Here is a 115,343-nt window from a genome sequence, read left to right as displayed (position 1 = left end):
TAAACCACTCCACCGGCAGCTTTAATGATCTTAAACTTACTTTTGATGTACTCAACAGAATCAGTGTAGTTTTCGGTTTCAATGGTTACCGACTCCAGCAATTTCAATTTCTTGTTGTGAAGAATAAAAAGTATCGACTTAATCACCGCATTATTCGCATTTAGAATAAGCAGCTTGCCTTTAAAAAGCTTCTCGTTAATTAATAAGTCATCTGCTTCAAGAACCACATCGTACTCCTCTTGCTTTCCGATGTTCTCAGGTTGTTTAATCCTGAGTGGCTTGTCTTTGATGTAGATTCGCATTCAGCAAAATTTTGCTTCCAATATGAGGAAAAAATCTTAACTAAGTAAAAACCTAAGGGCTCATTTTGATAAAATAACTAGTAAATTCGCGCCATGGAAAATTCAGAAAAGATGAAGGAAGTTGCGTTGAAAGTAGCGTCAGAATTATTAAGAATAGAAGCCATAAAACTGAGCGTTGAAAATCCATTTACTTGGGCTTCGGGCTGGAAGTCTCCTATTTACTGCGACAACCGCCTTTCGCTATCTTTTCCTGAGATTAGAACTTACATAAAGTCTAAATTAGCCGAGGCTGTAAAAACCCATTTCCCGGATGCAGAAGCCATTGCCGGAGTTGCCACGGCAGGTATTCCTCAAGGTGCTTTGTTGGCCGAAGAATTAGGTTTACCATTTTTATATGTTCGCTCTAAACCAAAAGGCCACGGTATGGAAAACCTGATTGAAGGTAAAGCCATTGAAGGCCAAAAGGTGGTAGTTATTGAAGACCTTATTTCCACCGGAGGAAGCTCAATTAAAGCCTCTGAAGCGCTAAAAGTTGCAAAAGTAGAAGTACTGGGCATGTTGGCAATCTTCACCTACGGTTTCCCTCTGGCTGATGAAAACTTTGAAAAAGCCGGCATTGAACTACACACCCTAAGCGACTACTCTACCATGCTAGAAATTGCCAAAGACCTAGGCTATGTTGGAGTAAAAGACTTGGCTTCTCTCGAAGAGTGGAGAAAAGACCCTTCTGTTTGGGGTAAGTAAAATTGGCGAGCCGGTTGACTAGTGAACTAGTAGATTAGGGAATTGGTAAACTGGTGAATTGGTAAACTAGTAGAGTGTTAAATTAGGGAGTTCTTGAACTGGTAAACAGTAATTGAGCGGTGGATACACCCTCAGTCCCTGAAGGGATGCCACAGTTTCAGATTCTCTGACTTCCGACTTCCGTCTTCGGTCTCCCGTCTTTTTACCTGCCGCAACTTGTGTAGGCAGGCTGTCTTCCGACTTTCAAAACTTCTCTTCTATTCCTAAACCGAAGAGGGCGAAGTCGTACTTCACCGGGTCATTTGGATCGAACTGGCGAAGGTTTTCGGTAAGTTCAAGTGCCATTTGCCAATCGCTTTGTTGGCGGGCAACCAAGCCTAGCTTGCGCGCTACGCGCTCAACATGCACATCGCATGGGCATACCAATTGACTGGGCTTTATCCTTTGCCAAAGTCCAAAATCCACTCCATTTTCATCATTCCGTACCATCCAGCGCAAAAACATATTCAACCGCTTACAAGCCGACTTTCTGGCCGGTGTAGCAATATGCTTTGTCGTTCTTTGTGGTGCATCAGGCAAGCTGAAAAATAAGTCTCTAAAACCGATCAGGCCAGATTCAATCGTTGCTGATTGGTCATTCATTCCTGTAAGAAAAGCATCTTCCAAAGATTCATTCTCCGAATAGAGCCATTTGAGTACCTCAATAAAGTAAAGTGTATCTACATCGTTAAAAGTCCTATGCTTAAAGTTTAGGAAGGGTTTTAAGTCCGCATCCGTATGACTTAGAATAAAATCATGCGGACTGTTATCCATCATTTCAAATAGCTCGCGGCATTTATTAATAATGGTTTTGCGTTGCCCCCATGCTAAAATAGAAGCCCAAAAACCCGTGATCTCAATATCCTGCTTTTTAGCATACTGATGTGGAATAGTAATCGGGTCGTTGGGAATAAAGCCAGGGTCGTTGTACTGCCCAACTTTCATGTCGAGAAAGTCTTTTAACTCCTCAAATTGCTGAGCGCTCATTTAGTTGAAATAGCTCAATTCAACCCTAAAGCGCTTATCAATGGCTTTCAGGTTATCATAAGCCCTTTTATTCAGCTTAATGATCACATTTTCATTATCGGTAGTTTCAGGAATTGTACCTACTACACGCACGTACACCGTAAGGTCATTCATTAAGTTTCTCACCTTAATAACAGTACCAATTTTGGCTGTTCTGTGTAAAGCAAAGAACTTAGAAGATGGCTCATCTTCCTCAATTACTTCGGCAACACCCTCTACCTCATATTGCTTAAATTCGCTACCTGGATAGTTGTTTTGAGGTGCTTCTTCAATCACAAGCACTTCATCTGTCTTTGGAGTTTCAGTTGGTTGCTCGCTAGGTGCAGTTGTTGTCGGTGTTACTTCTTCTGGCTGCTCGGTAGTTGTTTGTGGCTGGCTAACTTCTTGAGGAGAAACTGCCTTTTCTTGCCTAATCTTAAGCTTTTGGTTTAGCGCCAATGAGTTGGACGAAAGGCTATTCCATGCTTTAATATCCGCTACTGCAACATTGTATTTTCTAGAAATGGCGAAAAGTGTTTCACCCGCAGCTACTGTGTGAGTAATTTCATTGGTAACAGTAGCACTGGCTGGCGCAGCACTTACATTGCCGCCATAAGGAATCTTTAATGTTTGCCCCACTTGCAACCCACTCGCCAATGTTGGGTTTTCTTTCTTTATAGCATCTACAGAAGTCAGGTATCTTTTGGAAAGCGAATAAAGCGTTTGGCCAGAAAGCACTTTATGAATCACAAAGTTTTTCCCTCCTTCTTGCTCCATTCTTAAAGAATCTGTTTGTGCAGATACACTTGTAAGACCAACAACTAACAATATGATTAGTGAATAAAATTTCCTCATGCTATTTCAACTGATAAAAGATGATTTCTCTTTTTTCCTTAACAAATATAAGGGCTTGATTTACGATAAAAAATGTACCAGAAGCAAGGCCATTCAAATCATTTTCCATGATTTCGTGAAGCAGTAAATTTCCCTCCACATCAAATACGAACAAATGCAGCGAATAGGTATCTTCTTCCTTAAAATTTCCGCTAATTAAAATTAGCTCGTTATGTTCGAGGTAGTCGATGCCACCGACCAATTCCACCCCGCACTTTTTCTGAAGAAACCTATTTAGTGTTGCCGCATGCTTCGATTCAGCCTCATAGGTTAAGGGAAAAGCCGCTGCTTCGTCCTGCTTAGAAGGTATTAACTCCTCCACTAATTGCCCCGTGGCAATTTCAATCAGGGCGGCATCACCCTCTTCGGACGTATAGCGTAACACTTTGTCGTTAACCATTTGCAGCTTAACCTGCTCTATGGACCACAGTGCTTCTTCCTGTTCTACATCAAAAGCAAAGGCGGTGCGCGCCTCTATATCTTGCGTATCGTTATAAGTCTGAAAGACCACGAAATCGCCAGTAAATTGGTAAGCACTTATCCACCACGATTCTTCAAAAGCTAAATTCTGCCAAAGAAACTCCTGCTTACTTATTTCGAACAAAGCAAAACTCACCTCAAGTGCTTGGCTATCTCTGGTGGTTATTAGCAGCCGATCACCCGCCTGACGAATCTCCCAGATGTCAGTTAAAAACGGTAATGAAAAATCAGGTTCAAGTTGAATTGACAATGCCTTTCTTTGTAATTTGAAGCAAAAATACGGGAATATAGTGGGCATCAAAGGAATTAAAAATGTAGTGCGGGCAATTGTAGCTACCAGCATATTATTGCTAACCACAGTAGCTTGGCTGAGTGCACAGGAAAAGGATAAGGACAAACGAATTTTCGTCATGGAGATTCGTGGCGACATAGATCCTCGTATGAATCGCTATGTTGACCTAGCACTTACCCAAGCCACCGAAATAGATGCCGACATTGTAATAATTGATATGGACACCTATGGTGGTGCCGTAAACGATGCCAACGATATTCGAACAAGAATTTTAGAATACGACAAGCCAGTTTGGGTGTACATCAACAACGATGCAGCCTCTGCCGGAGCGTTAATTTCCATTGCTTGCGATAGCATTTACATGGTGCCAGGAGCCAACATTGGAGCCGCTACAGTGGTAAATGGAACCGATGGCAGCCAAGCACCAGACAAATACCAATCTTACATGCGTAGTATTATGCGCTCTACAGCCGAAGAAAACGGCCGTGACCCGCTAATTGCCGAAGGCATGGTTGACGAACGCGTGGAGATTGATGGCGTAACGGAGGACGGCAAAATCATCACCTTTACCACTACGGAAGCTATTAAAAATGGCTATTGCGAAGCAGAAGTAGCCAGTATTCGAGACATCATAGAGAAGAATGCCATTTACGATTATGAGCTAATTGAGTACGAACTTTCTGGTACAGAAAAGATCATTGCCTTCTTTTTAAACCCTGTGGTAAGTGGTCTGCTCATTTTGGTAATTACCGGTGGAATTTTCTTTGAGCTACAAACACCCGGAGTTGGTTTTCCATTGGCCGCAGCAGGCGTAGCACTGGTTTTGTACTTGGTACCTTACTACCTCAATGGCCTAGCAAGCAACTGGGAAATTGCGGCTTTCTTTGTCGGTATTGTTTTAATAGCGCTCGAAATATTCGTGATTCCTGGGTTTGGCGTGGCCGGTATTCTTGGTATTATTTGTACCGTTGGCTCGCTCATTTTTATGATGCTTGGCAACGACAATTTCAACTTTGACTACGTGCCAACCGGTGAAATTACCGAAGCTGCAACTGTAGTAATGGTAGGCGTTTTCGGCTCTATTTTGCTGCTTATACTTTTTGGATATAGAATTACACAGTCCAAAATGTTTAGCAGAGTAGCCTTAATGAATACACAGCAAAAATCGGAAGGTTATACGGCAACTTTCTACACCGAAAACCTTGTTGGAAAAGCAGGTGTTGCGGCAACCATACTACGCCCAAGTGGAAGGGTTGAAATTGAGGACGAAATTTATGATGCCTACACCCGAGGAGAATATATTGAGCAGGGCGAAAAAGTAAAAGTGGTAAAACAAGAAGGTACTTCCTTACAAGTAAGAGCAATTAAATCATGAAAAACGAGCAAGATTTTACAGCAGAAAGCTTAGCAATAGCTGGTGGTTATGATGCAACTTCAGCACACAACTCCATCAAACCTCCAATTTACCAAACCTCTACTTTCAAGTTTAATACTGCAGAAGAAGGCAAAGCATTCTTTCAAAAAGCTACAGGTGAGGCCCCTTTAGAGGAACGTAACGCCAGCCTAATTTACACCCGCTTAAACCACCCAAATGCCATTACCGCAGAGTACCGTTTGGCCAAGCTAGATGGCGCAGAAGATGCTGCTTTCTTTGAAAGTGGCATGGCGGCAATTTCTACTACCTTGCTTACCTTTTGCAATGCGGGCGACCTTATTTTAATGTCCACTCCCCTTTATGGCGGCACCGATGCGTTTATTAAAAAGCATTTGGTGAATTTTGGAATCGATTATGTAGAATTCGACCCAAGTGACACCAAAGAGCAGATAAAAGAGAAGCTTATGGCGCACCAAAACGCCAAAAAACTCAAGGTGATTTATGTGGAAACCCCAGCTAACCCAACACTCGCCCTTACCGACATTAGTGCGCTTGACGAATTAAGGCAGGAGATCAATCAAGAAGGCATTCACCCAGTAATTGTTGCTGACAACACCTACATGGGACCTATTTTCCAAAAGCCACTTGCCCACGGTGCAGACATAAATGTTTACTCAGCTACCAAATACATTGGCGGGCATAGCGACATTATTGCTGGCGCAGCTTCTGGTAAAGACATTTACCTAAAAGAAATCAAAAAGAAACGTGCCATTTTAGGCAACACCGCCTCGCCTTTTACCTCTTGGCTTTTGAGCAGAAGTTTAGAAACAATAGGCCTGAGAATGGAAAAGCAAGCAGCCAATGCGGCCAAACTTGCAGACTTCCTGGCGGGGCACCCTAATGTAGAAAGGCTTCACTTTTTGGGCACTTTAACAGAAGAAGATGCCGATTATGGGCTTTATAAAAAGCAGTACACCTCGGCCGGGGCAATGATGGCCGTAGAAATAAAAGGAGGAGAATCCGAAGCCTTTAGGTTTTTAAACGCGCTGCAGCTGGTGCAACTGGCCATATCTCTGGGCAGTACCGAAACCCTGGCCTCGCACCCCTACACCATGAGCAGCTCTAACATGGACGAAGCGGATAGGCTAAAGTCTGGTATTACGCCAAACCTTGTTAGAATTTCGGTGGGTATAGAAAACCCTGAAGACATAATAAAGGATGTAAAGCAGGCACTAAGTGCCGTTTGATCGACATTTCGAAACACTTCTTTCTAACACTTTTTTGAAAGAGAAATAGCCACGACCTAATTTGCACCAAATTATGGCAGAACAACAAACGCTATACGATAGTATTGGAGAAGACAACATTCTTCAGCTTGTAGATGACTTTTACGAGGGAATAGAAAAAGATCAAGTTCTTCGTAAACTATACCCTGAAGACCTAGAACCGGCTAAAAACCGGCTAAAACTATTCTTCATCCAAGCCCTTGGAGGCCGCCAAACCTATACTGACGAACGTGGCCACCCGATGCTTCGCAGGCGCCACTTCCAGTGGGAAATAGGTGAAAAAGAAGCCACACTTTGGCTCAGTCATATGAACGATGCGTTAAAAAAAGCGAACTTCTCAGAGCCCTTGAAAGATGCTTTTTGGGAGTATGTGTACAAGGCAGCACTGCATATGATTAATAAGTAAAACCGCTTAGGTCTAAAGGCTTTCTTCCATGAGCCTTATTGGGTATATTGTTTTGAACGGTTTATCGTTCTTACCTTATAATCAACCGCCATGAAGAAGCTTGTTTACTTAGAAAAAGACCTTGAAGAACTATTTACCGACCTACATGCTTCTGGACTATGGAAGGATGGCAAAGAAATTTCAGACGCCATTAGCTACGATTCGCCTGATAAAATATTGAAGGCTTATAGAAAGCTTAAGGGCCAACCAAATTTCGATCTGCAGGCATTTTACAATGAGTACTTTCTAAAGTTCGCACCGAACGACAGCAACTACCAAAGCGATACCAGCAAACCAATTGAAGATCATATTGAGAAGCTTTGGGCTGTATTGCAGCGCACGCCCGAAGTTGAAGACTTCTACTCTACTCGCATACCGCTTCCCCATCCATACATTGTTCCTGGTGGTAGATTCAACGAAATTTATTACTGGGATAGTTATTTCACCATGCTGGGCTTGGCCGAAAGTGGCAAGGTTGAAATGATTGAACACATGGTAGACAATTTTAGCTGGATGCTAAATGAAATTGGGTTTATCCCCAACGGCAACAGAACCTATTATTTAGGGCGATCTCAACCGCCTTTCTTTTCCCTAATGGTTGATTTGCTGGCAAAAATAAAAGGACTAGAAACGCTTGAAAATTATGCCGGAGCGCTTGAAAAAGAATACAGTTTCTGGATGGAAGGCGCAAACCAGTTGCATCAGACAAAGCGTGCCCATAAGCGTACTCTTTGGCTTGGCGAAGGAGAAATCCTAAACCGCTACTTCGACAATATCTCAAGCCCTAGGGCCGAAATGTACCAAGATGATATAGCACTAATTGAGAAAAAGGGCGCTGAAGGCCAAACCACTTTACTGAACATTCGCGCAGCATGTGAATCGGGTTGGGATTTTAGTTCAAGATGGTGCAAAGTGCCAAACGACCTAGGCACAATCCGTACTACCGAGCTAATACCTGTAGACTTAAACTGCCTGCTCTACCATTTGGAATTGATGATAAGTAAGGCCAATGAACTAAAAGGTGATGAGCCTAGAGCAGCAAGCTTTGAAAGTAAGGCCAATGCCAGACAGGCTGCCATTCTAAAGTATTGTTGGAATGAAACCACCCAGTGTTTTTCAGATTTTGACTGGATAAATAGCGAATGCACAGCTTCTATTAATGCCGCAATGGTTTACCCTCTGTACTTTAAAATCGCAACCAAAGCTCAGGCTGAAGCCTGCGCCAAAACGTTGGAAACAGCACTACTTGCAGATGGTGGATTACTAACCACAAACATCGCCTCTGGCCAGCAATGGGATGCACCAAATGGCTGGGCACCACTACAGTGGATGGCCATTCAAGGTTTGAGAAATTACGGTCTGAATGAGCTAGCCAATACGATCAAAACAAGATGGGTTGCACTCAATAAAAAGGTATTTCAGAACACAGGAAAACTAATGGAAAAGTACAACGTGGCCGATACCTCTTTATTAAGTGGCGGTGGTGAGTATCCGGTTCAAGACGGTTTTGGTTGGACAAACGGGGTTTTGCTAAAACTACTTTCTGAATAAATCTATCAATACGCCAAAAACAATCTCTATTGATAATCAGTTATTTGAAAAAATATTCATCATGAAAAAAGCAGTGATTCTATCCTTGGTATTAGTACTTACCTTTGCCTTTACCGGCTGCAAAAACGATGATGACCCTTCCGAAGAAGTGAAATTCAGCCTTATTGTAAACAATAATACACAACAGAGCATAGATGTATACCTTAAGGATGATGTAACAGCTACTAGCACTTTTATTAATCAAGGGACAGTTGTTGCCGGAGGCAGTAAAACCGTTGCCAACTTAGTTATCAGCGTAAATTACACCGTTAGAGCTGTTGCCGTTGGTGGAGATCCTGAAGCTGGTCCTTTCTTGCTTAACCAAACATTCTCGAGCAGTAACAATAGCAACATAACATACAATGTGGATTAATATCTTCCCAAGAAGCTAAAAACCAACACTAAAATATTGAGCTTTAAGATAACCACGTGAATTTCATTCTAAAGGCTTATCTTAAACCATGCACCTACAAGACAAAACCATATGGATTACAGGTGCCTCGTCTGGCATAGGTGAGGCACTTACCAAACAACTATCAAAGCATCGTGTCAATCTCATTATTTCATCGAGAAGAACCGAGGAACTTACACGTGTAAAAAGCGAGTGCGCTAATCAAGAACGTATCGCCATCGTTCAGCTTGACTTGTCCCAATCTCACACCTTTGAGGAAACAACAAAAATGGCTATAGCTGCCTTTGGCCAGGTTGATGTTTTGATTAATAATGGAGGTCGCAGCCAACGCTCGTTGGTAAAAGACACCCTGCTGCAAGTTGATCGGGATTTAATGGAAGTAAATTATTTTGGTTCTGTTGGTTTAACCAAAGCCTTGTTGCCACACATGTTAGCAAAGGGCAGTGGTCACTTTGTGGTTGTCACCAGCCTCACTGGTATTTTCGGTACCCCATACCGTTCTGGCTATGCTGCCAGCAAACACGCACTCCATGGTTTTTTCGATAGTATGCGAGCCGAGCTCGAAGATAGTGGCATTAAGGTCACCATTGCCGCACCGGGTTTTGTGAAAACTAACGTTTCGGTTAATGCTTTTACTGGTGATGGCACTCAGCTCGGCAGTATGGACGATGCCCAAGCCAATGGACTTACTGCAGATGCATGTGCCGCAGCAATTATTAAAGCCATGATGAAACAAAAGCGAGAAGTGTATATAGGCCGAGAATCTTATGGAGCATACGCCAAGCGCTTTTTACCCGGTCTTTTCGCCAGAATAATTAAAAAAGCGAAGGTGCGGTAGATAACCCTTTTTGTCATTCCCCCGAAGGCGAAAGTTTTTCTGATATAAATACTGCCCTTGAAACTCTCTAGCACGTTGTTGTACTTGTTTGCACCGCAACTAGTAAGCACTCGTCATTCCCAGCTTGACTGGGAATCTCTAAGGCTAATTATAACCTTCAATATCTTCCCACAAATCCTTCAGCTTAGGATTAAAAGCTGTAATCAACTCTTCCTTCCATTTTCGGTTCCACTTTTTCAAAACCTTTTCTCTTTTAATAGCCGATTCTATATGACCAAATACTTCATAGTAGATTAAGGAGTAACAATGATATTTCTTAGTAAAGGCTCCTTAAGTCATTTTTATGTTGGTAAACACGGGCTTCCAAATCAGATGTTACGCCTATATATAATACAGTTCTACTTTTATTAGACATTATGTAAACATATCCACCTTTTGGCATTCCGTTGTGTTTATTGAAATTTAGCCAAAACCGTGAGGGATTCCCAGTCAAGCTGGGAATGACGCTACAGCCTCTTCCAGCCTAATTTAGTAGCAATACTAAATAGCACTTCTTAAATTCAAGCATGCGAAACTTATTAACCACAATTCTTTTTATTTCTTGTATTTCACTAGCTGCCCAAACGGCTAAAGACACCAAGCTTGTAGTTCGTACACAGGCCAAAGACGCCAAATTTATTGGTGCCAGCATGGGCGGTTCCATGATTATAGTAAGAGACGCCACTACCAACGAAGTGCTGGCCAAAGGCTTAACTCAAGGTGGAACCGGAAACACCACAACCATAATGAACACACCAAGGGAAAGATATGCTAGCATTACTGAAGGCACTGCTTTTTTTGAAACCACTTTGCGTTTGGAAAAACCCCTTTTCGTTAATATTGAGGCAATTGGCCCCTTTAATCACGAAGAGTCACGTGTAGTTTCGCAAACACAAGTTTGGCTGGTACCAGGCAAACATATGGATAGTGATGGTGTGATTTTGGAGATTCCTGGCTTTGTAATTGACGGCCTTTACCCACAAACGCATCAGGGCTTTTCTATTGAAAAAGACAAAACGGTAGAACTAAAAGTAAATATGGTAATGATGTGTGGCTGTACTATTTCCAAAGATGGTCTTTGGGATTCGGAAGCTATTGAGGTTGAGGCCAATATTTATGTTGATGGTACCTATTGGAAAACCATTCCAATGCATATTTCGGAACAGGTAAACACCTTTGTTACAACGTTAGCTCTGGAGAAAATCGGTAGTCATGAAGTAGTGGTAACGGCTTACCATCCAAGTTCTAAAAACACTGGTGTTGAGCAACTCAACTTTAGAGTAAGCAACTAAGTCTGTTTATTCTTTTTGGCTTGTAAAGTTTTGCCTGTAACATAACCAAGGCCAAAAGGGATAAAGAGAATAATGGCTAAAATGAGGGCAATGTAGAACAACACGCTCGAAACCATATCCTTTACTTGTACCATTACGTTATTGGCAAAATCATCAGCCAAACTATTGGCCTCATCCACTAATATTGCCCGTTCCCTTGCAACTAGGCTATCTAGCTTTTCTCTTTCACGAGCTATAATAGTGTCCATAGCGAGCCTTTCTTCACCCAGTTTGTTCATTGAACGGGCCAGTTCATAGCGCAATCCATTGAACATTGGCTGCATATCTCGCGCAAATGAAGCTATTGCCTGATCCAGCAGCTCGGGAGAATTATTCGCTATCCGCACCAATGCATCAATGCGAGCGTTTAGGCTATCAGCAATCGCATATACATTCAGCGAATCCATGCCTTGCTCTCTTAAGGTAAGCTCAGTATTCCATTTAATTTGTTTACCGATTTTCTGGGATGCATAAGACATTCGGCTGTTCAAATCGGCCATTACTTCGGAAAGCGAACCCACAGTAGCAACAGCTAAACTGTCAGGTGTTTTTCGAAAATCCAGATAAGATGCGCGAACGGGCGAATGCGTGAAGCCATTCTGCTCAAAATTAGTGGTGGCTACAAAATCATACACGAACTGCTTATGCTTACTGAACTCCTTTTCGGACATCATATTTGCAGCAATCGACTCCACCTGTCTTACATTCTCACTGTTTACCTTTCTTATTACCTCAATTTCTTCTCCCAGCATTTGCTCACCATAGATTCCATTTAAAAATTGGTCCATTTCTAGCATCAGTGCCCAAGTATCCATCAATGCTATTCTCGGTGAAGTTTGAAAACCAACTTTTCCAAAATTGTCTACAGCATAAATTTTCCACCTCAGAGCATTCATTTTCACTTCCTTGCTAGCAGAATTGGCAATTAAGCTGTCGGCCGCACGTTCAATTCTTTCAGATGCCTCGCCAACAAATGCTTGTGTTCTAAGGCGAATATTCAACTCGGTTTTAGACAATGGCTCTTGCGCACTTTCAATTGTCAAGAGTTTACAAGATGAAACCGAAATCAATATGAGTACCAGTACTGAGGGAAGTAACTTTCGCATAGCCGTAGATTCGTTTATTTAAAATTAAAACATAATGACCAAGATAAAACACACCTACATTATCAAATCTATAAATTCTCAAACTACCAGTTGAACTAAACCAAGCCAACAAATCGTTAACAGGAAATCTACAATTATTATGCATAGCACAACCCTGTTATGCGTTTTTGAGTATACCTTTGCGACTTTAAACACCCTTTGCAGCCATGCTGAACGATAGAAAAACCACCAACCTTTTATTACTCGCTATAGTAATTCCGCTCTTTTTCTATTTGCTGAAAATTCTCTCGTTTATTTTCATTCCGCTGGTATCATCAATGTTTATTGCATTGCTGTTTTTGCCGCTAATGCGCTGGTTTAAAAGAAAGGGCGTTCCAAAATTTGTCAGTATTACTGTTGTCATCTTAATCATTATTGCGGCATTCAGAATTGGTGGTGGGCTTATTAAACTTTCAAGTGCAGAAATATTAGCGACAGACAACGCTTATTTTGATAAGGCCAAGGTGAAAATCAGTTCTCTACTATATTCTCTGGGCAATTTTGTGGGTTTAGATTTTCTCAAAAGCATGGAAACCCCGCAAGACTTAGTGAGTAAAGATGCCATAATGAAGAGCTTGGCTCCTACTGTAGACTTTATTAGCAGCACCATTTCCATGATTCTCTCTACGTTGTTCTTTGTACTTCTTTTACTAGCAGAATCAATGGATGTTCAGAAAATCATGAACTCCACTATTCTCAAAAAGCAATTTGCCAGCGTAAAAACCTTTATGAAAATTGAGCGCGACCTGATAAAATTCATCAAGGTTAAGTTCTTTATAAGTCTATTTACCGGTATTGGAATTGGCATTGCCTGCTGGGCCTTTGGGGTTAGTTTCCCTATTTTCTGGGGAGTTTTTGCCTTTGCCATAAACTTCTTACAGTTGGTTGGCTCTGTTATTACGGTAGTCTTATTAGCTATTTTCGCCTTTGTCGAAATTGAGAGTTCATCTATACTCCTGTTCTTTGTGCTCACCTGCACGGGGGTTCAGGTACTGTTTGGGGGAATACTTGAGCCAGTATTTATGGGACGTTCCTTCTCAATCAATGTGGTTACCATTTTAGTAATGCTTATGCTTTGGGGGAATATTTGGGGAATTGCTGGCTTGATTATGTCCATTCCGATTACGGTGTTCCTAAAAATCATAATGGAGCAGTACAAGAGCACGCGCGTCATTGCTCAGCTTATTTCGGGCAATACAGTAGCCATTGTGCTTCCACCAATCAACAAAAAACAGATTAAAACATAGTGTGCTAATATTGGCAGGAAAGCGCTTTGGTGTTTATCTTGAGCTGAATTCTTGCCAATATGAAAAAGTTCTTCCTCGGGCTACTACTTCTATTTTTAGGATTTGTAGCCTACATTCTCATCAACACTTTTGCTACCACCAGTAAGCAAATTACCGTTGAACCTATAACTAAAATTGACATCGAACAAGATGCCATTTCGCGGTTTCAGCAGGCATTGCGCATTCAAACCATCTCGCACGAAAATGTAGAAGACTTTGATTCAACTGCGTTCAGTGCATTTAATCAGTTGATTATTGACAACTACCCAATGGTCGATTCGCTTTTGGAGCATCAGTACTTTAGTGAATACAGCCATTTGTATAAATGGGAAGGCAAAAAACCAAGCCTAAAGCCCGTGGTATTAATGGGCCACTTAGACGTAGTGCCAATTGCATCGCCCGATAAATGGACGGTAGATCCATTTGCCGGCACTATTAAGGACGACATTATCTGGGGACGCGGCACAATCGATGATAAGTTCACCGTAATCGGGATTTTAGAAGCGACTGAAATGTTGCTAAAGGAGGGCTTTAAACCTGAAAGAACATTCTACTTCTCCTTTGGCCACGATGAAGAAGTTAGCGGCAAGTATGGTGCGGTTAAAATAGCCCAATACATGCAAGAACAAGGAATTGAGGCCGAGTTTGTAATGGACGAAGGCTATGCAGTAACCCAAAAATTAGTGCCAGGCATAGACAAAGATGTAGCCATGATTGGTGTGGCCGAAAAAGGCATAACCTCTATTGCACTGCAAGTAGATATGAAAGGTGGTCATAGCTCTCAACCAGCCAAAGAAACAGCCATTGATGTATTGGCAAATGCCGTAGCCAAGCTCAAAGCCAATCCGTTACCCGCTACTTTTAGCGAGCCAATGGAAGGGTTTATGGATGCACTGGGGCCAGAAATGGGCTTTGTAAACAGAATGGCTTTTGCCAACAGAGGAATATTCAAATCTATCATTCTTTCAACTTATGAGGGAGCTGGCGGATCAGGAAATGCCCTGATAAGAACCACAACTTCGCCAACCATTTTTCAGGCTGGTATTAAAGAGAACGTTATTCCAACTACGGCTAGAGCTGTGGTCAACTTCCGCATTATACCCGGGCAAACCGCTGAAGAAGTGAAACAACACGTAGTGAGCACCATAAACGATCCCCGTGTTACGGTGGCCTTTCACGGCTTTAACAACGATCCATCAGCAGTTTCGCCACACAACGTTGAGGCCTACGAGCTAATCAATAAAACCATCAAACAGATTTTCCCCGAAACACTAACTGCTCCAAACCTTGTAATTGGCGCCACAGACTCCAGACACTTTAGTGGGGTGAGCAAGAATATATATCGATTTGTGCCGTACCACATCAATGAGCAGAATATTGACAGTTTTCATGGTATTGACGAGCATATCCCTGTAGAGGACTATAAAGATGCCATTCGTTTTTACAGACAGCTTATGCTCAACACGAAATAAAAGGTTGACACAAAGGTTAGAAACTCATAAACCAAAAGAATCTGTCTGTTAAATGCACTGCAATCAACAAACAGATTCTTGTTATAGGCTCCCCCCTAGGGAAGCCACCTCTTAAAAAAAGAAGTTAGTTAGCTTCTGGGTAGCTTAAAACCAAGCGCTTCCTAAGTTTCGGAAAGGCCATGGTATAGAGGCCAAAATTATAATCAAACCAATAAGGAAGAAGGTAGAAATCGCACCAAACTTCTTAGCATCGGTAGCTGCTTTTTTCGCTTTGCTGTGGCCAATACTAATCAGTGCAATGGCAATGAGCATTCCTAATACGTGCTCTACAGCAAAGAACCTCAACACCGAGCTCTGCATAAATCCTTCAGTAAAACTTACTTTAGGACTAATGAAATATAACACCAACCCGATTACAAACTGTAAGTGTACAAGCCCCATTGCCATGGCAGAAAGCTTTCTATCCTTTGGTGTCCATGTGCCATTTTTCTTTTTCGAAAAAGCATTAAAAATGGCCGCAATAAGTAGTATTAATACCAACCATCTAAGGCCTGAGTGTGCATGAAGAAGTCCGTTGTACATAGTGGTTCTGTTTGTTGTTGCCAGCAAAGTAAGTACAGAAAGTTGAGAAATAAGAGACAAAGTTAATTTACTCTGGTACTCCTCCGCTCATTTTTGAAAGCTCCTCAAAGCTCATTTTACGGTATCCATCAGGAATAGCGAAGTTGCTAGGGTCTGGTTTTTTCTCATCAATGCTAACGGCCACAATTTGCATTGTCATTCCTTCAACTTCTGTTTCGTATTCAAGTGGAAAGCCTTTCAGTTCGCTAAAGTCCTTATGCGGAGCATCAATCTTCTCAGTATACCAAACCAATACCCCTGTACCGTCAGCATTTATCACTTGAGCTTTTTTGCAGTTATACCCCACAATCTTTTTGGTGCCTTCTAAATAGTTAATCTTTGGCTTCTCTGTTGATTTGGCTTCTTCTGCCTCCACTTGCTCTCGACTCATATGCACATGAGTTTTCTGCCCCATCATGTCCATTAAAACATCGGCCTCTTTGGTATCTTCATCAGTCAAAACAACTTGGGTTCCCATTCCCATCCCCATTTCCTGGAAAATTCTTGTCTTAGAGCCCAAAATCATCATTTCCATTCTTTGGGGCAGCATATCATCCATTCCCTGCATGTCTTCAGGCATTTTTAAATAATTGATTTCATAAACAATGGTACCATGAAATGGCGCTACCGGCTCAACCTTGGCGGTTGTAAAAGACACAACCGATAAAATGAGAATAGAAATTAATGCTTTCATAAGAGTTAAATTTATCCAAGATACACATCCTTTTTCTCAGCACTCCACCGTACAAAAAATTAATTGAAACGCTAATCATTCGAGTCATTCACTTATCCGTATTTTGTCTACTGGCTCACCAAACATACGTTAATACCAGTATGTCAACCGCATTCGACTATATAGGCCAAGTAAAAAGAAACACTCCCAAAATTCCGTTTGAGAAAGGCAGAAAAGTTTATGGAGTAAATATGGAGGATGCACCCAGAAAGAATACTCCCAACAAACCCAACACCGACTTTACCGCCCTACTTGCTTTGAGAAAACGCAATGCGAACAAAAGCTTTAGGGCAAGCAAAAGGGCTGCAGTTTTTACAGCCCTTGGCATGATACTTTTTCTAATTGTGCTATTAGTTTCAACTATGGAAAGACTCCCCTAAAACTTAAGGGCAGCATAGCCTTTAAGCTGATAAGTGGTAAGTGTTGTAAGCATTGAGGTAGCCGTTTCTAAACCCGGAGCCAATGTTTCCGGAGCAATGCTTCTACCACGCATAGATTGCGAGCAAACCACGATTTTAACCCCTGCATCTTGCAACTCCTTAAAAAGCGGAATGTGTGGGTTGTCTACATTGAACTTCTGCTTATAAGCATCATTGTCCAACACCGACCATACGGCCCCTCCGTGAATAGCCAGAACAACCTTCATGTTTTCCTTAGGCACTCCCCCCATGGCATGCAGGTTCATCATGCGGGCAACATTTATCAACGAATAAAACGGCTCTCCTTTATTAGCATCTCCAGTGGCTATGTCTACTACAATTTTATACTCCAATGCAGGATCAGGCTTTTCAGTAGCGTATTGCGCATCGAAAATACCTCCATAACTTTTAATCACAGGATTAACCATGTCTTGCGCATTCGCAGTGTACGCGAAACACACCATCAGGGCGGATAAGAAGATTTTAGGGAACAGTTTCATATTTCGGCAGTTTTTGATGCCTCAATAGACTGAATAAAACTGATTTAATCAAGCCAAAAAATGTAAATACAGACGAAAAGTACCTCAAAGTGAAAGTCACTTTCCTTTCATTTAGAAAGCAGCCCTAACAGCATACACACTTTTTACCCATTACCGATTGACTGCAAATACGATTTGAATTTTATACCAATTGGTATATATTTGATATACCATGACAAAATCAGAGCATACCAAACGGTTTATTATTGAAAAAGTAGCCCATATCTTTAACAAGAAAGGCGCCTATGGTACATCCCTGAGCGACATTACCAAAGCTACAGGCCTAACCAAAGGCGCAGTTTATGGCAACTTCCAAGACAAAGACACTTTGGCCGAAGCATGCTTTGATCATAACTTAAAGTTCTTTCAAAAAGGCCTTTATAAAGCCATTGCCACACAAGGCAATGCATGGCATAAACTAGAAATGGTTTTTGCTTTTTATGAAGAGGGCTTTCCCTTTGTTTACGCGAACGGTGGCTGCGCCCTTATGAACAGTGCTGTTGAAGCAGATGACGGCTACCCTTTGCTAAAACAAAGAACCCGAAGCACTTTTGAAAACTGGCAGAAAGAAATGGAGGGTGTAATTAGAGAAGGACAAACCACTGGTGAGTTTAGCCGAACAGCCAACCCCACCAGTATTGCCAGATTAATAATTGGGGGAATTGAAGGTGCCATTTTGGTAGCCAAAAGCACGCAAGACATGGACAGCTTTCCCAAAACACTAAATCATTTGAAAACTATTATTGAAAAGGAATTGAAATAATGAAAAGAGTTGTAATCACAGGTATTGGAGCACTTACTCCAATTGGAAATAACCTAAATGACTATTGGAACAACCTGAAGTCTGGAGTAAGTGGCTCAGGCCCAATTACCCGTTTCGACACAAGTAAATTTAAAACGCATTTTGCATGCGAGTTGAAAGACTTCAACATAGATGACCACATTCCGCGTAGCGAGTCGCGCAAATATGATAGGTTTACCTCCTATGCATTGGTAGCCGCTGAAGAAGCTGTTAAACATGCTGGAATTGACTTTGAAAGCCTAAACAGGAACAAAATTGGCGTGATCTGGGGTTCGGGAAATGGTGGTATTGAAACATTTTCTGAAGAAATGATTGACTATACTAAGCGAGATGAAAACCCGCGCTTCAACCCTTTCTTCATTCCCAAAATAATTGCCGACATAGCTTCTGGAGTTATCTCTATGAAGTACGGTTTACGAGGCATTAACTTCACCTGTATTTCAGCATGCGCCACCTCCACCACTGCGATTATCGATGCGTTCAACTACATTCGCTGGGGCAAAGCAAACATGATTATCACTGGTGGATCTGAGGCTCCGATTACCGTGGCCGGACTTGGCGGATTTAACGCATCCAGGGCACTAAGCACCAATAACGATGAGGCTTCTACGGCATCAAGGCCATTTGATAAAACCCGCGATGGGTTTGTGATGGGCGAAGGTGCTGGCGCTTTGGTTCTAGAAGAATATGAGCATGCAATAGCGCGAGGAGCAAACATTATTGCAGAAGTAGCTGGTGGCGGAATGGCAGCAGATGCCTACCACCTTACAGGTACTCACCCTGAAGGAGAAGGTGCTTTTTTAGGCATGAACGAGGCGCTAGACGATGCCAATATAACAGCGGCCGACATTGACCATATTAACATGCACGCCACCTCCACCCCTATAGGTGATCAGAGCGAGTTGATTGCGGTAGAACGCGTTTTCGGAATCAATCCAAAGCTTAAACTATCGGCTACAAAATCTATGACAGGGCACTTATTAGGCGCTGCAGGAGCCATTGAAGCCATTGCCTGTATCAAAGCTATTGAAGAAGGCGTGGTGCCACCTACTATTAACACTAAAGAAGTTGATGAAGATTGGGCTGACAAGTTTGACTTAACACTTGGTAAAGCGCAAAAGCATGACATAAGATATGCCATGAGTAACACCTTTGGGTTTGGTGGACATATCGCCACCGCAATCTTTAAGGGATACGAGGCATAATACCTACTTTAAACCAAAGAAAAAGGGGCGACCAGCAATTGGTCGCCCCTTTTCGTATCAGTAATAAACTACTTCTAAATCTGGGAGATATTCCAGTAGCTTATCAATATCATTTTGACGAAGCCCTGTATTAAAACAAGTAATTCGCTCTAACTTCTTTAGTTCGCTGAGTCTATCCAAGCGAAAAACACTCGTATTGGAGCAGTCGATGTATCGCAACTCAGTCAACTCTTCTAGTCCACGCATTCTTTTAACATTTGTACCCGAAAAGTTAAGTTCTTGAAGCGTGATCAGTCCCTCTAAAGGACGTAAATCTTCCACCGCAGTATTGGTCAAAACCAAGCGCTCTAGCTTAGGGTAGCGCTGCTGGAGCGTGTTCAAATCAGCAATTGGCATTTCAAGCAACTCGAGCGATTTCAACTCATCGATTACAGGTAATAATTGCAGCCCGCTTAAACCAGCTCGCTGCACTTTCAACTCCTCTAAACGATAGAATCGCTTGATCGCAGTAGTGGTTTGTCGGTTAAATCCGCTGCCCACAAACTCTAGTCGCTTACTGGCCACCAGCGCATGCAAATCATCCGAATTCACCCTGCCCGACTTGTTGATTGTTTGCAACAGTTTATCCTTCAATTCTTGGCTAACACCCGCCCACCAAGTCTCAAGCTGCTCTGTCATAAAACGCACTTTCACCTGCTCCTTTTTATCTAGCAAAGCAGCCACTGTGGCTTCTTCTACATTGGTATTGTCTACATCCAATTCAGCTAAGGCAGGCATTCCAGCCAATACCTCAATATTTCGAACAAGGGTGTTTTTAGCGTAAATCACCCTTAAGTTAGGATGATCACCAAGCGGACTTAGGTCGCGTACTTTGGTTTCGTTAATGGAGAGTTTCTCTAACTCAGCAGATAGTGCCGATTTCGGTAAATTCACCACAGGGTTTTTATCGAGTGTTAGCGATTTCAGATTCTGAAAACGGCTCAGCGGTGTAATATCAATCAAGTTGATATTTGTCAAATCGAGCGCTTCAGCCCTAATAAGTTGCGAAAGCTCTTCAGGAGTTGGCGAACTGCTAACATACTCGCTTAGGGCATTTCTCAAATTCATCGGCATGCCGTTCCACCATTCTTTCAACTGGGCAGCATTAGTTACAAGTAAGGCATCGTTTTTAGCCGCGAAACTCGCAATAGCCGCATCATCGAGTCGGGTACCATTTGCATAAACCCGCTCCAATGAATTGAGCGCACTAATAGCATCCAATGAACTTACCTCTGTATTGTTAAGGTAAAGCACTTTCAGTGCCGTTGCCCCTCTTAAAAATTCAAGGTCTTTAATTCCAGTATCAGAAATATTCAGTTCTTCAATGCGCTGTAAAGGCGCAATTGAATCTAGGTCTGAACCGCTCACATCTAAGTGCTTTAGGTTTCTTAACTGCTGAAAGTTGATGCTATCAAGCCCTTGACCATCGGCTAAAGAAAGCCATTCAATACTCTTAAGACTATTTACAAACTGAAGGTTTACCTGGGCAGCACCATCCAACCTCAGCTTTTGCAGCTTACCGAACGCTGCCAGTACATCAAATGTATCGATGGGGCTACTGCTCAAGTTGAGTGACCGAATATCAGTATGGTATTTAAGGTATTCTAAGTCTTCCACAGCAGACTGCGAAAGGTCTAGTGATTGGAGCTTATTAATCGAAAGCAAAGGCTTCAAGTCACTCACAAAGGTGTCACTGAGCTTCAAATATTTTAATTCAGTTAGCTGATAAATCGGATCAATATCACGAATCAGGTCATTGCCAGATAAGTCTAGCGAATCTATAGACACCACGCTCAGCAATTCTACATTGGAAAGGCTATCGAAATACACTCCAATTTTATCTTGAAAGATGTTTCGCCACTCCAAGGTCAGGCCGTTCCACCATTCTCTCAGTTGTTTATCGCGGCTCACCTTATTGGTGTAAATACTCGCAATCTTCAGCTCATCATTCTTATCAAAGTTGAATTCTATGTAGCGCTTTTTCGTAGAGTTAATGGAATCGCCTGCAACACTTGCACCTTTGAGGTTTCGCAGTAATTCTACCTTATAATAAGGCGTTTCATCCTCCTTTATCAGGCGTTCAATTTTTTCAATTTCAAACCCAAATGCGGCTTCAGTAAAGAAAAAGTCTATATCCTTTAAATAGGCCTGAACATCTTTGTAGATAACAGTCGAGCGGTCGTCTTGTAAATCGTCTTCTACCTGCACTTTCTCATTCAAAAACAGTTTTTTATAACTGTTATTAATAATGATCTCTCTTTCGGCAAGTGAGGTTTTTTCCGCCCCAAGTAAATTGAAATAATAAGATAGGGTTTGCACCATACCCTCGGCCTGACCTACATACGGATCGGCCTCAGTATCGACCTCCTGCCCCAAAGTGGAAAACGAAAACAGGAGGGCAACAAAAGCATATATAAACTTACTTTTTGTCATAGATAATTTTCAATAAGGCTTCTTTCTGTGAATCGTTCACTTGTGCCAAATCAGATATTAGCCAACCGGTGTTATAGCCTGGTCGGTTAAAGTTGTTAAGCTGAAAATACCAGCCATCGATACTAAAGAAGTGGAAGTTAAGTCGGTTTACAGTCTGAAATTCCAGTAAACCCATTTTCACTTCGTAGAGAAACACCGTTAACAAATCGGGTTTAAAATCGGCCAAAGTATATGATTCTGGGCTTCCGCCCTTAACCAATGCTTTGCGCAAATTCATAAAGTCCAGCTCATGACTCATTGGGTGTAAAAACTCTTTGGTTTCGCCTCTTTGCTTATCAAAAAGCGTATTGTATGGTTCAAAAACCAAGTCACTAATTACCCATTCGTAGCCCAAACCTTCTTGCTGAATTTGCATGTAAAGCGTAAGTGGCTCTTCCTTTCCTTTATACTTAAAGGTGGTATTTACCACGGCAAACCACTCCGGACTCCTTAGGCTCAAAAACTGCGGATTGTCCTTATCGGTTACCTGCTCGATAAATGTTTTCAGTAAGTCTTCGGAAAACTCGGCATTCTCCTCATCGAAGAGAATGCTCAAGTATCTTTTCCTAATACGCTCACTTCTATATTGCCTATCGTCTGGTTCGAACTTTCGGCCTTTGGTGTCTTCTTCGCCATTAAAGCGATTGAAAAACTGGTTGAGCTGCTTTGTGCTCGCCAATAATTGTCTTTCAATCTCCTCATCTTCAGACACTATCTGTGCCTGAACACCTTGGAAAAAGAAGATGAATAATAAAGAAGTTAAAAGGGTTAATCTGCTCATATAGATGTTTCAGACACGCGAATATCGCCTAAAATCACATCCCAGAACTCAATGGTTCTACCTGCAATTTGTGTCTCCTTTTTCTCTACGTAAATAGTAATGTCTTTTTTGGTTGTATCCTTATAGCTCAATTGGTCGCCACTTCTACCTTCAAACTTTTGGTAAATGGTTACCACACCAACGTAACGGCCGTCAGGCTGGCGCTCAAGGTCAGAGATATAGTGGATATCATACCATTCGATGGTCACCTTATCGTAGTTAAGGGCTCTCAATCGCTGAAAATACTCACGCACTTTATAGTATTCAATCTCTTCGCGCGCAAGCGATGAAACACCCATTTCGCTATCAGGAGCAAAAAGCTCTTCAGCCCTGTCCATTACTCTGGTAGACTCAGAATAAGGCGTTTCTTTATTACCAATAATGCGAATGTATTTACCAAGGTCTCTTACTTTTTCAAGCGCGAGTGAATCAATGGCTTTTTCTCTATTCGGGTCAACAGCATTTTGCGCAAGGGCATTTACGCTACCCATTACCACAAAAAGTGTTACGAGTGTATATTTTAGAATATTGCTTCTCATCTTCTTCTTACTTTTTAACTAATACCAACTCTTTGATTTTGCCATTTGGGGCTTTAACCACCTCTTTTACACGGTGCACATTGTTGCCAGTGTCCTTTATGTAATTAAGGTACTTGGTGATGTCCGTTGGCTCATCATAATCCTCGGTTCCATCGGCCGCATAAATAATAATGAGTACTGGTGCGCCACCATCATCAAATAGTCTTAAAGCCTCCTGAATATTGCTGTTGGCAGTGCTTGTAGAGCTTGCGCCAGCAATTGCCGCAAAATAATTGTTAAGCTTATTGTCTAGGGTTGGTTCAGGAGCAGTTCGAACATCTTTTGGTTCTTCCGGCTCTGGTTGTGGTTCCGGCTCCGGTTCTGGTTCTACTACTTCTGGTTGTTCTGGTTCTGTGTCAAGCACTGCCTTCTGGCTTTTACATGACGCAAAGAAAATCAGCATCAAGCTAAAGAGCAGGGCCGATTTAAGTACGGTTTTCGTCTGACTAGGAGTTACTTTCATTTTGATAGTTATTTAATCGATGTTCTGCTACGCAATATGCGTTCCAAACACAGCTTAAACGTAAAATTGACTGCAAAAGGATACGCTTGCAAAAAATAATCTCGAATAGAGAAAATTTAAGTCAAAATGAAAAGTGAAACCGTGTCTACTGGTGATAAAAATATGTGAATACCTCAACCAACATAAGCTGTTGATGAAGTAGCTCAACAAAAGACACGAATTGTAAAAAGTGGAATCAACTGGTCAGCCTGCTGGCAATTTCTAAGCTGCTAATTGAAAACTCAAGACCTCACCTTGAGTGAGCGTGAGGCCTTGAGTTAATAATTACTTCTCTTCTGGCAATTTAGCCACCTGAGCACCCTCAGGCATTTCAAAGTTGCTCATGGCAGGATACTCAGTAGAAACCTGAATATTTTCAAACAACCTAGCTCCACCACGAGGTTCACCAACCACGCCATCGCTGTACTGATACCACTGCAATGAACTTGGTAGCAAAACACCTCCCAGCTCATTCCATCCTTCATATTTTATTAGGCTGAATCTATCGCTTGATTCATCGCCACCAAACGTAGCGGTATACATTAGCCATTGCATTTGGTTGGTTTTAGGGTCCGAAAGAATGATGTAGTTATCCTTGGGAGAATCGCCAACACCATTTCCGTAACTAATTTTCACCGCATTATAAGCCTTCCCTTGAAGCTCAATTGGCTCAATATCTTCATAGAAAACACCTGGGTCGCCCACAACAAATGGAAATGCATAGAAATAGAACATTAAATTGTATCGCATTCTCTGTCCGTCAGCTTTTTCGCTTGGCGGATTCACCCATACGTTCTCGCCATCAAAACCGACAGTTTGGCTTTCTGACTCAATGCGCGTATACCTATTCTGCAACTCAACCAGCGTTTTGCTTCCTCCATTTTCATAAGAAAGTTGCTTAAGGCTAGTCCAAGTATCGTAACCGCCATGCGCCTCGAACACCTTGGTGATTGAAGCGGAATGATGATCCGTTTTAGAAGGTGCTTCAGCCTTCGGTTCCTCAACTTGTTCTTTTTTCGCGCCCCCACAGGCAAGGCAAAAGGCGCTCAGTAAAATTATTGCTATCTTCTTCATGATAATGCTAGTTAACGGTTATCTAGGGTTTTTAAAAGCACACCTTATCTATACGGCTAAAGCCTGTAAGATTCTCGTCAAAACTGTCACCAAGGCGTCAAAAAGTATCCCAAGTAGGTGAAGCCCAAACGCTCAACCCTACTTAGGGGTGAACAATCTTCCGACTTCTGACTTACCCTCAGTCCCTGAAGGGATGCCAATGATTTGGTTTTTAGCTTCTTCGAATTAGCTTCCAGCTTCTCGCTTCCGACTTTTACCTGCCGCAACATTTGTAGGCAGGCTGTCTCCCCTCTCTTATCTTGGTCAAAATTAGCTTTCAAACGAAAGTGAATTAACTTTGGAATCCTTAAGCAGATTTATGAGTCAGGAGAAGAAATTTGAAACTCAGGCGATCCGCACACAGATTGCCACCACCTCAGCACAGGAGCATGCTACGCCACTGTATTTAACCTCTAGCTTCCTTTATCAGGATGCAGAAGAAATGCGTGCAGCATTTGCCGGTGAAAACGATAAAAACATCTACTCACGCTTTACCAACCCCAACTATCAGGAGCTGGTAGATAAGGTTTGTCTTATGGAAGGTGCCGAAGCCGGTTACGCTTTCGCCACAGGCATGTCTGCAATATTCTCAACTTTTGCCGCACTTTTAAGTGCTGGCGATCATGTAGTCTCCTGTAGGTCCATCTTCGGTTCAACACACACCGTTTTTCAAAAGATTTTCCCCAAGTGGCAAATAGAAACCACTTATGTAGATATTAAAACACCTGCCAGTTGGCAAGAGGCTATTCAACCAAACACTAAAGTGCTTTATGTTGAAACGCCCACCAATCCTGGTGTCGACTTGGTTGATTTGGCATGGCTGGGCAAGTTCGCCAAGCAGAACGAGTTGATTCTGATTGTAGACAACTGCTTTGCTACACCATACCTGCAACAGCCAATTAAATATGGTGCCGACTTGGTTATTCATTCGGCTACCAAGTTTATGGACGGGCAAGGCCGCGTAATGGGCGGAGTTACAGTAGGACGCCAAGACCTGATTGATGAGGTTTATGCCTTTAGTCGCAGTGCAGGACCGGCCATCTCCCCTTTCAATGCCTGGGTAATTTCGAAGAGTTTAGAAACGTTAGGCCTGCGCATGGATAGGCATTGCGATAATGCACTAAAACTTGCTCAGTTTTTAGAAGGTCATGAACGTGTCGCCTGGGTGAAATACCCTTTTCTACCTTCGCACCCAATGCATGAGGTTGCCAAAAAGCAGATGAAAGCAGGTGGCGGAATGGTTTCATTCGGCATAAAAGGCGGGGCCGAAAACGGTAAACAGTTTTTAAATAACATAGCAATGTGTTCGCTTACCGCCAATTTGGGCGACAGCCGCACTATTGTTACGCATCCATGGTCTACTACACATGCTAAGCTTTCTGAAGAGGAGCGTCAAAAAGTTGACATTACACCCGAACTTATCAGGGTATCGACAGGTTTAGAGCATGTAGATGACATTATTGCCGATATAGACCAGGCATTGAACAAAGCATTTTAGCAAACCTAAATGAAACAGATCAACGCTGAAATTTTGACCATTGGAGATGAAATTCTCTACGGCCAAATTACGGACACCAATTCGCAATGGATGAGTGCCGAACTCGACCAATTAGGCATAAAAGTGGTTCGCAAAACTACAGTTGGCGACACCGAAGAGGCAATTCTTACGGCTTTTGAAGAAGCTGAAAGCCGAGCCGACATCATTCTAATTACCGGAGGCCTCGGCCCTACCAATGACGATCTTACTATGCCTATGCTGGCTAGGTATTTCGATTCGGAAATCATTATGAATGAAGCGGTGCTTAATCATGTAAAAGATTTTTTCGAACGAAGAGGGAGGGTTTTCACAGAACTGAACAAGCGCCAGGCCCTTGTACCGAAAATAGCACAAGTATTGCACAATGAGCTAGGTACTGCTCCAGGCACTTGGTACGAGCGCAACGGAAAAGTATTCGTTTCGATGCCCGGTGTTCCCCACGAAATGAAAAACCTGATGAAAACGCACGTGCTACCTAAACTTCAGCAAGTTTTTCAAACCCCGGTTATTTATCATAAGCTTATCAAAACCGTTGGCATTGGTGAATCATTTCTTGCAGACAAGATAAAGGTTTGGGAAGACAACCTCCCGGAGCATGTCTCATTGGCCTATTTACCAAGTGTCGGACACGTAAAACTAAGACTCACCGCTGTTGGTGAAGACAGGGAGCAGCTAGAAAAAGACGTTGACTTACTGATCAAATCTTTCCTACCGCTTGGAGGAGATTATGTTTATGGTTATGATAATACCACACTGGAGGAGGCCGTTGGCGACATACTCAAAAAGACCGGCAAAACCATTGCCTTTGCCGAAAGTTGTTCTGGTGGTTATGTTCAACACAAAATCACTACGATAGCAGGCTCTTCATCCTATTTTCAAGGTGGAGTAGTGCCCTACCACAACGACCATAAGATTAACCTGCTAGGTGTAAGGCCTGAAACATTGGAAGAGCATGGAGCCGTAAGCGGAGCCTGTGTAAAGGAAATGGCCGAAGGAGTAAGAAAGCTCTTTAAAGCAGATATTGGGGCTTCGAGCAGCGGTATTGCTGGCCCTGGAGGCGGCACATCGGACAAACCGGTGGGCACCGTGTGGATTGCTTATGCTGATGGCGAAAAAACCATCACTAAAAAGCTGCAATTAACTCAGAATAGAGAATTAAATATCAAACTGACAGAAATTGCAGTATTAAATTTGGTTAGAAAAAGATTTACAACATAAAACATTGATAATCTTTTGCGAAAAGCTTATTTTTGGTTTTTCGTGCAAACGATTTTAAGTAGGAAAATTAAGTTATGGCTATAGTAGAAATGGTAATGCCGAAGATGGGAGAAAGTATCATGGAGGGTACAATCCTATCGTGGCTAAAACAAGAAGGCGACACAATCGAGGCTGATGAATCGGTGCTTGAAGTTGCCACAGACAAAGTCGATACGGAGGTTCCGGCAACTCACGGTGGTGTGTTGAAAGAAATTCTTGTAAAAGAAGGTGATGTAGTGGCAGTTGGTGCGCCAATCGCCAAAATAGAAACAGAAGCAGATGTAGCAACTGCTGAAACTCCTGCCCCTGCTCCAGCAACCGAAGCCCCACAACCTTCGGCTAACGGACAAGCGAAAGCAGAAGCCCCAGTGCCTGCCGCCAACAACGGGCAAGCCGCTGTATTGGAAGCACCTGCATCGGGCCGATTCTACTCTCCTTTGGTAATGAACATGGCCAAAGAAGAAGGCATTGCCATGACAGAGCTTGAGCGCATACCTGGCACTGGCCGCGAAGGCCGTGTAACCAAAAAGGATATGCTGGATTACTTGAAGAACCGTCCGGCTGGCGGCCAACCAGTAGCTGCACCGGCTGCTCCTGCCCCTGCAGCAAAAGCCGATAGAGCACCGCAACCAATGCCGGTTTCTATTTCGGGTGAAGACGAAATCATTGAAATGGATCGTATGCGCAAAATGATTGCTGAGCGCATGGTTGATTCTAAACGCATTTCTCCACACGTAACCTCCTTTGTTGAGGCCGATGTAACCAATATTGTGTATTGGAGAAACCGCGTAAAACACCAGTTTAAAGAGCGTGAAGGTGAGCCAATCACATTCACTCCAATCTTTATCGAAGCTGTTGTTCAGGCCATTAAAGACTACCCAATGATCAACGTTCAGGTAGATGGCAACAACATTATTAAGAAGAAAAACATAAACGTTGGTATGGCAGTAGCACTACCAAGCGGCAACCTTATTGTGCCGGTAATCCATAATGCCGACCAATATAACCTAACAGGCCTAACTAAAAAGGTGAATGACCTGGCCAGAAGAGCGCGTGAAAACAAGCTAACGCCAGACGATTTGCAAGGCGGTACTTATACCGTTTCGAATGTTGGCTCATTTGGCAATGTAATGGGTACGCCAATTATTATGCAGCCGCAAGTAGGTATTATGGCGCTAGGTGCTGTGCAGAAAAAGCCAGCAGTGGTAGAAACACCAGCCGGTGATGCCATCGCTATCCGCCACAAAATGTTCCTATCGCACTCTTACGACCACAGAGTGGTTGACGGATCGCTAGGCGGTATGTTTGTACGCAGAGTAGCCGATTACCTAGAAAAATTCGATTTGAATCGCGGATTCTAGGATTAGATATTAGTTTCTAGACACTAGACATTGAACCCCAGCTTGAGTAATCAGATTGGGGTTTTCTTTTAATGTTATTGATATCTTGTGGTTATTGGTGTTCCTCACCAATAACTGCTAACCCGATTGCAGAGACAAGTGCGATTGTTGGTTATTGGGGAATTATTTAAGAAGTTCCGCATATAAACGAGTTAGGCAACATTAAAAACAACACTTGGAAAGACAACAAGCAATAGAGCAATATTCAAAAATCAAACTAAACCAGCTTTCCCAAAAAAGAAAGAGCTGAACAATTAGAAGTTATGACTTTGGAGGATTGGAGCGGTTCGAAAGGTTGGAGTTCTTTACCGAAATCAATTCGGAGTGAATTTGAACTTGGAGAAGAAATTGAAAACCCTGAATTGGAAAAGTATGACCAAGTATTAATGATTTGGTTAAGAAATCGACTTCAATCTGTGACCAATGATTTCCTCTGTGAAAAGCTGAATATTGAAAAGATTATCGGAGAACCGGTTAAACTTGAATCTTGTCCTTGTTGCGGATATAGAACAATTGGAGCACGTGGAAATTACGATATCTGCAAAGTTTGTTGGTGGGAAGATGATGGTCAGGACAATCAACATCCGGAAAGAATAATTGGCGGGCCGAATTACGGAATTAGTTTAGCAATGGGCAGATACAACTATTTAAGTTATGGACTCTATGACCCTAAACGAACTGACTTAATAAGATTGAAAGCAGATGAAAATGAATTTGAAAGAGGTAGAATATTTGAATTCGCTGACAATAAGTTTCTGACTGAAAAAGGAACTGATTGGAAATGGAAAATAACGTTGCCTAACAATGTGTAAAAACAATATTATCTCATCACTTCATGCTAGCAGTCAGAACTGTCCTTCCTAATTCCCTGCTAAAAAATCATCAGTTGTTCAACGTAGTGCTTTGTGGATACCGTTGCGGGGATTGAGCTATTTTACTACATTATAACTTTTTACAAACGGATGTGGCCATTCACTACATCCATTCGTTATCACTACTCTCTTGATGGACTCAGAAGAAAGAAAGCTTTGGGACAAGCTGAAAAAGTTCGAACTGGATAACCCAAGCTCAGACTACACCTTTTCACTTAGATTGGTTAAGGAAAATGGATGGAGTTTAACATATGCACTTCAAGCAATCGAAGAATATAAAAAATTCATATTCCTTGCGTGCACCTCGGGTCACCCTGTCACTCCTTCAGATCAAATTGATCAAGTCTGGCACTTACATTTAATTTATACTCATTCGTACTGGATAGACCTTTGTAAATACACGCTTAACCGAGAAATTCATCATGGGCCAACATCAGGTGGCTCAGAATCTTCTAAAACGTTTAAGAGTTATTATGATCAAACTCTAAATTCCTATAGAATCAAATTTAATAAACCAGCCCCTAGCCATATTTGGCCAGATTGCGAAACACGGTTCTCGGATAATAACTTCAGACGAGTTAACATCAAAGAAAACTGGATCATTAGAAAACCATGAATAAGATTGATTTAACAAAATATTCTCCTCCTCAAACCTATCTACTTCTCAACCCAAAAGACTACAGTATTAAGGAATGTTTTAAGTACTGTGTAATGGATTTGATACTTAAGAAAGTTCTAAGCATAGAACTTGTAGAAAATTACTCAGAATCACTAAATACGTCCTTTACATACAAATACATCAAGAAAGGAAAGCATTTCAATTCTTACGAAACCAACTTGTACGAAACCCACTTTACTAGTGTTTTTACAGATGAAACAGATCAAATTCAGGCTAGGTATTTTGCAAAAGCCGTTATGGAATCTTCTTTGAAAAGAATAAGCAATTTACGGAACGACATTTTAAAGACCGAGCCCATTGTAAATCGGCTTAACCCCAGTTGGGCATTTTGGTGGAATAGAAATTTAAAGCTTGATTCAACCGGCAAAAAACAAGCAAATTCAATTCGCCAAATACTCAATACTATTGAATCTGAAATTCAACACCTAGCATCAACAGATAAAGAAAAAGCCCTATCAAAACTCAAAAGTCTTGGTAACAACTTTTTACTCATTCCAGGGTTCGACCAAAACATGTTAGAGGATTTTGAAACCCTATTCAAAGAAATTGATAAAGACTCAGCGAGAAGTGATGGTTATGGTATAGGGTGTTCATATTGGATAGGTTGTGATACAGGGAACACCCTAGACTTTTCTGATTTTGCTGATGTAGGATGCAGTAGTGGCTGCAGCAGCGGATGTGGAGGTGGGTGCTCTGGGTGTAGCGGGTGTGGTGGCTGTTCATAAAAATATTGACCAGTAGTTATCTTAAACTGTAAACTCGCAAATCAGCACACCTCCCCCCCTTCAAATTCAGTTATCATTATCACCACTCCTCTGTGTAGCTGTAACTTGTACACTTAAATTATTAGTGCTAAAATTCAATCATGAATTATAAGCTTGGACACTTCGCTTCAACCCTTCTCCCTGTACTTGCGCTACTATTTGGCATACTTTCATGTTCTACCATAACAGACACCAGTATTAGCACCCTTGGCGAGGGTTGGGCCAGAAACTCCATCAACACCGTTATCTTCAGGAAAAACGCACTTACTTCTGATAGTGAGCATCAATATGCAGCCTACTACAACCCTGATGGTTTTGTTGTTTTAGCCAAACGAAAAATTGGCTCCTCAGACTGGGAAACATACAAAACACAATATAAAGGCAATGTAAGGGACGCACATAATTCCATCAGCATTGAACTGGATGCAGCTGGCTATTTACATGTGGCGTGGGATCATCACAACACCAAGTTACGTTATGCCAAAAGTTTAGAGCCTAGCGGCCTAGAACTCGGACCAGAAATGCCCATGATAGGCACTGAAGAAAACGTGGTCTCCTACCCCGAGTTCTATCGTGCCAATGATGAGCTGTTCTTTTTCTATCGCGATGGCGGTTCTGGCAATGGTAATTTGGTCATCAATAAGTATGAAGCTGCTACGGGTCAATGGCAGCGCTTACAAACCAACTTAATTGATGGTGAAGGCCAGCGCAATGCATATTGGCAAGCCTATGTAGACCCCAAGGGCACCATCCACATCTCTTGGGTTTGGCGCGAAAGCCCCGATGTCGCCAGCAACAACGATATGTCTTACGCCAAGTCTACCGATGGCGGATTAACCTGGCAAAAGTCCGATGGCACCGCTTACGAACTACCCATCACTCAAGCTACTGCCGAGATAGTTCAGCACATTCCCCAAAACAGCGAACTAATTAACCAAACCGCCATGACCACCAATATCAAAGGCGAACCATACATTGTGAGCTACTGGCGCGAACAAGGCTCAGAAGTACCACAATTCCAACTCATTTATCAAGATGGTAATAAATGGAAAACAAAGAACTTAGGCTTTCGAACCCAAACATTCAGCCTGAGCGGTATGGGCACAAAGCAAATCCCCATTTCGCGCCCTCAGGTTTTAGTAGGCAAGAATAACCAAGTACATGTAATCTTCCGAGATGCCGAAAGAGACAACAAAGTATCCATTGCATCTAACAGCCATCCATTCTCAGAAGCATGGCAGATCAAGGATTATTCTGAAAACGGATACAATGCTTGGGAACCCACACTCGACCCACACTTATGGAAATCTCAGCAGCAATTAAGCCTTCTATTACAAAAAAACACGCAAGTTGATGGAGAAGGACTTTCTGAAAAAGCTAGTGCACCAGTGCAAGTTTTGGATCTCCGGCCAGAGTAAAGTATTCATTTTAACATTATTAAAATTCATTTTTAATGCCATATAATTCAAAATAAAGGCATAGTTATTGATGTATTGGCCAAACAACTATCTATTTAGCTAACACATTAAATACGTCTTTATGATTAAGAAACTCACATTCATTACAACACTCTTTTTTATAGCCACATTTCTTAACGCCCAAACTGGACCTACTAAGAGTCAAGAGCTTGGAGTAACCTTTAGCAACTTTGACAGCTTTGGTTTTACCTACCGAGTGGGGAAAGAAAATAACTTATGGAGATTTAGCACCGGTCTTTTTTCTGTAGATACCAGAACTGAAGAAGTAAACAACGAGAAAACGGATACCAACACGATTAGGTTTGGCTTTGAAGCTGGTAAAGAATTCAGAAAACCAATAGCAGAAAAGCTTGACCTAAGATATGGTCTTGAATTAGGTCTAAACCTTGCGCATAGCGCTATTGAATACGATGATGATAGAGAGACTAAACATAATGCATACACACCTAAGCTGAACTTTGTATTTGGTGCCAATTACAAAATTCAAGAGCAAATATTAATTGGTTTTGAGGTACTACCTTATGTTGGCTATACCATGAATAAAAGTACAACCACTTACTTTGACGGATCAGAAACGTCTAACAAAAGTAACGTTTTTGAGTATGGAGTCTCCAGTACTTCAGCTCGACTATCCTTGGTTTACAGATTTCAAAAATAGGCACTATGAAAATTAATAAAACAATACTTTTATTAGTGCTTTCGGTAATACCCATGCTCTCTCAAGCACAATCTGAAAAAAGCCAAGAACTCGGCTTAGTATTTTCGGGCACATCTAATTTCGGGCTAACGTATAGGTTTGGCATAGAACAAAGTTTATGGCGGGTTGAACTACTTCAAGTAACATCACTCAAAAGAAACCTATTAAGCGGAGCCGAAATAGAGAGCACAGGCTTTGCTACCACTCTTGGTAAAGAATTCAGAAAACCCATAAACGATGTACTAACTTTTAGGTATGGCCTAGACCTAGGCTTCTCTTACCATTCATTTGAAAATGAATCCGATAACAATAGGTATAAGACTACCAGTACTGACCCCTTTGTTCAGGGAGTTATTGGAGTAAACTTTAAAGTGAGCCAACAGCTACTAATTGGAATGGAAATATTACCTAACATCGGCTATCATGTGATCAAAACAGAGGACGAAGGTGATGCACTGCCTGAACCTATATATTCTGAGACTAGAATAATGAGCTTTCAACTGAACAATCTGAGTAGGCTTTCACTCGTTTATCAATTTTAATAGCCATTAAATTTAGGTTTTACCCCAATTTGCGCATGCAGGTTGGGGTATTTTTATTCTTGGTTGTTATGTTCCCTCACCCCAAATAAAAACGCAATGAAAACCAAGCTAACAGAACTTACCAGAGACGATTGGAATACCCTTTTCCCAATAAAGCTCGAAGACCACAACCCCGAATGGCAACATATTTTCTCGAGAGAAAAAGAACTGATCTTATCAAACATAAGCTCAGAAAAACTATTGCGTATTGAGCACTTTGGGAGTTCATCTATTCCCGGCATTAAAGCCAAGCCATACATTGATATGCTGATTGAAATTCCAGATGAACTTCTTTTTGATGAAACATTAATTGCAGCATTCGAGCCTTTAGGTTACACGCACTTTAAAGTACCCGAACGAGAAGGGATTGATGCCTATATGTCGTTCGGAAAAGGCTACAATCCGAACGGTGAAAAAGCCCAAATCTTTCATATTCATATGTGCCCCAGACACAACGCCATGTGGCAACAATTAGCATTTAGAGACTACTTAGTTGAAAACCCAAAACAGGCAAAAGCCTATGAAAAACTAAAGGTAGAGCTGGCTGAAAAATTCAGAAATGATAGAGGTGCCTATGTCTTAGGTAAAACGGATTTTATAAAGGACACATTGAAATTGATAAACCAATAAGCAATTATGTAGCTTTAGCCTATGAAAAACGCTGTGCTTTTATTTTCGCTGTTTGTTTTGTTCAGTTGTTCCTCTAATAAAAATGAATTCTCTGTCATTCTGGATATTGAAGAAGTGCTAAGCGAAACGGAAGAGCTACGCTTGAACAAGCTTATAAAAGAGCACGAACGAAAAACCACGAATGAAATCGCCATTATTACCACACCCAACTGGGGCGATTACGACAACTCCCTAGACTTTGCTGTAAACTCTGGAAACAAACTGGGTGTTGGCAAAGCGAATAAAGACAACGGGGTGGTTATTATTTTTAGTAAGACCCTTAAAGAGACTCGAATAACCACAGGCTACGGTACCGAACGCGTGCTAAAAGACGAATTAGTGAAGCAATTCATCGACAGCCTAATGCTCCCTCATTTCAGAAAAGATGAATTCTACGAAGGAATTTTAGCGGGAACACAAGCAGTGATTACCCACTTAGAACTGCCGGGTAATGAGATACAGTAGCTTAAGATTAATCGCATCAAAAAAGTCATGTAAGTCCAGATACTAATCGAGAGTTACATGACAATTAAGAGGTTAACTCTAAGCAGACACCATTATGCCTGCGGAGCCCAGCTAGCGCACAACATACCTTCGGCAGCGGTATTTGGGTGAGCACAGCTATCTGCATTATGGCGAGAGCAGTTCCCGCAATGTCTTGCGCTGTCTAGTTTTGGGATGATTGAAAAACGATCACATACATAGTCCTCACTCACTTTTAAATCGTGAACCTTGCACATTTTACCAGATGAAAATGCTTCACAATGAGAACAACTTGAGGCTAATCTAATTGACATATCTTTTTCGTTTAGTACACTTAACAATACGATTTTAACCACACAACTGTTTGATATTCAGTTAATTTCAATTTAGACTAGTTTTAGTTAAGAACAGACATTGTTTGAGCTTTACGCACATCCTGTTTTTGCTTATTAGCCCTGGAAATCATAGATTCCGTACAACTATTCATTTTTTAATACCCACCAAAACCACCACTTATGAAAAGAAGAGCATTTATTAAAAACGGTATGCTTGCCACAGGTGCCGCCATGACGCTCGGCTTGGAAGCCTGCAGCACCTCTGAAATCAAAGCTACCCCTTACGGATTGGGCTTATTCTCAATTCCTAAAATGTTGGATACAGACATTCGAGCTGGTTTTAAAATGCTCGCTGAAATGGGCTATAAAGAAGTGGAACTATACGGACCATTCCCTTTTAGCGTACAAAGCGTAAAAGATAGTTGGGCCGCTGTAACACCCCAATTGGGCTTTTCTGGAAGTGGATTTTTTGGTAATGATGTGAAGACCTTTGCAAGTACACTAAAGGAGTTTGGACTAAAAGCTACATCCACACATGCTGATATAGAAACGCTACAGACCCGAATGCCACAAATGGCCGAAGCTGCACATGAATTAGGAATGGAATGTGTGGGCATTCCCTCAATTCCACCAGAATTACGCACATCGCTTGACGATTACAAAAGAATGGCAGATGTATTTAATGAGGTGGGTGCAAATGCCAAGAAAGAAGGCCTGAAATTCATCTATCATAATCACGGCTACGGCCTTCACGAAATGGAAGGTGAAATTCCGGTAAATTTGATTTTGGAAAACACCGACCCAGATACTGTATTTTTAGAAATGGACATTTTTTGGACAGTTGCTGGTGGTGCCGATCCGGTTGCTTACCTAAAAAACAATCCGGGCAGATATGTGGCCATGCACCTTAAAGACATGAAAGAGAAAAAGGAATTCTCGGGCGATGGTGGCGACCCAAGCCAATGGATTGAGCTTTTCCCCTATATGACCACCGCTGGCGATGGCGTTCTTGACCTGAAGTCCATAGTAAGCGAAGGAGCTAAAAATGGTGTTAAACACTTTTTTATAGAGCAAGACATGGTCGCAAACCCAGAAGTAGCCTTAAAAAGAAGTATTGATCACTTAAAAGCTATACACCCATGATTTAAAGTCTTTGGATTGGTTGATGGCAATTGCTACTTTCATACACTCATCTTCAACCAAACTTAAAACAATGAACAACAGACTTTTAGCCAAGACTGCAGGGATCAGCTACGTCATTATCTTCTTTGCAGCCATTTTTGCCAATTTTTTCGTTTTAGAGGCCATTTTAGCCAACCCTTTGGACACCGTCCAAAATAGTGAACAGACGGTACGCGCAGGCATTGTCGCTTTTCTCATTACCGTATTATTCGATGTGGTGGTGGCTTGGGCACTATTCGAGATGTACAAAGACCACGTGCTTACCCGCCTAAGTACCTACTTAAGAATAATGCATGCCGCAATTATGGGAGCTGCAATTTATGCTCTGCCGCTTGCCTTAAAAGCTACTTCGGCCGATGGCGTTTTACATCAGGTAGAATCCTTTAACAACATGTGGTTAATTGGCTTATTCTTCTTTGGAGGACATTTGATATTGTTGGCCAGAATTGCGCCAATCCCTAAATGGATCTTAATATTTATGACCATTGCAGGGGTTATGTATATGCTCGATACCGTGGCACATTTCCTATTGCCGAACTATTCGGACTATGCTGAGGTTTTCTTGATGCTCGTTGCCATACCAAGCATTTTGGGCGAAATGGCCTTTGCCATTTGGTTGCTGGTTAAAGCAACAAAACAATCCGTTTAGCAAAGCTCTAATTGGTAAATGAAATTCACCTCCATTAGGTTATATGATAAAATGGTAAAGCAGGTCTTAAGTGAAGGCCTGCCCCAAGATGCTATTCCGAGCATTCCATTAGTAGAGGGAAACAATCGGCCAGAAGCAGTTCCGGCCGATTTGTTCTTTGAGCTGCACGAAATAGCCCATGAGCAATTGCCAACTGGCTGTGCTTTAAGGGTTGGTTCCAATATGGAAATGGACGACTATGGTGTACTCGGCCTCTCATGGAAAACCTGCTCTCAAGCACGAGACCTCTTCGATCGTAGCGTAAGGTACTTCAACCTGCTAACCAACACCTATATGTTTGAGGTGAAAGATGTTGGCGACAATTCCCGAATTTATCTGCATCGCGAACCTTACAGAATGGGCGTTGCACGCTCCAATGAAGCTACTTTTTCTGCAACAGTTACAGTAGTGCAAGCCATTACGGGCAAGAACTTCTACCCTACTGAGGTCTGTTTTCAGCATGAACCACACGAAAACCTGCAGTTGTATCAAGAGACTTTTCGTTGCCCTGTAAAATTCAATCAGGCTAACAATTACATTGCCTATCGTACCGAAGACCTGAACACCAGAACCGCCAAAGCTGACGAGAGCATTAACAGATTTTTGCGCGACAGGATGGACGAAGAAGCCAAAGGAATAGAAATTAGCGCATACAAATTACTTAGAGACATTAAAAAACTAGTAACCAATGCATTACCAAGTGGCATTCCCGGCATTGAACATATTAGCGAATCACTAGGATTAAGCAAGCGATCACTTAATCGCAGGTTGGCAGAAAGCGGCCATAACTTTAGAACCCTGGTAAGCCAAGTACAACAAGAAATTTCAGAAGAGCTACTAAAGAACACGGACAACACTGTTGGCGAAATTGCCTTTAGAACAGGTTTTTCAGAACAAAGTGCGTTTAACAGAGCATTTAAGCGTTGGACTGGCCTTTCCCCTGCCGAATTCCGCAAAACACACTAATCAGTTACGGCTTTGGCACAAAGTGTCAAAAGTCTGGCGCGAACGGTCAATTAATTCAATAACACAGCCACCAACTTTGCTTTATCAAAAGCAAATAAAATGGAGCTACCACTCAAAACAACGGTAACATTCTTAGCACTTCTTACCACAGGGTTGTCATCAGGCCTATTTTTCGCGTGGCAAGTATCCGTAATTCCAGGAACCAAAAGAATCTCGGATTACAGCTATTTAGAAACCATGCAGCAGATAAACAGGGCCATACTTAACCCATGGTTTATGTTCATCTTTCTAGGAGCTTTGGTCTTCCTGCTTTGGAACACCTACCTCAACCATCAACTAGCAGATAAAGGAATTTTCAACCTAGCAATAGTAGCAGCCATTTGCTATGCGGCAGGCACCTTTGGAGTAACAGCAGCTGGCAATGTTCCGCTCAACAACTGGCTAGACGCCATCAACATTAAGGAGTTGAGCGAGCTAAAACTCGTTGAAATCAGAGCAAATTATGAAGTGAAATGGAACAGATACCACCTAATACGTACCGTTTTTTCCGTGCTATCATTTTCACTCCTATTAGCCTCCCTGCTCATTCAGAATAAAAGTTAAATGGATTCAATACGAGCCTAAAGGTTCAAACAAACTCAAAAACAACAGCATAATGAAAAAGCAAATTTTAGTTATTGGCGCATCGGGCAAAACAGGAAGCCGTGTAGCCAACCTATTGAAAAAAGAAGGTCACGAAGTAAGAAATGGTGGTCGTTCCGAAAGCCCATCGTTCGACTGGCAAAACCCAGAAACATTCGCTGCTGCGCTGGAAGGAATGGACGCGGCATACATTACCTACTACCCGGATTTAGCAGTACCCGGAGCCAAAGAGGCAATCGCACAACTAACTGAAGCAGCCAAACAAGCTGGGGTTAATAAGTTGGTGCTCCTTTCAGGAAAAGGGGAGAAAGAAGCGGAGGCCTGCGAGCAAATTATTGCTAGTTCAGGCCTAAACTACAGCTTGGTAAGAGCATCATGGTTCAATCAAAACTTTAGTGAAAGCTTTCTGCTTGATCCTATTCTTGCCGGACATGTAGCATTGCCCATGCCTGAGGCAGAAATACCATTTGTAGACGCAAACGACATAGCAGAAGTAGCGGTAAAAGCATTATTGAATGACCAATGGAACGGCCGCACACTTACAGTTACTGGCCCAGAAAGACTAACCTTTAAACATGTAACTGAGCATATTGCGGAGGCAATAGATAAGCCCATTGTCTTTCAGGCTGTCTCCATTGAAGCCTATAAGGACATGATGAAGGAGGCTGGCTTACCAGACGATTACGTTTGGCTGTTCTCGTACTTATTCAAAGAGGTATTAGGGAACGCTGAAAATCAATCAGTATCTCATGACATTGAAGAAGTTTTAGGAAGAAAAGCCACACCCTTCGAAACCTATGTAAAGGCCACCGCAGCAACAGGCGTTTGGGGCGAGCCTGCTGTAATGGTCGTTTAATCATTTTAGTGCCGCTCTTTTAAGTAAAAAGCGGCACCTTTTTCATAAAACCCAATTTTCTCATGACAACCATAAATTTCAAGGTCGAAAAGGTTAGTAAAAATGACTATGCAGAAATCGTTGAAGTTTGGGAGGCTTCGGTAAGGGCCACACATACCTTTTTAACCGAAGATGACATCACTTATTTTAAGCCACTAATCCTTAATCAATACTTAGATGCCGTCACATTAAGGTGTTTAAAAGATGAAAATGGGAGCATTCTTGGCTTTATAGGTGTGAGCGATAATAGTTTGGAAATGCTTTTTCTCTCCCCTAAGTACAGAGGCATGGGGCTTGGTAAACATTTACTGAAATTGGCTACAGAAGAGTTTGGTGTTGCCAAAGTAGATGTGAACGAACAAAACCCTGAAGCCTGTGGATTTTATCAGCACTTTGGCTTTTCGGTTATTGGGCGATCCGAATTAGATGGTTCCGGCAAACCCTACCCTATTCTACATATGGAATTGAATAAATAATAATTCAATCCCGGGGCAAAGTCAACTTTGCGTATTTTGGTACTTCCATTTTTTTATTTCACCAGATGCCATGAGAGAGTTCGACAGTACCATTACAATTTTTGCATTTTCCGACCTTAGGCTAGTAGATAGAAATGCCTATTCAATTGATCTGAATCAAAAAACCAACGGGCTTGTAATTCTGTACATCGATGGTAAATCTGCCGATTTTGTTCACGATGCCTACGAGGAGGAAGTTAGAGCTATAGACCATTTAGTGGATAATCAGCAAGCTATATTTCCGAAGGTAAAAGCAGCCTTATCAAAGCTAGGGCGAGACACAAATAGCCTTGGATTATATTCTGCCTCAGTTCAAGACAAAATCGAAGATAGATATGCTTTAATCACGCTAAACTTTATCGATGATGAAGGAGAAACAATCAAGTTAACGCTGAATAAAGACAGTATTGTTTATACAAAAACCCCATAAGGTTCAATTTTTTAGTAAATTGAAGAGTCATGAAGTTACACACACAGCAAAACACAGCTTCTTCTTCAAAGCATCGGGGCGCTTCTTACAGGGAAAACGACACAACTCCTTCAACAAGTCCCTCCACCTTTATTGATAATAGGCCAACCCAATCAATTCAGCTTGCTCTGGCTTCAAAACCAATTCAAAGACAAATAATTCAGAGTCCTGGTTACAAATTAGAAGAAAAGAGGACTGAAAATGGGTGGACCAATCAACAAGCCCAAAAGATTTGGAATGGGTGGGAAAGACTCGATGAAGCTACCCGTATTGTAAAGAGAAAAGTCGATAAAAGCATTAACAGCGGCAAAATGCCTAAGACCAAGCACTGGGAAGCTTTTGTTAAAAATCAATCTGCCAGTAACTATGGCTATTTGGTAGAAGAAGGCGTAAATGAATATGCTAGAAGAGCGGGATGGGCTACACAAGTAAAACTAGAAGGCGCAAGGCCAGACTATGGTAGAAAATTAGGGGGTAAATATGCCATGGCCGACTTAACTACAACAAGGGAGTCTAACGGTGCCGGTATGCACTTGGCAGGAAAACTGAATAAATCAAACTGGAAAGGTAAAGAGTTTGTAGCCGCAGCCGACATTACATATGATAGAAATGGAGAAAATCAAATTCCCATCATCCCATCTCGACAAGATGCCATTGCTAAGTATGATGAAATAATGAAAGAAAGAGACGAGGATGACTACAACCCCGCAACACAATACTTACAACAAAGAATACCACAACTACCCAACAAAACTGAGTCAGACCCTGAAGTATGGCAAGCCTGGCTTGATGAGTTAGAGGAAATAAAAAACAATTATGACCCTAATGCAGAATATATGGAATTCGATTAAGCCCTATCAGATCATCTGAAATATTATGAAAACACACGCAACACCAACACAACAAAACACGAGAAGATCGGCAGCCTCCTCTCAAACAATCCAGCATCACATCATTCAAAGGGTAAATAACGAGTCGCTTAGAGACACCACAGACCCTGCTATTTCCGCACTAAAAGTAAGAACCGTACTTATTCTGGAGCAATTAAAGCAAGGCGGTGAAGATTGGAAGGGAAAATGGGGAGAAAAGGCTAAGAAAAAGGCAAGAGAGAAAACTCAACAAATTCTTAATAATGAAAAAGGAGAGTCCATTGAATCTCAAGTTGTCAAAAAGATATGGTCACAACTTTCTACAGAAGAAAAAATTCAAGTTTGCACCGAAGCAGCCAAAACAGCCGGAAAAGCAGTTACAACCTTGCTCGGTGAACTATCATTGCCTGAAAGCTCCTCTTCATCCTCCAAAAAGAAGTCTAAATCAAAGAAAAGCTCATCTTCCGACAGCATAGTAGGAGACGCTTTGCTGTCTGGAATGGAAGGGATTTCAAACTTGAGCAGCAATGACCTAAAAACAATGTATAAAGCATTGAAGAAAAAAAGGGAGTTCGACAAAAAGGTTGAAGAGATAAAAGATGAAATAACGGATAAAGTAGGGTTAGGAAGTGAAAGAGCTGGGGAATTTGTGGGTGAAATGAGAGATGAACATGATTTTGAAAAACTCATAAATGAATTACTACCCGAATTTGATGCCGCTTCCAAAAAGTTTAGAGCCCTAAAAAAGACCATTGAAGATAATGACGATAATAGCAGGTACACAGACGAAATAGCAGTACTGCATAATGCGCTTGAACACATTCTTGGTCCAAGAATAGCCTTTATATATAATGGTCAAATAAACGCCAAAGCAAGACTCGACTACCCTAAACTTTGTGAGCACCACATTAAAGAGATAAATAGCGCCAGTCGTGATAACGGGATGTTGAGCTTCCTAAAAGCAAATAATGGAAACAAAGGAGATTCATCAGTACCTATAGCACAAGAAAAAGCAGCAAGTGCACTTAAACGTGTGGTACATAAATCTTGGAGTAAGGTTACCTACTTTTGGTCCACTCCTAGCGGGGTGACCAAATTAAGGAAGATTGGCCGGGGCATGGAAGCATCCGACTATTTGACCACTGCTAAAGCACTCGCAAAGGATTTTGGTGACGGTGGAAGCAATAGAGATCAAAAGGTTACTCAACCTTTCTACACAGCCCTAGCGGATGTAAACGTAACTAACAAAAGTAGCCTTAATACAGCTACTGAAGCATTTAAAACAGCCGAATCGGGCTTATCCTAAAAAAAATAAAGGGTGGTCAAATGACCACCCTTTACGCTTATTGTAGTTGCTGATTTTAAGCCAAATCAAATCTATCAAGGTTCATAACCTTATCCCACGCAGCAACAAAATCCTTCAAGAATTTATCCTTCGCATCATGAGTACCATAAACCTCTGCCTGTGCCCTAAGCTCTGAATTTGAACCGAAGATTAGGTCAGCACGGGTACCAGTCCATTTTACCGCTCCGCTTTTTCTATCCTTTCCTTCAAATACCTCCTGCTTATCATCTACAGGACTCCATTCGGTTGACATATCAAGCAAATTGGTAAAGAAGTCGTTGGTCAAAGCGCCAGGTTTGTCAGTAAACACGCCATGCTCAGAACCGTCATAATTAGTACCGATTACACGTAGCCCACCTAACAACACAGTCATTTCTGGAGCTGTAAGCGTTAGCAGTTGCGCCTTGTCCACCAATAGCTCTTCTGTAGAAACCTCAAATTTAGTTTGACGGTAATTTCTGAAACCATCAGCTACTGGATTTAAGAAAGCAAAAGACTCCATTTCTACATCTTCTTGCTTAGCATCGCCACGGCCTGGGGTAAATGGTACTTTGATATCACTACCCGCATTCTTAGCAGCTTGCTCTACACCCGCACAACCTGCAAGTACTATCATGTCGGCCATTGAAATTTCCTTACTGCCAGACTGCGCAGCATTGAATTCCTTCTGAATGCCTTCCAAAGCACTTAACACCTTAGCAAGCTGAGCAGGCTTATTCACTTCCCAGTCTTTCATTGGTGCCAAGCGAATGTGCCCACCATTGGCTCCACCGCGTTTGTCCGAACCTCTGAAAGTCGATGCCGAAGCCCAAGCCGTAGAAACCAACTCAGACACTGAAAGTCCAGAAGCCAACACCTTACCTTTCAAAGCTTCCACATCGCTATCATTCACTAAGTCGTGCTCAACTGCTGGAATTGGATCCTGCCAGATTAAATCTTCTGCTGGTACTTCAGGTCCTAGGTAGCGTGTTTTAGGCCCCATGTCGCGGTGAGTAAGCTTAAACCATGCCCTTGCAAAAGCATCAGCAAACTCGTCTGGGTTTTCGTAAAAACGTCTCGATATTTTCTCATACTCAGGGTCCATTCTTAGCGACAGGTCTGTCGTCAACATGGTTGGCTTATGCTTTTTAGACGAATCGAAAGCATCTGGAATAGACTCCTCAGCATCTCTGGCAATCCATTGTTTTGCCCCAGCTGGGCTTCTATGCGGATCCCACTCGTATTCGAATAAATTCTTAAAGAAGTTATTACTCCATTGAGTTGGTGTTTGTGTCCAAATAACCTCTGGGCCTCCAGTAATAGCATCGGCACCTTTACCACTTCCATAAGTGTTTTTCCACCCAAACCCTTGCTCTTCAATTGGAGCTGCTTCTGGCTCAGGCCCTACGTATTGACCAGGATCGGCTGCACCATGGGTTTTACCAAATGAGTGTCCACCCGCAATAAGCGCCACTGTCTCTTCATCATTCATAGCCATTCGCTTAAATGTCTCGCGAATGTCTTTTGCCGCAGAAACCGGATCCCAGTTTCCGTTAGGGCCCTCCGGATCAACATAGATCAATCCCATAACCACAGCGGCCAGCGGGTCTTCTAAGTCTCTTTCACCAGAGTATCTCTTATCATCCAACCATGTTTTTTCTGAGCCCCAATAAACATCCTCTTCTGGTTCCCAAACATCTTCTCTACCTCCAGCAAAACCAAAGGTTTTAAAGCCCATAGATTCTAGCGCCACGTTTCCGGCAAGCACCATTAAATCGGCCCAAGAAATTTTATTGCCATACTTCTGCTTAATCGGCCAAAGTAGCCTTCTCGCTTTATCCAAACTTGCATTATCAGGCCAGCTGTTTAAAGGAGCGAATCGCTGTTGTCCGGCACCAGCACCTCCTCTACCATCACCAATTCTGTAGGTACCTGCACTGTGCCAAGCCATTCGGATAAAAAGCCCACCATAGTGACCAAAGTCGGCCGGCCACCAATCTTGCGAGTCGGTCATTAAGTCGTTCAAATCTTTCTTCAACCCTTCATAATCTAGGCTTTTAAAAGCCTCAGCGTAATCAAAGTCCTCACCCATAGGGTTCGATAGGGAAGAATGTTGTCTGAGAATATTTACCTTCAACTGGTTAGGCCACCAGTCTCTGTTACGAGTACCTCCACCGGCACTTTCTTTTGGAGCCGCACCCAAGAATGGGCACATACTTGGATCCATTCCATTTAGGTCTGAATGATTGTCTGCCATTTTTTAGATATGTTTTATGTTGTTTTCACTAACAATTTCGCCAAACAAATTGACGAACTATTATTTATTCAATTTATTTAAACGATATGATATTGAGTTCATCAATATCGTTAATCCAAAACACTACCTATCAAACACAGCCAACCGCACACTGTTTTGTTTTTATAATTTAAGTAAAAAGAACAAGGCCTCAATAACTTGCATGTAGAATAAAATGGCTTTAAATAGCAGATACTACCTATGCAAACTCCTGAACCAATAATAAAGCCGATTCCACATGAAGAGACCTGGCAAATTCGCCATAATGTTATGTGGCCAGATAAGCCATTCGATTACGTGAAACTACCAAATGATGAACTAGGCAAACATTATGGCCTTTTTGTAGGAGATAAAATGGTTGCTATCATCTCCCTTTTTATTGAAGGAAGAAGCGCTCAGTTTAGAAAGTTTGCTACCATAATTAGCGAACAAGGCAAAGGCTATGGCGCCAAGTTATTAGAACACATTATGCAAGAAGCTACCCAGCTTAATATTGACGTGGTTTGGTGCAACGCCCGAGTAGACAAAACCGAGTTTTACAGAAAGTTTGGACTACAACCTACAGACCAAACCTTTAGAAAAGGCGGAATCGATTATGTAATAATGGAAAAGCTACTTTAACAGCTAGAAACTTCTCCAAATTCTCAAAATCAAGAGTTGAGAGCGCCTTTCGTTTGCGATTGTTGCATATCGTAAAACGAAAAGTATGAAAAGAATAACACTGACATTTTTGCTGCTACTCTTCATTGAGCACATTTCTGAAGCACAGTTTCACACATTAAACATTCCGCAAATCAGCAACCACGTTTATGAAAAACAAAGGCTTGCTGTAACCGATATCTCCATTGATTACTCAAGCCCTTCTACAAACAATAGAGACGTGTGGAATACTCCAGGAATAATACCTCAAAATGGTAATCCAATTGCATGGAGAGCTGGAGCCAACATGAACACCACTATCTCCTTCTCTACTGACGTAATGATCAATGGTCAGGCGCTAAAGAAAGGGAAGTACGGTTTCCACATTATTCCCAATGGTGAAGATTTCACACTATTATTTGCACACAATAACAATCAATGGGGAAGCTACTATCTGGATTTAGAAAAGGATATTACACTGAGGGTAAACGTAAAATCGGAAGCTTGTAGTTTTTCGGAAAAGCTCGACTATGAGTTTTTAAACTGGCAAGAAAATGCCGTAACCATAGCCCTTGAATGGGCCGAAAAACGCATTCCTTTTGAGGTATCCGTAGACCTAAACAAAACTGTGGTTGAAAGCTTTAGAAGTGAGTTAAGAGGAATTAACACTTACCACTGGCAAGCTTGGAACGATGCAGCCAACTGGTGCCTAAATCATAATACAAACTTAGAGGAAGCCTTAGCATGGGCGAACAGATCCATCAATGGTGGTTACAATGGTTTTGCTGCCAATAGAAACACAACTAACCTAATTACCAAAATTAGGCTTCAAAAAGCGCTGGATAGAACCACAGAAATGAACGCGACCATTGATGAAGCAATCCAAATAAACATGGACGTTAACCAAGCGAACTACCTTAGCATAATGCTATTGCAATTAGGTGCTGTAGATCAAGCCCATGAACTACTAAGCAGAGAAATTGAAAACAACCCAGAAGCTTGGTTTCTCAAGTTGAATCAGGCAATCGCATACTATTACTCCGGCAACAAAAAGAAATCGTTAAAAGCTTTAGAACAAGTTTACAGAGTTACTCCGGAGAATTTTAAAGCAAGGCTAGATCAGATAAAGTCTGAAATAGAAAACGACACTTATAAAATACCAAGCATCTAAGGTGAGCATTAGCGGGGCAGGGAATAGTCGTGCATAATATTTGGCAAGCAACCATGTGTTGTTTGAGCAAGCTTGCCAGAAAAATGCAGGGCTCCTTCCCGCTTAAATTTACGCAGACTGAAGCTCGTATAGTTTTTGAAAACCCGTGGGGGTTACTCCAGTATGTTTTTTAAAAGCATAATAAAAGGATGAGGGAGTAGAAAACCCCACATCGTATGCAAGTGACTCTATTTTAAGGTTGGAATTGGCAGGGTCTACCAAGGCCCTTTTTACCTCTTTTATTCTAAAATGGTTTACGGTTTCAGGGAATGATTTACCATACAACTCCTTAACAGCCTTGGAAACCACATAAGCTGGTATTTCTAAATCTCTCGACAGTTCATTAATTGTTATTCCTGGTCTTTTATAAACACCAACACTTTCAAATGCCTGCTGAACCAATTCTACCTTCTCATCAGGCAAGTTTATTTTTAGTGTTCGCCCCATGGCTACTGGGGTGCGCAGTGATAGAAAAAAGAACCAATAAACAACTATAGCACAGAAAAAGGCACCCAGCGCATAGGCCAACATATCTCCAGAAAGATGCTGATAAACAAAACATGACCAAACCAATGCCAACGCAATCAAAAGCCTTTGATACCAGACACCTGTAATCTTATCTGCTTTAACCTGCTTTGAAAAAGCCATCCAAGCACCTACTAAATATAGCGCTAGCAAGCCTGTAGCAAACTTATACAGAACGGTTTCCCAAGGGCTCGGGCTTACAAAAAAACACACTATAGCACCGCCTATTGGTAAAAGGGAATGAGGTACAAAGCGCCAATTTTTAAGGTTCTCACCCTTGGCAAATAGTAAATAAGCGAGTGGGCCAATACTGGCCAAGCCAAAAAAACCTAAGGCTAAACCAATTGGAGCAATGCCTTCAAACAAGAAGTAAAAAATTGACTTAGCCAAACGTAAACTAATGGCCAAAAAAATTAGCCCCACTACCTTCATTTTTGCATCCTCTTTTCCTTTGACAAAAAAGAAAAAACCAAACATCAGTAGAGCGGCAACCACACCAACTCCTGCTAAAGCTCCAAAAAGCCCTATTAAACTTACCTCATTCATTAAGTAAGTACTTACGTTTATTGAGGTCGATTGGTTTAAAAGAAGACAGGTTTTAATTTAGTCAGCAGACACAGCAGCTAGACTATCGTATTCATCTAAAAAGCTCAGAATAGTTTGATAGATATAATCTAAATCCTCATCTGAAATAATGTATGGCGGAATAAGGTAAATGACATTACCCAGTGGACGGATCAAAAGTCCCTTTTCAATAAAGTATGGGTACAAATGGTGGCGTGCTTCATTAAAGTAAGAAGTATCCTTATCGGTATTAATTTCAAAGGCAATGATGGTGCCCATAACCCTGCTATTCCTAACCAAATGATGCTTTTCTATTTGCTCACCAAATGCAAGATGACGCCTATTAATGCGCTTTCTGTTTTCTTCGCATTCTTCTGTTAGAAGAATATCCAAAGAAGCATTGGCGGCTGCACAAATCATAGGGTTGCCAGTAAAGCTATGACCATGAAAGAAGGTTTTCATAAGGTCATTGGAGCGGTAAGCAGCCTGAATTTTATCTGTACAACTTGTAACACCCATGGGCAAAACGCCCCCTGTTAAACCCTTGCTCAAGCAGAATATATCGGGTTTATTTTGCAGCTGATCGGCAGCGAATAGTGTTCCCAACCTTCCAAACCCGGTCATCACTTCATCGGCAATACAGATTACATCATTCGCCTGGGCCAAGGCTATCATTCTATTCAGCAGCGCTTTTGAATAAACACGCATTCCAGAAGCCCCCTGAACAATAGGCTCGAAAACAAAGGCAGCAACATCGCCTGCTGAAACCAACGCCTCAAACTGGTTCCAAACAGCTTCTTCTTTCTCCTTTGAAGGGAAGTCGACAAAAGCCACATCAAATAAATACGGGTCGAATGGTTCGGTAAATGGCCCACGCTCTCCTACTGACATAGCCCCAAAAGTATCGCCATGGTATGCCCCGTCTATAGCTATAATCTTCTTCTTTTTAATCCCTTGATTATAGAAATATTGAAAGGCCATTTTGATGCCCACCTCAACCGCTGTGCTGCCATTATCCGAATAGAAAATTTTCGATTGATTGTCTGGCAATATGCTGAGTAAACGTTCGGCCAACTCAACAGCTGGCTGGTGAGTAAACCCAGCAAAGATCACATGTTCTAACTGATGCGCTTGCTCTGCTATAGCATTGGCGATTTTAGGGTGGCTATGCCCATGTATATTAACCCACCAAGAAGAAATGGCATCTATAATTTTCTTTCCATCAGCAGTGTACAAATTCACTCCTTCTGCCCTCTCAATCATCAAAGGATCAACCATACCCATTAATGGGGTAAAAGGGTGCCAAATTGCACTTTTATCTCGCTCTATCCACTCACGCATACCAATTCAGCATTAGTTCATCAGCCCAGTATTGAATAATATTTTGGTTCACCAAACTCAGTTTTGGCAAACGCAAAAGCACTTTATAGCCTGAGTGCTTTTCAATAATTCGCTCACTTTCTTCGTTTCCTTCGCCATTAAAAATGATTCCCTTCACTGGAATATCATTTCGTTTTAAGTAGTCTACCGTTAGCAAAGTATGGTTAATGCTGCCAAGGTACAGGTTGGCTACCAATACCACCTCACAATTAAGCTCCTTGGCAATGTCAATCACAAAATCATGGTCGTTTAATGGTACCAAAACTCCTCCGGCACCTTCCACAATCACATCATTATTTGTTTCGGGTAGTATAAAGTCATCGAGCGCTATGGCCTTATGCTCGTACTTAGCAGCAGCATGTGGCGAAGCGGGCAACTTTAGCCTGTGGGTTTCAGGGTGAAACTTTGTGATGGGGTTACTAACCAGCTCCTGAACGCGCTCCGTGTCTCCGGGTTCGCCTGCCTGTATGGGCTTCCAGTAATCTGCTTTTAGTGCTTCGGTAAGAATGGCTGAAATCAGCGTTTTGCCACTTTCAGTACCAATGGCGGTAACAAAATATTGCATAATTGCTGCGCAAGTTAAGGCACAACTGGGAATTTCTTTTGCCCTGCAACAATCATTTTTTCTCTCAGCTCTTCAAACTTGATAGGTTTAGAGAGGTAGTCATCCATGCCTAAATCTAGCGCTCGTTTAATATCTTCTTTAAACGCGTTGGCCGAAACGCCTATAATATAAGGAGCCGCCTCGCTACCAGCCTGCTTTAGCACCTGAGTAGCCTCGTAACCATCCATACCAGGCATTGCGACATCCATTAAAACCACATCGTAATTAGCCTCACGGCACATACTCACCACTTCCTCCCCAGAAATTGCAAAGTCGGCACTAAGCCCCATGCGCTCCAAAAATATAGAAGTGAGCTTACTATTAATGGTATTATCTTCTGCAACAAGCACTTTCAGTGGATAATCCTGGCTAATTACCCAATCCTTCTTGTCCTCATTTTCCTCTTCTCCTGCTTTTGAGCGAATCACTCGTAGGTTGCTTTCATTTACCATTCGGGCCACTACAGTGAACGAAAACTCCGAACCAACCCCTACTTGACTTTCCACTGAGACTTTTCCATTGAGCAACTTGACAAGGTTTTTAACAATGGCCAAACCAAGCCCTGTTCCACCAAACTTCCTTGTATGAGAAGAATCGGCTTGAGAGAACTCTTTGAACAAGAAATTCAGTTTGTCTTGAGGAATTCCAATGCCGGTGTCTTGCACCTTGAAGTTTAGTATAATAGACTTATCTGACTGCGACTCGGAAGACACAAACACTGTAACACCACCACTCTCTGTAAATTTAACTGCGTTGGAAAGTAGGTTCAGCAAGATTTGCCTTAGTCTTCCTCTATCGGAAATAACGAATTCAGGAGTATCTTCCTCAAAGATTGTGTTAATGGCGAGGTTCTTTCTTTTGGCCTCGTACATGATCAGACTTGCAGAGTCATCAACTAGCTTTTTGAGTGATAACACGGACTCATCTACTTGTAGCTTTCCTGATTCAATCTTTGAATAATCTAGAATGTCATTAATTATCCTGAGCAATGTTTCACCACTGGCTTTTATGGTTTCCACATACTCCTTTTGATCTTCCGTAAGCTCGGTTTCGGCCAGTAGGTTTGTCATACCAATTACGCCATTCATTGGCGTACGAATTTCATGGCTCATAGTAGCCAAGAAATTAGACTTTGCTTGAGCAGCCGATTCCGCAGCTTTGGCGGCCTTTCTAAGCTCCACCTCCACTTGCTTTTGAGCGGTAATAGGCCTTGAAATAACCATTACAAATTGCTCATCTAGCTTAATAATACGGCCTTCATAAAACTGCTCTTGCCCTTTCTGCCTAAAGCTGTACTCTATGCGCTGTAATTCTCCAGTTTCAAAAACCTTTTCGATATAGGCCGTAAAAATTGACCCCATAGGCTCGGGAACCACATCCGCTACCTTTTTACCAATAAAATGGCTAGGCTTAAACCACAATTCTTCCTCATTCTGAACAGTGTAGTCTACATAGCGTATCTCTCTGTCGATAGTAAAAATGGCATCGGGCAATGCCTTAATAATTGTGAGTTGCTTGTTTTCACTTTGCTTTAACTCAAGCTCTGCATTGTACTGATCGGTTACATCTCTGGCTATACCGGTTACGTTTTTAATATAGCCCTCACTGTTTTTGTTTACTACCTCAAATACTTCAAGTATGTGCTTATTATCCCAGCTATCCTTGATTTCAATAAAGTACGGCTCATTGCGCACCCTGCCGGTTTCGAACACCTGGCGCATATGCTTGTAAAGCTGGTGATTGACGGGGCTATTGGTAACAATATTTCTGATTGGCACGGGCTCTTTGAGGGGAAAACCCAACAACCTGCGCACGTTTGGAGAAGCTGATATTACTTCGCCCGCACGGTTATATTTAAAAAGGAAATCCGATGAGTGCCTCATTAAATGATCGAGGCTATTGCGGGTGCGCTTTCGAGTACGTTCGCTCTCAATAAGGCGCTTTTTCAATACCTTAGTATGCCTTGTTGTAGCTAGCACTACTACGGTAATAACAATGAGGCAAACAACAATTGTGATGAACAGACTACTCGACATAAGTTACCAACTTCGGGAATAAAGATATTCTCAAAGTATGAATAAACGAAACTGCCTGAGTGCAAATATCAATTACAGCTTAGACAATGCCCCTGAGAGCGTTTCTCCCATTTGTTGGAAACGCTCCAAGCACTCAGCTATAAACTCTGGACTTAAAATTTCGTCAATTTCTTGTTCTAGCACATCCATTTCACTCACCTTATAGGTTTGTTCAAATGGCCCCTGTTCTAGCTTTATCAGGTATTTCCCGTTCCAAGAAAAGACTGTGATTTTGCAGGCCTTGTCATTAATCTCTTTTACAACTCGCATTAGCGATTAATTGTAAATTCGTGATCAACTTCGGCACTTAACGAACCGGCTACAGAGCAGTATTTAGTAGCCGCCATATGGCCTAGCTTTTCAAACTCTTCCTGAGTAGCATCCGGAGAATCTAAAATAAAATGAAGTTTGATATGGGTGAAAGCACGAGGGTGTTCTTCTCTTCGAGTTCCATCTGCCTCTATTTTCAATCCATTAACAGTACGCTTGCGTTTTTTGAGCATTTGCACCAAGTCTACCGCAGCACAACCAGAAAGACCAGACAGCAAAAGCTCCGTTGGCGACTGCCCTGTTTTCTCCTCAGCAGGGCGCATATCTATATGCACTTTGTTGCCATTTGGATTAACCGCTTCGTACTCATAATCTCCCAATAACGTTGTGGTAGTTCTCATATTGCTCGTTTTTAATAGGTGGGCAAATTTAAATCAATTAAAGTTTTAACCGCACAATAAGCCGATAAGTTTCATGTTCTCCCATTACCTAAAAGCTAATGATTTATGAAACGCTTAACCAACATTTCAATGCTCTTTGCGAGCATGTTTTTGCTATTGGCTTGCGGTGGAAACAACGATGATTCGCCAAAGCTTCGTGTTACCATCGAGAACCAATTCGTTAAACTCCCCTCCAATGTCTCTGTCTTTTTTAAGGTAGAAGATGATGCTGGAAATGGTGTAGCAGGCCTTTCCGAAAGTGATTTTATCATTTATGAAAACGGATCTGAAATATCATCATTTGAAGCTACCCGAAAAATTCAGCCCAACGAGCAGGTGTTCGATTACCACATAACCTTGTTGCTCGATTTGAGCGGCAGTGTTTTAGGCAGCGAAAACCTGGCCTCTTTGAAAGATGCTGCCAAAAGCTTTATTGATGAAGTGGTACCTTCTGAAGGAGCTCCATCTGCACAAGCTGTAAAAATGGAAATATGGTGGTTCGATGGATCCGAAAATATTAAGCAACTGCAAGGGCAAGCCACTGATAGAGCCACATTAAAAGCTGCTATCGAAAGCATTACTCCTTCAATGAGTTCGGACAATTCAACCAACCTTTATGGTGCGGTAATTCAGGGGATAGATGTTGCCAGTCAAAAACTGGCGCAAACCCGTGAGCTGGAAGAAATTGCCTCTAGTGCTGTGGTTATTTTTACAGATGGCACGGATCAAGCCAATAGAAAAACCAAAGGCCAGGCACTTGAAGCAGTGAAAAAAGCAGATAGCGACATCGCTTTATACACCATAGGTTTAGGAGGAGAAATTGATGAATCGGTACTAAAATCAATCGGTAAAACCAGCTTTGTTTCGGCCGCCAACATTGGCGAGCTGCTCGATAGATTTAGAGAAATAGGCGATTTAATTAACGGAAGAGCCAATAGTTACTACCTACTAGAATACTGCTCGCCAAAAAGATCAGGCAGCAATCAGCTTACAATTGAAGCAGTAAAAGGAGCGCTCAAAGGGCATTCAAACACCTTTTTTGATGCTTCGGACTTTAATGGCAGCTGTAATTTGGGTACTAATTAATGGTAATGGCAAGTTCCTGGGGTGATACATTCACCCCAATCCCTGCTTTTTGCAAGGTTTCAATGGCAAAAGTACCCACTACAGAATTCCCCACGGCACTACTATCTTCCACCTTTAGCAACACTTGTAAACAGCAACCTACCATGGCTAAATTAACCTCCAATTGATTAGAGCAACTCCTGCTCAAACAATCTAATATTGGTACTAGGCACTGCTCCAGAAGCTTTAGATCCACCCTAGTTTTGAAAACATTGGTATCTACATTGTAATTGGAAACATTGTAGCCTAACGATAGCAAAACATTACTGACCAAACTTGGGCTACACATTTGTGGTTGGTATGCTCGAAAGGTATTGTTGATTTCGCTTATAACATCAAGCTGTCTCTTTAAATAGAATATACCCGGTCTATCCTCTTGCCTTCTAATCTGATTCATCATATTAACTAACTCCCCATTAAAAAAATGCAACCTGTCAGATCTACAGTTGCAAATCATTTACCTAAAAGAACATGCTACACAGTTAAATTCCTATTTTCTATATATAATAAACTGTAGTTTGAGCAAGAATTACGTGTTTCACGTAGACAGACTTCTTCGCCTGAAAAAAGTTCTCAACACTCAAAAAACAAAACATCGCAATCACTTAAAAACCAATTGCTTACACCATAATCAATTCCATAAAAACATTTACCCCTACAAAAGACCAATTCTTTACATACACTAAATCGTCAAACAAATACACGTAAAGTGATATTAAACCAAGCACTACGAGTTTAAAAAAGTGCTTTTTACATTAATACATTATATTGTATTTTAGATATCCCTCACAATCACGGCTTTTTTTTACCAAAGCATTAATGAACAGCAAGTTGTATGAATAACTTTCTTGAGATTTTAATAGTAGAAGATAATCTGGAAGATTTTGAGCTATTAAAAAGAACATTGCAAGAACATAGTGAACAGATAAGCGTCACTAACAAAACAGATGTAGATGAAGCCATTGCTCATTTACAGGCCGAAGAATCAAAAAGAAAATCGAAAACTAACCTTATCATACTAGACCTTGGCTTACCCAAAGAGTCTGGATTAAGCCTATTGGAGTTTGTCAAATCTCAGAAATCTCTAAGACAGATACCTGTAATAGTACTCACATCTATTGGTGACTATAGAGACATGTTAGAGAGTTACAAAAACTACTCTAGTTGTTTTATTAGAAAGCCTCAAGATCTTAACGAGTTTTCAGAAACCGCAAAAGCCATTGTTTCCTTTTGGTCCAGGGTAGCTATTCTACCAAATAAAAACGATTATCATGTCTGAGAATAGCATCTTACTAATTGAGGACAACTTTGACGACAGGTTCTTGCTCAAGAAGTTCCTATCGACAAGCGGGCTAAATAATTGGAAAATTAAAGAAGCTGTAAAACTTGCCGAAGCAATTGAGTGTCTTGAAAAAAACACGCCCGGTGCAATTCTCCTAGACCTTTCCCTACCGGACTCTTATGGCGAAGATAGCTTCTATCAGGTTAAGCGGAATGCTCCTAAAAGCCCAATAATCATTCTTACTGGCATGGCTGACCTAAGCATGGCCAAGCGGTTGATACAAAAAGGTGCCCAAGATTATATAGTAAAAGGCGAGTACAACCCTCGACTGCTAGAGAAGTCGATAGAATATGCCATTGAAAGACATAAACTAAAGTTCGAGAACGACAGAAACCGGGAAAAACTGCTAGATTCTGTGCTCGAAGCGCAAGACACGGAACGAGTTAGAATTGCGAAAGAGCTACATGATGGTGTTGTACAAAGTCTAACGGTGGTATCCCTAAGTCTCGGTCTTTTAAGGTCGGCAATTCACAAGTTCGACTCAAGGCAAAGGGCTCAATACGAAAAATGTACTGAAAACCTTTCAGTTACCATTGATGAAATTCGCAATATTTCTCACTCACTAATGCCCAGATCTATTGCTGAAATGAGCCTTTCTGAGGCAATAGAAGGACTTATGGAAGATTTAGAGGACTCATCGGAGATCACTTTTGAGTTTATTACTAACCTAGATCAAGAACCGGAAGAAAGCTTAAAGCTCACCATTTTTAGAATTGTACAAGAGCTTTCTACCAACGCCATTAAGCACTCGAAGGCTAACAATATGATGGTACAGTTAATTGATTACCCAGACCATATTTACCTAATGACTGAAGATGATGGGATCGGTTTTGACAAAAGTGAGATATTAGAAAGTAAAAACTGCTTTGGGCTTCACAGTATTGAAAGCCGCGTAAATTCGCATGGTGGTTTAATAGAAATTGACACCAGACCAGGAAAGGGAACTAACATTTTCACTTCGTTTTACAAAGGCAAAAAGGGTTAGTCGATCAATCCCTTTTCAACAGCATAAATAGCCAAACCCACCAAATTCTTTGAGCCAGTTTTTTCCAAAAGGTTACGCTTGTGCGCTTCTACTGTTCTTACGCTAATAAACAACTCGTTTGCTATTTCACTGTTGCTGTACTCCTTCATCACAAGCTTCAACACCTCTTTTTCTCTAGAAGATAGAGGCATTTCAATTACGCTTCGTTCAGTTCCATTTCGCTTAGAAAGCCCTTCCATGATTTTATGAACCACATTTGGGCTATAATAGCTTTCCCCTTCCATTACCTGCTTGATTCCTGCGGCAAGTTCCTCCTTATCGCAGTTTTTCAAAACGTAACCATCAACACCTGTTGCTAGCATTCTTTTAATTTGCTTCGATTCGTTTATCATACTCAGCACAATAACCTTTAAGCTAGGGTAGTCAGCCTTAAGTGCTTTGGCCAAATCGTGACCATCCATTACCGGCATGCTAATATCTGTCAGCACTAAGTCCAAGTCTAGCTCGGCCACTTTCTCTAAAGCCTCTTTTCCGTTTTTGGCCTGATTAACCACTTCAATACGGTCGTCATTTACGAAATAATTCCTCAGCGCATCACGAATCATCGTATGATCATCTACTATCAGAACTCTAATTTTGGCTATCATTAAGTGTATGTAATTAGTTATGAAAACATAGGATACACACTGAGAATCACTGTGTAATCTACCATGCTAACCTTTTGTTATTCAGTTGAATTGGGCAATTTAACTATCTTTAGCCAGAAAGTTTCAATTTCTTTGACCAAGTCTAAAAACTCATTGAAATCTATGGGTTTGGCTAAGTAACTATTTGCGAACCTTTCATAACTCTCCTCTACATCTACCTTATGTTTACTAGTGCTTAGCACAACGGTAGGAATATGCTTTAATTCAGGATCCGTTTTAACCACTTCTAAAACCTGCTTTCCATTCAGTTTAGGCATGTTTAAATCTAACAATATTAAGTCGGGTACTTTAGCATCAGTGAAAGGCTCTTCTTTTCTTAAAAAACTCAAACACTCTTCGCCATCATTTACCACATCTATTTCTGCTGGTACGTTTGACTTTGAAAATGCCAGCTTAGTTAGCACAATATCTTCCAAACTATCTTCAACCAATAAGATTCTAAATTTCATTTTTACATTCCCTTATCTAACTCAAATATAAAACTGCTTCCCTTCCCCACTTCACTTTCTACTTTAATGCGACTCCCATGCGACTCTACAATTTTCTTACAAATTGCCAGCCCTACCCCGGTACCTTCGTACTCTTCGCGTGTATGGAGTCTTTGAAAAATGGTAAAGATTCTATCAAAATAATCTGGCTTAATTCCGATACCGTTATCACTAACCTTAAACCCTACCTTCTGACCAACTTGCTCCCACTCAATTTCAACTTTAGGTACCACACCAGCCCTTCTAAACTTAATTGCGTTACCAATTAAGTTTTGAAACAAACGCACCATTCTACTTTCATCCCCGGTAACTACCGGCAACTCCGCATAGCTAATTTCGGCTCCCGACTCGCTAATACTCATCTCTAGATTTGCCTCCACTATGCTCAACACCTCGTTCAAGTCTACCTGTTCAGCCTGTCTGTTCGCTGTATCCAAACGCGAAATAGTCAGTAAATCATTGATGAGTTTTTTCATTCGGGTAGATGCATTAATGATGCTATCCATATACATTTTGGCTTCATCATCAAATAGGTTGGCATAGCCCATCTCTAGCAGTTGAAGGTAACTAGTAATGCCCCGAAGAGGTTCTTGCAAATCGTGAGAAGCCACGTAAGCAAAATCTTTCAGTTCCCTGTTAGATCGCTCTAAGGACTTTAGAGACTCCTGAAGTTTCTGCTCTCTCAAATGATCCTTTGTTATATCCCGAACTATCCCGAAATAGTAGCTTGCCTTATAAGTTAAAGACTCAACAAAGTCACCCTTATCAACTAAAACCTTCAATTCTCCCTTTGGGGTGATAATTCTATAAGTAATCTCATAGCTTTCTTTATTAACTATGGCAGTTCTAACCTTTTCTTCCACCCACGGCCTATCCTCCACATGAACCAACTCCATGGCAGCCTCAAATGATGGAGCGACCTCGTCAGCATCGTAGCCCAACACTTTAAACCTACCCTCAGACCAAAAATGCTTGTCCGACTCCACATACCACTTCCAATTGCCTAGCCCTGCCATATCCTCAGCCTCTTTAAGTGCTGACTGACTTTCCAGCAGTTCTTGTTCTCTAGTTTTTAGCCAATCAATATCCTGAAAAAGCCCCCTCAGCCTTACTGCTTTTCCATTTTCAAATTCGGCTTTTCCAATGGCCCTTACCCAAAGAGGGACACCTGTTTTGGTAACAATTTTTAATTCTAAATCCCAGGATTCACCATCGTTAATGGCCTTGTTCAAGGCTTCAGATATTAAGTCCTGAAAGTCTCTATGATAAAATTTTATGGCCTTTTCAACATCAACTTCTTCACTCGGGTCTACCTCATGAATTTCATAGACCACCGGGCTCCAAAAGAGCTTATTGTTGACTATATCCAATTGCCAATACCCCAACCGAACAGCCTGCATGGTGTCATTGTACAAATCGTTCAGGTTTTCTAGCCCGAGGTTTGTGTCTTGTAGATACTCCTTCATTTAATGATTGTAAGGGGAAAGAATTCTAAGAAATATAAAAAAGCTTAAGCGCTGCTCCAAAGAAAGAACTACAATGAAGTCCACTTGTTCGAAAATGGTACTGTTTAGATGATTAGCGCAAGAAAACTAAGCCTAAATCAATCTTATCAAGCTAAGAACTAAAAGGCTATCTTTAAACTATGCAAGCACACACCATAAACGAAGTTATTCAGCACCTTGACGAGATAATAGCTGAGACTATTGCCCAAAACTCCAAACTCGCATTCTTCCCTATTCTTTATCGAAAAGTAACTATTGCCGTAAAAGATGGCATTATCAATAAGGATTTTGAGAACAATGAGCGCATGGAACAACTTGACGTCATCTTTGCCAACCGTTACCTCGCGGCTTACACAGCTTATAAAGATGGCGCCAAACCTACTGCAGCCTGGCAAATTGCCTTCGATCAGAGCCACGCGTTTTGGCCGCTGGTACTGCAACACCTGCTTTTGGGTATTAATGCACACATAAACCTCGACCTGGGCATTGCAGCTGCAGAAGTTGCGGGCGCCAACCTTGAAAACTTAAAAGGGGACTTTTACAAAATCAACTCGCTGCTATCTTCCATGGTGGAAGGTGTTCAAGACGAAATCAATAAAATATCCCCTATCATTAGTTTACTCGATGTTTTTGCTGGAAAACTAGACGAAAGATTAGTAGACTTTAGCATAAAAATCGCTCGAGATGGTGCTTGGGACTTTGCCCAAAACTACCATTCGGCCAATGCTGAAGATAGATTGGTACTGCTGCAAGACCGAGACCACTCTATTGCTTGGCTAGGTAAAGATTTGGCTAAACCTGGCTTGCCTCTCAACCTAATAGCTGGCTTTATTAAACTGTTCGAATGGAAAAAAGTAAGTAGAATAGCTCCTGTTCTAACAAGCTAAACGTTAATGTTCCGGCCCACGAATTCCTGCCTCGATGGGGATGGGCAAATGATTTGCCTCAGGCACCATCGGGCACTCATAATCATCACTATATGCACAGTATGGGTTATACAGTTTATTGAAATCGATCACCCATTCTGTTCCTTCAGGAATTCCCTCATAGTGCAAATACCTTCCTGCCCCATAAGTAGAATTGCCAGTTGTTTCGTCAATAATTGGTAGAAACACATACACTTTCATACCAGGAATAGTAAACCGTTTCTGCTCTAAATAAGCTTCCAAAACATAGGATTTTCCGTCCAGTTCAAAGTGCAGGTTACCAATAGCCTTATAAATTTTTGTAGTGCCCTTACTGGTCCCCAACGGAAAAGGTTTAGCATCAGGTGTAGGCTCAAACTTGGCTATTACGCGGTACTCTTCGTCAATAGGAAAGAAATCGTGCCCCTTAAATGCCAAACGCTCTTTGCGCGACAGCGGTGATTTATCCTTATCGCGATATTCTGCATTCAACTCTTCCTGATAGACCTCTATCTCCTTTTCATAAGTACTTTGGGCAGTAAGCATTTGGGCAGTAAGCATTTGGGCAGAAAAGATAAGCACATAAAAAAATGCTCCCTGTAAAAACTTCATAGCTGGCATAAGACAAACATAATACCAGCTATGTGTATCAACCAAAAAATTCTGCGTAATGCTTACGCTTTAACAGCTTTGCCTTTAGACTGAAAAATAAGACCACCCACAATGGTGATAATAAAGCCGATAAGAAAAACCGTAAGGAACATTAATAAAAACTGCCCTGGCACGGACATCATAAAGCCTTGGTCGGCCATAAAAACATCAAACTGTTGCTTAAACGTTGGTGAGTTAACATCAAGCCCCATACTATACGCAAAGTACTTCTCATTGAATTTGGGGTCAATTATAAGTACATACACCACATTATAAAGACCAAAAGCAAGCCCTCCCAAGGCCGCAATACTCGTACCCAGCTTCATGCTTTCGCCAAAAGTGAGCAGTCCATTTTGTTCCTTTTTGTAAGAATACAGGGCTAACAATATGAGTAATTCTGCAACCAGAATTGTAGAGTAGCCAACTACTTCTCCCGCTGCAAAAGACTCGGGGCCTGTACCCATTATTGGAATAGTGAGCAATGGAATACCCACTACCAAGGCACTACTTATCACTCCGTACTTTTGAATAATCTTTTTCATAACTGTTGTTTAGTTTGACCCAAAACAGGGCAAAAGCGCGGTTTTAGCACTCATACTTTAGTACCAAAATAGTAAAACGAGGCCAACAAAAGTTTAAGCATGAATAATTCTCAAAGCCTTAGCCTTGGTTACGGCTTGTGCTCTGCGCTTCACATCAAGCTTTACAAAAAGATTGGAAACATGTGTTTTTATAGTGCTCTCAGAAAGAAAGAGTTTTTCGGCCACCTCCTTGTTTGAAAAACCTTCGGCAATTAATTGCAGCACTTCCATTTCTCGCTCCGATAACCCGAGTGTTTTAACCTGCTCATGGTCTATGGCCACTGGCGCAGTAACCTCTACAATTCGTTCTTTGCGCAGCTTTAGTCCAACGTAAATACCGAGACCAACAAACACGGCACCACTCAGGGCTATGATAACATCGCTCGAAAGTTCTGGGATGAACAAAGACGCTTTGCTGAGTTCGAACAGAATAAGCAATGCGGCTATAATCAACCCAAACCGGAAGATGGTTTTCAACATAATTACTAAGAATGTGGGTTGAAACTACTAAAACCAGACTAGCTTGAAAAAGCAATTTTGCAAGAGACTATGCTTTCCCCACCCACCCTTGCAATTTCTTCTCTAAAAACCTTCTTTCTGTAATATTCTGTGCCTGCGAAATAGCCTTTTGAAGGTACACCCGTGCCTTGGACCACTCACCAACATCAGCCAACAAATCTGCCTTTAGCGCCAAAAACGACTGATTCCCTTTGATCTCTGCTTCTATTGCTGTCATTTCTTTTAAAGCAGCCTTAGCACCAGCAACCTTGCTCAACACCACAACGCGACTCATTAAAACCACTGGCGATGGTTTTATTTCCTTTAAAGTATCGTAAAGCCCTAAAATTGCTTTCCAATTGGTCTTTTCGTAGGTGGACGCTGTGGTATAATAGCAGGCAATTGCAGCCTCTAGTTGGTACACGGAAGTACCTTCAAACTTTGAGGAATCCTGCAAAAACTGCCAGCCCCATTGAATATGCCCTTCGTCATACAAGCTGCGGTTTTGCTCAGCTAAGGTCAGCAAACGCCCCGATTCATCCATTCTGGCCGGAAAACGAGCGGCTTTAAAAAGCATCATTGCAATAAGCGCTTTTAGCTCTCCTTTGTCGCAGTTGGGTTCGTTTGTCAATAAAAATGCTAACCGAATGGCTTCTTCACACAAATCGGTTCGAATGAGTTCTGGTCCTTCTGTTGCCTTGTACCCTTCGTTAAAGAGCAGGTAAATTACTTGCAATACCGTCTCCAATCGCTCGATAAGGGCAGCTCCACTTGGCACAACCAACTCACCAACATCGTGCTTAAATTTTTGCTTGGCTCTGGTTATCGCGCGCTTGGTCGCTTCTTCATTCTTAAGCAAAGCCCTGGCTATTTCTTTTACCGAAAGACCACAAAGCAACTTGAGACTTAACATCAACTGCTCAGCAGGCTTCATTAATGGATGGCAGCATGCAAAAATCATCCTTAGCTGATCATCAATCAGCTCTTTTTCTTCAATATCGCTTTGCCCTTCGCTAGCAGCTTCGGCCACATTTCCCTCCCATTCAACAGCGCGGTTTTGCTTTCTCAAATAGTCTATCAGCTGATTGTTGGCAACACGGTATAACCAAGCCGTTGGGTTATCGGGCACCGTTTTAAATGCCCAAACTTTGGCTGCTTTCAACAGTGCCTCCTGCACGGCATCTTCAATAGCATCTATTAAGTGGGGAGCGTATTTATTGGCAAAAAGCGAGACAAGCTTTCCGTATTCGTGCCTAAAGAGCGTATCCAGTTGCTGGTTTATGGTGTTTTGAGAAGGCATGGCGGTGCTTATAAGGTAACTCCAGATATTAAAAGTACTAATTGCCTCAAAAAAATAACCCTAAGAAATACGTCACCCTGCCCCGAATATTCAGAATTGGCTCAGGGCGACATATTTTGGTCGAGATTCAAAGATGCTGAACTTGTTCAGCACGAGATATGATTTTACATATCCACAATCTCTCTCACTTCTATATGACCATCTTCAGCATCCAAAATTGGACATCCTTTGGTTTGAGCTACGGCCTCGTCTAAAGACGTGGCGTTCATCATTAAATAACCACCTACAATTTCGGCACCCTCGGCAAATGGCCCATCGGTAACAACCTTGCCGCCACCCGACACCTGTTTGCCCTCAGCCTTTAATGGCAAACTATCGATTAAAAGCCCTTTTTCGGCCAAACCTTCCATCCAAACTCTCCATTCATCCATATGGGCTTGAACTTCTTCTGGAGACATAGTGGCCATGCGCTCATCGCCTCCTCTAAATAGACATAAATACTTTTGCATTTTGTTTCGTTTTAAGTGTTTTGAATTGAATTAACTATCGCGATTTATTGAGTTGACGTTTGACCGAAACTCAGGGGACATTTTTTTAAAAAAATTTATTCACTCACTAAATCCATCGCCTCTTTTAAAATTCCAACCACTCTTTTTTGCTCTTCTTTATTTATGGACGCAAAGCCCAATCTCAAACCATTGTCTGCCGTCTTTCTATAGTTATAGTTTTCATAGTTAGGGATAATTAGTCCGCGCTGCTTACAAAGCTCTGCCACTCTACTCCAATTCATGCCCTGCCGTAGCTTTGCCCAAACAGCCATCCCTCCTTCCGGCTCTTTGAATTTAAGATATTCGCCCAACTCTTGCTTCAGCAATCCACAGAAATGATCACGCCTTTCCCTATAAAGCTTCAAGGCTTTCTTAGAATGTCTCTGATAATCTCCATGCTCAATCATCATGGCTACAGATCTTTCCAAAAGCGTATCTCCTTGCCTGTCAATTATTCTACGAACATGCCCTAGCTCCTCTATAAAATCCTTCGGACCAACCAAATACCCTACGCGATAAGCTGGCGCAACTATTTTACAAATTGCCCCAATGTAAAGCACATTACCCGACCGGTCTGCGCTTGCGAGCGGCAGCATTGGCGCATTCCGATAATGAAAATCATAGTCGTAATCATCTTCAATAATGGCAAATCCGTATTGTTGAGCCAATTGCAAAAGGTGAATCCTACGGTCGGCACTTAGAGTAACTGTAGTTGGGTGATGGTGATGCGAGGTTACATAAACTGCTCGTATGGGCTTAGCTTTACAGACCTCTTCCAGCTTATGGGTATCAATTCCCTTGTCATCTACGGGGACATAAATCAACTTGGCACCTGCATTTTGAAGTGTTAGCGTAGCCGCTACATAATTGGTGTCTCCAACTACAGCCAAACCACCCTCTCTAAACAAAATTTTGCAAGCCAAATACATCCCCATTTGACTCCCCCGTGTAATAATAATCTGGTCGGGGCTTACTTGCATGCCTCTAGTTTCCTTTAGATAACCTGCCAAAGTATTCCTTAACAGCTCATCGCCATACACTGAACCATAAGACAAATATTTAGCGTTATACGCTCGTGAAACGATGCGCTTATAATGTCGAATAAGCTCCTGAACAGGCGCTATCCGCACATCAGGAATCCCCTCATCTAAAGTAAACTCGCTGGTTACCGAAGGTAAGTACCTGTGAAGAAACTCTCTTTTATAGAATCGAAAACCCGACTTTTCAGTCACCCCACCATTAGCCTTATCATCAAAACCTTGAGTCTTTACCGTTGGCAGCTCATTGCTTACAAAGGCTCCCTTTGAGGGCAAAATATCAACCCAACCTTGACTTACAAGTTCATCGTAAGCAGCTATGGCAGTTTTCCGGTGCACATGAAAATCTACCGCCAAAGTTCTACTACTTGGCAGCCTCATTCCACTCGTCAAAACACCCGATTTAATGAGTTGAACAATTCCATTGCTCAACTGAACATACAATGCTTGCTCGGAAAGCCTATTGAGACTGATAAGGTTTTGTAAGGAAATCAACCGGACTACTTTATATATAAAAACTGGATTACAGTGGTAGTCCAATAAATATAGACATTTGAGTACTTAACAATTCGATCTTATGGCTGAATTCGAAAAAAAACCACTGAACAAAGTAATGCGAGGGCCGAAACGCGCCACTTACGACAAAACTAAAATCTATGAGATTCTCGACTCCCATTTTCTTTGCCATGTTCCTTACACTTTTGAAGGCACCGCTATTGTAATACCAACAGCCTACGGCCGTAAAAGAGATGTAGTCTACATTCACGGATCTATGAAAAACCGTATGATGCTCAGTCTACTGAATCAGTCACAAGTGAGTTTTACAGTTACTCATTTAGATGGACTCGTACTGGCGCGTTCAGTTTTTCATCATTCGATGAACTACCGTTCGGCCACGGTTTTTGGTAAACCGTTTTTGGTAGCAAACGATGCTGACAAAATGGAGGCGCTAGAATTGATAGTGGACAATATGATACCCGGAAGATGGAAAGAAGCCCGCGAACCAAATCAAAAAGAGCTAGATGCTACTCTGGTTGTTGGCATTGAAATTACCGATGCCTCAGCAAAAATCCGTGACGAAGGCGCCAACGATGAGCTAGCCGACATGGACTTGGATGTTTGGGCAGGAGTGTTGGAAATAGAAACCAACCCTGGCAAAGTGGTTAAAAACGCTGACGCAAAGCCGGAGCTGGAAACACCTGAATCTGTTAAGGGTTTTAGGTTTGTAAATCATGGGGTTCAAGGTTAAGTGAGCGGATTCTTTTGGGTATCACTCCGAGCGAAACCTTAACACTTACTGTTACCACTCATAACTAAGCGCGCACATTAGGGGCACAAAAAAAGAATTTGCCCTATCTTCGCGCCCAAATGAAAAAGGTACTTTTAACCCTTTATTCGGTTTACGGGCTCTTAGTCTTCTTACTCACTTTTTTAGCCCTACTCCCCTTCTTTCTTCTGGCTATCTTTGTTAAGCCTTTCGAAGGATTGGCCGCACCACTAAACTTTATTTGGGCCCGGGTGTTTTTCTTTTTCCTATTTCTTAACCGAACCAAGCTATACTTTGAAGAAAAGGTAAATTCTAAACAGCGATACCTTTTCTGCGCAAATCATACTTCTTACCTAGACATCCCAACTGTTGGGCTCATTTGGCACAACTTTAAGTTTATTGGGAAGGCTTCCTTAAGAAAAGTGCCGCTTTGGGGCTTTATGTACAGCAGGCTACATATTTTAGTAGATAGGGGCAGTTTAAGAAGCCGCCACAATAGCTGGCTAAAGGTAAAAGAAGCCATTCACAAAGGCTTTAGCGTGGTCTTTTTCCCCGAAGGAGGAATTCTGAGCAAAAACCCACCACACATGGTGAATTTTAAAGAGGGAAGCTTTCGCATTGCGGTAGAAGAACAAATTCCCATTGTGCCTATCACAATTCCTTACAATCACATACTTTTACCTGATAAAATGCCGCTTACCATGCACCCCGGCCGTGTTGAAATACATGTACACAAAGCCATTTGGCCAACAGGAACGGACGATAAAGCGGTGGCCGAACTAAAGCAAAAAGTGAGAGCGGTTATTGAAAACAAACTCGAGGAAATAGGAGCATATGAAGGTAGATAAAGAAGCCCTGCACAAAGTTGCCCATTTGGCTAGGTTGAACGTAAAACCTGAAGAAGAGCCTAAGCTAATTGAGGATTTGAGTAAGATCCTTACATGGGTGGAGCAGTTAAAGGAAGTAGACACCACTGGTGTAGCGCCACTTACGCACATGACAGCCGAAGTGAATGTGTTGCGTAAAGATGTAGCCGAAAAAACCATCCGCCACGAAGCCGCACTCAAGAACGCACCATCAAAAAATGATGACTTTTTTAAAGTCCCTAAAGTACTGAAGCGCAATGATTAACGCTTTTCAGCGTAATTAATGCATCACACTCACACATGCTCGATCAACGCATAACATCCGTACTCCAAAAGCTGGCCATTGCACTGTTTGCTTTTAGTGCCATATTCTTCATTTACGCCTGGGTTACAGGCGACAGCCTAATTTTGCCTTGGGATACCGAGACAGACTTTCAAGTCCGTCCGCTGCTGTTGGAGTACTTTCAATTAAACGGCAAACCAAGTGGAGTCCGCATTGACCAAATCCTCTCTTGGCAAAAGTTTACTGTTGGTGAGCTGCAGTATTTAGAATGGCCTCAGTATGTATTGCTCGGGCTTTTTGTAATGGCCATGTGGCTTATTACGGCCACCATCTCCCTACTCGATAGGTTTAGTTTTCTACTGGGATCCGGCATAATCATTCTAATGATTTCTCAGCTAAGATTAGAAGAGCTAGGCTTTGCCCAAGAATACATTACTTATGGGTTAATGGGTGCTTACTTTGCGCTTACCTACTATTTTCAGGCTTTTAAGCCACATAGCAGCTTTGCCCTCCGATTAGGGATGAGTGCCTTGGTTTACACCACTTTGATTGTACTTTTTGCCTTGTTCGCCCGTACGGAAAACACCGCCATGGTGGCCACGGCATTCAGCGTGATGGGGCCAGCTATTCTCGCGGCACTTTTCATTCTTTTCATTGCGGGCGAAAACATCTATATCTTTTTTAAGGTAACCACAAGCTCAGCTTCTAATGGTAAAAACGGACTCATTCATTTCTCCATTATTGGCATTATCTACCTACTCATTTGTGTGGCGCTTTTTATGGAAAAGAATGGCGATATTCAGTTTGACATCTTCCTGATTGAGCCACGTACGCTACTACTTTGTTCAGTTGTGGCGGCCTATTTTAGCTTTGACAATCGCCACAAGAGTTATGAGATCGAGCAACAGTTAGGGCTTTTAAAGCAGGTGCTCTTCCCCATTGCTGCTGCACTTACCCTTGGCCTGTACGCCTATTGCGACATTACTGGCACTGATGCGCTTAGAAGTGGCCTAGATTGGGCGATTATACTGGCGCATTTCACTATGGGTGTTGCTTACTTTGTGTATACGCTCATCAACTTTTTGCCCGAAGTGCTACAGAAATTACCCGTTTGGAAAATCTATTACCAAGGTGAAAGAACTGCCATTCTCACCCTTCGGCTTATGGGTTTCATTTTATTCTTGGGTGGAATTTTCTACACAGAATACAGGCCCTTCTATCAGGTAAAAGCAGGGCAATATGCCATGCTAGGCGCTTTGGGCGAGCATGTAGAAAATGACCTTATTGCCAAGCAATACTACGACCAAAGTGTTTACTATGAGTTTTACAATTTCAAAGCAAACTATGGGCTTTCGCGCCTATTAAGAGAGAGCGGTAAACCAGCCGAAAGCCGCAACCAGTTACGCAGTATTTTTAGAGGTCAAGAGCACGCCAAAGCAAGAATAAAACTAGCCAATAGCTACGCAGAAAGTGATGACATCTACAGAGAGCTTACCACCTTGCAACAAACACCTGAAGCAACATACAATGCTGAAGTGCAAAACAACTTGGCGCTAGCACATTATCGATTCGAAAGCTACGATTCGGCCTACAAGTACCTGAGCAAAAGCCGCGCTGGCGCCTCTATAGTTAGCGAAGGCAACTTAGCCGCCCTCAACTACGATGTAGCCTCACTCATTAATTTTGACACTACGGCAAACTATAGTCACACGGACAATATTCATGTAAAGATCAATCGCCAAGCATTGGCAAATGAGCAAAAGCTCGACATTCCGTTTAACTATTCGCCTGCGCCCGATACTTTGCTGGTTAGGAGCGAACTTTTCTACCTATACAATGCCGCCATAACTCAAGGCGACACACAAGGGGAAAAAGTGCTAGAAGCGCTCAACTACTATTTAGAAAACCCTAAAAACGAGCAGTACGATAGTTTCCTTCTATTGGCCAAAGCAATACTGCTATATGACGAAGGCATGGTGAATGAGGCTTTCAAGACCCTTGATATAGTGATTGCCCGAAGCCCTATTAGCTCTGGTTTCCAGCTGTTTGTCAAAGCCATCTGGTGTTTCGATCAAGGCCTGAATGAAGAAACGGTAAAATATGTAAACGAATCGAAAGCGCGGGCTTATCAAGACGAGCAGCTTTATGAATTTATTGAAGCAGTAAAAAATATGCGCCAATACACTGAAGGTGCAGATATAAGCCAAGCCCTAGCCGAAGCTAAATCGCTCCAAAATGGAGATAGTACTGCGTATGCCAATGCACTTACCAGGGTAGCCAGTATGAATGCTTTCGATGCGCAGTCTACCTTAACAGCGATAGAATTATTAGAGAAACATGGAGCAAGCACCGACAACGTTTACAAGCTTTTGCAAGAGGCCGTTTCCATTAATAATAAATCACCCCAACTCTTAGAAGCCTACATTTATCAATGCGTAGAGAATGGGCTTTCGAGCTTTGGCCGTACCGCTTTAGACAAATATTCTACTTTGGTTGAATACGAGCAGTATTTTGAGGTAGCCAAAACATTCAACCAAAAACTGGAAGCACGAAGAAACAATAATGAATAACCGCGCGGCTTTTTAACCTGTAATCCGCAAGGTATTCCGCTCACGTAAAGTCAATTCGGCTAGCAAAATTCTTTTTATTGTTTTGGGTTCGTTAAACCTTTCGTGTAATAAAATAGTATTAGATTAAACTTTTTAGGACACGCTGACGTCATACAAGCATGAGCAAAACGGTAATAAAGACTACAGATATCGCAAAAGCATATCAAATGGGTAGCGAAACCATTCGCGCCTTAAAATCTGTAAGCATCGAGATCAAACAAGGTGAGTACGTGTCATTCATGGGACCTTCTGGTTCGGGTAAATCTACCCTTATGAACATGATCGGCTGTTTGGATACACCTTCTGGTGGCCAATACATTCTAAACGGCAACGATGTGAGTGATATGACGGAAAACGAATTAGCTGAGGTTCGAAACAAAGAAATTGGCTTCGTATTCCAAACATTTAACCTTTTGCCAAGAGCTTCATCTTTAGAAAACGTAGCCCTACCGTTGATTTATGCTGGCTATAGCAAAGCAGAACGCGAAGAAAAAGCTCTAGCCGCTTTGGCTGGTGTTGGCTTGGCAGAAAGATGTCACCACAAACCAAACGAACTTTCGGGTGGTCAGCGCCAAAGGGTAGCCATTGCCAGGGCTTTGGTAAACGACCCTTCAATCATTTTGGCCGATGAGCCTACTGGTAACTTGGATACCAAAACCTCATACGACATTATGGACCTGTTTGCTCAGCTTCACGACAAAGGCAACACCATTATTATGGTAACGCACGAAGATGACATTGCCGAGTATTCGCACAGAATTGTAAGACTTCGCGATGGTTTGATCGAGAAAGATGTGGTTAACGAAAATCCAACAAGGATTAACCCACTTAAGCAGCAAGCTGCTCAAGAACAAGAAGCATAAGCTTTGAAAATATATACCAAAACTGGAGACAAAGGCAGCACCTCTTTATTAGGAGGTGCCCGTGTTTCCAAAGCACACCTGCGTATTGAAGCCTATGGCACAGTTGATGAACTGAACAGTTACATTGGCCTACTACGCGATCAACCCGCCAACGAGCAACGCAAAGATCTGCTCAAAACCATTCAAGATAGGCTATTTACACTAGGGGCTGAATTAGCTACCGAACCAGGCAAAGACAAGGTAGTTAAACCAGACCTGTTCGACTCGGACGTAAAATTACTTGAAACCGAGATGGATAAAATGGAGGCTGATTTACCGGCCTTGACCAATTTCATTTTGCCTGGTGGGCACCAGTCAGTGTCGTATGCACACATTGCACGTTGTGTTTGCCGCAGAGCCGAACGCATCTCCGTAGCCCTTGGCGAAACAGAGCCAGTAGCCGAAATAGTAACTCAATATCTCAACCGTCTTTCTGACTTTTTATTTGTGTTAGGCCGTAAAATGGCACAAGACCTTGAAGCAGAAGAGGTTAAATGGGAGCCTCGAAAGAAATAAAATTCTTTCCTGTTTAATAATTGGGTCGCAATACATTATTTCAGAATTTTATTAGTGTAAATTAGATTTTACTCCCAATATTCTTCGGAGCTAAAAGATTACAACTACCTGAATACTAATATTTTAGCAATGCAACAACGTTTGCATTAGGTTTAGGGTATTTGTATTTTTGTTGACCTATAAAATTGAAGTGATATGATTGATACGGCTACTATCCGAATTGAAAAAACTGCTCAATCACGAATTAATGAGCTAGACGAAACCAACATTCCATTCGGTCAGCTTTATTCTGACCACATGTTTATGGCAGATTATGTTAATGGTGAATGGAAAGACCTAAGGATTACGCCTTATCAAAACATATCTATCAGCCCGGCAAATACCACATTACACTATGCCATTACTATTTTTGAGGGCTTAAAGGCATACAGAAACGAAGCAGGAGAAATCATCATTTTCCGCCCACAGGCCAACGCTCAGCGCTTGAACATTTCTGCCGAAAGAATGTGTATTCCTGAAGTACCAGAAGATCTATTTATGGACGCTTTAACGGAGCTTATTAAACTTGATAGTTCTTGGGTTCCTTCAGCGCCAAACACTTCGCTGTACATTCGCCCATTTGTATTTGGTACTGACGAATACATAGGCATTCGCCCTTCACAAAACTTCCGTTTCATGATCATCACTTGTCCGGTTGGAGCTTATTATTCTAAACCTGTAAATGTGAAGATCGAGACCAAATTCTCTCGCGCATTCGAAGGTGGAACTGGTTTTGCTAAAGCTGGAGGCAACTATGCCGCTAGCCTTTACCCTGCACGCTTAGCCCAGCAACAAGGTTTTGACCAGTTAATTTGGACTGACGGAAAGACCCACGAATACGTGGAGGAGTCTGGTACAATGAACTTGGTTTTCATAATTGATGGAAAGCTGATGACAGCACCTACTTCAGGCACAATTCTAAAAGGAATTACACGCGATAGCGTTTTAACCATTGCCAAGGAATGGGGCATTGAGGTGATTGAAAAACCGCTAGCTGTTAAAGAAATTGTAGAAGCTGCCAAAGCCGGAAGGCTGCAAGAAGCATTTGGTGTAGGCACGGCTGCTACCATTGCACCAATTGGTAAAATTGGTTTTGAAGATGAAACATTTGAGTTGCCTTCTCCAGAAAATTGGACTATCTCTAAGCGCATTCTAGATGAGTTAAATGCAATTAGAACAGGAAAAAAAGAAGATACTCATGGATGGACTTACAAAGTTTAACGTCCGTTAACGATAAATTTGCGTAATTAGCACCAAGCATGAAAAGAAAACCACTCCTTATCGTGCTTGGGCTTTTTTTTATCGCTTTATCAGCCAACGCCCAGGCCTACCTTGTTCTTCGTAAAAAAGGAACCAAAAGAAAATATGAATACACCGTAGGCGACCAGCTCGTATACAAGCAAAAAGGCCAAGAGGTTTTCTTTGCAGACCGTATTACAGAGTTCGCGGACAGCACCATTATTCTTGAAAACAACCTAATACTGCTGGAGCAAATTGAAGTTGTAGACGTAAGACATGCCAACACCAACCGTTCCGAGTTTTTGCGAGTAGCAGAAGTTTATTTACCAGTAATTGGTGGCGGGCTTTTCCTCCTAGATCAGATCAATAACACTTTGGTTGACGGTAACGACCTTTCCATTCATGAAGGCACTGCCATAACCAGCGGAGCAATGATAGGTACCGGCCTGGCCTTAAAAGCTGCTAGGCGTAAAAAGGTGGACCTTACCAACCCCAAATTCGAAATCTACATAGTAGACTTAAAGTAAAGGCTCCATTCTAGCTTGCGTTATGACACACGTAATTAGAATTCTCAAAAAAGACCTTTTCATAGAAAAGCCGCTCTACACTCCTGAGTTTCGTAAGGAATTTAGTGTATGGCCAAAGTCATATCATGCCACTGGCGGTTATATGGAAGGCAAAACGCTTCTTCTTCCACAAAAACATCAACAATCGGCCATTGCGGAAAAAGAAACTTCCTGCATCTTAATTATTGAAGACATACTCAAAAAGGAAGTCGAAATACTCGCTTTTAAAAGGCCGAACACACCGTGGCATTACCAATTTCTTTCCATTCATTACGCCAGCAACCTTGCCTTCCCCGTTTACCTTAACTACACAAAAAACGATGCATTTTTAGGCGCCCCAACCCGGCACGACCATAAGATTGGCGAACTGAAATTGGAAACACCCCATCACTATAAACTAAATGGAAAAATTGATTGGGGAAGAAGACAAAGGCGTTTCCGTGAAATAGAGTTGCTAATCAGCTACTTGGGTGAAGCAGATGCCATAGAAGTTAGACAGACCGCCACAACTGATATCCTCACAACAAACCAAGCCACACGATTGGTTGACGAGCGAAAGATTTTGTCTTAATACAGAAAGATTAATTAAGCGCAAAAATCAACTGGGCTAATTGATACTTAACGCGCATTTCACCACCTTTGCCCTCCAAAATTTATTCACTATGACTTCAGACCAACTGAAAGATTTAAAGGCACGTGTTGACGCCTTGAGGAGGTATCTTTGACTACGATGTTAAGAAACGCGAAGTAGAAGAAGACGAACTTGTAACCGCACAACCAGATTTTTGGAACGACCCCAAAGCCGCAGAAAGAGTACTAAAAGATATTCGAGCCAAAAAAGTTTGGGTAACCAGCTTTGAGGCAGTAAGCACCGCTACTGAAGACCTTGAAACCCTCAACGAATTCTTCGAAATGGGAGAAGGGTCTGAGCAAGAAATTCAAGCCGCATACAACAAAGCATTGGAGCTATTAGAAGAGCTTGAGTTTAAGAAAATGCTTAGTGGCGAAGAAGACCAGCTGAATGGCATGATAGAAATTAACCCAGGAGCCGGTGGCACCGAGAGTAACGACTGGGCCGAAATTCTTATGCGCATGTACATTATGTGGGGTGAGAAAAAAGGTATGAAAGTTCGCCAAGTGAACTATCAGCCGGGTGAAGTTGCTGGGCTTAAGTCTTGTACGTTAGAATTCGAAGGCGAATTTGCTTATGGACAGCTTAAGTCGGAAACCGGAGTACACCGCTTGGTGCGCATCTCTCCTTTCGATTCGGGAGGACGCAGACACACCTCTTTTGCCTCGGTATTTGCCTACCCTGTGGTAGATGATACCATTGAGGTAGAGATCAACCCATCGGACATTAGCTGGGACACCTTCCGTTCGGGTGGTGCTGGTGGACAGAACGTAAACAAGGTAGAAACTGGTGTGCGTTTGAAACACGCGCCATCGGGCATTATCATCGAAAATACAGAAACTCGTTCGCAGCTTGGCAACAAGGAAAAAGCCTTGGCCATGCTGAAGTCGCGCCTATACCAAATAGAGATGGAAAAGCGCTATGCCGAACGCGATAAAGTGGAAGGTGAAAAGATGCGCGTAGACTTTGGTTCGCAGATTAGGAACTACGTATTGCACCCTTATAAATTAATTAAAGATAATAGAACAGGGGTGGAACGAACCGATGTACAAAATGTGTTAGACGGGGACTTAGATGATTTCATCAAGGCCTATTTGATGCAAAATTAGATTTATGAGTTCGCAAAAAAGCATTTTCTCCGTACAGTTCTTCCTACTCTGTACGAGTTCATTTTTGTTTTTTTCGAGCTTCAATATGATCGTTCCCGATCTCTACAACTACCTTACTACACTGGGTGGTGGTGAGCTAAAGGGTTTTGTGATTTCGCTTTTCACTGTTACGGCTGGGCTCTCCCGTCCGTTTAGTGGCAAGCTTTCCGACACAATAGGCAGAATACCCGTGATGATTGTAGGCGCTGGCGTCTGCTTTGTCATGGGTTTTCTTTATCCCCTAGTCGGAACCGTTTGGGCTTTTATGCTACTGCGCTTTTTACACGGATTTTCTACTGGTTTTAAACCCACAGGAACTTCAGCATACATTGCCGATATAGTGCCGGCCAACCGCAGAGGTGAGGCCATGGGCTACTCTGGTTTGTTCGGTAGCATAGGTATGGCCGCAGGCCCTAGCTTTGGCCCAAAAATCACCGAAGCATTTGGGTTAGAAACCATGTTTTACACTTCTTCGGTATTGGCATTACTATCTGTGCTCATTTTAATCGGCATGAAAGAAACGCTTAAAAACACACAGCGTTTTCATCCGAGTTTAATGGTAATCAGAAAAGACGAGGTATTAGAACCCCGCGTTTTCAATCCCTCTATACTGTTTTTACTCACCTCGTTTTCTTTTGGTGCAGCGCTTACGCTTATGCCAGATTTGGCGGAACATGTAGGCTTCAAAGGTGGTGACAAAGGGATTTTCTTTACAGTGTTTGTAATTGCCTCGTTAATCATTCGCATTTTGGCAGGGAAAGCTTCCGATAAATACGGGAGAGTAATTGTACTGAAATGGGCGGCTTTTTCCATTGTAATTGCCGACATTATGATTGCCTATACCAATACCCCTACCATGTTGATATTAAGCGCCATTGCTTTTGGAGTGGCAGTAGGCATGAATACGCCAACCATTTATGCTTGGACAATTGATTTGAGCCTAGAAAAGGCTCGCGGAAAAGGCTTGGCCACCATGTACATAGCTCTGGAAATTGGTATTGGACTGGGCGCTCTCATTAGCGGCTTTATTTATAGCAATGAGATTGCCAATTTAAGGCTGGCTTTTCTTACTTGTGCAGCAACCGCGTTTAGCGGCTTATTATTTCTAAACTTTGGGCTAAATTTGGGTAATCGTGTTACCGCAAAATTTGGCTAATGACTTTTCCCAAATCACTTCTCCCCTTTTTAGTTCTTTCCTTACTCAACCTGATTGCCGCAGCAACGGACATAGCCATGTTAGGCTTTATTACCAAACCCCTGCTGATGCCGGCCTTAGGGCTTTACTTCTACCAAAGCACGCAAAAAACACCACTCAATAAGTTTATTTTTGCCGCTCTTTTCTTTAGCTTTTTAGGCGACACCTTGCTCATGTTCACCGACTATTCCAGTAACTTCTTTCTTGCAGGTTTAGTGGCTTTTTTAATTGCTCACATCGTTTATATCATCATGAATATCAACTTTGTGAATGATCAAGAGAGCAAAATGAAACTACAATGGCAAGACGCTATCTTTTTCCTCGTAGGCTTACTAATCTTCAGCATTATTAAGAACGATCTGGGCGAAATGTACATCCCAACAATTGTTTACACCACGGTAATTTGCATCATGGGTTTGAGCGCCAGAAAGCGCTGGAAGAAAACCGAGATGAAAGACTTTTGGTGGGTAATGGGTGGCGCGGTGCTATTTATGGTAAGCGACTCAATATTGGCCATTAACAAATTCACTTTTCCATTTCCTCAAGCAGGATTTTTAGTAATGCTTACCTACTTGACCGGTCAGTACATGTTGGTAGAGGGTTTTAGGCAGTTTATTCAGAAGTTAAAAGTTTAACTCTTCCTCGTTGTAAACGAGGATTTCTGAGCAGTGCATTTTCAATGTATAGCAGTACCAAAAGATATTATTCATTGGCAAACTTGTCGGTGACAACACCGACAAGGGAAAAAAGGTGAGGTTTTCACAAGCCCTCTCTACAAACGAGAACTAGACTGAAGAGTAGACTTAGTTAATCCTTCTTACTTTCCCGCTGCCAGAAACATTGGTATTTACAGAAGTAGGTTTGCCGCTATAGTAAACTCCTCCGCTGCCAGAGATTCGCACGTCTAAATCGCCATACACGGTAATTGAACCTCTACCAGAACCTGAGATACGCACATCAAAATCGTCAACTTTTAGGTCTTCAGCCAACAACTTGCCAGAGCCACTGATGCTCAACATGCCCGACTTAGCTGCTCCTGTTAACTCTATATTGCCCGAACCTGATATCCTTGTTTCCAAACGTCCAGCGTCAATTTCCATTTCGATATCGCCTGAGCCGGAAATAGCAGCTCTAAAGTCGTCTGCTTTTATCAGAGTCTTACCAATAATGTCGCCAGAACCGCTTACGGTAACAGCCTCTAACTCAACAACCGTAATGTAAACGTTCACATCTGAGCGAGAACTTCCCCAAATATTCCAGCCTGACTCTCTGCGGTTGGATATTTCCAATTCACCCCCACGCACGTCCGTTCTAATGTCTTCCAAATCATCACGATCGCCTTCCAAGATCACCTCATTTTTATTGCCCTGAGTAATGTACACCTTAGCCGATGTTCTCAGTTTTACTTCGTCAAACCTACCCACCTCACGGGTTTCTCTTTGCTGGGCAAAAGCACCAAGTGTGAATAAGACTAATGTAAATGCGATCAATATTCTTCTGTTCATATCTTTTGGATTTCACTATCAATGACATGCATTGACGACTATGGTTGCATTAGAAACTACGAATTTTCTCCGCAGCCAACTTCTTAAACCGAATATAAAGCAAAACTGCGGCAACTGTAAGGCCTATGAGCAAACCATACCAAATTCCCTCCGGCCCCATATCGAACACGAAGCCCAACAAATAGCTGCATGGAATAGCAAGCCCCCAATAAGCCACAAATGTGATGATGGTGGGCACTTTCACATCGGACATGCCCCGGAGCGCCCCAAGACCAACTACTTGCACGCCATCCGAAAGCTGGAAAAAGCCTGCCACAATGATTAAGGAACCCGCGATTTCAATCACATCAGGTGCATCTACATAAAGCGTTGGGAAAAAGTTGCTGAATACAATAAATATCAATGAACAGAAAGTCATAAAGATGAGTGCCATAACAAAGCCTGTGTTGCCAACCTTCATTAGGTTAGCCCCATCTTTCAGCCCTATTTGGTTACCCACCCGAACGGTAGAAGCTGCCGAAATACCCGTGGCCATCATGTAGCTAATAGAAACCAAACTGATGGCAATCTGATGTGCCGCCAAAGGCAAGGTGCCCATCCAGCCCATCATAAGTGCTGCCATGGCAAAGGCGCCAACCTCAAACACAAACTGAGCACCACTCGGCACACCAATCTTCAGTATTGGTTTGAACAGATCGAGTTTGGCCTTGAGCAACTGAAAACCGGCACGATAATCTTTAAATTTGGAGTATCTATAAACAAACAGGCTTAACCCTACTGCCATTAAACAGCGCGAAATAAAAGTACCCCAACCTGCTCCGTTCAAGCCCATTTCAGGAAAACCGAACTTACCATAAATGAGTAGATAGTTGAAAATTACATTCACCACATTAGCTGCTATGGTAATGTACATGGTAGGTTTGGTTACCGATTTACCTTCCGCAAACTGCCTAAAACCTTGAAAGATCATCATGGGTACGAGGGATGCTGCAATGATCAAAAAGTACGGTCGCCCAAGGGCAACTACCTCATCGGGTTGACCTAACAACGGCATGGCAAACGAAACCCCAAAGAGCACGGTAAAAATCACTATTCCCGTAAGTATGGAAAGGATAATGCCATTGCGTAGCACTCGGATAATCTGATTTTGATTGCCCTGCCCATCAGCTTGAGCTACTAATGGTGTAATGCCGTAAGACAAGCCAATGCCGAACATCATAAACACTCCCATTAAATTGTTAGCAAAAGAAGAGGCTGCCAATGGCTCGGGTCCAATTTGACCAACCATGATGCTATCTACAATCCCCACCAAAATATGCCCCATTTGGCTGAGCATAACCGGATAAGCAAGGACAAAGGTCTTCCGTAAATGTTGTTGGTATGAAAGCGTATTCGACATAAAGAAATGTGCACAACCCTAGTGCAGTTTATTTATAAATGCATATTTCAGAATAGCCCCAACGCTTAAACTATCCGTAATTGTTCCTTCCAAAACCATATTTAAAGCTTCTTTAAAATGCAGTTTCTTAATAGCCAACTCCTCGGTATCGTCAAAATCAGTCTCTCCCTGCGATAGACCTGTAGCTATATAAACCATCCCCACTTCGTCAGTTACGGAATTGGAAGTGTGAATCTTCATTAAAAACTCCAATTTTTCGGCTACAAGACCGGTTTCTTCTTTGAGTTCGCGCAAAGCGCCTTGCTCATAACCTTCTTCAGTTGGCACCGCACCCATAGGTATTTCCCAGCTATATTCGTTGAGCGTATATCGGTACTGTCCTACCAACCATGTATTGCCATCTTCATCTATTGGCAGAGTGGCAACAGCTTTTCCCTTAAAAGAAACCTTGCCATAAATCCCCTCGCTACCCGTAGGCGTTATCACCTCATATTCGTCTAGCCGAATCCAAGGGTTTTCGTAAACCTTCTTACCACTTAGCGTCTTCCAAGGATTTTTTGTCTCATCCATGCCGCAAAAATAGCCATTGCTTTCGACTTCCATCTTCCCTTTGTATGTTTATTGCCCTATGCTAGCGAAAGACTTTGGATCGGAAAAAATTGAAGCAGGATGCGATGAAGCAGGGCGCGGCCCACTGGCTGGCCCCGTAGTGGCTGCAGCGGTAATTCTTCCCGATGGTTATGAACACGAGCTCCTAAACGACTCTAAAAAATTGAGCCAGAAAAAGCTCGATTTGCTGGAAGAGGAAATCAAAAAAAATGCTTTGGCCTACCATGTGATAGAGGTAAGCCCCGAAGAAATTGATGAAGTAAATATTTTGAATGCTTCGTTTTTGGCCATGCACCGCGCGATTGAGCAACTGACAACTACACCAGAATTGCTTCTGATTGATGGCAACAAATTCAAACCATACAAGGACATTCCGCATGAATGCATAGTAAAAGGCGATGGCAAGTACATGAGCATTGCAGCAGCCTCTATTTTAGCCAAAACCCATCGCGACAGAGTAATGCGACAAGCCGCACAGCAATACCCAGGCTATGGCTGGGAAAAGAATGTAGGCTACCCCACCAAACAACACCGAGAAGCCATAAAAAAAATCGGAATCACTCCCTTACACAGAAAGTCATTCCGATTATTACCCGAACAAATGGAGTTGTTTTAAAAAGCCTCAATGCTGTTGATAAACCTTTGCCACAATTCTCCAGCCGCTATCAAACTTCAATAAACTCAAATAGTCGGTATACACATGCTTGCCCTGATTATGCAGCTCTACTTTTACCTGAGCGGCATGACCTGTAACATCTACATTAGCAAATTTATGCTCCCACTTATTCTTCGCGTCTGAGGCATCGTAGCCGTTTGCCTTGCGCTTCTCCACACCATCTGCCCAAGCTTTAATTGGGTACTTGCTTATCTGCTCTCCCTTTGGTGAATAGATGGCAAAATCTTCGTGAAAGCCCTTGCGCATGGCATCCGCATTCAGTTCGTTAAAAGCGCCATTGATGTAGGCATTGTAAACCAATTCTTTCACATCATCGACAGCAGCTGCGTTTTCAGTATTTTTGAGTGCGAAAGATGAAGTGAAGTAAACAAGCGCTACAAGCGCCAATAGACTTAGGGAGACTTTTTTCATAGTGTTGACCTTTTTAGTTTATCCTTTTGTACTCCTCAAAAAGGTAATCGGTTACGTTTCATGCAAAAAAACAACCTACCTGCCTTTAAAATCAGATAGGTTGCCTTTCAAGAGTAAGCGTTTGTTTTTACTCGTATCTCAATGATTTTACCGGATTTTGTCGCGCTGCATTTACCACTTTTCCCGAAATAGAGATCAAAGCAATCAAGAGAATACTCACAATTGGTACTATAAAGGTCAAAGAGTTCATATCCATATGATAGGTCCAAATGGTGTCCATCAGCATTTGTGTTAAGTAATAGCCAGCCACACTGCCAAGCACCGCACCCACGGACACCAAAATTAAAAATGGACGGTTGATCAGTGTGGTAATTCGTACTACTGTAGCTCCTAAAACCTTTCGTATACCAATCTCCTTTGTTCTACTTAAAATGTTAATAGAAACCAAAGTAAAGAGCCCTATTGCCGACAGTATGATGGCGATTACTGAGAGGAAAACGAAGATGGTTACAATGTTCGCATTCACTTCCTTAGCTTCACCGAGAATGCCTTCTTCTTGAATAAAACCGCTATAAGGTCTATCATCTACCACCTGCGGCCATGTGGCCTCCAAGTAATCATCTACTTGTGTAATTTGAGAAGCATCCACTTTTACCAGCAGGTTGCTTACCTCATCTTCATTGAAAAGGCGCATCATAATCGGATCAATCGGGTCCCAAAGTCCCGCATCGAAGAAATCCTTAACCACCCCAACTACATTGTATCTTATGGTATCGAATAAATAGAAAGTCTCCCCAAGCACATCTTCAGGATTTTGATAGCCAAAATTTCGCGCCATTTTCTGGTTAACTACAATAGAATTTGTCCTATCCAACTCTTGATTGGCCTTATCGAAAGGCCTACCAGCCAAAACCTGCATACCTGAAGCCAGCATGTAATCAACCCCAATATCCATTATGTCTACCTCAAACTCCTGATCTTTATTTTTAACCGGTCTGGCTGGCACCCCCCACCCAATATGATGACGCGTAGGAGCTGTTTCCTGAATCAGGGGATTGGAAGTAATTGTGTTGCGCATCTGCTTCATTTCGGCCGCATCGGCCATTGGCAGCATAATCAATTTTTCTTTTTCGTAACCCTGATCGAGGTTCTCTTGGTAAGAGGCGTTTTGCAAAAAGGCAAAACCTGAAACCAAAGCCAGCACAGAAATCATAAACTGAATGGAAAGTAGAATTTTCGCCAAAATGCTCGAGCTATTCACTTTAAGCGTTCCTCTTAGAATGGAAACAGGCTTAAAACGGCTCACATAAAGTGCAGGGTAACCACCTGCCAAAAGCGCTGTTCCGAGCAATACAGCGATTAAGAAAAATAACAAATCGGGGTGTTGCGAAAAACTTAAGTGAATGGTTAAGCCTGGCCACATGGCACTGTATGCCGGCACCAACCAGGTTGCCATCGCCAAGCCCACAATCAAGGCCATTAGGCATAAAAACAGATTTTCGGCCAAAAATTGTAGCATCAACTGTTCTCTACTACCGCCTAGTGTTTTTCTTACGCCAATCTCTTTTAATCGTTTGTTTGACATCGCAATTGCCGTGTTGGTAAAGTTGAAACAAGCCAATAACAGAATCAGAATCGCCATAATGTTTGGCGCTACTATGGCCGCCTCGTTCATAGCCTGCCACATCCAGCCTCCGTATAAATCGCGCTGATTTACTGGCGCTTCCTCCATAGATTGAACCCAGAAGCTTGAAAGCTCAAAGTCCCTTCGAGCCTCATTCTGAATGGGGATGTACTTTTGCATCATCCCTGGAATTCGTTCGGCCAAACTGGCATCGGTAGTTTGTACATAAACAGCCGCCACAAACTGCGCCCAATCATTGCGCTTTATCCCCTTAATTCTCACGTAGTTCTCCCAATTAGTAAAGGACTGAAACTGCATTAGGGTGTTTTCAGGAATTGGCTCAAATACTCCCCCAACTTTAAAAATCCAGTTGGAGCCATCGTTATTCACTAGCTCCACAGTTTCTCCCATTGGATTCACATCTCCAAAAAGCGCTATGGCTGTTTCGTTAGAAAGGTAGATGTATGAGATGTCGTTATAGTGCTCAATAGAGCCGTACTTAAGCGGGAACGTGAACATCTCGAAGAAGTCTTCGTCACCAAAACCTATATTTCGGTTGAAGATTCTGTTGCCAGATTTAATGGTAATACCATCTGTATTGTAGCGAGAAACATGTTTTAGCCCTGGCACATCTTCCTTGAGCCTATTGGCCAAGGCCGCAGGGGCAAAATTATATGGCACCTCATTGGCTTGCATTTGTCTATTGCTGCTGAGCATATAAATCTCATCCTTGTTGAGGTGATTATCGTCAAACGATTTTGCAAAATCGTAATTGAGATATGCTACGATACAGCATGCTAGTGCTAGCCCTAATCCTATTACATTAATAAAAGCAAAGACCTTGCTTTTGAGGACACTACGTAAAGTGACCTTTAGAAAATTCTTAAACATTGTTTTGACCTTTTGATTTGAGTAATTGCTTTATTGACGCAATTAATCAGCTATCGGTTGCGTACCTCTTTCAACCTACTAAGAATTCTACTTTATGTCAGCTTATTTAAGGTGCTATCCTTACATTTGTTGGCGTAAACAATTAATAGCTATGGAATTAAAAAATGTTGCCCTAAACGACCTCCACGAGTCACTTGGCGCTAAAATGGTGCCTTTTGCAGGTTACAATATGCCTGTACGTTACTCATCAGATATTGAAGAGCACAACACAGTAAGAAATGCTGTTGGTGTTTTTGACGTATCGCACATGGGAGAATTCGTTTTGGAAGGACCTGAGGCCATGGACCTGATCCAGCGCATTGTGAGTAACGATGTTTCTAAGCTGGTTGACGGACAAGCACAATACGCATATTTGCCAAACGAAACTGGCGGGGTGGTAGACGATCTTTTGATTTACCGATTTAACCAAGAAAAGTGGATGTTGGTGGTGAATGCCTCAAACATTGATAAAGATTGGGACTGGGTAAACAAGTATAACACAAAAGGTGTGAGCTTGAAAAACGTTTCGGACAACTACTCTCTTTTTGCAGTACAAGGCCCTAAAGCAACAGCAGCACTACAAAAGCTTACTGACGTAAACCTTGAGGACATCAAGTTTTACAACTTCATAGTTGGCCCAATGGCTGGTGTAGATCACGTTATTATTTCGGCCACCGGCTACACTGGTGCTGGCGGATTTGAGATTTATGTTCACAACGACCACGCTGAGTCTGTATGGAAACAGATTTTCGAAGCAGGCGAAGAATTCGGCATTAAGCCAATTGGCCTTGGTGCAAGAGATACCCTTAGACTTGAAATGGGCTACTGTTTATATGGCAACGACATTACTGACGAAACTTCTCCGCTAGAAGCCGGACTAGGTTGGGTTACAAAATTCACCAAAGATTTTACCAACTCTGAAGCACTTAAAGCTGAAAAAGAAGCAGGCGTAAAGCGAAAGTTGGTAGGCTTTAAAGTGCTAGACAAAGGTATTCCACGCAGTCATTACGAGTTACTAGACGCAGAAGAAAACGTAATAGGCGAAGTAACCTCAGGCAGTATGTCGCCTTGCATGGGCTGCGGCATTGGCCTTGGTTATGTTACCAAAGCATTTAGTGCTCCTGGCAGCGAAATTTACGTAGCCGTGAGAAACAGAAGACTAAAAGCAGAAGTTGTAAAGCTTCCTATCTACAAAAAATAAAAACTTTAAAGGCAGTGGCTAATACGAGCTGCTGCCTTTACTTTTTACCTCACCCGCCCCATTAATTATGAAAATAGAAGTTTGCTATACGCCCGAACTCATCAAGCAATTCGACCTAAAAGGAAAAATTGTAGTGGTGATAGATGTACTGAGAGCTACCAGCTGCATGGTGGCCGGCATGGGTTCTGGAGTTGAAACCATACGCCCCGTAAGCTCCATTGAAGCCTGTACCGAGTTAGGCGCTAAAGGCTATATAATGGCGGGCGAAAGAGGCGGAAAAAAGGTAGAACACTTCAACATGGGCAATTCTCCATTTGAGTATATGGAGGATGCTGTTAGGGGCAAAAAAGTAGCCACAACAACAACCAATGGCACCAAAGCCATTGAGCTTTCGGCAGATGCTGACGAGATAATTGTAGGAGCCTTCCTTAATCTTTCGGCAGTTGTAAACTACTTAGAAAATAAGGGCAAAGACATTGTGCTTTTTTGTGCTGGTTGGAAAGGCCGTTACAACCTAGAAGACAGCCTTTTTGCAGGAGCAGTTTGCAATGGACTTAGAAACACCGCTGCTTTTGAGGATGATGCCACGCTTTCTGCGCTTTTTCTATACCAAAGCATGAAAGACGACCTGAGTTACTACATTAGCAGAAGCAACCACGCTGCCCGATTGAGCAGTTTTGGTATACTCAGGGACATTGAATACTGCGCCAAAATAGACGAGTTCTCAGTTGTCCCTAAGCTATTGGACGACCATTTAGTGCTTTAAACTTGCGGCTGTGGAGTTTGGGCAGTCTGTCGCTCTTCCTCTCTCAAATCCACCTGAACTTCAGCATTTTTCAGTACAGACTTTAAGCGTTTCGACTTTTCTCTGAGTCCGTAAACCCACTTATTCATTGGTTGGAAGATTGCCGGCAAATCGTTTCTGAAAACATCGCAGAAAAGTACCACGCGGGTTTCTTCAGTTCTATTCCAAACGGCATGCCTGTAAGTATCATCAAACAGCACATCTTCACCATCTTTCCAGTCGTAGCGCTCGCCACCATTTACAATGTAGCACTCACCTTCTTTAGGAATTACCAAACCTAAATGATAACGATAAACCCCTTTGTAAAAACCATTGTGTGGTGGAATATGCTTTTGCGGGCCAAGAATTGAAAACATGGCTGTAGTAATTCCCGGAATTTGCTTCAGCAATTCGGTTGTTTTTGGCGCTTTTGCGCAGTTTTCATCCTGCCAATTGTCGTATGCTTTAAACATAAACACGCGCCAAGCAGCATTGTCCTTATCCGAAATAAATCGTTGAATTTTGTCTACTTCGTGAAATTTCGGGATGTTGTTTTCATTTTTCAACACCTCTATTAACTCTTCTTGAATTACCTTCCAGTTGTCTTTTAACAGCTTATGTTCAGGAAAATACTTTTCCAAACTCACCATTGGAGGGTTTTTAAAAAACATTCTCAAGACCAACGAAAATGTAATTGCAATTAAGCTTGGCTCAATAAAATATAGTACCACATTGAGCAAAATAAAAAGTAGGACGATGCCTAAAATAACCTGAAGAACTATCATATCGCTATAAAAAGTTTTTGACCACTTAGAGTTCCATTGAGGCTGAAAAATGCAACACAAAAAAATCCATAGCAAATTTACTATGGATTTATTTCAATTTTTTACCCGTAAAACAACAGGGTTAATTAAAGCTTAACGTAAGTTGTGGTTGCTTCAGTGTTTATTGTCATTGGTATTTTTTGTCCCATGGCATCTAGGTCACCAGAAACCTCCTGAATAGTTTGCGCTTTAGTAGGCACTCCATTACTGGCCAAATCGAAAATTGATTGCTGAGTACCGTTCATTTTAGCTTTCATGTTCATTCCCATGGCCGAAATATCTCCATCCATGCTGATTGTTCCTTCACCATAAATGGTTTGGTCATCCTTAAAACTCATATCCATTGATACATCAACAGGAATATTGCTCACTACGGTTACATTATGTATACCCCACTCTCTTTTTCCATCTTCAGGATAAATCTCGAACTGAGTATTCATTGTGGTCTTCAAGTTGTCTTCACTGTAAATGGCTAACAACTCGCCAGACTGAGCAGCAAACTGGGTTCCCGCAAGTTCCTGCTCCATTGCCTCAACCATCTCATCAACCCCTATTAACTCAAGTACCTTTCCTTGACGGTTCATCTTCATTGAGTAAGATTTATTAACCATTATACTAAAGGGCTTATCTATTGCTTCGCTGCCTTCAGAATTCATGATGGTTTCACCCATACCATTCGGCATATTCATTTTAAGGAAACGCCTCTTACCAGTAACTTTAATTGTGAATACATCACCAGAAACATCTACCACCTCAAGCAATTCAGTTGTCTCCATATTCATTTTTGTAAGCATTTCCTGTCCCATTACACTTTGTGTAATAGATTGAGCCATAATCACATTCAGTTCGTACTTCTCTCCCTTTTTGAAGTTGTAACCGTCAATTTTAGGCTTAGCTGTAGGCAGCAAGGTTAATGCGCCTACCAAAAGTGTCATTATTAATTTCATCTCTAGCGTAATTTTTCGTTGTTCTTATGTCTATCCTTATCCCTGGAAGTTTTTCTGTCCATTCTGCTTTCCCAAGCAGCTTGCAGATCCACTCCAGTTTGATTTGCCAAACACACTACCACAAATAGTACATCTGCCAACTCTTCTCCAAGGTCTTTTGTTTTATCGGACTCCTTTTCTGATTGCTCGCCATACCTTCTGGCTATAATTCTGGCCACCTCGCCCACCTCTTCGGTAAGCTGTGCCATATTGGTGAGCTCATTGAAATAACGCACACCAAACTCGTTAATCCAGTCGTCTACCTCTAACTGAACCAAGCGCAATCCTTTAGTATCTTCTGTCATGGTTACTGTTTGTTTTTTGTATCGATTAAAATGGTCACCGGACCATCGTTGATAAGGGCAACTTTCATGTCGGCACCAAACTCTCCACAGGCCACAGGTTTGTTTAAATCCGCTGCCATTTGGGTTTTGAAAGCCTCATAAAGGGGGATAGCAATATCGGGCTTTGCAGCTTTAATGTATGAAGGTCGGTTGCCTTTTTTAGTACTTGCATGCAGCGTAAACTGACTGACAATCAGCGCCTCGCCATCCACATCTATCAGGCTTTTGTTCATTACACCAGCTTCATCTTCGAAAATGCGCATGTTGGCTATTTTTCGGCTAAGCCAAGTAATATCTTCCTGATCATCGGCCTCTTCTATTCCCACCAAAATCATCACTCCTTGACCAATTGAGGCTTTAATTTGGCCCTCGATAGTAACTGACGATTCGGAAACTCGCTGAATAACTGCTATCATTTGGACGCAAAAAACCTGATAAAAAACTTAGGATTCAAGCGAATTGCATATTTTCACCCTATGCGCATTAGGCTCTATTGGCTTCCTGTTTTTTTATTGTTAACCATTGCTGCATTTTTTGCTTACAAAGCATTACAAGCACCACTTAGCTACGAACTAGCCCCCGCTTTTGACGGCAATGAGTACACCCTGATTTACAATTACTTCACCGGAAATTCCGACAGTTTCGATGTATCTTTCCCTTTTCACCAGCGGATTTTCGTTCCGTATTTAGCCAGCCTAATTAACAAAGAAGTAATCCACGATTTTCAATGGATCAACCTAGTTTTTTCTCTGCTTACCGTATGGATGCTATTTAAGCTTTGGCGCGAATTGGGTTTTGAGCTAAAGTGGTTTTGGGCAGGCTTTGTTTGGCTCATATTCCATTGGACGGGAATGATTAGACTCAATGCCTTTGACCCAATAACCGTAGATGTACCCACGTATTTCTTTCAAACGGTTTTTCTATGGGCCGTTTTAAAACGAAAATTTGTACATCTTTTATGGTTAGCCCCACTAGCGACTTGCCAAAAGGAGTCTTTTGTAGCGCTGCCCATTATCCTCTTTGTTTATGCCTGGTGGCACAATAGAAAGACAGAAGAAGGTTTTTACAGTCTATATATTATAGCAGGCTCGGCTGTTTTGGCATTGGCTGCACAGTGGTTTATTAACTTCTACTTTCCACCAATTGAAGCTGGTAAAGGCGCACTCATCACCATTGGCTATCACGCCAAGCAAGCACTGCTAAACCCTTTTGAAATAGTCCGTTGGTTGGCAGCCATTTCAATGGCTTTTGGCCCTGCCATTTGGTGGGCCATCAACCGCTACCGGAAACACTATTACTACGATAATACACGCAATTTGCTGGTCATCTTTACTGCATTATACCTAGCTTTTGGCATTTTAGCCGGTGGCGATATGACACGCATTGTCTATCTGGGCTTTCCCTTTATTGCCACATGGCTTATATACGAACTACAGCAGGCTGATTTCAAAAAATATTGGCTGCTGATTGTTTTCTCTTTGCCGCTTATGATGCTGCATACTGCTATTCCCGACCCTGCCTTTCAATGGGAAACATGGGAGAATTGGTATCCAGAATTCTCGGACAACTATTTCATAGGTATATTGATTTCCTACACTATCATGACCACGCTATTTTTGACAATAAACCCACGCACAAAATGAGTTTTGGATACGGCCCAGGGAACGAAGCACAGAAATCGACAAGAGGAAACAAGGCCTTGTTAGGCAAAAGAAAAAGCCTTCAAGAGTTGAGGAAAGAAAATGGCTCTTTTTCTGAGGGGAAATTAGAATTCAAGAAACTTAGTCAGCAAGAGCTTATTGAATTTAAAATTAAAGTAAGAAAACAGAAGAAAAAGGAAAACATCCTACTCGTACTGACACTTATTGGCTGTCTGTTATTAGGCACTCTATTCTATTATTTATTAACCAAGTAGTCCGAACAATAACTATCATTTTCACCTTTAAATATTTCCTATCTTAAAGGCTCTAAAACAGATAAATATGAAGCGTTCTTTCTTAGCCCTTTCCGGGGCCATACTTTTTAGTTTTTCAGCGCTTGCCCAAAAAGCCGAACCCGTTTTTAAAGATGGAGAAGCTCAAATAGTTGAGGCATTTAATAATCCTGACGAATGGATTCGCGAAGATCTTTGGGTAGAAACTGAGTTTGACACCGATGGTGACGGCAAGCCAGACCGTGTGCATGTGGATGTAACACGCCCAAAACAAACCGAAACTGAAGGTTTAAAATTACCTGTGGTGTACGAAAGCAGCCCTTATTATGCAGGTACGGCCGGTATGGCTCCTGGCTTATTCTGGAATGTAAAACATGAACTGGGTGCTACCCCTCCACCACGCACTCATGTAGAAGTAAAAAGAAGAGGTGAACGCCCGATTATTTCTAACTCACAGATTCGTACTTGGGTGCCACGCGGTTATGTTGTGGTGCACTCTTCCTCTCCAGGAACTGGTCTATCTGATGGTTCGCCAACCGTTGGTGGCGACAATGAATCTTTGGCTCCCAAAGCCGTGATCGAGTGGTTGTCGGGCAAGGACAACGGCTATACTTCACGCGAAGGAAACGAAAAAGTACAGGCTTATTGGTCTACCGGAAAAGTAGGCATGACAGGCACTTCTTACAATGGTACACTTCCGCTAGCGGCAGCAACTACTGGAGTTGACGCACTAAAAGCGATTATTCCAATCGCACCGAACACTTCTTATTATCACTATTACCGCTCTAATGGTTTGGTAAGAAGCCCAGGTGGATACCTAGGCGAAGATATTGATGTGCTTTACGACTTTATTCACAGTGGTGATGAGTCGAAGCGTGCTTACAATAACCGCACGGTACGCGATACTGAAATGGCGAACAACCTGGATAGGGTAACAGGTGACTACAATGACTTTTGGGCCGGGCGTGATTATTTGAATGACATGAAACCAATGAAGGCTGCCCTGTTAATGTCGCACGGTTTTAACGATTGGAACGTAATGCCAGAACACAGCTACCGCATTGCAAAAAGAGCCAAAGAAATGGGCCTGCCAGTTCAAATCTATTATCACCAAGATGGGCACGGTGGACCTCCACCAGTTTCGCAAATGAACCGATGGTTTACCAAGTACCTGCACGGCATTGATAATGGTGTAGAAAACGATGCAAAGGCTTGGGTGGTGAGAGAAAGAGACTCGCAAAAAGAACCAACTGCCTACGCAGACTACCCTCACCCAGCAGCGCAAGATGTAACCTTGCACTTGACAAAAGGAGGAAACACTGCTGGTAACCTTACGACAGCAAGTAGTAAAGCAAAAGCAACGGAAAAGTTGGTTGATGACGTGAATTTCTCTGGTGCTGATTTAGCCAAAGCAAAGACTTCTGAAAACAGACTCTTGTACCTAAGCCCTACTTTAAAAGAAGCACTTCACCTATCGGGCGTGGGTAAAATTGAAATAAAACTAGCCAGTAGCAAGCCCGCTGCAAACCTATCGGTTTGGTTGGTTGCATTACCTTGGAACGAAGCTGCTGATGCTAAAATTTATGACAACATAATTACCCGTGGTTGGGCAGACCCGCAGAATTATAAATCACTCAGTAAAAGTAAGCCATTAAAACCAGGCAAGTTTTATAGCCTATCGTTCGACTTACAGCCAGATGACCAGATTATTCCGGCAGGCCAGCAAATAGGCTTAATGATCTTTTCTAGCGATAAGGAATTTACACTACACCCAGAGCCAGGTACCGAGCTAACGATAGACCTAGATGGCACAAAACTAACGCTACCAGTAGTTGGTGGAAAAGCAGCTTTTGAGAAGGCCGCGAATTAAGGAATCAAGCTTATGGGCTCTTTCTCAAGTTAGAAATGAGCTCATATTTTTTCACCCCTTAGTACTTAAAGTACGAATCAGCCTGTAAATCAGAGTTAATACTCCTATCAACATAAGGAACAGGAGAAACCACATCAACAGGAACGTCCAGTTCGTGGTAACATAATAAGTATCGTATAATTGAAGGTCGCTAGATCCCGTTAAATCCAAGGGAGCTGTTGCTGTTAGGAAATAGAAAAAGATGGCTGAAATAGTGCTTGCCAACAACCAAATTTTCCAGAGCCCTCCTTTCATCTTCAAATCCACCAATTCCCAAATCAATTACATCTTCCGCATAATTTCCGACTCATAGAAGTAACATCCCTTATCTTCTTGCCGAGCCACTTTTAGCATGGCATCTACCACTTTATCAGCATGAATAGGGCGGTACTTTTTCCATGGCCCAATAAATGGAATGATGCGCGTAATGAACTGCGCAAACTTTTCACCAGGACGATTTTCATTTCTATCACCCCGCAACAGCGATGGACGAAAGATGTATATGGTGCGGTAATTCAGAAATGAAATGGCGTGCTCTAACTCTCCCTTTAAATTAAGGTAGAAATTGCGTGAGCCTTTTTTAGCTCCAAGGCTTGAGATTAGAAAAAACCGACTGGCACCTTCCCTTAACCCACGTTCTGCCAAATTGTAGCAGTAGTGATAGTCCACCTTACGGTAGCTTTCCTTATCCTTCGACTTCGCCTGCGTTGTACCCAAGCAACAAAAGATGTCATCTCCTTTCGGAAACGCCTCCATTGTTTCTAGCGCATCAAAATCTGTTGTGATTTCACTCAGCTTTTCGTGCTGAATACCGAGAGGCTTTCGTACCAAAGCGATTACCTGACCGTAGCTTTCGCTTTGTAATAGTTGTTGCGTTAATGACCGGCCAATCAACCCGCTTGCACCGGCAATGATTGCTGTTTTTGAATCCATACACCTAAAATAGCCAAAAATTCGCTTTGAATCGAAGCGCCTTTGTCTTTGGCATACCACAAATGCATGTATTCGGAAAACTCAGTACCTGTGCGTTCTTGCGAAACTTTGTTAGCCAAAAACTCACGCTGAATCACCTCTGGCCTTGGCCCCCATTTACCCAATACTTGCAGTGTCGCAGTATCAATAGCAATTAAGATTGGGATGGAACGGCCACCATTGGTTAAAAACTGATCCATCAGTTCGGGTTGTTCATCGCGCAACGCTAGCTTTAAGTCGATCAACTCGTTGGCCTCAGCCATTTTATGTATAAACGGAAGTGTTTGTCCGGCATCGCCACACCAGCCTTCGGTTATCACCAGCCAAGTCATAGGCCTATTCACTTTAGCGATTTGCTCAACAAGTTGCTCACTGAGCTTCCCAACCTTTTCCCACTTCTTCATGCGCTTTTGGCTCATTCGCGCATAGTCAACATAAGCCGCTGTTTGTTTAGGCCCAGTGGTTTTTCCTTCATCCATCAGCTTATCAATCAGACTTCTATATGCCTGATAGCTCATGGCTTCATCCAACAATGCTTGTGTAATCACTCCCATATTTCCTTTCAAAAAACAGGGATTTAACAGAAAGGTTAATCAGAAAAGTTCACCTCTTCCCACTTTTTGTAGTTGTTAAGGTCGTCTTGAAAACATTTACCCAACCAAACCAAAATCGTAGCATCGTCTACCAAACCAGCAACAGGAATAAAATCTGGTAATGCATCCAGTGGAGCAATAAAGTATAGCAAGCCAGCCACAATCATAACCAGCGTTTGCCATGGCAAGCCTTTGTAATTACCATTAATTGTATTGGTAAGCATTCTAAGCACCAGTTTTACATACTCTACAAGCTTTCCTTTCAAACCTTCGTCCGAATCGCTCGCGGCAAGTTTTTCTTGTGCTTTTACTAAGGTGCTGCGCAAAGCAGCATTATCGTTCACAATTTGCTGTGCCTTTTTCTTAAACTTCTCAAAAAACCTAAGTTGTTTTTTGCTTGGCTCCTCCTGCTCCATATTACATTATTTGGCGTACTTCGTGCTTCAAAAACTTCAGCGTTTGACTAATTACGTCTTGTTCTCGCTGCATCATCAATTTAAAAATTGCTTCCGAAAGGTCAATCGAATTTTTATCAGGACCAATTTGAACCGAAGCTTCCTGAATTAAACTGATCACTTCATTCATTGTTCCGCGTATGCGATCCCATGCTTCATCGGAAAGGTAAATTTGCTGCGATAAGTTATGGTGAAATTCATCCCTGATTTCTTTGAGCAATTGCTGCTGAAAAACAGGCGCTGGCATATCCGGATCGCTCAAACGTAGCAACATATTATTGGGAGAAATTCGCTCAACAAATAGCGTCATACGCTCATATGCCTGTAGCCTCAAAGGCAATACGGTTTGATCATTCTTAGATTTATTAGCTATCAATTGTTGTTCAAAAGTCTTCTGCAGAAAGCTTTTCACTACCAAAAACATAGCATACAAAACTAGCGCTGCTGGTACCAAAATCTTGATTAAATCGGAGAGGTATTCCATAAATGAACTTAAAACGAGAATCCGTGTTTTTTATTTGCCTTGAAAATAGTGAGAATATCTGTTAGGTATTAAGTTTGGATTCGAAAAGGAGAAAATTCGTATGACACTAGAGCCAGTATCGTTGACCCCTGCGGCTATTTCGGAAGTAAAAGAGATCATGCAAAACAAAAGCATACCAGAAGGTTACGGCTTACGAATAGGCGTAAAAGGCGGTGCTGGTTGTGCTGGCTTAGGTTACCAACTAGGTTTCGATAAACCAAAAGAGGGCGACATTACCTACACTATCGAAGGAATTCCTATTCATGTTGAAAAAAGACAAACCATGTACCTTGTGGGCTTAGAGGTTGACTATTACATTGGCAACGATGCACAAGGCTTTACTTTTGTCAACACAAATAATGTATCTTCAGATTAAAAACAATCTGAATGCAGCACGCACATTTAGAAAAGATACTTTCTTTCATCAATTCCATTGGCATTCCCGTTCAGGAATGTGATTTACCTACCGAAACATTTATCCCCGGAATTAAAATTGATAAAGGGACACTCTTATATGACCCCGAGAAGTTAAAATACCCTGGGGATTTATTGCACGAAGCCGGCCATATAGCCCTAATGACTCCTGAGGAAAGAAGAAAAATTGCGGGAGATGTAGCATCATTTCGTCCACCAGGAGTCGATGACGAGGTAGCAGTTATTTTATGGTCATACGCAGCACTAAAGCATATTAAAATTCCAATTGAAGTGGTTTTTCATGAGAATGGCTATAAAGGAGATGCCCAATGGCTCATAGAGCAGCTTGAAAACAAAACCTACATTGGCTTACCGCTATTATCTTGGATGGGAATGTGCTCCGAACAAGATTTCCCAAAGATGAAAGCTTGGATAAGAACCCAATCTGCATGAAAAAGGATGTTTATGTACTGGGCACAGGGCTATCTCACAATGGGTCTGTAGTTATTTTAAAAAACGGAAAAGTCGCGATTGGCATCGAAAAAGAACGAATCTCTCGGGTTAAACACGATGGGGGTAATGACAGTCTTGCGGTTCAATACTGTTTGAACGCTCTAAACATCACGCTTGCCAATATCGATCTTGTTGTTCAATGCGAGAATTTCTGTACTCCTCCACAGGACCAGTTTTCAGGCAAAAGGCTTTTTGAAGATTATCCAGAAACCCAATTTCATACCATTTCTCATCACTTGGCTCATGCCTATAGCGCTGTTGGAATGTCTCCGTTTAAAGCCTTTAATGTATTAGTCATGGATGGCTGCGGTAGCCCATACGAACAATGCATAGAACCGGACAAACCTTTATTGACCGATATTAACCTAGCCGATGAAGTAGGTATGGTCTGCGAAAAAGACAGCTTCTATCACTATGATGGAAAGACTTTGAAGACCATTTTTAAGGACTTTAGCCCTATGGAAAGCATAACCCACACCGGATATCAGCTACCAACAACAAGGCATTCCATAGGTGGGTTTTATGCAGCCGTTAGCAACTATTGTTTCGGCAATATGGACGATGTAGGCAAGTTAATGGGCTTGGCTCCCTATGGCCGTAACAGCAAAATTGACTTTAACCCCTTTGAGCTGAAAGATGGACGAGTATTCTTAAATGGCAATTGGTATTCACCATTAAAAACACCAAACAACAGTTGGGATGGACTGAAATCGAATTTTGGCCATTATGCTGAAGTTGCCTTTTGGGCACAACAGCAGGTCGAAATTGCTGTTGCATATACTGTAAACCACCGACAGTCTCTTTCCCCTAACTTCCCTCTTTGTTATTCTGGTGGTGTCGCGCTGAATGCAGTGGCTAATGGCAAGCTTGTGCAACAAGGTCTTGTCAAATCACTGTTTCCAGAACCCGCGGCTGCCGACAATGGCTTGGCCCTGGGCTGTGCCTATTATGGCTGGCTGAAACTGCTCCAAGGAAACAAAGTTCAGCACGATGGCTCTACCTGTTTTGGCAAAACTTATACCAACGAAGAAGTACTCAAAGCCATTCAGAATTACCCAGTTTCTTTTACCTATCGCCCAATTGATGACGACTACACTGTAATCACCAAACTAATTGAATCGGGCAAAACTGTGGGTTGGTTTCAGCATGGAGCAGAATTTGGGCCAAGGGCCTTAGGTCGCAGGTCAATTCTGGCAAACCCCGCTAAAGCAGAAATAGGCAAGCACATTAACAACAACATTAAATTCAGAGAGGACTTTAGGCCTTTTGCCCCTGCGGTACTCAAAGAAGATGCGCACCTTTACTTTGAATACGCTTATGAAAGCCCACATATGATTATGGTTGACAAGGTGAAACAGGCTTCTAAAGGTTTACTTGCAGCCACAACACATGTAGATGGTTCGGCAAGGGTGCAAACAGTAACAGAAGACTGGAACCCTAGATTTTACAATCTATTAATAGCTATGAAAAGGCAAACTGGGCATGGTGTGTTACTCAACACTTCTTTCAATAAGAAAGGTCAGCCCATTGTTGAAACTCCCGAACAAGCTTTGGCACTATTCAATGAAACAGCTATGGATGTTTTAGTAATAGAAAACTACCTTATTCTGAAACCTGATTAATTGTCATCAGCTCTCTTAACCAATCATTCAATTCAAAATCCATCACCAAATGAACCCGATCAATTTGGCTATTATTTACCACCCTGTGCGGGTCAGATAGCCTCAAGTACCAACATTCCCCTGACTCCATATTTACACGATCATTATTTACATAAAACGCCACATCAGCATGTGTAATGAGCGGAATATGCAGCCTAACTTCATCTAAATCTAAATCAAAGTCCTTGTGCTCCTTAATCTCAGAACCGGCCGCTAACTTCATTAGCCTAATAGAGCAATATTTAGTCTTGAAACGGTCTATTACTTTCTGAAAGTAAGGGCAAGCTTCTAAAAAAGGGGTTGGAATAAAGTCCTTATCTCCCGGTATAGCAGAAGCCATTAAAATAGGATGATCTCTCCCCTTTTGAGCCGTTAGTGGTATTACTGACCAGTCGCCTTCGTAATTATCCTTTACAAAATGAGAAATCCAGTCGACTTTGGCTTCGGCAGTTTTTAAGTCTGCCAAAAGTCTTTCAACATCGAATTGAAATGGGAGTTTTATTCTGTCTGTGTGCATTTACCAAAAGATAAGAAGGCACCTTATAAATTCATAAGCTGAGTACTATATTTGACAAAATTCTCACCTATAGCCATGAACGACATCACCATACTAACAGACGACCGTTACGTTAATCCACAAAACCCCGATTGGTATGTAAGCAACATTTTAAAAGAGGATGGTTTAGTGAAAACCGCACTTGAAAACAAAGGATTCAAGGTAACCAGAAAGAGTTGGAGTGATCCAGAATTTGACTGGTCAAAAACAAAAGCAGTACTTTTTCGCACTACGTGGGATTATTTCGATAGATATGCTGAATGGAAAGCTTGGCTAGAGAACACCAGTAAAGTCACTCAAATGATCAATCCGTTTTCAACCATTCAATGGAATATGGACAAGCATTATTTAGGCGGCTTAAAGAAAAAGGGTGTAAACATTCCTGAAACGCTTTACCTAGAGCGTGGTACCCAAACCACTTTAGCAGACTTACTAAAAGAAACAGGCTGGAATGACTGTATTCTAAAGCCATGCATTTCTGGTGCTGCGCGCCACACATACAAGCTCAACCAAAATAACACTGGTGAACATGAAGCCACTTTTCAACAGCTAATAGCTGAGGAAGCATTTATGCTTCAGCCTTTTCAGAAAAATGTGGTAGAAAAAGGTGAGGTATCATTAATGGTAATGGGTGGACAATTTACACATGCTGTGCTTAAAGTAGCCAAGCCAGGAGATTTTCGCGTGCAAGATGACTTTGGTGGAACAGTACATGAATACACTCCAAACAAAGAAGAAATTGCCTTTGCCGAAAAGGCCGTAGCCGCTTGTTCACCGCAACCTTTTTACGCTCGTGTAGACGTAATTCGTGACAATAACGATGAATTAGCCGTAATAGAAATGGAGCTAATTGAGCCAGAATTATGGTTCCGAATGAAACCTGAGGCTGCAGATGTTTTGGCGGCAAGTATTAAATTATAGCAAACACAGGATATGGGACTATTTTCAAAAAAGAAAAGTAAATCGTACGAGGTCAATAAAGAGAAGTTCAAGTGCACGGTATGTCAGCATGACAAGTTTGACCAACGATCTGCTCAACTAAACACATCACTCGCTAGCTTTCTTGGTGCAGATTGGCTCAACACATCCGCTGAGTGCCTAGTTTGCGATAAATGTGGATATATACACTGGTTTTTGGTTTAGGCTAAACCTCCCATACATCCTCGTTTGCAACGAGGACTATGGAAAAGCGCATCTGCGATGCTCAATATAAAAACTCAAAAGCACTGTGGTAACCGCCTATTTTTTGGGCGTAGTCAATCACATTATTGAAGAAGCTGTCTTTGCCGAGTGTGGCTGAATCGCCAATGATTACCAAGCGGGTTTTGGCGCGGGTCATCGCTACATTCATTCTTCGGTATTCCTTCAAAAAACCGATTTCACCTTTGTCGTTACTACGAGTTAGACTGATGTACATGATGTCACGCTCCTGCCCTTGAAATGCATCCACAGAGTTTACCGTAATTTGTTCTCGCACCGTATCAAAAGCTGCCTCTACTTTTAGTAGATCAGTGACTTTCTCTACCTGTGCTTTATAAGGTGCTATTATTCCAACTGTTTGCCGGTCTTCTGGCAAGTTTTCAGCCAGATGTTTTAAAAGCAGTCCGGCTTCATCCTCGTTGAAAGTACTGAGTGTTTCCTTTTTCACTTTTTCGGCAAAACCGCAGCCAGCAGTATCGATAAAAGCAAAGTGTTCAATGGAATTGCCTCTTTCCCTTAACATTACCTCTTCTGCTGCTTTCAGCCCACCTCGATAGAAATTATCACTAGAGAACTGCATAATGTGAGGGTGCATTCGGTACTGAGTCTCTAGCATTACAGAAGCATCAGGTAGCTTCATCGCCTTTTCGAAGAGTGTGTTTTCAAGGCCTTCCTTTCCCGCCTTTAATGATTTTACGGTTGGAGGAAGCTGCATATGGTCGCCCGCCATCACTACGTGATAAGCCTTGCGAATGGCAATCCAACAAGCAGGCTCAAGTGCCTGTGATGCTTCATCGATAAACACGGTTTTAAAAACTCTGTCTTTCACCAAACTGTGCGTGGTACCCACCAAGGTACAAGCAATTACTTGCGCCTGATCCACCAGGTCATCCGTAATATGTCGTTCTATGCGTTTGGCATCATCGCGATAAAGCCTGGCTTCCTTCTTCAGCAAATCGCGTTGATAGCGCTCTTCCCTACCAAAGTTGCGTTTATACTGATGCGCCATTCGCTTGTACTCCTCCTCTTTCTTTCGAATCTCTTTCAACTCTCTGAAAAATGGGTGATGCCATATTTTTACATCTAGACTATTCTCAATAACTTCTGGTGTTAACCGGGCAGGGTGACCAATGCGTAGCACATTCAAACCTTGTTCTGCTAGCTTTTCCACCAACAAATCTACCGCTGCGTTGGACTGCGCACTTACCAACACCTGCTTCTCCGTTTTCACCACCTCTTTAATGGCATGAACCAGCGTGGTGGTTTTGCCGGTACCGGGAGGGCCATGAATAATGGCAATATCCTTCGCATTGAAAACTTTAGTGAGCGCCTGGTTCTGCACATCATTCAAATGAACCGACTGATATTCAAACCCTTTTTTGAATTCAAGCGGCTTGGCCCCATAAAACAACTCTCGCAAATCGGCCAAGCGACCTTTCTCGGCTGTTAAAACATCTTTGAGCGCAAAACCCATTTCACGATAGGTGCCTTCATCGAATAGTAGGTTTACGCCCAGCCTACCCTGGTTCAGCCAGTCAGGAAGGTTGGCACCGTTTAAAACGATGCGCATTTTGTTTTTGCGAACAAAACTCACCACCGCTGACACTGTATCCTCTTCGTCATGATTGCTAAAAAGGCTCACCACCGAACCAGTTTGAAAAGCGTGATTCTGATCGATGTTGGCAGTTCTATCTAATTCCAGCGTGAACCTTTCTCCTGTACTGATAAAGCGGTTAACCACTACGACAGGATACCAAGTAACGCCTTCCTTTTTCCGCTGATCGAGCGAAGTATTGAGCATTTTGCGCTGATATTGCGCATAGTCTTCATCTTTTTCAATCTTTAGCAGATTGCTAAGTTTGGCTATTTCCGACTGGGCTGGAGTCATTGAAGGTAGGTAAGTGATGAGCGAGTGAGGTTAGGAAGAGGTTGCTGAGACTGTTACGAATTCTTACTTCGCACCATAGTAATTTTAGACTGTTTGGCCACGCCACCAATCGGTGGGTTCTGTTTGGCCACACTGATTTGAATTTCCTCCACAATATCAAAGGCATTGAACAAACGGTCAACCATTCGCTGGGCAAGCCGTTCGAGCAGCTTGGTAGGAATGGCCATTTCTTCCTTCACAATAGCGTAAATGGTTTCGTAGTTAACCGTTCCAGAAAGTTCATCAGCCTGAGCAGCCTTTTCAAAATTGGTTGTTACATGCACGTCAACTACGTACTGGTTACCAATCTTTCTTTCTTCCTCGTAAAAACCATGGAAGGCATAGATTTCTATGCCTTCCAGTGATACAATATCCTTGTTCATTAATGTATGAAACTTGTCTAGTTTAATCTTTAGCTCCAAACTCGATTGGTAAAGCTACCAAAATCAACCTCTTTAGAAGTATTAGTCGAACTGATCAAAGAAAGAACCTTTGTTCTCTTCTTCATCTTGCTGAGTGGCTACCTTTTGCTTTGGTTCTTTTTCTTTGGCTGCCTCATCTTGCACCTCCGGCATTAGCGGCTCCGGCTTTTCTTCAACCACATCGCTCAACTCATCAATCGGTGCAATATCATCTAGGTCATCTGTATCTTCAACCATCTCAGAGATGCTTTCTTCAGCTTGGCGATGCTCATTATCTGCAATGATCTGATCGACATCAACCGGCTTTGAATGGTTATCGTTCACCTCTCGGCTTAGCTCCTTGGCCTTCTTAATGTGAGGCTTTATATCTGCAGGAAACTCCTCATGTCGACCAAGTTTTGTCAGAATATCTTCCGCCAACATCTTTAAGTCAGACATGAGTGATACTTTGTTGGCATCCATGCTACGGAAAACTTGCTCTAGCTGACGAATTTCGTCTTCCATATCATCGATTATTATACGGGCTTTAGACTCCGCATCTTCAATGATATTTTTTGCTCGGTTTTTGGCTTCAGACATTAGTGCATCGGCACGCATTTCGGTTTCGCGCATATGCAGCTCGGCTGTTTTAGTAGCCTGCTCAATCATATTCGCACCAGTATCTTCTGCTGTTTTAAGCGTTTTGAAAAGTGAGTTTTCCACTTCGCGAAGCTTTTGAACTTCTTTTTCAGAAGCCTCAAGCTTGTATTTAAGCTCTTTACTCAGCTCGTTTAATCGCTCCCACTCTATTGATAGCGAGTTTAGGAAAGCTTTCACTTCGTCTTTATCGTAACCACGAAAGGCTTTCTCAAATTCTTTTTGCCTTATTTCTAAAGGAGTAATGTTCATTCTTAAGATAGATTAAAGGTTATATCCCAGATTGATATACTGCGGTCGTCACTAGCCGACACTAATAGGTTGTTGTGGTCGGTCCAAAGCAGCTTGTTTACCGAAGTGCCGTGGCCTGCATGTCGGGCTTTGTCAATCACCTTCAGCAGTTGGAAAGTCTCAGCGTCCCAGACCTTTATCGACTTATCCATGCTACAAGTTACGAAATGTTTCCCATCAGCACTAAAATCCAGATGGTTAATTGCGTACATGTGAGCGACAACAGACTCTTTCAATGTATAATCTTGTTGTACATCCCATATTTTCAGGTGTGCATCGCGACTTCCGCTAATCAGGTAACGTTCACCTGGTGTATAACGTACCGTAAAAACGGATATTTTGTGCGCTTCAATTTCGTGTAATAGGCTAAAATCCTTGAGGTTGAATATGCGAACCATGTTATCGCTATACCCAACCGCCAAATGTCCGTTTAGCGTTGAGAAACTAATAGAGCGGGCACTTTTATCGGAATAACTGAGGACTTCGATTGTTTTGAGCGTAGTGATATCCAGTATGTGCACCTCGCCATTTGCCAAAGCCACAAATATTCTATCACGCAGTACTTTGACATCGAATATGGCAGAACTCCCCAAGTTAATAGAGCCTACTTGCTTTCGCTCGTTTAAATCGATAAGGTGAATACCATCAAAGTTTTGACCTATAATAAGTACGTTTCTTTCAGCGTAATAGCATAAAGCATAAACCGAGCTATCGAGTTTGGCGAGCATTCGTCCACTCTCCAAATCATTCAAATCCCATTGTGCCACTACACCATCGCCCCCAGCAGAAAAGAACAGGTGCGGCTCTGGGCCCGACTCAACGGTATAGACGCAGTCCTGATGACCGGCAAGGGTATTCACTTTATGTATTTCGACTTTAGTCATCGGTTTAAAAGCACTATCTTGAAAGCGCAGCACAAAGCTAAGCATAGCACCCTGCAAACACGAAGAAATTCATGCCAATAATCCAAGAACAGCCTATTTCACCGCAAGTTTCCATATGCATTTGGAAAATAGACGAGACTGAAGAAGCCTTATTAGCATTTTTGGAGTTGAATGAAACTGAGTTTGCAGACTTTGACCGTGTTAAAGTGGCCTCAAAACGGTTGGAATGGCTAGCTGCCCGAAACGCCTTGAAGCAGTTGCTTAACCCATTTGGACAGTTTTGGCTGGAGAAAGACCAGTTCGGCAAGCCGCACTTAACCGACCCATGCATTGGGGTTTCCATGTCGCATGCCAACGGTTTTGGAGCAGCGGCAATTAACCACCAGGGACCAATCGGAATAGATATTGAAATTGAACGCCCACAAATTCAGCGTATTTCGAGAAAATTTTTGAATGAGAACGAAACCTGGGCAGGCACAGATACTTCCAAGCTCACACAGGTTTGGGGCGGTAAAGAAGCACTATACAAACTCCATGGCCGCACGCAACTAATCTTTGCAGACCAATTGGTAATTGAAGAACCTAGCCTAAAGCACATTACTTCAGGCCAAATAATTGAGCAAAACAAAACGGAGACTTTTAGTCTTTACTTTGACTACCAATCTCCGCTTCATATTTGTTGCGCTTTTTAGCCCTATTCTTTTGTCGCCACAATCTGCAACAACTCCTTAACCTCTTCTACCTTTTCGGTATGGCCTAATTTCTCGTGCGCGCTCATTAAGTTGCGCAGCACTCGAGCCACAATATCTACCGAGGTACAAGGCTCGTAGTATTTATCGTTTTTCGGAAGTTTTAAATTGTCGATGTATTCGTCAATTTCCTTTTTGGAGAAAACTAAGCCACGGTTGAAAGCATTGATGTAAAACTGGGCATCGTCATTCTTATAAGTCATTACGAACAGGTTGGGCAGATTAACGCCATAAACTGGCATTTTAAGTTTTTGAGCAACCAGCATGTAAATAATGCATAACGAAATCGGATTCCCTTTTTTGGTTTGGAGCACTACACTTAACATGGAATTACCAGGAGAATGAAAATTCTTGGTGTTCGCTCCGAAGTGCAGTTTACTAAAGAGTACAGAGTTGATAATCTTAACCTGATCAACAGGGTGAATATCAGTTTTAAATTCAAGCCAAGCCTCATAGTAAATTTGCTCCAACTCCTTTCTCAAGGTATCCAATTCAATATCAGGGTACTGATAGGTATTCACCAGCCACATCCCCTCAAGTAAATCCGTCTTGGGGCTATTTCTCCATTCGCTTAGCTTGCCTTTTAGCAATTCGAATTGAAGTGTATGTACTAACTCTTCAATTCGTTTTTGCACGGTTGGGTTAAAACTGTTCTCCCATTCAAACTCCAGATAAGGAATTACATAAGTGCCCAGTGACTTGATTTTCCCCTCCACATGTTCAACAACCTCTACATCCTCGTCATCGAGCAAAGACACTAATGCCTTCAACTCTTTGTTGCTTAAATTCTCTTCTACCATTCATTAAGTTTGAATAACCCCCACATTAAACTGCTCCGTAATAGGTGCGTGATTAGCCGCTTCAATGCCTTTTGAGATTACCTCTCGGGTTTTTGCGGGATCGATAATTCCATCGACCCAAAGGCGCGAAGCCGCATAGTAAGGGCTCAATTGTTCGTTATAGCGCTCGGTGATTTCTTCGAGCAATTTCTCTTTGTCTTCTTCTGTTATTTCTTTGCCTTGCGCTTTCAATGAGCTCACTTTAATCTGCAACAAAGTTTTTGCTGCTGAAGCTCCACTCATTACAGCAAGTTTGGCTGTTGGCCAAGCATAAATCAATCTTGGATCATAAGCCTTGCCACACATGGCATAATTGCCTGCTCCATAAGAATTACCCGTAATAATGGTGAATTTTGGCACCACAGAATTGGCCATAGCATTTACCATTTTGGCGCCATCTTTAATAATTCCGCCATGTTCGGCACGACTGCCTACCATAAATCCGCTAACATCCTGAAGGAATACCAGTGGTATTTTACGTTGGTTGCAATTCATTATAAAGCGAGCCGATTTATCTGCAGAGTCAGAATAAATCACTCCGCCCATCTGCATTTCTCCTTTTTTGGACTTAACCACAATACGCTGATTAGCCACAATACCTACTGCCCAACCATCGATACGTGCATAGCCGCAAACTATGGTTTGGCCGTACTTTTCTTTGTACTCTTCAAATTCACCATCATCGACCATACAGCCAATAAGTTCGCGCACATCGTAAGGCTTCACCCTATCGTGGGGCATTAGGCCGTACAACTCCTGCTGGTCCTTCTTTGGTGTTTTTGGCTCAGTTCTATCGAAACCAGCCTTTTCGAATGCGCCAACTTTATCGAAGATGCTTTTGATGTAATCTAAGCAAGCCTCATCGTTCGGAAATTTATTATCAGTAACGCCTGAGATTTCACTTTGTGTAGTAGCTCCGCCCAGTGTTTCATTGTCTATATCTTCGCCAATGGCAGCTTTTACCAGGTAAGAGCCAGCCAAGAAAATTGAACCCGTTTTATCGACAATGGCAGCTTCATCGCTCATAATGGGCAAATAAGCACCACCTGCTACGCAGCTACCCATAATGGCCGCCACTTGAATAATGCCCATTGAAGACATTTTTGCGTTGTTACGAAACTGGCGTCCGAAGTGCTCTTTGTCTGGAAAAATTTCGTCCTGCATGGGTAGAAAAACTCCTGCGCTATCGACCAAATAAACGATAGGCAGCCTATTTTCCATGGCTACTTCCTGCGCCCTTAGGTTTTTCTTTGCGGTAATAGGGAACCAAGCTCCAGCTTTTACGGTGGCATCGTTCGCTACGATAACACAGCTCCTGCCAGCTATTTTACCAATACCGGTTACCACTCCTCCCGATGGGCAGCCACCGTACTCTTTGTACATCCCATCACCAGCGAAAGCGCCTATTTCCAAAAAGTCTTCAGGGTTATCAATCAGATAATCAATTCTTTCGCGAGCTGTGAGCTTTCCTTTTTTGTGTTGCGATTCTATTTTTTTCTCTCCACCACCAAGTGCTACTTGCTTATGCCTTGATTTTAGCAAATACACCAGTTGACGCATTGCATCGTCATTCTTGTTGAATTCAATGTTCATGAATAGTTTGTTTCGCTCCCAAGGGAGCATTTCCATAGATAGTTTACTTGTGTCTAAAATAGACCCAAGAAACTTAAATTCAAACCATGTGGTTTGGCGGAGTGCCTACTAATTTCTTTTTCGTTTGGCTTTTTCTCTGCCTTCGGCCGGTGGACGACTGGCTCTACCAAAGATGGAAACATTCACATAGCGCTTCGGATTATAGCGGAAGTCGATAAGCAAACTATCCAAGTCTGCCATGGCGAGGTTGAGGTTATTGTAAAGCGAATCGTTCGACATTAGCTTACCAAGAGTGCCTTCACCAGAATTCAGTTTAGTAAGGAACTGCTCGGTACCCATTAACACGGTATCGATTCGTTGAAGTCGAGATTCTATATTAACTGCATTGAGCTTTTCACCCAATTGCTGATATTCTTCTAGTAAAGGCTTAACTCCTCCCATTGCTGCCACTAACGAATCAGTAACATAATCCATTTTTAGTTTGAGTTGCTCTAATGTAAAACGGGTCTCGCGCGTGGTAAGCACAAGTTCACGAGAGAAAGTGGTGAAGTTATCAATCGCCATTGCGATGCTGTCACTTTTATCGGCAAAAGGCGAAAGCACATCATCAATTTTGCTCACAAGTGATGAAAGCTGGTTGGCAGCAGAAAGTCCCTCTTGCGTTAGCAGTTCGGCTACTCCGCGATCAATATCGCCAACTAACGTATCACCCGACTCTAAAACGCGCATTCCACCGGGTTTCAAGATCAATTGTATTTCTACACCACCCAAAAAGTCTGGTTTTGCCAAACGCGCAAAGGTGCTATCGGTAAGCACAATGGTTTTATCCACAGCCAGCTCAACCAATATTTCACTGTACTGTGCATCGCTAAACTTTCTTTCGATTACTGTTCCAACATCAAGGCCATTAAGGATTACTTTATCCCCCTTGTTCAGCCCACTAATGTTTTGGTATTTTACATAGTATGTGTTTAAAGGCGAGAACACATTTAATCCTCTTAGATAGTTAAAACCTATGTATAAGAACGCTGCCATAAGCAACGTAAACAGCCCTACTTTAAATTCTTTCGTTCTTGCCACTAGTTCTCGGTCGATTCTACGTATTTAAAATAATCTCTTACTGACCTAAAAATTGCCGAAGCCAAATAGTCCTGAACCTTTTTTGAGCCCAAATCTTTTTCTTCATCGGGGTTGGTCAAATACCCTAATTCAATCAACACACTTGGCATAGCCGTATTCCACAGTACCCAAAGGCTCGATTGCTTCACTCCCCTACTTTTTCTACCAGCCCGCTTATCGAACTGCTCTTCCACAGTTTGCGCCAGAAAAATACTGTTTTCCTGATAGGCCTCCTGCATGATCTCGAACATAATATTCACCTCTGGTGAGTTCGGGTCGAAGCCCTGATATATCTCTTCGTAATTCTCCTCAAGCAAAATTACTGAGTTTTCGCGCTTTGCTACTTCAAAGTTTCTTCCTTCATTTTTAGTTCCCATTACATAAGTTTCTGTTCCGAATATATGGGAGTTACCTGGTGGCATGGCATTTGCATGGATCGACACGTACAAATCGGCCTCCTTTTCGTTGGCTAGCTTTGCACGTTCAGCCGGATGACTGTACTCATCTGTTTTACGAATATAAATTACTTCAATATTGTCTGTCAGGGTTTCCAAATACTCGCCCACTTTAAGGGTAACTTTTAGCACCACATCTTTCTCTCTAAGAACAGCCCCCCTTGTGCCATGGTCCTTACCGCCATGCCCAGCATCTAATACAACTTTATATTTCCTTTTTGGTTTAGCCTCTGGCCCTTGCGCATTGACATTAAAGGCTAAAAGGAACATTACAACTATAAGAATCAGATAATTTTTCACTGTATTGCTAATGAAACGGCTTATTGGAATAACTTTACGCAAAAATCTGAAAAATTCCGAAAAACCGAAAAAACGCGTGTTTTCCCGAAAGGTCATAGTCTTTACTTTTTTTCTAATACTTATTATAAGTGGGCTTCAAGCGCAAGAAAGGCGACTGAATGCCGACACCATACCTGTTATTCAAAATCGTGCCGATTCTTTAAAAACGCTCCCCGCAGCGCAAGATAGCCTTTCTGTAAACGATACTATTCCTAAAAGTACATTCGAAACTACGGTAAAATATTTTGCCGAAGACTCGATTATCACCAAAACCCGCACGAATGTAACCTACTTATACGGAAACGCTTACATTGAGTATGGTGATATAAAGTTAACTGCCGAACGCATAATAATCGACAGAAATAAAAACGAATTGCATGCCATGGGCGTGCAAGACTCTCTTGGTGTATGGGAAGGACGCCCCATTTTTCAGGATGGAAGTGATAGGTTTGAAACAGAAGAGATAAGGTACAATTTTGTGACACAAAGGGCTCGAATTTCGGGCGTAGCTGCCGAACAGCCCGATGGTTACCTAAGGGGTGAGGTGGTAAAACGAAACCCCGACCAAAGTGCGTACATTAAAAACGGCAGATACACACCCTGCTTAGACGACCCAAATGCCACCACTTATATTAAGGCTAAAAAGATCAAGATCATTCCTGGCAAAAGTGTAATTACAGGACCGTTCCTTTTATACATAGGCGATATTCCTACCCCTCTGGGTTTACCTTTTGGATTTTTCCCCGATACGCAAGAGGCTACTTCGGGCATACTTTTTCCTAAATACGGAGATGAACAAAGAAGAGGACTCTACTTACGCGATGGTGGCTACTACCAAGTATGGAGCGACAAACTTCATACGGCATTAACGGGCGATATTTACTCCAAAGGTAGTTGGGCACTGAACATGCGTAATGTTTACAAAGTACGCTACAAATACAGTGGACAGCTACAGCTGTCTTACAACAGAAACCAAACTCCGGCTTACGAAACTGACGGCCTTGACTCTAAAGACTTTTGGCTTACATGGTCGCACAGACCAGAATCTTTGGGTAGAAACTCTAGATTTTCGGCACAGGTTAATGTGGGTACCAGCACTTACAATCAGAATAACCTAAATCTGAACAACTTTCAGAGTAATGTTCGTTCGGAGTTCCGTTCAAACTTGAGTTATAGCGGTACCATACCTGGCACCCCTTTTAGTTATTCGGTTTCTGGTAGACATAGCCAGAACATTCAAACCAATATAATTGATGTGTCGTTGCCGGAATTCAACATGAGTATGAACAGAATTTTCCCGCTAAAAAGAATGGAGCCGGAAATTCTAAAAAAGCTAAGTGTTGGTTGGGACGTAAACCTGTCTAATAGGGTAACCAACATTGTACGCGCACCATCTGCCAGTTACGACATTTCGAACAGAGCGGAAGAAACCGACACCATTTCAGTTGGCTTCGACACATTGGGTGAATTGCTGGATAACGCACAGAACGGAGCGAGAATGCGTATTCCTATTTCAACGGGTTTCCCCATTCTTAATAACCTGAACGTTTCACCATCATTTAATGTAGAGCAACTGTGGTACTTAAAAGAGCTCGATTACACATTTATAGAAAGTGAGAATGCTGTAAGAATCGACACGTTAAACGGCTTTAGTGCCGCTACCACGTACAGTGCAGGTGTAAGCATTGGCACCCAACTATACGGTACGTTTACCAACTCCAACCCCTATAGCAAGGTGGAAGCCATAAGACACACAATGACTCCGGGCATTAGCTTTAGCTACCGACCAGACTACAGCCAATCGCAATATGGCTTTTATAAAGAAGTACAAACAGACACCACCGATGGTGGCCGCTACCAGTTACTTTCTATTTATGATGGCTTTCTGTACGGTTCGCCTGGGCTAGGAGAGTCAGCATCGTTGAGCTTTAATGTGAGCAACAAAATTGAAATGAAAGTACGCAGCGATACGGCTAAATCGGAAAACAAGTCGATTCTTGACAACCTCAGTTTAGGTGGTAGCTACAACTTCTTGGCCGACTCCTTTGCACTTTCAACAATCAGTATTAATGCAAGAACCACGCTTTTCAATAGAAAACTTAGCGTAAATGCAGGCGGTACGTTAGACCCATACACTTACTCTGCTACTAGTAGCGAGAACAGTACGCTACAAAGAAGGGATATTTACGCTTGGAAATCAGGGCAAGGAATTGGCCGTTTAACCAGCGCCAGGCTTTCCTTAAGCACCAACCTAAACTCCAAAGCCTCGAGCAGCCCAAATGCCAATACACGCTCAATCAACAATAACCCCATGGGCTTAGGTAGCGGCTATATTGATGACCAGGAAGGCGAATATGGCTCCATGAATGCTGGAGGACAATTAAGCAGTACTATGGCGCAATACTTTTACGACCCCAATGCCTATGTAGACATTAGCATACCTTGGAACGTAAGAATGAGCTTTGACTACAGCTACTCTTGGAATCCATCGAGTGGCACACGAACGCGTAAATCTGTGAAGATGTACGGTCAGGTAGCGCTAACACCGAAATGGGATGTGACATTTAACTCAGGCTACGACTTTGACGCCAAAGAGCCAACCCAAACCTCAATTGGTATATTCCGAGATTTAGGTTGCTGGCAAATGAACGCGAGCTGGATTCCATTTGGCGTTTACACTTCTTACAGTATTGACATTCAGATTAAAGCGTCTGCACTAAAAGACCTAAAACTGAGCCGTAGAAGAACGCAATTCGACAACTAAAGGCTTCCTGGCATTTCAAAGTCCTATACGCACAACATTTTAACATTAGCAAAAAGCCATTACCTTCATGCATATGGAAATTGGCGAGATTCTGGACAATATCTACCCCTTGAGCGACCTTTCGAAGGAAAAGCTAATTAGCCATATTTCAGAGGTTGTGCTCCCTAAAAGGCACCTTCTAATTAAAAACGACCGGATTGAACACAAGCTTTACTTTGTTAAAAAAGGAATTGTTAGAGCCTATACCACTAAAGATGATACAGAAATTACCTTTTGGTTTGGTAAAGAAGGTGACACCGTAGTTTCCATGAACAGCTATATCAATCAACAGTTTGGTTACGAAAACATAGAGCTACTAGAAGACTGCACACTATACGCGCTAAGCAGTTCTAGGCTTCAAGAATTATTCACCCAAGACATTGAGGTTGCCAATTGGGGCCGAAAGTTTGCTGAATTAGAACTAATAAAAACCGAAAGTCAGTTTATAAACCGACAGCTTAGGAGCGCCAAAGAGCGTTATGAAGAACTCTTAAGCACAAAGCCAGACCTTATCAATAGAGTTCAAGTTGGCCACATAGCATCGTACCTAGGCATTACTCCCGTGAGCCTAAGCCGCATCAGGGCTCAATTAAAGTGATTTCTTATCATTTGTAAATTTTTCTTACCTCCCAGTTCCTGACCTTTGTGAAAAATTTAAAGATCATGAACTGGATAGTATTAGTAATCGCAGGTTTGTTCGAGGTAGCCTTTACACTTTGTTTGGGTAAGGCCAAAGAAGCAGTTGGCAGAGAAATGTATTTATGGTATGGTGGTTTTCTGGTTGCGCTAAGTACCAGCATGTTGCTTTTGATTAAAGCAACACAAACACTCCCCCTTGGCACCGCTTACGCTGTTTGGACGGGTATTGGTGTAACAGGCACCGTATTAGTTGGCATTTTAGTTTTTAAAGAACCCGCAACATTCCTTAGGCTGTTCTTCCTTTTCACACTTATTGGGTCAATTATTGGGCTAAAAATGGTTTCGCACTAAATAAAAAAGCCAGGCTATTACTAACCTGGCTCTATCATTATTTTTTATTTGGGCTTAAACAGCGTGAACAAATAGTCCATCTTCTGTTTTCTCAACCTTGGCTAGCCCGTTCTTGGTTAACTCCTTAATCGCCTTATCCCATTTTTTGTTAGAAAGTCCTGCTTGCTCTTTCAATGCATTGAGCTCAATGGTACCCGCCTTCTTTAGATCTTCCAAAATGGCTTTGCCCTCTTCGCTTAAAGCAACTGTCACTTTCTTCTCAGGCTTCATTTGTGGGAAGAAAAGCACATCCTGAATAGAATTAGAATTGGTCATGATCATAGACAATCGGTCGATACCTACACCTAAACCAGCTGTTGGTGGCATACCATATTCAAGTGCACGAAGGAAATCTTCATCTAGCACCATTGCCTCATCGTCTCCACGCTTACCAAGCTCCAATTGCTCTTCGAAACGCTGGCGCTGATCGATTGGGTCGTTCAACTCAGAAAACGCATTACAAATCTCTTTACCATTACAGATAGCTTCAAAACGCTCAACCAAGCCTTCTTTAGTATTGTGTTTTTTAGCTAATGGCGACATCTCCACTGGGTAATCTGTAATGAAAGTTGGTTGAATCAACTTCGGCTCACAGTGCTCACCAAAAATCTCATCGATCAACTTTCCTTTACCCATTGTTTCGTCTACTTCTACATTAAGTTTTTCTGCAGTTGCACGAAGCTCATCTTCGTTCATTTCAGAAATATCTACTCCTGTAAAATGCTCAATAGCCTCGAACATGGTAAAGCGCTTCCAAGGTCTTTGGAAGTTGATTTTATTCTCGCCTACCTGAACTTCAGTAGTGCCGTGTAAGTCAATCGCTACTTTTTCGATCATAGCCTCCACGGTGTCCATCATCCAGTTGTAGTCTTTATAGGCTACGTACAGTTCTACTTGCGTAAACTCTGGATTGTGAAAACGGGACATTCCCTCATTTCTGAAGTCTTTTGAGAATTCGAACACGCCATCGAAACCACCAACGATTAAACGCTTTAGGTAAAGCTCATTGGCAATACGCAAATAGAGCGTCATGTCCAATGTGTTGTGATGCGTTTTGAACGGGCGTGCGGCCGCACCACCATAAAGTGGCTGAAGAATTGGCGTTTCAACTTCCAAATAACCCTTATCGGCCAAGAAGTTCCTCATAGAGTTTACCAATTGCGTACGCTTAACGAAAGTATCTTTTACCTGAGGATTTACCACTAAGTCGACATAGCGCTGACGGTAACGTTGCTCCGGATCGGTAAATGCATCGTGCACTTTGCCCTCGGCATCAGTTTTTGGTAGCGGCAGTGGCTTAAGCGATTTCGATAGTACCGTAAGTTCTGTTACATGCACTGAAATCTCGCCCACCTTAGTTTTGAAAACGTAGCCTTTAATACCGATGAAATCACCGATACTCAATATCTTTTTGAAAACCGTATTATAGGTAGTTTTATCTTCACCCGGACTCACCTCGTCACGGGCAACATAAACCTGAATACGGCCTTTAGCATCTTGCAGCTCAGCAAAAGAAGCAGACCCCATAATTCTACGACTCATCATTCGGCCGGCCAAGGTTACTTCCTTAAACGCCTCAGGGTTCTTATCAAAATCCTTCTTAATGTCCTTTGAGTAATGACTTACTTCAAAAGTTGTTGAAGGATATGGATTGATACCAAGGTGCTCGAGTTCTTCTTTCTCTTGCCTTCTCTGAATTTCCTGTTCGCTTAAGTTTTGCATAAAGCTTCTTTAATTTTTAAAAGGAGCGCAAAGTTAATGATTCAGAGAGATTAAATAAAAGCTAAATGGCCTTACTGTTAGAACTTATCTTGGTGTCCCAGTTCTTTTTTAAAGGCTTTTCTTCTTTTCAGTTCTTTCGAGAGCAACATTAGCTCTCGGCTACTCTGCCCTTTTACCGAAGTATTTTCGTTCGCCCTTCTAATAAGGTAAGGAATGGTGGCCTTTAGCGGTCCATAAGGCACATATTTAATCACGTTGTACCCAGCATCTGCCAGGTTGAAAGAAATATGGTCACTCATGCCATAAAGCTGTGCAAAGTACACACGGTGATCGCCCGGCATCATCCCGTATTCTTCCATAAACAAGGTGAGTTTGTAGTTCGATTCTTCGTTGTGCGAACCAGCAAATAGCCCGATTTCATGGATGTTTTGTATGCAATAGTGCATGGCATCGTCAAAATCTCTATCTGTAGCTGCTTTATTGGGTTGAATTGGGTTTTCATAGCCCATTTCTTCGGCACGCTTACTTTCCTTTTCCATGTAAGCACCACGCACTAGTTTGGCTCCAAGGCGATAACCACGCGTTCTCGCATCTGCATGAATCCGCTTTAAGTTCTCGAGCATACTGTGGCAATACATTTGGAATGTATAGAACACAATCGCCTTTTCACGATTGTACTTGTGCATCATGTCAATGCTCAAGTCGTCAACAGCTTTTTGAATCCACGTTTCTTCCGCATCAATCAAAACGGAAACATCTTTTTGAGAAGCCAAAGAGCAAATGCTTTCAACCCTTTGCTTTACTCGCTCCCAAGCCGCTTCCTCCTTCTGGCTTAACTTTTCGCCTGCGTGAATTTTCTCCAAAAGCTCAAAAGATGCTAGCCCAGTAATTTTAAAAGCAGCAAATCGGATAAACTCCATCTCACCAGCCCTTTCAATGGACCTTAGTAGCTCTTGGGTGGTATCGTCAAAGCCTTGCTCGGAGCTTTCGCCCTCTACCGAGTAATCGAAAATGGCGCCAATTTTAAAAGCAGCAAGTTCGTTGGAACTTCTTTGGCAGCCATCCAAAGTTTCGCCTCCACAAAAAATATCGAAAATGGTAGACTTAATTAATCCTTTAACCGGTAAGCCCGCGGCCAAAGAAAATTTAGTCAATGAAGTACCAATCTTTACCAACCAGGGGTACTTCATGGTAGAAAAAATAAAATGACGTTTGCGAAGTGCCTCATCCGTCTTAGCCCGAAAAGCTGTTTCCAGCTGATCAAAATCAACGAACTTTTTTAATTCCATAGGTGCTCAAATTCAAGGCCGCAAATATAGCAACAAACTCAATCGCTAGTACATTTGTTGTATCATTGGCAAAACATAAAAATGAATGAGCGCGGAAGGTAAGAAAGGACAGTTAAAATCCAATAATTCTCCCCTACTGATTGCAGGACCATGCAGTGCGGAGTCTGAGGAACAATTGAGAAAAAGTATATTCCCCATTCTCCATAAAGTGGACTTTGTACGTGCCGGTGTTTGGAAACCTCGCACCCGACCTGGAAACTTTGAAGGCGCAGGAGAAGATGCACTAATATGGATGAATAACCTGCGCCAAGAAACGCCATTTAAAGCAGCCATTGAAGTAGCCACCCCCGAACATGTTGAGCTAGCGCTCAAACACAACATTGATCTATTATGGATTGGGGCGCGCACTACGGTAAATCCATTTGCCGTAAGTGAATTAGCCGCTGCACTTAAGGGAACAGATGTTCCGGTTTATGTAAAAAACCCGATTCACCCAGAGTTGGCACTATGGAAAGGTGCGCTGGAACGACTTGCCAAAGCAAACATAAAACAGCTTGGCGCCATTCACCGCGGCTTCCACACCTATCAGAAAACGGAATTTCGCAATGTACCCATGTGGCAAATCCCTATGGAATTGAAGAGCGAATTTCCTGAGCTGCCTTTGATTTGCGACCCTAGCCACATTGGCGGAAGCCGGGCCATGATTGAGTCTTTATCCCAAAAAGCACTCGACCTGAACTTTAACGGGTTGATGATTGAAACCCACTTTGACCCAGACAATGCCCTAAGTGATGCGCAACAACAGGTTACTCCGGCAAGGTTAATTGAAATAATTGATCAGTTAATTATTCGCGAAGCACATTTTTCAGGCGATAGCTATAAAGCTGAAATGGAAATTATTCGCGAACAAATTGACTTGGCCGACCAGCAGGTTTTAGAAGCTATCGCTCAAAGAATGAAGCTTATAGAGCAAATTGGTGAGATAAAAAAGGATAACAACGTAGCCATATTTCAGATTAGCCGGTGGAAAGAAATATTAACATCGCGCCCCAAATGGGCAAAAAAGCTTAACTTAAATAAAGACTTCACCATTGACTTACTCAGACTGCTACATCATCAGTCGGTGAAAAAACAAACAGAGATATTCGACCGTAAGGAAGAGCATACC

The 115,343-nt window shown here is 42.2% G+C and carries 120 protein-coding genes (2 of these 120 running past the window's edge); 65 read left to right on the top strand and 55 right to left on the bottom strand.

Features of this window, described 5'->3' with window-relative positions:
- Positions 1-302: the 5' portion of an NUDIX hydrolase gene (locus BMW98_RS08705; protein ID WP_090258105.1), read on the bottom strand. It extends 388 nt beyond the left edge of the window; 302 of the gene's 690 nt are visible here — the first part of the coding sequence; it begins with the start codon at positions 300-302; the stop codon falls past the left edge of the window.
- 93 nt (positions 303-395) lie between these two features.
- Between BMW98_RS08705 and pyrE the strand changes: the two genes are divergently transcribed.
- Positions 396-1,046, top strand: coding sequence for an orotate phosphoribosyltransferase (gene pyrE, locus BMW98_RS08700; protein ID WP_245733519.1), 651 nt, complete (start codon positions 396-398; stop codon positions 1,044-1,046).
- A 243-nt stretch (positions 1,047-1,289) separates the two neighbouring features.
- On the opposite strand, the gene BMW98_RS08695 is transcribed toward pyrE, so the two are convergent.
- The 3 genes from BMW98_RS08695 to BMW98_RS08685 are packed head-to-tail and all read right to left on the bottom strand — an operon-like array spanning position 1,290 to position 3,894.
- On the bottom strand, positions 1,290-2,072 hold the full coding sequence (locus tag BMW98_RS08695) for a TIGR02757 family protein (protein ID WP_090258104.1): 783 nt from the start codon (positions 2,070-2,072) through the stop codon (positions 1,290-1,292).
- A complete protein-coding gene (locus BMW98_RS08690) occupies positions 2,073-2,945 on the bottom strand; it encodes a LysM peptidoglycan-binding domain-containing protein (protein WP_090258103.1) in 873 nt (290 codons plus the stop codon). It lies immediately after the preceding gene.
- Between the two features lies 1 nt (position 2,946).
- Positions 2,947-3,894 carry a DUF4905 domain-containing protein gene (locus tag BMW98_RS08685; protein ID WP_139177458.1) on the bottom strand — a complete coding sequence of 316 codons (948 nt, stop codon included), beginning with the start codon at positions 3,892-3,894 and terminating at the stop codon, positions 2,947-2,949.
- On the opposite strand from BMW98_RS08685, the gene BMW98_RS08680 reads away from it, so the two are divergent.
- From BMW98_RS08680 to BMW98_RS08655, 6 genes are all read left to right on the top strand, one after another.
- Positions 3,875-5,131 carry an NfeD family protein gene (locus BMW98_RS08680; protein WP_090258101.1) on the top strand — a complete coding sequence of 419 codons (1,257 nt, stop codon included), beginning with the start codon at positions 3,875-3,877 and terminating at the stop codon, positions 5,129-5,131. The genes BMW98_RS08685 and BMW98_RS08680 overlap by 20 nt on opposite strands.
- Entirely contained in the window at positions 5,128-6,378 is a 1,251-nt protein-coding gene (locus BMW98_RS08675) for an aminotransferase class I/II-fold pyridoxal phosphate-dependent enzyme (protein WP_090258100.1), read from the top strand. Before BMW98_RS08680 ends, BMW98_RS08675 begins: the two co-directional genes overlap by 4 nt.
- A gap of 73 nt (positions 6,379-6,451) precedes the next feature.
- Positions 6,452-6,823: a globin domain-containing protein gene (locus BMW98_RS08670; protein ID WP_090258099.1), complete on the top strand. Its 372-nt coding sequence runs from the start codon at positions 6,452-6,454 to the stop codon at positions 6,821-6,823.
- Between the two features lie 90 nt (positions 6,824-6,913).
- The gene (gene treF, locus BMW98_RS08665) at positions 6,914-8,413 is read left to right on the top strand and encodes an alpha,alpha-trehalase TreF (RefSeq protein WP_090258098.1); all 1,500 of its coding nucleotides are present in this window, start codon (positions 6,914-6,916) and stop codon (positions 8,411-8,413) included.
- A gap of 61 nt (positions 8,414-8,474) precedes the next feature.
- Entirely contained in the window at positions 8,475-8,825 is a 351-nt protein-coding gene (locus tag BMW98_RS08660) for a hypothetical protein (protein ID WP_090258097.1), read from the top strand.
- Positions 8,826-8,913: 88 nt separating this feature from the next.
- Positions 8,914-9,702: an SDR family oxidoreductase gene (locus BMW98_RS08655; RefSeq protein WP_090258096.1), complete on the top strand. Its 789-nt coding sequence runs from the start codon at positions 8,914-8,916 to the stop codon at positions 9,700-9,702.
- A gap of 316 nt (positions 9,703-10,018) precedes the next feature.
- Here the strand turns inward: BMW98_RS08655 and BMW98_RS20675 are convergent, their stop codons facing one another.
- Positions 10,019-10,117, bottom strand: coding sequence for a GIY-YIG nuclease family protein (locus BMW98_RS20675; RefSeq protein WP_338060835.1), 99 nt, complete (start codon positions 10,115-10,117; stop codon positions 10,019-10,021).
- A gap of 151 nt (positions 10,118-10,268) precedes the next feature.
- Between BMW98_RS20675 and BMW98_RS08645 the strand changes: the two genes are divergently transcribed.
- The gene (locus BMW98_RS08645) at positions 10,269-11,033 is read left to right on the top strand and encodes a hypothetical protein (protein WP_090258095.1); all 765 of its coding nucleotides are present in this window, start codon (positions 10,269-10,271) and stop codon (positions 11,031-11,033) included.
- On the opposite strand, the gene BMW98_RS08640 is transcribed toward BMW98_RS08645, so the two are convergent.
- On the bottom strand, positions 11,030-12,178 hold the full coding sequence (locus tag BMW98_RS08640) for a hypothetical protein (RefSeq protein WP_090258094.1): 1,149 nt from the start codon (positions 12,176-12,178) through the stop codon (positions 11,030-11,032). The two genes, BMW98_RS08645 and BMW98_RS08640, sit on opposite strands and share 4 nt — an antisense overlap.
- A gap of 206 nt (positions 12,179-12,384) precedes the next feature.
- Here BMW98_RS08640 and BMW98_RS08635 point away from each other — a divergent pair, with 206 nt between their 5' ends.
- Complete coding sequence (locus tag BMW98_RS08635) at positions 12,385-13,464, top strand: AI-2E family transporter (protein WP_222843609.1); 1,080 nt, start codon at positions 12,385-12,387, stop codon at positions 13,462-13,464.
- Positions 13,465-13,523: 59 nt separating this feature from the next.
- Positions 13,524-14,975, top strand: coding sequence for a M20 family peptidase (locus BMW98_RS08630; RefSeq protein WP_090258093.1), 1,452 nt, complete (start codon positions 13,524-13,526; stop codon positions 14,973-14,975).
- A 144-nt stretch (positions 14,976-15,119) separates the two neighbouring features.
- Here the strand turns inward: BMW98_RS08630 and BMW98_RS08625 are convergent, their stop codons facing one another.
- Complete coding sequence (locus BMW98_RS08625; protein ID WP_090258092.1) at positions 15,120-15,557, bottom strand: cytochrome B; 438 nt, start codon at positions 15,555-15,557, stop codon at positions 15,120-15,122.
- Positions 15,558-15,624: 67 nt separating this feature from the next.
- Positions 15,625-16,290 (bottom strand): DUF4412 domain-containing protein, encoded by a 666-nt coding sequence (locus tag BMW98_RS08620; protein ID WP_090258091.1) that lies wholly within the window; start codon positions 16,288-16,290, stop codon positions 15,625-15,627.
- Positions 16,291-16,430: 140 nt separating this feature from the next.
- On the opposite strand from BMW98_RS08620, the gene BMW98_RS08615 reads away from it, so the two are divergent.
- The gene (locus tag BMW98_RS08615) at positions 16,431-16,709 is read left to right on the top strand and encodes a hypothetical protein (RefSeq protein WP_090258090.1); all 279 of its coding nucleotides are present in this window, start codon (positions 16,431-16,433) and stop codon (positions 16,707-16,709) included.
- Here BMW98_RS08615 and BMW98_RS08610 read toward each other — a convergent pair.
- A complete protein-coding gene (locus BMW98_RS08610) occupies positions 16,706-17,248 on the bottom strand; it encodes a DsrE family protein (protein ID WP_090258089.1) in 543 nt (180 codons plus the stop codon). The genes BMW98_RS08615 and BMW98_RS08610 overlap by 4 nt on opposite strands.
- A gap of 211 nt (positions 17,249-17,459) precedes the next feature.
- Here BMW98_RS08610 and BMW98_RS08605 point away from each other — a divergent pair, with 211 nt between their 5' ends.
- Both BMW98_RS08605 and fabF read left to right on the top strand, forming a co-directional pair.
- Complete coding sequence (locus tag BMW98_RS08605) at positions 17,460-18,050, top strand: TetR/AcrR family transcriptional regulator (RefSeq protein ID WP_090258088.1); 591 nt, start codon at positions 17,460-17,462, stop codon at positions 18,048-18,050.
- Complete coding sequence (fabF, locus tag BMW98_RS08600; protein WP_090258087.1) at positions 18,050-19,294, top strand: beta-ketoacyl-ACP synthase II; 1,245 nt, start codon at positions 18,050-18,052, stop codon at positions 19,292-19,294. Before BMW98_RS08605 ends, fabF begins: the two co-directional genes overlap by 1 nt.
- A 57-nt stretch (positions 19,295-19,351) precedes the next feature.
- On the opposite strand, the gene BMW98_RS08595 is transcribed toward fabF, so the two are convergent.
- The 5 genes from BMW98_RS08595 to BMW98_RS08575 form a co-directional block, all read right to left on the bottom strand.
- Positions 19,352-21,766, bottom strand: a complete 2,415-nt coding sequence (locus BMW98_RS08595) for a leucine-rich repeat domain-containing protein (RefSeq protein ID WP_090258086.1) — start codon at positions 21,764-21,766, stop codon at positions 19,352-19,354.
- A complete protein-coding gene (locus BMW98_RS08590; RefSeq protein WP_090258085.1) occupies positions 21,753-22,586 on the bottom strand; it encodes a hypothetical protein in 834 nt (277 codons plus the stop codon). The genes BMW98_RS08595 and BMW98_RS08590 overlap by 14 nt, the downstream gene beginning before the upstream one ends.
- Positions 22,583-23,116 (bottom strand): hypothetical protein, encoded by a 534-nt coding sequence (locus BMW98_RS08585; protein ID WP_394802209.1) that lies wholly within the window; start codon positions 23,114-23,116, stop codon positions 22,583-22,585. The genes BMW98_RS08590 and BMW98_RS08585 overlap by 4 nt, the downstream gene beginning before the upstream one ends.
- A gap of 55 nt (positions 23,117-23,171) precedes the next feature.
- Positions 23,172-23,666 carry a nucleoid-structuring protein H-NS gene (locus tag BMW98_RS08580; protein WP_121505241.1) on the bottom strand — a complete coding sequence of 165 codons (495 nt, stop codon included), beginning with the start codon at positions 23,664-23,666 and terminating at the stop codon, positions 23,172-23,174.
- Positions 23,667-23,990: 324 nt separating this feature from the next.
- Positions 23,991-24,779 (bottom strand): DUF6503 family protein, encoded by a 789-nt coding sequence (locus BMW98_RS08575; RefSeq protein WP_090258082.1) that lies wholly within the window; start codon positions 24,777-24,779, stop codon positions 23,991-23,993.
- Between the two features lie 358 nt (positions 24,780-25,137).
- On the opposite strand from BMW98_RS08575, the gene BMW98_RS08570 reads away from it, so the two are divergent.
- The 19 genes from BMW98_RS08570 to BMW98_RS08470 all read left to right on the top strand — a co-directional run bounded on the left by BMW98_RS08570 (position 25,138) and on the right by BMW98_RS08470 (position 43,102).
- Positions 25,138-26,316: a trans-sulfuration enzyme family protein gene (locus BMW98_RS08570; RefSeq protein ID WP_090258081.1), complete on the top strand. Its 1,179-nt coding sequence runs from the start codon at positions 25,138-25,140 to the stop codon at positions 26,314-26,316.
- A 9-nt stretch (positions 26,317-26,325) separates the two neighbouring features.
- A complete protein-coding gene (locus BMW98_RS08565) occupies positions 26,326-27,573 on the top strand; it encodes a competence/damage-inducible protein A (protein ID WP_090258080.1) in 1,248 nt (415 codons plus the stop codon).
- Positions 27,574-27,647: 74 nt separating this feature from the next.
- Positions 27,648-28,973: a dihydrolipoamide acetyltransferase family protein gene (locus tag BMW98_RS08560; protein ID WP_090258079.1), complete on the top strand. Its 1,326-nt coding sequence runs from the start codon at positions 27,648-27,650 to the stop codon at positions 28,971-28,973.
- Positions 28,974-29,275: 302 nt separating this feature from the next.
- The gene (locus tag BMW98_RS08555; RefSeq protein WP_222843608.1) at positions 29,276-29,824 is read left to right on the top strand and encodes a CPCC family cysteine-rich protein; all 549 of its coding nucleotides are present in this window, start codon (positions 29,276-29,278) and stop codon (positions 29,822-29,824) included.
- A 672-nt stretch (positions 29,825-30,496) separates the two neighbouring features.
- Positions 30,497-31,288: a hypothetical protein gene (locus BMW98_RS08545; RefSeq protein WP_139177456.1), complete on the top strand. Its 792-nt coding sequence runs from the start codon at positions 30,497-30,499 to the stop codon at positions 31,286-31,288.
- Positions 31,289-31,428: 140 nt separating this feature from the next.
- Complete coding sequence (locus tag BMW98_RS08540) at positions 31,429-32,745, top strand: BNR repeat-containing protein (RefSeq protein WP_090258076.1); 1,317 nt, start codon at positions 31,429-31,431, stop codon at positions 32,743-32,745.
- A gap of 121 nt (positions 32,746-32,866) precedes the next feature.
- Positions 32,867-33,463 carry a hypothetical protein gene (locus tag BMW98_RS08535; protein WP_090258075.1) on the top strand — a complete coding sequence of 199 codons (597 nt, stop codon included), beginning with the start codon at positions 32,867-32,869 and terminating at the stop codon, positions 33,461-33,463.
- Between the two features lie 5 nt (positions 33,464-33,468).
- Positions 33,469-34,044, top strand: coding sequence for a hypothetical protein (locus BMW98_RS08530; protein WP_090258074.1), 576 nt, complete (start codon positions 33,469-33,471; stop codon positions 34,042-34,044).
- Between the two features lie 96 nt (positions 34,045-34,140).
- The gene (locus tag BMW98_RS08525) at positions 34,141-34,713 is read left to right on the top strand and encodes a GrpB family protein (RefSeq protein WP_090258073.1); all 573 of its coding nucleotides are present in this window, start codon (positions 34,141-34,143) and stop codon (positions 34,711-34,713) included.
- 21 nt (positions 34,714-34,734) lie between these two features.
- Complete coding sequence (locus tag BMW98_RS08520; protein ID WP_090258072.1) at positions 34,735-35,217, top strand: TPM domain-containing protein; 483 nt, start codon at positions 34,735-34,737, stop codon at positions 35,215-35,217.
- Positions 35,218-35,750: 533 nt separating this feature from the next.
- Positions 35,751-36,713 carry a sugar phosphate isomerase/epimerase family protein gene (locus BMW98_RS08510; RefSeq protein WP_090258071.1) on the top strand — a complete coding sequence of 321 codons (963 nt, stop codon included), beginning with the start codon at positions 35,751-35,753 and terminating at the stop codon, positions 36,711-36,713.
- Positions 36,714-36,783: 70 nt separating this feature from the next.
- Positions 36,784-37,401 carry a DUF4386 domain-containing protein gene (locus BMW98_RS08505; RefSeq protein WP_090258252.1) on the top strand — a complete coding sequence of 206 codons (618 nt, stop codon included), beginning with the start codon at positions 36,784-36,786 and terminating at the stop codon, positions 37,399-37,401.
- A gap of 18 nt (positions 37,402-37,419) precedes the next feature.
- On the top strand, positions 37,420-38,406 hold the full coding sequence (locus tag BMW98_RS08500) for an AraC family transcriptional regulator (RefSeq protein ID WP_090258070.1): 987 nt from the start codon (positions 37,420-37,422) through the stop codon (positions 38,404-38,406).
- A gap of 99 nt (positions 38,407-38,505) precedes the next feature.
- Positions 38,506-39,009, top strand: coding sequence for an anthrone oxygenase family protein (locus BMW98_RS08495; protein WP_090258069.1), 504 nt, complete (start codon positions 38,506-38,508; stop codon positions 39,007-39,009).
- 52 nt (positions 39,010-39,061) lie between these two features.
- On the top strand, positions 39,062-39,904 hold the full coding sequence (locus BMW98_RS08490; protein WP_090258068.1) for an NmrA family NAD(P)-binding protein: 843 nt from the start codon (positions 39,062-39,064) through the stop codon (positions 39,902-39,904).
- 62 nt (positions 39,905-39,966) lie between these two features.
- Positions 39,967-40,419, top strand: coding sequence for a GNAT family N-acetyltransferase (locus tag BMW98_RS08485; protein ID WP_090258067.1), 453 nt, complete (start codon positions 39,967-39,969; stop codon positions 40,417-40,419).
- Positions 40,420-40,489: 70 nt separating this feature from the next.
- Positions 40,490-40,888, top strand: coding sequence for a hypothetical protein (locus BMW98_RS08480; RefSeq protein WP_090258066.1), 399 nt, complete (start codon positions 40,490-40,492; stop codon positions 40,886-40,888).
- Between the two features lie 29 nt (positions 40,889-40,917).
- Positions 40,918-41,778: a hypothetical protein gene (locus BMW98_RS08475; RefSeq protein ID WP_090258065.1), complete on the top strand. Its 861-nt coding sequence runs from the start codon at positions 40,918-40,920 to the stop codon at positions 41,776-41,778.
- 25 nt (positions 41,779-41,803) lie between these two features.
- Positions 41,804-43,102 (top strand): hypothetical protein, encoded by a 1,299-nt coding sequence (locus BMW98_RS08470; protein ID WP_090258064.1) that lies wholly within the window; start codon positions 41,804-41,806, stop codon positions 43,100-43,102.
- 55 nt (positions 43,103-43,157) lie between these two features.
- Here BMW98_RS08470 and katG read toward each other — a convergent pair whose 3' ends face one another.
- Entirely contained in the window at positions 43,158-45,377 is a 2,220-nt protein-coding gene (katG, locus tag BMW98_RS08465; protein WP_090258063.1) for a catalase/peroxidase HPI, read from the bottom strand.
- A gap of 240 nt (positions 45,378-45,617) precedes the next feature.
- Between katG and BMW98_RS08460 the strand changes: the two genes are divergently transcribed.
- Complete coding sequence (locus BMW98_RS08460) at positions 45,618-46,037, top strand: GNAT family N-acetyltransferase (protein ID WP_090258062.1); 420 nt, start codon at positions 45,618-45,620, stop codon at positions 46,035-46,037.
- 85 nt (positions 46,038-46,122) lie between these two features.
- The gene (locus tag BMW98_RS08455) at positions 46,123-47,226 is read left to right on the top strand and encodes a DUF2911 domain-containing protein (RefSeq protein WP_090258061.1); all 1,104 of its coding nucleotides are present in this window, start codon (positions 46,123-46,125) and stop codon (positions 47,224-47,226) included.
- A gap of 108 nt (positions 47,227-47,334) precedes the next feature.
- On the opposite strand, the gene BMW98_RS08450 is transcribed toward BMW98_RS08455, so the two are convergent.
- The 6 genes from BMW98_RS08450 to BMW98_RS08425 form a co-directional block, all read right to left on the bottom strand.
- Positions 47,335-48,336, bottom strand: a complete 1,002-nt coding sequence (locus tag BMW98_RS08450; protein WP_090258060.1) for a helix-turn-helix domain-containing protein — start codon at positions 48,334-48,336, stop codon at positions 47,335-47,337.
- Between the two features lie 57 nt (positions 48,337-48,393).
- Positions 48,394-49,695, bottom strand: a complete 1,302-nt coding sequence (bioA, locus tag BMW98_RS08445; protein ID WP_090258059.1) for an adenosylmethionine--8-amino-7-oxononanoate transaminase — start codon at positions 49,693-49,695, stop codon at positions 48,394-48,396.
- Positions 49,688-50,299, bottom strand: coding sequence for a dethiobiotin synthase (bioD, locus tag BMW98_RS08440; RefSeq protein WP_162844706.1), 612 nt, complete (start codon positions 50,297-50,299; stop codon positions 49,688-49,690). The genes bioA and bioD overlap by 8 nt, the downstream gene beginning before the upstream one ends.
- A gap of 14 nt (positions 50,300-50,313) precedes the next feature.
- The gene (locus tag BMW98_RS08435; RefSeq protein ID WP_090258057.1) at positions 50,314-52,374 is read right to left on the bottom strand and encodes an ATP-binding protein; all 2,061 of its coding nucleotides are present in this window, start codon (positions 52,372-52,374) and stop codon (positions 50,314-50,316) included.
- A 72-nt stretch (positions 52,375-52,446) separates the two neighbouring features.
- The gene (locus BMW98_RS08430) at positions 52,447-52,683 is read right to left on the bottom strand and encodes a hypothetical protein (RefSeq protein WP_090258056.1); all 237 of its coding nucleotides are present in this window, start codon (positions 52,681-52,683) and stop codon (positions 52,447-52,449) included.
- Complete coding sequence (locus BMW98_RS08425) at positions 52,683-53,084, bottom strand: OsmC family protein (RefSeq protein ID WP_090258055.1); 402 nt, start codon at positions 53,082-53,084, stop codon at positions 52,683-52,685. Before BMW98_RS08425 ends, BMW98_RS08430 begins: the two co-directional genes overlap by 1 nt.
- A gap of 105 nt (positions 53,085-53,189) precedes the next feature.
- On the opposite strand from BMW98_RS08425, the gene BMW98_RS08420 reads away from it, so the two are divergent.
- Complete coding sequence (locus BMW98_RS08420; RefSeq protein ID WP_090258054.1) at positions 53,190-54,209, top strand: VWA domain-containing protein; 1,020 nt, start codon at positions 53,190-53,192, stop codon at positions 54,207-54,209.
- Here the strand turns inward: BMW98_RS08420 and BMW98_RS08415 are convergent.
- The gene (locus BMW98_RS08415) at positions 54,202-54,648 is read right to left on the bottom strand and encodes a hypothetical protein (protein ID WP_090258053.1); all 447 of its coding nucleotides are present in this window, start codon (positions 54,646-54,648) and stop codon (positions 54,202-54,204) included. The genes BMW98_RS08420 and BMW98_RS08415 overlap by 8 nt on opposite strands.
- 435 nt (positions 54,649-55,083) lie before the next feature.
- Between BMW98_RS08415 and BMW98_RS08410 the strand changes: the two genes are divergently transcribed.
- Both BMW98_RS08410 and BMW98_RS08405 read left to right on the top strand, forming a co-directional pair.
- Complete coding sequence (locus BMW98_RS08410; RefSeq protein ID WP_090258052.1) at positions 55,084-55,527, top strand: response regulator; 444 nt, start codon at positions 55,084-55,086, stop codon at positions 55,525-55,527.
- On the top strand, positions 55,520-56,575 hold the full coding sequence (locus tag BMW98_RS08405) for a hybrid sensor histidine kinase/response regulator (protein ID WP_090258051.1): 1,056 nt from the start codon (positions 55,520-55,522) through the stop codon (positions 56,573-56,575). The genes BMW98_RS08410 and BMW98_RS08405 overlap by 8 nt, the downstream gene beginning before the upstream one ends.
- On the opposite strand, the gene BMW98_RS08400 is transcribed toward BMW98_RS08405, so the two are convergent.
- The 3 genes from BMW98_RS08400 to BMW98_RS08390 all read right to left on the bottom strand — a co-directional run bounded on the left by BMW98_RS08400 (position 56,572) and on the right by BMW98_RS08390 (position 59,236).
- Positions 56,572-57,222, bottom strand: coding sequence for a response regulator (locus BMW98_RS08400; protein ID WP_090258050.1), 651 nt, complete (start codon positions 57,220-57,222; stop codon positions 56,572-56,574). The genes BMW98_RS08405 and BMW98_RS08400 overlap by 4 nt on opposite strands.
- Before the next feature lie 77 nt (positions 57,223-57,299).
- On the bottom strand, positions 57,300-57,731 hold the full coding sequence (locus BMW98_RS08395) for a response regulator (RefSeq protein WP_090258049.1): 432 nt from the start codon (positions 57,729-57,731) through the stop codon (positions 57,300-57,302).
- A gap of 2 nt (positions 57,732-57,733) precedes the next feature.
- On the bottom strand, positions 57,734-59,236 hold the full coding sequence (locus BMW98_RS08390) for a sensor histidine kinase (protein WP_090258048.1): 1,503 nt from the start codon (positions 59,234-59,236) through the stop codon (positions 57,734-57,736).
- A 179-nt stretch (positions 59,237-59,415) separates the two neighbouring features.
- Here BMW98_RS08390 and BMW98_RS08385 point away from each other — a divergent pair, with 179 nt between their 5' ends.
- Positions 59,416-60,162: a DUF5995 family protein gene (locus BMW98_RS08385; RefSeq protein ID WP_090258047.1), complete on the top strand. Its 747-nt coding sequence runs from the start codon at positions 59,416-59,418 to the stop codon at positions 60,160-60,162.
- Positions 60,163-60,165: 3 nt separating this feature from the next.
- On the opposite strand, the gene BMW98_RS08380 is transcribed toward BMW98_RS08385, so the two are convergent.
- The 6 genes from BMW98_RS08380 to BMW98_RS08355 form a co-directional block, all read right to left on the bottom strand.
- Positions 60,166-60,792: a DUF1684 domain-containing protein gene (locus BMW98_RS08380; RefSeq protein WP_162844705.1), complete on the bottom strand. Its 627-nt coding sequence runs from the start codon at positions 60,790-60,792 to the stop codon at positions 60,166-60,168.
- A gap of 62 nt (positions 60,793-60,854) precedes the next feature.
- Complete coding sequence (locus BMW98_RS08375; protein ID WP_090258045.1) at positions 60,855-61,373, bottom strand: DUF4199 domain-containing protein; 519 nt, start codon at positions 61,371-61,373, stop codon at positions 60,855-60,857.
- A gap of 93 nt (positions 61,374-61,466) precedes the next feature.
- The gene (locus BMW98_RS20665; RefSeq protein ID WP_090258044.1) at positions 61,467-61,892 is read right to left on the bottom strand and encodes a response regulator transcription factor; all 426 of its coding nucleotides are present in this window, start codon (positions 61,890-61,892) and stop codon (positions 61,467-61,469) included.
- Between the two features lie 67 nt (positions 61,893-61,959).
- Positions 61,960-63,210: an RNA polymerase sigma factor gene (locus BMW98_RS08365; RefSeq protein WP_090258043.1), complete on the bottom strand. Its 1,251-nt coding sequence runs from the start codon at positions 63,208-63,210 to the stop codon at positions 61,960-61,962.
- Between the two features lie 164 nt (positions 63,211-63,374).
- Positions 63,375-63,719, bottom strand: a complete 345-nt coding sequence (locus BMW98_RS08360; RefSeq protein WP_090258042.1) for a YciI family protein — start codon at positions 63,717-63,719, stop codon at positions 63,375-63,377.
- A gap of 95 nt (positions 63,720-63,814) precedes the next feature.
- The gene (locus BMW98_RS08355; RefSeq protein ID WP_162844704.1) at positions 63,815-65,290 is read right to left on the bottom strand and encodes an aminotransferase-like domain-containing protein; all 1,476 of its coding nucleotides are present in this window, start codon (positions 65,288-65,290) and stop codon (positions 63,815-63,817) included.
- Positions 65,291-65,372: 82 nt separating this feature from the next.
- On the opposite strand from BMW98_RS08355, the gene BMW98_RS08350 reads away from it, so the two are divergent.
- The 12 genes from BMW98_RS08350 to BMW98_RS08295 all read left to right on the top strand — a co-directional run bounded on the left by BMW98_RS08350 (position 65,373) and on the right by BMW98_RS08295 (position 76,691).
- On the top strand, positions 65,373-66,044 hold the full coding sequence (locus tag BMW98_RS08350; RefSeq protein WP_090258040.1) for a pyridoxamine 5'-phosphate oxidase family protein: 672 nt from the start codon (positions 65,373-65,375) through the stop codon (positions 66,042-66,044).
- A 119-nt stretch (positions 66,045-66,163) separates the two neighbouring features.
- Positions 66,164-66,910, top strand: a complete 747-nt coding sequence (locus tag BMW98_RS08345) for a lysophospholipid acyltransferase family protein (protein ID WP_090258039.1) — start codon at positions 66,164-66,166, stop codon at positions 66,908-66,910.
- Positions 66,897-67,193 carry an Asp-tRNA(Asn)/Glu-tRNA(Gln) amidotransferase subunit GatC gene (gatC, locus tag BMW98_RS08340; RefSeq protein ID WP_090258038.1) on the top strand — a complete coding sequence of 99 codons (297 nt, stop codon included), beginning with the start codon at positions 66,897-66,899 and terminating at the stop codon, positions 67,191-67,193. The genes BMW98_RS08345 and gatC overlap by 14 nt, the downstream gene beginning before the upstream one ends.
- A gap of 35 nt (positions 67,194-67,228) precedes the next feature.
- A complete protein-coding gene (locus tag BMW98_RS08335) occupies positions 67,229-69,781 on the top strand; it encodes a tetratricopeptide repeat protein (protein WP_090258037.1) in 2,553 nt (850 codons plus the stop codon).
- Positions 69,782-69,939: 158 nt separating this feature from the next.
- A complete protein-coding gene (locus BMW98_RS08330; RefSeq protein ID WP_090258036.1) occupies positions 69,940-70,683 on the top strand; it encodes an ABC transporter ATP-binding protein in 744 nt (247 codons plus the stop codon).
- 3 nt (positions 70,684-70,686) lie between these two features.
- Positions 70,687-71,238 (top strand): cob(I)yrinic acid a,c-diamide adenosyltransferase, encoded by a 552-nt coding sequence (locus BMW98_RS08325; RefSeq protein ID WP_090258035.1) that lies wholly within the window; start codon positions 70,687-70,689, stop codon positions 71,236-71,238.
- 195 nt (positions 71,239-71,433) lie between these two features.
- Positions 71,434-72,498: a branched-chain amino acid aminotransferase gene (locus tag BMW98_RS08320; RefSeq protein WP_090258034.1), complete on the top strand. Its 1,065-nt coding sequence runs from the start codon at positions 71,434-71,436 to the stop codon at positions 72,496-72,498.
- A 38-nt stretch (positions 72,499-72,536) separates the two neighbouring features.
- On the top strand, positions 72,537-73,043 hold the full coding sequence (locus BMW98_RS08315) for a hypothetical protein (protein WP_090258033.1): 507 nt from the start codon (positions 72,537-72,539) through the stop codon (positions 73,041-73,043).
- 22 nt (positions 73,044-73,065) lie between these two features.
- Positions 73,066-73,653, top strand: coding sequence for a hypothetical protein (locus BMW98_RS08310; RefSeq protein ID WP_090258032.1), 588 nt, complete (start codon positions 73,066-73,068; stop codon positions 73,651-73,653).
- A 91-nt stretch (positions 73,654-73,744) separates the two neighbouring features.
- Positions 73,745-74,822, top strand: a protein-coding gene (gene prfB, locus BMW98_RS08305) for a peptide chain release factor 2 (RefSeq protein ID WP_185116628.1) whose coding sequence is annotated in 2 segments (ribosomal slippage) — positions 73,745-73,795 and positions 73,797-74,822 — 1,077 coding nt in all. Because the reading frame shifts where the segments join, the coding sequence is not laid out codon by codon here.
- A 4-nt stretch (positions 74,823-74,826) separates the two neighbouring features.
- Positions 74,827-76,017: an MFS transporter gene (locus BMW98_RS08300; RefSeq protein ID WP_245733518.1), complete on the top strand. Its 1,191-nt coding sequence runs from the start codon at positions 74,827-74,829 to the stop codon at positions 76,015-76,017.
- Complete coding sequence (locus tag BMW98_RS08295) at positions 76,017-76,691, top strand: lysoplasmalogenase (protein WP_090258031.1); 675 nt, start codon at positions 76,017-76,019, stop codon at positions 76,689-76,691. Before BMW98_RS08300 ends, BMW98_RS08295 begins: the two co-directional genes overlap by 1 nt.
- 168 nt (positions 76,692-76,859) lie before the next feature.
- On the opposite strand, the gene BMW98_RS08290 is transcribed toward BMW98_RS08295, so the two are convergent.
- The 3 genes from BMW98_RS08290 to BMW98_RS08280 are packed head-to-tail and all read right to left on the bottom strand — an operon-like array spanning position 76,860 to position 79,563.
- Complete coding sequence (locus tag BMW98_RS08290) at positions 76,860-77,561, bottom strand: head GIN domain-containing protein (RefSeq protein ID WP_090258030.1); 702 nt, start codon at positions 77,559-77,561, stop codon at positions 76,860-76,862.
- Between the two features lie 49 nt (positions 77,562-77,610).
- The gene (locus BMW98_RS08285; protein WP_090258029.1) at positions 77,611-78,960 is read right to left on the bottom strand and encodes an MATE family efflux transporter; all 1,350 of its coding nucleotides are present in this window, start codon (positions 78,958-78,960) and stop codon (positions 77,611-77,613) included.
- An 18-nt stretch (positions 78,961-78,978) separates the two neighbouring features.
- Complete coding sequence (locus BMW98_RS08280; RefSeq protein ID WP_245733517.1) at positions 78,979-79,563, bottom strand: NUDIX domain-containing protein; 585 nt, start codon at positions 79,561-79,563, stop codon at positions 78,979-78,981.
- A gap of 25 nt (positions 79,564-79,588) precedes the next feature.
- Between BMW98_RS08280 and BMW98_RS08275 the strand changes: the two genes are divergently transcribed.
- Entirely contained in the window at positions 79,589-80,185 is a 597-nt protein-coding gene (locus tag BMW98_RS08275) for a ribonuclease HII (protein WP_090258028.1), read from the top strand.
- A gap of 6 nt (positions 80,186-80,191) precedes the next feature.
- Here the strand turns inward: BMW98_RS08275 and BMW98_RS08270 are convergent, their stop codons facing one another.
- Positions 80,192-80,656, bottom strand: coding sequence for a nuclear transport factor 2 family protein (locus BMW98_RS08270; RefSeq protein WP_090258027.1), 465 nt, complete (start codon positions 80,654-80,656; stop codon positions 80,192-80,194).
- Between the two features lie 127 nt (positions 80,657-80,783).
- Positions 80,784-83,171, bottom strand: a complete 2,388-nt coding sequence (locus tag BMW98_RS08265; protein WP_090258026.1) for an ABC transporter permease — start codon at positions 83,169-83,171, stop codon at positions 80,784-80,786.
- Positions 83,172-83,322: 151 nt separating this feature from the next.
- On the opposite strand from BMW98_RS08265, the gene gcvT reads away from it, so the two are divergent.
- Positions 83,323-84,411: a glycine cleavage system aminomethyltransferase GcvT gene (gene gcvT / locus BMW98_RS08260; RefSeq protein WP_090258025.1), complete on the top strand. Its 1,089-nt coding sequence runs from the start codon at positions 83,323-83,325 to the stop codon at positions 84,409-84,411.
- 67 nt (positions 84,412-84,478) lie between these two features.
- Positions 84,479-85,177, top strand: a complete 699-nt coding sequence (locus BMW98_RS08255; RefSeq protein WP_245733516.1) for a 2-phosphosulfolactate phosphatase — start codon at positions 84,479-84,481, stop codon at positions 85,175-85,177.
- On the opposite strand, the gene BMW98_RS08250 is transcribed toward BMW98_RS08255, so the two are convergent.
- The 4 genes from BMW98_RS08250 to dtd form a co-directional block, all read right to left on the bottom strand.
- Positions 85,174-85,845: an aspartyl/asparaginyl beta-hydroxylase domain-containing protein gene (locus tag BMW98_RS08250; protein ID WP_162844703.1), complete on the bottom strand. Its 672-nt coding sequence runs from the start codon at positions 85,843-85,845 to the stop codon at positions 85,174-85,176. The two genes, BMW98_RS08255 and BMW98_RS08250, sit on opposite strands and share 4 nt — an antisense overlap.
- A gap of 260 nt (positions 85,846-86,105) precedes the next feature.
- The gene (locus tag BMW98_RS08245; RefSeq protein ID WP_139177454.1) at positions 86,106-86,966 is read right to left on the bottom strand and encodes a DUF6263 family protein; all 861 of its coding nucleotides are present in this window, start codon (positions 86,964-86,966) and stop codon (positions 86,106-86,108) included.
- Between the two features lie 2 nt (positions 86,967-86,968).
- Positions 86,969-87,310, bottom strand: coding sequence for a nucleotide pyrophosphohydrolase (locus BMW98_RS08240; RefSeq protein ID WP_090258021.1), 342 nt, complete (start codon positions 87,308-87,310; stop codon positions 86,969-86,971).
- A 2-nt stretch (positions 87,311-87,312) separates the two neighbouring features.
- Entirely contained in the window at positions 87,313-87,765 is a 453-nt protein-coding gene (gene dtd / locus BMW98_RS08235) for a D-aminoacyl-tRNA deacylase (RefSeq protein WP_090258020.1), read from the bottom strand.
- Positions 87,766-87,825: 60 nt separating this feature from the next.
- Between dtd and BMW98_RS08230 the strand changes: the two genes are divergently transcribed.
- From BMW98_RS08230 to BMW98_RS08220, 3 genes are all read left to right on the top strand, one after another.
- Positions 87,826-88,992: a hypothetical protein gene (locus tag BMW98_RS08230; protein WP_139177452.1), complete on the top strand. Its 1,167-nt coding sequence runs from the start codon at positions 87,826-87,828 to the stop codon at positions 88,990-88,992.
- Positions 88,989-89,264, top strand: coding sequence for a hypothetical protein (locus BMW98_RS08225; RefSeq protein WP_090258018.1), 276 nt, complete (start codon positions 88,989-88,991; stop codon positions 89,262-89,264). Before BMW98_RS08230 ends, BMW98_RS08225 begins: the two co-directional genes overlap by 4 nt.
- Positions 89,265-89,331: 67 nt before the next feature.
- Positions 89,332-91,152 carry a Xaa-Pro dipeptidyl-peptidase gene (locus BMW98_RS08220; RefSeq protein ID WP_090258017.1) on the top strand — a complete coding sequence of 607 codons (1,821 nt, stop codon included), beginning with the start codon at positions 89,332-89,334 and terminating at the stop codon, positions 91,150-91,152.
- 321 nt (positions 91,153-91,473) lie between these two features.
- Here the strand turns inward: BMW98_RS08220 and BMW98_RS08210 are convergent, their stop codons facing one another.
- Genes BMW98_RS08210 through BMW98_RS08195 form a run of 4 tightly spaced genes read right to left on the bottom strand, consistent with a single transcriptional unit; the run spans position 91,474 to position 93,695 of the window.
- Positions 91,474-92,124 (bottom strand): NAD(P)H-binding protein, encoded by a 651-nt coding sequence (locus BMW98_RS08210; RefSeq protein ID WP_090258015.1) that lies wholly within the window; start codon positions 92,122-92,124, stop codon positions 91,474-91,476.
- A complete protein-coding gene (locus BMW98_RS08205) occupies positions 92,082-92,729 on the bottom strand; it encodes a thioredoxin family protein (protein ID WP_139177450.1) in 648 nt (215 codons plus the stop codon). Before BMW98_RS08205 ends, BMW98_RS08210 begins: the two co-directional genes overlap by 43 nt.
- 23 nt (positions 92,730-92,752) lie before the next feature.
- Positions 92,753-93,172 (bottom strand): YkvA family protein, encoded by a 420-nt coding sequence (locus BMW98_RS08200; RefSeq protein ID WP_090258013.1) that lies wholly within the window; start codon positions 93,170-93,172, stop codon positions 92,753-92,755.
- A 1-nt stretch (position 93,173) separates the two neighbouring features.
- A complete protein-coding gene (locus BMW98_RS08195; RefSeq protein ID WP_090258012.1) occupies positions 93,174-93,695 on the bottom strand; it encodes a DUF7935 family protein in 522 nt (173 codons plus the stop codon).
- A gap of 100 nt (positions 93,696-93,795) precedes the next feature.
- Between BMW98_RS08195 and BMW98_RS08190 the strand changes: the two genes are divergently transcribed.
- The 3 genes from BMW98_RS08190 to BMW98_RS08180 are packed head-to-tail and all read left to right on the top strand — an operon-like array spanning position 93,796 to position 96,283.
- A complete protein-coding gene (locus tag BMW98_RS08190; protein ID WP_090258011.1) occupies positions 93,796-94,110 on the top strand; it encodes a HesB/IscA family protein in 315 nt (104 codons plus the stop codon).
- Between the two features lie 11 nt (positions 94,111-94,121).
- Entirely contained in the window at positions 94,122-94,601 is a 480-nt protein-coding gene (locus BMW98_RS08185) for a hypothetical protein (RefSeq protein ID WP_090258010.1), read from the top strand.
- A complete protein-coding gene (locus tag BMW98_RS08180) occupies positions 94,598-96,283 on the top strand; it encodes a carbamoyltransferase family protein (RefSeq protein ID WP_090258009.1) in 1,686 nt (561 codons plus the stop codon). Before BMW98_RS08185 ends, BMW98_RS08180 begins: the two co-directional genes overlap by 4 nt.
- Here the strand turns inward: BMW98_RS08180 and BMW98_RS08175 are convergent.
- Positions 96,264-96,839, bottom strand: a complete 576-nt coding sequence (locus BMW98_RS08175) for an aspartyl/asparaginyl beta-hydroxylase domain-containing protein (protein ID WP_090258008.1) — start codon at positions 96,837-96,839, stop codon at positions 96,264-96,266. The two genes, BMW98_RS08180 and BMW98_RS08175, sit on opposite strands and share 20 nt — an antisense overlap.
- A 75-nt stretch (positions 96,840-96,914) precedes the next feature.
- Here BMW98_RS08175 and BMW98_RS08170 point away from each other — a divergent pair, with 75 nt between their 5' ends.
- Positions 96,915-97,799 (top strand): ATP-grasp domain-containing protein, encoded by an 885-nt coding sequence (locus BMW98_RS08170; RefSeq protein ID WP_090258007.1) that lies wholly within the window; start codon positions 96,915-96,917, stop codon positions 97,797-97,799.
- 283 nt (positions 97,800-98,082) lie between these two features.
- Here the strand turns inward: BMW98_RS08170 and BMW98_RS08160 are convergent, their stop codons facing one another.
- From BMW98_RS08160 to BMW98_RS08145, 4 genes are read right to left on the bottom strand one after another with little or no spacing between them, the layout of a single operon-like run.
- The gene (locus BMW98_RS08160; RefSeq protein ID WP_090258005.1) at positions 98,083-99,966 is read right to left on the bottom strand and encodes an AAA domain-containing protein; all 1,884 of its coding nucleotides are present in this window, start codon (positions 99,964-99,966) and stop codon (positions 98,083-98,085) included.
- Positions 99,967-100,019: 53 nt separating this feature from the next.
- Positions 100,020-100,427, bottom strand: a complete 408-nt coding sequence (folB, locus tag BMW98_RS08155) for a dihydroneopterin aldolase (protein WP_090258004.1) — start codon at positions 100,425-100,427, stop codon at positions 100,020-100,022.
- A gap of 42 nt (positions 100,428-100,469) precedes the next feature.
- On the bottom strand, positions 100,470-101,315 hold the full coding sequence (locus tag BMW98_RS08150; protein ID WP_090258003.1) for a DivIVA domain-containing protein: 846 nt from the start codon (positions 101,313-101,315) through the stop codon (positions 100,470-100,472).
- A 2-nt stretch (positions 101,316-101,317) separates the two neighbouring features.
- Positions 101,318-102,238 carry a WD40 repeat domain-containing protein gene (locus tag BMW98_RS08145; RefSeq protein WP_090258249.1) on the bottom strand — a complete coding sequence of 307 codons (921 nt, stop codon included), beginning with the start codon at positions 102,236-102,238 and terminating at the stop codon, positions 101,318-101,320.
- A 71-nt stretch (positions 102,239-102,309) separates the two neighbouring features.
- On the opposite strand from BMW98_RS08145, the gene BMW98_RS08140 reads away from it, so the two are divergent.
- Positions 102,310-102,930, top strand: a complete 621-nt coding sequence (locus tag BMW98_RS08140) for a 4'-phosphopantetheinyl transferase family protein (RefSeq protein WP_090258002.1) — start codon at positions 102,310-102,312, stop codon at positions 102,928-102,930.
- Positions 102,931-102,932: 2 nt separating this feature from the next.
- Here BMW98_RS08140 and BMW98_RS08135 read toward each other — a convergent pair whose 3' ends face one another.
- The 4 genes from BMW98_RS08135 to BMW98_RS08120 form a co-directional block, all read right to left on the bottom strand.
- Positions 102,933-103,787, bottom strand: a complete 855-nt coding sequence (locus BMW98_RS08135; protein WP_090258001.1) for a transglutaminase-like domain-containing protein — start codon at positions 103,785-103,787, stop codon at positions 102,933-102,935.
- A 3-nt stretch (positions 103,788-103,790) separates the two neighbouring features.
- Entirely contained in the window at positions 103,791-105,419 is a 1,629-nt protein-coding gene (locus tag BMW98_RS08130; protein ID WP_090258248.1) for an acyl-CoA carboxylase subunit beta, read from the bottom strand.
- A 108-nt stretch (positions 105,420-105,527) separates the two neighbouring features.
- On the bottom strand, positions 105,528-106,499 hold the full coding sequence (locus tag BMW98_RS08125; protein ID WP_090258000.1) for an MlaD family protein: 972 nt from the start codon (positions 106,497-106,499) through the stop codon (positions 105,528-105,530).
- On the bottom strand, positions 106,499-107,293 hold the full coding sequence (locus BMW98_RS08120; RefSeq protein ID WP_245733515.1) for an N-acetylmuramoyl-L-alanine amidase family protein: 795 nt from the start codon (positions 107,291-107,293) through the stop codon (positions 106,499-106,501). The genes BMW98_RS08125 and BMW98_RS08120 overlap by 1 nt, the downstream gene beginning before the upstream one ends.
- 76 nt (positions 107,294-107,369) lie before the next feature.
- On the opposite strand from BMW98_RS08120, the gene BMW98_RS08115 reads away from it, so the two are divergent.
- The 3 genes from BMW98_RS08115 (at position 107,370) to BMW98_RS08105 (ending at position 111,125) form a co-directional block, all read left to right on the top strand.
- Complete coding sequence (locus tag BMW98_RS08115) at positions 107,370-110,096, top strand: putative LPS assembly protein LptD (protein WP_090257998.1); 2,727 nt, start codon at positions 107,370-107,372, stop codon at positions 110,094-110,096.
- A 67-nt stretch (positions 110,097-110,163) separates the two neighbouring features.
- Complete coding sequence (locus tag BMW98_RS08110) at positions 110,164-110,733, top strand: Crp/Fnr family transcriptional regulator (RefSeq protein WP_222843607.1); 570 nt, start codon at positions 110,164-110,166, stop codon at positions 110,731-110,733.
- A 65-nt stretch (positions 110,734-110,798) separates the two neighbouring features.
- Positions 110,799-111,125 carry a DMT family transporter gene (locus BMW98_RS08105; protein WP_090257996.1) on the top strand — a complete coding sequence of 109 codons (327 nt, stop codon included), beginning with the start codon at positions 110,799-110,801 and terminating at the stop codon, positions 111,123-111,125.
- A gap of 54 nt (positions 111,126-111,179) precedes the next feature.
- Here BMW98_RS08105 and lysS read toward each other — a convergent pair whose 3' ends face one another.
- On the bottom strand, positions 111,180-112,886 hold the full coding sequence (gene lysS, locus BMW98_RS08100; protein ID WP_090257995.1) for a lysine--tRNA ligase: 1,707 nt from the start codon (positions 112,884-112,886) through the stop codon (positions 111,180-111,182).
- Positions 112,887-112,963: 77 nt separating this feature from the next.
- Positions 112,964-114,175, bottom strand: coding sequence for a proline dehydrogenase family protein (locus BMW98_RS08095; RefSeq protein ID WP_090257994.1), 1,212 nt, complete (start codon positions 114,173-114,175; stop codon positions 112,964-112,966).
- 85 nt (positions 114,176-114,260) lie between these two features.
- On the opposite strand from BMW98_RS08095, the gene BMW98_RS08090 reads away from it, so the two are divergent.
- On the top strand, positions 114,261-115,343 hold the 5' portion of the coding sequence (locus BMW98_RS08090; RefSeq protein WP_090257993.1) for a chorismate mutase. The gene runs 15 nt beyond the window's last position; the window shows 1,083 of its 1,098 coding nt (coding positions 1-1,083); its start codon is at positions 114,261-114,263; its stop codon lies beyond the right edge, outside the window.

The sequence above is a fragment of the Roseivirga pacifica genome (assembly GCF_900111145.1).
Classification (GTDB): domain Bacteria; phylum Bacteroidota; class Bacteroidia; order Cytophagales; family Cyclobacteriaceae; genus Roseivirga; species Roseivirga pacifica.
The sequence above is the reverse complement of the archived record's forward strand: the minus strand, read 5'-3'. Positions and strand labels throughout refer to the sequence as shown.

Coding starts and splice junctions, on each gene's coding strand:
- pyrE (WP_245733519.1), top strand. CDS start 396: ATGGAAAATTCAGAAAAGATGAAGGAAGTTGCGTTGAAAGTAGCGTCA.
- BMW98_RS08695 (WP_090258104.1), bottom strand. CDS start 2,072: ATGAGCGCTCAGCAATTTGAGGAGTTAAAAGACTTTCTCGACATGAAA.
- BMW98_RS08690 (WP_090258103.1), bottom strand. CDS start 2,945: ATGAGGAAATTTTATTCACTAATCATATTGTTAGTTGTTGGTCTTACA.
- BMW98_RS08680 (WP_090258101.1), top strand. CDS start 3,875: ATGGAGATTCGTGGCGACATAGATCCTCGTATGAATCGCTATGTTGAC.
- BMW98_RS08685 (WP_139177458.1), bottom strand. CDS start 3,894: ATGTCGCCACGAATCTCCATGACGAAAATTCGTTTGTCCTTATCCTTT.
- BMW98_RS08675 (WP_090258100.1), top strand. CDS start 5,128: ATGAAAAACGAGCAAGATTTTACAGCAGAAAGCTTAGCAATAGCTGGT.
- BMW98_RS08670 (WP_090258099.1), top strand. CDS start 6,452: ATGGCAGAACAACAAACGCTATACGATAGTATTGGAGAAGACAACATT.
- treF (WP_090258098.1), top strand. CDS start 6,914: ATGAAGAAGCTTGTTTACTTAGAAAAAGACCTTGAAGAACTATTTACC.
- BMW98_RS08660 (WP_090258097.1), top strand. CDS start 8,475: ATGAAAAAAGCAGTGATTCTATCCTTGGTATTAGTACTTACCTTTGCC.
- BMW98_RS08655 (WP_090258096.1), top strand. CDS start 8,914: ATGCACCTACAAGACAAAACCATATGGATTACAGGTGCCTCGTCTGGC.
- BMW98_RS20675 (WP_338060835.1), bottom strand. CDS start 10,117: ATGTCTAATAAAAGTAGAACTGTATTATATATAGGCGTAACATCTGAT.
- BMW98_RS08645 (WP_090258095.1), top strand. CDS start 10,269: ATGCGAAACTTATTAACCACAATTCTTTTTATTTCTTGTATTTCACTA.
- BMW98_RS08640 (WP_090258094.1), bottom strand. CDS start 12,178: ATGCGAAAGTTACTTCCCTCAGTACTGGTACTCATATTGATTTCGGTT.
- BMW98_RS08635 (WP_222843609.1), top strand. CDS start 12,385: ATGCTGAACGATAGAAAAACCACCAACCTTTTATTACTCGCTATAGTA.
- BMW98_RS08630 (WP_090258093.1), top strand. CDS start 13,524: ATGAAAAAGTTCTTCCTCGGGCTACTACTTCTATTTTTAGGATTTGTA.
- BMW98_RS08625 (WP_090258092.1), bottom strand. CDS start 15,557: ATGTACAACGGACTTCTTCATGCACACTCAGGCCTTAGATGGTTGGTA.
- BMW98_RS08620 (WP_090258091.1), bottom strand. CDS start 16,290: ATGAAAGCATTAATTTCTATTCTCATTTTATCGGTTGTGTCTTTTACA.
- BMW98_RS08615 (WP_090258090.1), top strand. CDS start 16,431: ATGTCAACCGCATTCGACTATATAGGCCAAGTAAAAAGAAACACTCCC.
- BMW98_RS08610 (WP_090258089.1), bottom strand. CDS start 17,248: ATGAAACTGTTCCCTAAAATCTTCTTATCCGCCCTGATGGTGTGTTTC.
- BMW98_RS08605 (WP_090258088.1), top strand. CDS start 17,460: ATGACAAAATCAGAGCATACCAAACGGTTTATTATTGAAAAAGTAGCC.
- fabF (WP_090258087.1), top strand. CDS start 18,050: ATGAAAAGAGTTGTAATCACAGGTATTGGAGCACTTACTCCAATTGGA.
- BMW98_RS08595 (WP_090258086.1), bottom strand. CDS start 21,766: ATGACAAAAAGTAAGTTTATATATGCTTTTGTTGCCCTCCTGTTTTCG.
- BMW98_RS08590 (WP_090258085.1), bottom strand. CDS start 22,586: ATGAGCAGATTAACCCTTTTAACTTCTTTATTATTCATCTTCTTTTTC.
- BMW98_RS08585 (WP_394802209.1), bottom strand. CDS start 23,116: ATGGGTAGCGTAAATGCCCTTGCGCAAAATGCTGTTGACCCGAATAGA.
- BMW98_RS08580 (WP_121505241.1), bottom strand. CDS start 23,666: ATGAAAGTAACTCCTAGTCAGACGAAAACCGTACTTAAATCGGCCCTG.
- BMW98_RS08575 (WP_090258082.1), bottom strand. CDS start 24,779: ATGAAGAAGATAGCAATAATTTTACTGAGCGCCTTTTGCCTTGCCTGT.
- BMW98_RS08570 (WP_090258081.1), top strand. CDS start 25,138: ATGAGTCAGGAGAAGAAATTTGAAACTCAGGCGATCCGCACACAGATT.
- BMW98_RS08565 (WP_090258080.1), top strand. CDS start 26,326: ATGAAACAGATCAACGCTGAAATTTTGACCATTGGAGATGAAATTCTC.
- BMW98_RS08560 (WP_090258079.1), top strand. CDS start 27,648: ATGGCTATAGTAGAAATGGTAATGCCGAAGATGGGAGAAAGTATCATG.
- BMW98_RS08555 (WP_222843608.1), top strand. CDS start 29,276: ATGACTTTGGAGGATTGGAGCGGTTCGAAAGGTTGGAGTTCTTTACCG.
- BMW98_RS08545 (WP_139177456.1), top strand. CDS start 30,497: ATGAATAAGATTGATTTAACAAAATATTCTCCTCCTCAAACCTATCTA.
- BMW98_RS08540 (WP_090258076.1), top strand. CDS start 31,429: ATGAATTATAAGCTTGGACACTTCGCTTCAACCCTTCTCCCTGTACTT.
- BMW98_RS08535 (WP_090258075.1), top strand. CDS start 32,867: ATGATTAAGAAACTCACATTCATTACAACACTCTTTTTTATAGCCACA.
- BMW98_RS08530 (WP_090258074.1), top strand. CDS start 33,469: ATGAAAATTAATAAAACAATACTTTTATTAGTGCTTTCGGTAATACCC.
- BMW98_RS08525 (WP_090258073.1), top strand. CDS start 34,141: ATGAAAACCAAGCTAACAGAACTTACCAGAGACGATTGGAATACCCTT.
- BMW98_RS08520 (WP_090258072.1), top strand. CDS start 34,735: ATGAAAAACGCTGTGCTTTTATTTTCGCTGTTTGTTTTGTTCAGTTGT.
- BMW98_RS08510 (WP_090258071.1), top strand. CDS start 35,751: ATGAAAAGAAGAGCATTTATTAAAAACGGTATGCTTGCCACAGGTGCC.
- BMW98_RS08505 (WP_090258252.1), top strand. CDS start 36,784: ATGAACAACAGACTTTTAGCCAAGACTGCAGGGATCAGCTACGTCATT.
- BMW98_RS08500 (WP_090258070.1), top strand. CDS start 37,420: ATGAAATTCACCTCCATTAGGTTATATGATAAAATGGTAAAGCAGGTC.
- BMW98_RS08495 (WP_090258069.1), top strand. CDS start 38,506: ATGGAGCTACCACTCAAAACAACGGTAACATTCTTAGCACTTCTTACC.
- BMW98_RS08490 (WP_090258068.1), top strand. CDS start 39,062: ATGAAAAAGCAAATTTTAGTTATTGGCGCATCGGGCAAAACAGGAAGC.
- BMW98_RS08485 (WP_090258067.1), top strand. CDS start 39,967: ATGACAACCATAAATTTCAAGGTCGAAAAGGTTAGTAAAAATGACTAT.
- BMW98_RS08480 (WP_090258066.1), top strand. CDS start 40,490: ATGAGAGAGTTCGACAGTACCATTACAATTTTTGCATTTTCCGACCTT.
- BMW98_RS08475 (WP_090258065.1), top strand. CDS start 40,918: ATGAAGTTACACACACAGCAAAACACAGCTTCTTCTTCAAAGCATCGG.
- BMW98_RS08470 (WP_090258064.1), top strand. CDS start 41,804: ATGAAAACACACGCAACACCAACACAACAAAACACGAGAAGATCGGCA.
- katG (WP_090258063.1), bottom strand. CDS start 45,377: ATGGCAGACAATCATTCAGACCTAAATGGAATGGATCCAAGTATGTGC.
- BMW98_RS08460 (WP_090258062.1), top strand. CDS start 45,618: ATGCAAACTCCTGAACCAATAATAAAGCCGATTCCACATGAAGAGACC.
- BMW98_RS08455 (WP_090258061.1), top strand. CDS start 46,123: ATGAAAAGAATAACACTGACATTTTTGCTGCTACTCTTCATTGAGCAC.
- BMW98_RS08450 (WP_090258060.1), bottom strand. CDS start 48,336: ATGAATGAGGTAAGTTTAATAGGGCTTTTTGGAGCTTTAGCAGGAGTT.
- bioA (WP_090258059.1), bottom strand. CDS start 49,695: ATGCGTGAGTGGATAGAGCGAGATAAAAGTGCAATTTGGCACCCTTTT.
- bioD (WP_162844706.1), bottom strand. CDS start 50,299: ATGCAATATTTTGTTACCGCCATTGGTACTGAAAGTGGCAAAACGCTG.
- BMW98_RS08435 (WP_090258057.1), bottom strand. CDS start 52,374: ATGTCGAGTAGTCTGTTCATCACAATTGTTGTTTGCCTCATTGTTATT.
- BMW98_RS08430 (WP_090258056.1), bottom strand. CDS start 52,683: ATGCGAGTTGTAAAAGAGATTAATGACAAGGCCTGCAAAATCACAGTC.
- BMW98_RS08425 (WP_090258055.1), bottom strand. CDS start 53,084: ATGAGAACTACCACAACGTTATTGGGAGATTATGAGTACGAAGCGGTT.
- BMW98_RS08420 (WP_090258054.1), top strand. CDS start 53,190: ATGAAACGCTTAACCAACATTTCAATGCTCTTTGCGAGCATGTTTTTG.
- BMW98_RS08415 (WP_090258053.1), bottom strand. CDS start 54,648: ATGATGAATCAGATTAGAAGGCAAGAGGATAGACCGGGTATATTCTAT.
- BMW98_RS08410 (WP_090258052.1), top strand. CDS start 55,084: ATGAATAACTTTCTTGAGATTTTAATAGTAGAAGATAATCTGGAAGAT.
- BMW98_RS08405 (WP_090258051.1), top strand. CDS start 55,520: ATGTCTGAGAATAGCATCTTACTAATTGAGGACAACTTTGACGACAGG.
- BMW98_RS08400 (WP_090258050.1), bottom strand. CDS start 57,222: ATGATAGCCAAAATTAGAGTTCTGATAGTAGATGATCATACGATGATT.
- BMW98_RS08395 (WP_090258049.1), bottom strand. CDS start 57,731: ATGAAATTTAGAATCTTATTGGTTGAAGATAGTTTGGAAGATATTGTG.
- BMW98_RS08390 (WP_090258048.1), bottom strand. CDS start 59,236: ATGAAGGAGTATCTACAAGACACAAACCTCGGGCTAGAAAACCTGAAC.
- BMW98_RS08385 (WP_090258047.1), top strand. CDS start 59,416: ATGCAAGCACACACCATAAACGAAGTTATTCAGCACCTTGACGAGATA.
- BMW98_RS08380 (WP_162844705.1), bottom strand. CDS start 60,792: ATGAAGTTTTTACAGGGAGCATTTTTTTATGTGCTTATCTTTTCTGCC.
- BMW98_RS08375 (WP_090258045.1), bottom strand. CDS start 61,373: ATGAAAAAGATTATTCAAAAGTACGGAGTGATAAGTAGTGCCTTGGTA.
- BMW98_RS20665 (WP_090258044.1), bottom strand. CDS start 61,892: ATGTTGAAAACCATCTTCCGGTTTGGGTTGATTATAGCCGCATTGCTT.
- BMW98_RS08365 (WP_090258043.1), bottom strand. CDS start 63,210: ATGCCTTCTCAAAACACCATAAACCAGCAACTGGATACGCTCTTTAGG.
- BMW98_RS08360 (WP_090258042.1), bottom strand. CDS start 63,719: ATGCAAAAGTATTTATGTCTATTTAGAGGAGGCGATGAGCGCATGGCC.
- BMW98_RS08350 (WP_090258040.1), top strand. CDS start 65,373: ATGGCTGAATTCGAAAAAAAACCACTGAACAAAGTAATGCGAGGGCCG.
- BMW98_RS08345 (WP_090258039.1), top strand. CDS start 66,164: ATGAAAAAGGTACTTTTAACCCTTTATTCGGTTTACGGGCTCTTAGTC.
- gatC (WP_090258038.1), top strand. CDS start 66,897: ATGAAGGTAGATAAAGAAGCCCTGCACAAAGTTGCCCATTTGGCTAGG.
- BMW98_RS08335 (WP_090258037.1), top strand. CDS start 67,229: ATGCTCGATCAACGCATAACATCCGTACTCCAAAAGCTGGCCATTGCA.
- BMW98_RS08330 (WP_090258036.1), top strand. CDS start 69,940: ATGAGCAAAACGGTAATAAAGACTACAGATATCGCAAAAGCATATCAA.
- BMW98_RS08320 (WP_090258034.1), top strand. CDS start 71,434: ATGATTGATACGGCTACTATCCGAATTGAAAAAACTGCTCAATCACGA.
- BMW98_RS08315 (WP_090258033.1), top strand. CDS start 72,537: ATGAAAAGAAAACCACTCCTTATCGTGCTTGGGCTTTTTTTTATCGCT.
- BMW98_RS08310 (WP_090258032.1), top strand. CDS start 73,066: ATGACACACGTAATTAGAATTCTCAAAAAAGACCTTTTCATAGAAAAG.
- BMW98_RS08300 (WP_245733518.1), top strand. CDS start 74,827: ATGAGTTCGCAAAAAAGCATTTTCTCCGTACAGTTCTTCCTACTCTGT.
- BMW98_RS08295 (WP_090258031.1), top strand. CDS start 76,017: ATGACTTTTCCCAAATCACTTCTCCCCTTTTTAGTTCTTTCCTTACTC.
- BMW98_RS08290 (WP_090258030.1), bottom strand. CDS start 77,561: ATGAACAGAAGAATATTGATCGCATTTACATTAGTCTTATTCACACTT.
- BMW98_RS08285 (WP_090258029.1), bottom strand. CDS start 78,960: ATGTCGAATACGCTTTCATACCAACAACATTTACGGAAGACCTTTGTC.
- BMW98_RS08280 (WP_245733517.1), bottom strand. CDS start 79,563: ATGGAAGTCGAAAGCAATGGCTATTTTTGCGGCATGGATGAGACAAAA.
- BMW98_RS08275 (WP_090258028.1), top strand. CDS start 79,589: ATGCTAGCGAAAGACTTTGGATCGGAAAAAATTGAAGCAGGATGCGAT.
- BMW98_RS08270 (WP_090258027.1), bottom strand. CDS start 80,656: ATGAAAAAAGTCTCCCTAAGTCTATTGGCGCTTGTAGCGCTTGTTTAC.
- BMW98_RS08265 (WP_090258026.1), bottom strand. CDS start 83,171: ATGTTTAAGAATTTTCTAAAGGTCACTTTACGTAGTGTCCTCAAAAGC.
- gcvT (WP_090258025.1), top strand. CDS start 83,323: ATGGAATTAAAAAATGTTGCCCTAAACGACCTCCACGAGTCACTTGGC.
- BMW98_RS08255 (WP_245733516.1), top strand. CDS start 84,479: ATGAAAATAGAAGTTTGCTATACGCCCGAACTCATCAAGCAATTCGAC.
- BMW98_RS08250 (WP_162844703.1), bottom strand. CDS start 85,845: ATGGTGAGTTTGGAAAAGTATTTTCCTGAACATAAGCTGTTAAAAGAC.
- BMW98_RS08245 (WP_139177454.1), bottom strand. CDS start 86,966: ATGAAATTAATAATGACACTTTTGGTAGGCGCATTAACCTTGCTGCCT.
- BMW98_RS08240 (WP_090258021.1), bottom strand. CDS start 87,310: ATGACAGAAGATACTAAAGGATTGCGCTTGGTTCAGTTAGAGGTAGAC.
- dtd (WP_090258020.1), bottom strand. CDS start 87,765: ATGATAGCAGTTATTCAGCGAGTTTCCGAATCGTCAGTTACTATCGAG.
- BMW98_RS08230 (WP_139177452.1), top strand. CDS start 87,826: ATGCGCATTAGGCTCTATTGGCTTCCTGTTTTTTTATTGTTAACCATT.
- BMW98_RS08225 (WP_090258018.1), top strand. CDS start 88,989: ATGAGTTTTGGATACGGCCCAGGGAACGAAGCACAGAAATCGACAAGA.
- BMW98_RS08220 (WP_090258017.1), top strand. CDS start 89,332: ATGAAGCGTTCTTTCTTAGCCCTTTCCGGGGCCATACTTTTTAGTTTT.
- BMW98_RS08210 (WP_090258015.1), bottom strand. CDS start 92,124: ATGGATTCAAAAACAGCAATCATTGCCGGTGCAAGCGGGTTGATTGGC.
- BMW98_RS08200 (WP_090258013.1), bottom strand. CDS start 93,172: ATGGAGCAGGAGGAGCCAAGCAAAAAACAACTTAGGTTTTTTGAGAAG.
- BMW98_RS08195 (WP_090258012.1), bottom strand. CDS start 93,695: ATGGAATACCTCTCCGATTTAATCAAGATTTTGGTACCAGCAGCGCTA.
- BMW98_RS08190 (WP_090258011.1), top strand. CDS start 93,796: ATGACACTAGAGCCAGTATCGTTGACCCCTGCGGCTATTTCGGAAGTA.
- BMW98_RS08185 (WP_090258010.1), top strand. CDS start 94,122: ATGCAGCACGCACATTTAGAAAAGATACTTTCTTTCATCAATTCCATT.
- BMW98_RS08180 (WP_090258009.1), top strand. CDS start 94,598: ATGAAAAAGGATGTTTATGTACTGGGCACAGGGCTATCTCACAATGGG.
- BMW98_RS08175 (WP_090258008.1), bottom strand. CDS start 96,839: ATGCACACAGACAGAATAAAACTCCCATTTCAATTCGATGTTGAAAGA.
- BMW98_RS08170 (WP_090258007.1), top strand. CDS start 96,915: ATGAACGACATCACCATACTAACAGACGACCGTTACGTTAATCCACAA.
- BMW98_RS08160 (WP_090258005.1), bottom strand. CDS start 99,966: ATGACTCCAGCCCAGTCGGAAATAGCCAAACTTAGCAATCTGCTAAAG.
- BMW98_RS08150 (WP_090258003.1), bottom strand. CDS start 101,315: ATGAACATTACTCCTTTAGAAATAAGGCAAAAAGAATTTGAGAAAGCC.
- BMW98_RS08145 (WP_090258249.1), bottom strand. CDS start 102,238: ATGACTAAAGTCGAAATACATAAAGTGAATACCCTTGCCGGTCATCAG.
- BMW98_RS08140 (WP_090258002.1), top strand. CDS start 102,310: ATGCCAATAATCCAAGAACAGCCTATTTCACCGCAAGTTTCCATATGC.
- BMW98_RS08135 (WP_090258001.1), bottom strand. CDS start 103,787: ATGGTAGAAGAGAATTTAAGCAACAAAGAGTTGAAGGCATTAGTGTCT.
- BMW98_RS08130 (WP_090258248.1), bottom strand. CDS start 105,419: ATGAACATTGAATTCAACAAGAATGACGATGCAATGCGTCAACTGGTG.
- BMW98_RS08110 (WP_222843607.1), top strand. CDS start 110,164: ATGCATATGGAAATTGGCGAGATTCTGGACAATATCTACCCCTTGAGC.
- BMW98_RS08105 (WP_090257996.1), top strand. CDS start 110,799: ATGAACTGGATAGTATTAGTAATCGCAGGTTTGTTCGAGGTAGCCTTT.
- lysS (WP_090257995.1), bottom strand. CDS start 112,886: ATGCAAAACTTAAGCGAACAGGAAATTCAGAGAAGGCAAGAGAAAGAA.
- BMW98_RS08095 (WP_090257994.1), bottom strand. CDS start 114,175: ATGGAATTAAAAAAGTTCGTTGATTTTGATCAGCTGGAAACAGCTTTT.